Here is a 115343-nt window from a genome sequence, read left to right as displayed (position 1 = left end):
ATCCATTTGACAAATGAACAGTTTGTCTATGGTTTGCTGATTACTGTATTTGCGGCTGCCAATGTAGTCTTGTGGGTACAAAAATTTAATGGTTTTCCCATTACAGCGACAGAAATGCCAGATAGTATCGAACAAAAGGAAGAACTGGATGCGAATCAAATCCCTCGGACGGCTCGGATCATGGCCAATGGAGATCAGCTTTATCATGACTTGCTCTATATGAGTGCAGCCAAGGAAGATGGAAGCTATGATTTTTCTGAGAATTATCGCTATGCTAAATCTTGGTTGAAACAGGCGGACTTGGTTTTAGGAGATTTCGAGGGAACCATCAATCCGAATTATTATCTGGCTGGTTACCCTCTCTTTAATGCGCCTGAGTCTGTAGTAGATTCGATCAAAAAGGCAGGTTACCAGGTGATGGACTTGGGCCACAACCACATTCTAGATTCTGGTCTGGAAGGTGTCTTTTCAACAGCCAAGGCTTTTGAAGATGCTGGAATTCAGACAGTAGGGGTCTATCCTCACGAGACACGGGACCAAGCTCCTCTCCTCATTAAAGAGATCAATGGCATTAAGATTGCTATTTTAGCCTATTCCTACGGTTTTAATGGCTTGGAAGCCTATTTAGATCAAGAAGATTATGACAATCGTTTGTCGGACCTCAACGAGGAACGCATGCGCAAGGAAATCCAAAAGGCTGAAACTGAGGCAGATCTTACGATCGTTATGCCACAGATGGGAATTGAGTACGACCTAGAGCCGACGGAGGAACAAAAGGAACTTTATCATAAAATGATTTCTTGGGGAGCTGATATCGTTTTTGGCGGTCATCCCCATGTGGTTCAGCCTTCTGAAATTGTTGATAAGGATGGACAGCAAAAGCTGATTATTTATTCTATGGGAAATTTTCTTTCGAATCAACGGATAGAAACCATGGAAGAGATAGAGAACGCTCAATGGACTGAGCGAGGGGTCTTGATGGATGTCACGGTCGAAAAAGTAGGGCGTAAAACACGAATCAAGACAGCAAAGGCTCATCCGACCTGGGTTAGCCGGACACCAAAGGGGACCTATTCCCCTGAGGGCTATGAACTCTATCATTACCAGACTTATATCTTAGAGGACTGGATTGAGGGAGGGAAATACCGGGAAAAATTAGATGAGGACACCAAGGACCGAGTGGATGCGGCATATCAGGAAATGAAAGAACACGTTCATTTGGATTGGAAATAGGAAGGAAAAAATAGAGAGTGGACAATCTTGGATGGCTGCCAGTTGGCCTCATTGGACTGGTCATGGTTATTGTTCTAACAAATTATATGTCAATGATTCGTCTGAGGAAAAGATTAGCAAAGGCATGGGATGGAGAACGGTTCTTTATCAAAAAAGATACTGAAGAAAGTTTAGTGGATGGTATGTTGCTAGCTTCTACCATCCAACCAACAGATAGCCAGGTAGACGATCAAACTTGGTATGATTTGGCTTTACATAAAGTGTTTGATCAGTTGAACTATACGCAGTCTAGTATAGGAGCAGAAGCTTTGTATCAGAAAATGCGTTTGCTAACATTTCAACCAGATGACTCTTTGAGGGAGTTGGAGGAATTTTTTGAACGTCAGCCTGATCTTCGTCTGAGGGTTCAGGTAATCATGAACCAATTGGGGAAAAAGAATCACAATATGGCTAGAAGTATTGTCGCTAATCCAGGGAATCAAGATTCGAGGATCTATCTTTCTCTCTATATTTTTTTAGCGTGTTTGCCAGTCCTCTCTCTTTTCTTTCTTCCGTTTTTTAAAATTCAAGCCTTTTCAGTCTTGATAGCGAGTGTGACGTTTAATATCATTTTTTCGAGCATTCGGAATTGGTCGAATAAAACGCGCTTGGATCAAGTTAGTTACCTGGTTCGCATCTTTGCTTCAGCGGAAAAGTTGAGTCGTTTAGCGCTTCCGAAACAAGAAGCACTCAAACAGGCTGTCCAACCATTTAAGAAGACGAAAGTCATTTCCAGCATCTTACAAAGTCCAACAGGAAACTCCGAGATGGAAATTATCCTGATTTACCTTAATTTTCTTTTCTTAATTCCGCAGATTGCCCAGATCTATATCTATCAGCAAGTGAGGGCTCATCAGAAAGAAGCGCAGGAAACAATCAATCTTTTGGGCGAATTGGAAGTAGCTATTAGCCTTCTACGCCATAAGCGTGATGGTAAATTGGTCTGTCATCCCTGTTTTAAACAAGATGGAGGGATCAAGGGTAAGGGGATCTACCACCCTTTGATAGCGAATCCTGTTGTGAACGATGTCAGTTTTGAAAAAAATATGGTGATTAGTGGGGATAATGCCTCGGGGAAATCTACTTATCTGAAAATGGTAGCCATTAACTGTATTCTGGCTCAGGGATTGGGATTCGCCTATGGTGAAAGTTTTGAGCTTCCTTATGGACATGTTATGACTTCCATGGATGTCAGCGATGATATTGAGGTTGGAGATAGTTATTTTATTACAGAGAGTAAAACGATTCTCAGAATGATTGAGAATCTAAAAAAGCCTGGTTTTCATTATTTCTTTATTGATGAACTCTTTAAAGGAACCAATACCATCGAGCGAATTGGAGCAGGATTGGGCATTGTCCGCTGGCTATCTGGTCGTAATTGCTTGTATATGATATCGAGTCATGACATTGAGTTAGTCGTAGCATCTGGTGCAGTAAATGATAATTATCATTTCGATAGTCGCTATGTCGATGGAAAAATTGTCTTTGATTATCACATAAAGCAGGGCTCGGCAGTGACTAAGAACGCGGTGAATACATTAAAAAGCCTCCATTTCCCTTCGGAAATTACTCTAACTGCTCAAGAGTTAATTGAACAATATGAAGAAACAGGGAAATGGTCTTTGAAAAGAATGTTGAACTGATAAAGATACGAGGTACTTGGCTCTATCCCAGGTTCCTACTGTAAATAAATTAAAAGGACATAGAACATCTGGCTTAAACATGTTCTATGTCCTTTTACTGTTTGATGGTTTGATTAGAGGCAGGCTTTTCGATAGTGACTAGGAGTTGTTTCGTAGTATTTCTTAAACTGGCGGTTAAAGTTTGAGAGATTATTGAAGCCTGACTGGCTAGCAATCTCAATGATGGCTTGATCTGAATGCTGCAAAAGATGGGCAGCTTTTTTGAGACGGAATTGAATGATGTATTCCATACAGGAAATCCCCAGTTGTTTTTTGAAAAAGTTCATAAAGTGGGTTGGACTAAAATTGCAAAGCTCTGCCAACTGCTCAATCATGAGTTCTTCTTGATAGTGATCAGAGATATGATCAAGAACCAAGCGAATTTTTTCTTCTCTTCGGTAGGCCTCTGTGGAGAATTTCTTCTCGACGATGTAGTGATGAGAATAGAGAAGATAAAGGAGCTCGTTAAGCTGGGATTTAATGCGGAGCTCATAGAAGGGGCCTTGGTCTCTCCCGTTTTTCATACAGTCCAAAAGACAGCTCTTGATTTCTTCATAGCCTGGAGCGTCTGGTTGGATGCGACGCGCAAATTCAAAATCTCCATTGTGCAAAGGTTGCAAGTATTTAAGGGTCGCAATATTTTTATGGCTAATCCCAACTAAGTCCAGATTAAAGTGGAGGACATCCATAGTATGGGTGGCTCTTTGGATAGGGTGGATGGAATGGAGGGCATTTGGTCGGATCAAGATAATGTCACCAGCTTGGCTATCAAAATACTCATAATCGATATGGAACTGGGCTGTGCCTTCACTTACATAAATAATTTCGATATCGGTATGCCAGTGAAATAAAATGTCTGGTTGCCCATTTTGAGTTAGGATCTGTTTGATAGAAAAAGGAAAATCCTTATTGGCAAAAGTTGTTTGTCGGTATAGAGTGTCAGTTTTCATTACTACCTCTTATGTCTTTAGCGGGGAAAGCAGACCGAATGTTGTACTGGAAATGAAAGAGTCTGCTAGTTGATCTATACAGGGAAAATTCTACTATCTATATTATAATAAAATTGGACAAAAAATTAAAGAGAAGGGATGAGATTTTTGTTAATTTTTAAGAAGAGATGAAGGAGAGCAGGTCTTTGGGGAAAGATGTTTCCTAAACCAAGAAAGAAAAGTGTATAATAGGGATAGAATAAGGCCAAGAGGTGGCGATATGATACAAATGATTGCAACAGATATGGACGGGACTCTCATGAACGAGCGAGGAGAAATTGATCGTGAGCGTTTAAGTGCTATTTTAGATCAACTGGATCTAAGAGGAATTCCTTTTGTCATTGCGACAGGGAATGGATATAGTCGAATGGCCCATGTATTAGGAGAGATAAAGGACCGAGTTACCCTGGTTCTAGCGAATGGGGCACGAGTCCTAGAAAAAGGAGAATTGATCCGAGAGTGTACCTGGCCTGAAGAGTTGGTACAGGAAGTTTTACGTCATCTAGCGGGACGCGAGCAAGAGCTTCATCTGGTCGTGAGTAGCCTTACTGGAGGTTTTGCTAAGAAGGGAACAGAATTTCCTCTTTTAGAACAATTGATGACGCCGGAGCTAACTACTGCTTTTTACAAACGGATGCAGTTTGTAGACGACTTAGTCCAAGAACATGGTGAACAGGTCCTCAAGTTGAGTGTCGTCACTGAACCAGAAAACGTAGCCTCTTTCGTACAAGAAATTAGGGAAGAGTTTGGGGAGCGCCTTCTTCCAGCTGCCAGTGGCTATGGAGCCATTGATATTCTGCAACCTGAGGTCAACAAAGCCACAGCTATTCAGTTTCTAGAAGAACATTGGGGCGTGGATGGTGGTCACTTGATGGCCTTTGGCGATAGTCAAAACGATGTCGAAATGCTTGAGTTGGCGACTTATTCCTATGCGATGGAAAATGCGGATGAGCATGCTCGAAAAGCAGCCCGATATTCCGCGCCGTCTCACCAGGAAGGTGGGGTCTATAAAATCATCGAAGCCTATTTAGAGGGGGAACTAGATTTGGGTTAGCATATGCATCGCTGTAAGTTCACTCCTTTGGATAGCAAGTGGATTTCATGCTACCATACTAAAAGAAAGGAGTCTTCATGGCTGTACAATTATTGGAAACCTGGCTGTTAAAAGAACAGGAAAAAATACAAAACAAATACCGAGAGCTCAATCGAAATCCTTTGAGGGAACCAGATATCCTTTTTATAGGGGACTCTATCGTCGAATACTATCCTCTTCAAGAGTTGTTTTTGACAGATAAGTATTTGGTCAATCGAGGCATCAGAGGCTATAAGACAGACCTCTTAGACCACCATTTAGACGCCCACATTTTCGGCCAAGTGGTGGACAAGGTCTTCTTACTGATTGGAACCAATGATATTGGTAAGGAGATGCCCCTGTCGGAAACCATCGATCATATGACCAGTATCCTACAGGAGATAGCACGGCTCTTACCCCTGGCTCAAATCAAACTCCTTTCGGTTCTCCCTGTTAATGAGGGCGCAATCTATAAGGGAACAGTCTATATCCGGAGCAACCAAAAGATTCAGGCTTTGAATCAGGCCTATCGTGATCTAGCTGAAGGAATGGTAAATGTCGAATTTATCGATGTTTTTGACTGTCTGCTCGGAGCAGATGGTCAACTCAAGCCAGCTTATACAACAGATGGTCTTCATTTAACGATTGAGGGGTATAGAGTTTTAAGTGAACGGCTTCAAAAAGAATTATAAGATATCCTAGCAAGAAAAGGAGATTTTCTTGCTAGGTTTTTTTACTTTTTTAGTGTAACAGATGAACCGATCGTCAATTTTTGTATTAATTTTACTTAAATTAAATTACTTATTTTATGCGTTTTAGGAGAGCTATTATCCGATATGTTGCCAAAATATAACAGAATAAGATAGTGTGTTATGTAACAGTTATAGAGCATCTCTGAGCAGATTCTTATACATGTGAATCTCTTTGTGATAAATTAATACTGTAATCGTTTTGTAAATCGTTTTCATGAGAAATGTCAGAAAAAACTCATTTTCAAAACGAAACCTGATCGCAAAGATGGAGTAGAAGCGCTATGCTGCATTTTTAAAGGATCAAAATAGATTTAAAGGAGAGTTAGAATGACTCAAGGGAAAATTACTGCATCTGCAGCAATGCTCAACGTATTGAAAACATGGGGCGTAGATACCATCTACGGTATCCCCTCAGGAACACTTAGCTCATTGATGGACGCTTTGGCTGAAGACAAAGATATCCGTTTCTTGCAAGTTCGCCACGAAGAAACAGGTGCTCTTGCAGCGGTTATGCAAGCTAAATTTGGCGGTTCTATCGGTGTTGCAGTTGGTTCAGGTGGACCTGGTGCGACTCACTTGATTAACGGTGTTTACGATGCAGCGATGGATAACACTCCATTCCTTGCGATCCTTGGATCACGTCCAAACAACGAGCTGAACATGGATGCCTTCCAAGAGCTCAACCAAAACCCAATGTACAACGGTATCGCTGTTTACAACAAACGTGTAGCTTACGCAGAACAATTGCCAAAAGTCATCGACGAAGCTTGCCGTGCTGCCGTTTCTAAAAAAGGTCCAGCTGTCGTTGAAATTCCAGTAAACTTTGGTTTCCAAGAAATCGACGAAAACTCATACTACGGTTCAGGTTCTTACGAGCGTTCATTCATCGCTCCTGCTTTGAACGAAGTTGAAATCGACAAAGCTGTTGAAATTTTGAACAACGCTGAACGTCCAGTTATCTACGCTGGTTACGGTGGTGTTAAAGCTGGTGAAGTAATTACTGAATTGTCACGTAAAATCAAAGCACCAATCATCACAACTGGTAAAAACTTCGAAGCGTTCGAATGGAACTACGAAGGTTTGACAGGTTCTGCTTACCGTGTTGGTTGGAAACCAGCCAACGAAGTGGTCTTTGAAGCAGACACAGTTCTTTTCCTTGGTTCAAACTTCCCATTTGCTGAAGTATACGAAGCATTCAAAAACACTGAAAAATTCATCCAAGTGGATATCGACCCTTACAAACTTGGTAAACGCCACGCCCTTGACGCTTCAATCCTTGGTGATGCAGGTCAAGCAACTAAAGCTATCCTTGATAAAGTAAACCCAGTTGAGTCTACTCCATGGTGGCGTGCAAACGTGAAGAATAACCAAAACTGGCGTGATTACATGAACAAACTCGAAGGTAAAACTGAGGGTGAATTGCAATTGTATCAAGTTTACAATGCAATCAACAAACATGCTGATCAAGACGCTATCTACTCAATCGACGTAGGTGACACTACTCAAACATCTACTCGTCACCTTCACATGACACCTAAGAACATGTGGCGTACATCTCCACTCTTTGCGACAATGGGTATTGCCCTTCCTGGTGGTATCGCTGCTAAGAAAGACAATCCAGATCGCCAAGTATGGAACATCATGGGTGACGGTGCATTCAACATGTGCTACCCAGACGTTATCACAAACGTTCAATACGACCTTCCAGTTATCAACGTTGTCTTCTCAAATGGTAAATATGCCTTCATCAAGGACAAATACGAAGACACAAACAAACACTTGTTTGGTTGTGACTTCCCTAATGCTGACTATGCGAAAATCGCTGAAGCGCAAGGTGCTGTAGGATTTACAGTTGACCGTATCGAAGACATCGATGCAGTTGTTGCAGAAGCTGTTAAATTGAACAAAGAAGGTAAGACAGTTGTGATTGATGCTCGCATCACACAACACCGTCCACTTCCAGTAGAAGTACTTGAGTTGGATCCAAAACTTCACTCAGAAGAAGCGATCAAAGCCTTCAAGGAAAAATACGAAGCTGAAGAGCTTGTACCATTCCGCCTCTTCTTGGAAGAAGAAGGGTTGCAATCACGCGCGATTAAATAATTCCTCTTGTCGAAAATCAAATGTAAACATTGTAGATTTTATGTTTTGATTTTCATAGAGTAAAACCTATTAAGAAAAAAGATCGGAGCCATTCATTGGTCCGATCTTTTTTGAGTCGTTTTTTTTGTTCATGCTAATATCTGGCCTTTAAGCTTTTGATTGATCTGTTCTTTATTCATCTGTTTGAAAAATGTCACTTATCCCTTCTTGTCTGGGAAATGGAGGAGTCATGAAATAAGAAATCACAGATCAAGAATTAGAAGAAAGTGCTAGATTCTCTACTATTACACTGCACCTAGGATTCTTGGATGTAGACTGGAGAGAGGACAGTGAAAGATGATGATGATAAGGGAGGTGCGACCTCCCTTCTATCAAATAAAATTTTGTTAAAAAAATCACAAAATAGTTGATTAAAACTCGTTAGAGTATTATAATTATATCAATATAAGAAGAATGGAGAAAAAGAAATGTCAGTTTTTTATGTACCAGCAGTCAACCTTATCGGTCGTGGAGTGATCAACGAATTTGGAAGTCACGTTAAGGAATTGGGCTTCAAGAAAGCTTTGATTGTCACAGACCACTACATTGCATCGAGCGATATTTTGCCTAAGGTAACAGCTCCCTTAGAAGCAGATGGGATCGAGTATGTTGTATTTGAGGATGTAGATCCAAATCCATCATGTAAGAATGTCTATGATGGGTTAGCTGTGTTAAAAGAAAATAACTGTGACTTTATCGTTTCAGTTGGTGGGGGCTCTCCACAGGATGCAGCAAGCTGCATCTCTATCATGGCCACAAATGGTGGGAAACCACAGGATTATGAAGGCCTTCATAAGTCTAAAGAAAAGGGACTTCCAGTTGTAGCAATCAACACAACTGCGGGAACTTCTGCAGAGATTACCATCAACTATGTCATTACGGACGAAGAAAGAAAGGTTAAAATGGTCATGGTTGACAAGAATAGCTTAGCTCTTGTCTCTGTCAATGACCCTGAACTGATGCTTTCAAAACCAGCTGATTTAACAGCAGCGACAGGTATGGATGCCCTCACTCATGCCATTGAAGCCTTGGTCACACCAGGTGCCTATGACGTTACCAAAAAACTTTCTATTGGAGCGATTGAATTGATCAAAGAATATTTACCACGTGCGGTGGCAAATGGGCAGGATATTGAAGCACGTGAAGCTATGGTGAATGCTATTTTCCTTGGAGGAATGGCCTTTAACAATGCGGGGTTGGGGTATGTGCACTCCATGGCTCACCAATTAGGTGCGGTTTACCACCTTCCACATGGTGTTTGCTGTGCCATGTTGCTTCCTGTTGTTGAGCGTGAGAATGCTAAGCGAGTGCCAGTAGCCTTTCGGAATGTAGCCAAGGCTCTAGGACTTCATACAGAAGGGAAAACAGATACCGAGTGTGCGGATTATGCTATTGCTGAAATTGAGAAATTATCTGAAACTGTCGGAATTCCTAAGAAATTAACAGAATTGGATATCAAGGAAGAAGAGTTTGATTTTGAATACCTTTCTAAAAATGCCCTCATTGATGCCTGTGCTCCAGGAAATCCATTTATGCCAACCTTGGAAGAAACAATTGCCTTTTATAAAGAGTTGTTTTAATGGTTAGCATAGCTAGGGAAATAGAAAAGAATAATTTGCTAATGTAGATAAGGCTGGGTTTACTTCTTACAGGAGGAGCTCTTTTGGACACAGATGCTAAACGATGCTTTATATAACTCAAAGTTATCTTTGTTCTGCCTTTTCTTGGAAGTAGTTTTATAATCACTAAGCGTTATGAATAACAAAGGAAAGATCGGAGTCATCCGGTCTTTTTGTGTTGCATGCGAACAGAAACAATCTTAGAATAGTATCAGTTTTTCATAGGATGCTGTAAGACTTTTGGGTTAGAGAGGGGTATAATAGAACTATCAAATCAAGTGAGGTAGAGAGATGACAGACAAACTTCAATTTCCAGATGGTTTCCTTTGGGGTGGAGCAACTGCTGCTAACCAGTGTGAGGGAGCTTATAATGAAGATGGCCGTGGCTTGGCCAATGTGGATGTGGTACCGATTGGGCCTGATCGTCATGTGATTATTACGGGTCAGAAAAAGATGTTCGACTTTGAAGAGGGCTATTTTTACCCGGCTAAAGATGGCATTGATATGTACCATCGCTACAAGGAAGACATTGCCCTCTTTGGGGAAATGGGCTTTAAAACCTATCGCTTGTCCATTGCCTGGTCTCGGATCTTCCCAAAAGGGGATGAACTGGAGCCGAATGAAGCGGGTCTACAGTTTTATGAAGACCTCTTTAAGGAGTGCCACAAGTATGGCATTGAGCCCTTGGTGACCATTACCCACTTTGACTGCCCCATGCATTTGATTACAGAGTATGGAGGGTGGCGTAGTCGCAAGATGTTGGAATACTACGAACGCCTCTGCCGAACGCTCTTCACTCGTTACAAGGGCTTGGTCAACTACTGGCTGACCTTTAATGAGATCAATATGATCCTCCACGCCCCCTTTATGGGAGCGGGGCTCTGCTTTGAAGAAGGGGAGAATGAGGAGCAAGTCAAATACCAGGCGGCTCACCATGAATTGGTCGCTTCAGCCATTGCCACCAAGCTTGCCCATGAAATTGACCCGAACAACAAGGTGGGCTGTATGTTGGCAGCAGGACCAAACTATCCGCATACCTGTGCTCCGCGAGATGTCTGGGCTGGTCTAGAAGAAGACCACAAGAACTATTTCTTCATCGATGTGCAGGCGCGTGGGGAATACCCTAACTATGCTAAGAAAGAGTGGGAGCGTCAGGGAATTACGGTTGAGATGACTGAACAGGACCTGCAATTATTGAAAGACCATACAGTGGACTTTATTTCCTTCTCCTACTATGCCAGTCGGGTCGCTTCAGGGGATCCAGCTGAAAGGGAGAAAACAGCGGGCAATATCTTTGCCTCTCTGAAGAACCCCTACCTAGAAAGCTCGGAATGGGGTTGGCAGATTGATCCTCTTGGTCTCCGTATTACTCTTAATACCATCTGGGATCGTTATCAAAAGCCCATGTTTATCGTGGAAAATGGTCTTGGTGCAGTGGATACTCCAGATGAAAATGGCTATGTCGCTGATGATTACCGGATTAACTACCTGGCTGCCCACATCAAGGCCATGCGAGATGCCATCCATGAAGACGGCGTCGTCCTCTGGGGCTATACGACTTGGGGCTGTATTGACCTGGTCTCTGCCGGGACTGGAGAAATGAAGAAGCGCTACGGCTTCATCTATGTTGATCGGGACAATGAAGGAAAAGGAACTTTAGCCCGCTCACGTAAGAAATCCTTCTATTGGTACAAAGAGGTCATTGCGACCAATGGAGCATCTGTTAAATAAAAGTCTCCTCTAGAGCTAAACCATCTTCTGGATGACTCTCTGGCAGCAAACTAAAAAGCTTAGAATTCCAACCACAAGTTGGGGTCCTAAGCTTTTTGTATGTAGCTAAGCCAATTCCTTACTGATTTACTGGTCGTAGTCTAAGACATTGTTCTCGATGACAAACTTAGATTCAGCGGAAATACTGGCTTCTCCTAGTTGCAACTGAGAACTTCCGTCTGGTTTCATGATGTGCCACTGACCGTCCTTGTGGGCAAAGATAGCCTGAAATGTGACGTTATCACTCTTGTTTCGAATAGGTAGAACAAATGCTTGATCAGTATTCTCTAAGAGAATCTCTTCTTTTTTTTCAAAGTTATAGATATAAAACTGCCCAGTTCTTTGTCCCAAACCATGAAGTTCATCGACTTTTTGCCAATGCTCAAACTTATTCCGAACAAGGGATTCATTATAAATCTTGTTGAAGGTTTCGTTCCGTTTCTTCGTTTCTTCCTCGTCTAGTGTTTTCTGAAACTCTGCAACCTTTTTAGTCGTTTGGATAGTTTGTCTGTTTTGCTCCCTGATTTGCTGGCGGTGGATGACTCGCATCATTCTTGCAGCAACGCCCAGGATGACGAGGATGGATACAAGGCTGATTTTAGTTTTAGCATTATTTTTCATAAACTGGTCTCCCTATTGTGTCATTGGTCCTATTATACCTTTTGAAAGAAAGGATAGTCAAGTTCATCTTGTGATGACCTAACATGCAGATTTGCAGGGGTACTATAGGATTTTATCAGATTTTCATTGACGAAGGACCCTTTATTTGATAGGCTAGAGGAATAGAAATGATTTGGAGTTCAAAGGAAAAAGGAGTGAGGCAAGTGGCACGGGTTTTATTAATCGAGGATAATAATGATATCCAAGAAATTTTATACAGTCTCTTAAGTGAAGACCATGAGGTCCTTCAGGCTTTTTCAGGTACAGAAGGGTTGCGGCTCTTCCAGCAAGAAGCCATTGATTTGGTCCTTCTCGATATCATGCTTCCTGGAAAAAATGGCGATCAGGTCCTGGAGGAGATCCGTTTGCAGAGTCAAGTGCCGGTCATCATGATGACCGCTCTTGGAGACAAACACCTCATTAGCCAGTATCTCCTTGCAGGTGCCAATGATTATATCGTCAAGCCCTTTAATCTGGACGAAGTGGCAGCTCGGGTAACGGTGCAGCTGAGAAATAACAACACTTCGGTACAGGAACCTCCATCATGGAAAAAGCTGACCTTTAAAAATCTGGTCCTGAACCCAGAAACCTTTGAATTGGAGTCTGGAGAACATACGCTTCGCTTGGGCAAAAAAGAATTTCAAATTTTTGAGACCTTACTGGCGCATCCAAAGAAGATTTTTACCAAAGAAGAGTTGTATGAAGCGGTCTGGGAAGAAGTTTATCTGCCTGGAGACAATACGCTCAATGCCCAGTTGAGCAACCTCCGAAAGAAAATTGCTCAGCTCGATCCTAATGAGGACTATATTGAAACCGTCTGGGGCTTGGGAGTTCGCTTGAAAGGAGACAAGTAATGTGGGGATTGGTTTTAGTTCTAGTCGTCCTTGTCCTTCTCTTTGGACTGGGTTACCTTCGCCTACTCTCTGCTCTCAAAGATTTGCAGGAGCAAATTCAAAAGAAGCTCCAAAATGGGAGTGGGGTACGGTTGACCTCTCAGGTCTCAAAAAAAGAATTGGTCGCCTTGACCAAGCAGGTCAGTGATCTCTTTGATCAGATCGAGCGGACCAATCGGATTGCCTTTCAAGAGAAGAAAACCTTGGATATGGCCATCAGTAATATTGCTCACGATATCCGGACACCTTTGACCATTGCTTCGGGCTATACCCAACAAATCATCAAGGGAGGGACGCAAGAAGAGGAAAAGCTGAAGAAAATTGCTTCCAATCTTCAAGTCGTCTCAAAACGCTTGGAATCTCTCTTGGAGTACAGACGCTTGATGGAGGGAGCCATCCAGCCTCGGCTTTCAGACGTTAATCTCAGCCAAGTCCTAACCCAGCAGTTATTCCAGTATTATGATAGCTTGTCTGAGGCGGGGATCGCCTTAGAGGTAGAGTTAGAAGAGCATCTCCATTATCCTACCGATCCTGAGCTTTGGGAGCGACTCTTGCAAAATATGCTTAGCAATGTCCTCAAGCATGGGAAGGATCAGGCGCGTTTGACCTTGATGTCGGACGCGGACACGATTCGGGTCGAGCTACGTAATATTGTGCAACAACCGATCCAACACTTAGACCAATTGGCTAGCCGCTTCTACTCTGAAAATCTCTCGGATACAGAAGAGTCTTCTGGCTTGGGTCTCTACATCATTCAAAATTTTGTAGAGATCTTAGGGGGAGACTTGCAACTGGCAACAGAGGCAGATTGGTTTATCTTAACCATTATATTAAAAAAATGAGAGTGGAACAGAAAACGGTAATTCGTTAGACTTCGATTTCGTCGTCCCACTCAACTACTGCGTCTTGCTCGATAATCCAAAGATAATTGAGAGGCTAGGACTTTTATCCAAGCCTTTTTCTTATAAATCTTTATGTTTAAAGGTAGCTAGTCCCAGGAAGCTGAAAACAAGGATGAATCCAAGGGCAATCGAGAGAGTGTTGTTCGTTGCTGTCGTACTTTGGACCATGGAATATTGGAATTCCAAGTTTAGATAGTGGAGAATGTCAATATCTTTAAAGAAAAGCGCAGGAAGGCTTAAGAGGATATTTCCAATGAAGTAGCCAACGAAAGCCAAGGTGATGGATTGGCTAGCGTAAAGGAGGAAGGAAATGATGCTGACCCAAGCCAGGGTGGAAAGGAACTGAATCAGCACGGTCAGTCCAAAATGAGCAAGGAAGTGCTCTGGCATGGTGCCAAGTCCATTGTAGAGGGTCGCAATCAAGAAGACGAGACCATAAGAAACAAGAAATTGGAAGAGGGCAATGGTCAGGACAACGGCGCTTTTTGCAAAGTAGTAGCTAGTGCGCGAAACGCCATAGGCCAGACTATTCTTGTATAAGTTTTGTGTTAAGTCTGTTCCCAGGACCAAGGTGATGACAATAATGGTAAAGAGGATAGTCACACTGATGCTGGAAGAGTAGTTGGTCAAGGCTTTAAAGCCTGTCCAAACTTCGGTCGCTTGGGGCAATTTGGATTCCGTATTGACGCCGACGTGGCCGGTAGCTCCAAAGATGACTCCAGACAGGATATTGAGAACGAGAATGGCTTCTGTGATCCAAAAACCTTTGGAGCGAAAAAGTCTGTAAAAATCTGCTTGAATGGTATGCAACATGATAAATCTCCTAAATGAAATATGTGGGATAAGTAATGCAAGACGGTGGGTTGACTAGTCTACCAAGTCCGTAAAGAATTTCTCCAAATCTTGGCGGGCATAGTAGATTTCATCCACGTCAATATCCGCTTGAACGAGCGCTTTGACAATGACTTTAATATCGTGAGTCTGTCCAAAGATATGGATTTCTCCATCCTTATCGATGACCTTGATACGGTGATGGAGCTGATCCTGGATCAGTTGACTGGCAAGGGCTAGCTGGCTAGTTTTGAGGATGATGTAATCTTCTCCTTGTTCTTCGAATTCAGCCTTGCTAATTTCTTTGATCAGGCGTCCTTGGTCGACAATGCCAAAACGATTGGCAACCAGATAAAGCTCGGAAAGGATGTGACTGGAAATGAGGATGGTCATGCCGAGTTCATCGTTGAGGCGCTTGATCATCTGACGGAATTCCTTAATTCCGACAGGATCGAGACCATTGATGGGTTCGTCCAAAATGAGGAAGTCGGGCTTGGCAATGAGCGCAATCGCAATTCCCAACCGTTGTTTCATCCCGAGTGAAAAATCACGGAATTTCTTCTTACCCGTATTATTCAGGCCGACATAGTTCAAGGTTTCTTTGATGACCTGGTCGGGATTGGGGATATGGCGAGCCTTGCAATAGTAGACTAAGTTTTGGTAGGCGGTCATATGCTTGTGAGCCACAGGACTTTCAATGACAGATCCGACCCGTTTCAGGGCTTGTGTCCACTGAGAGCGATTCGTGGAAGCGAAGAGGGAGACGCTTCCATCAGTTTCTTGAATCAGCTGGGTGATGACCTTGATGAGGGTGGTTTTCCCTGCCCCGTTCTTACCGATGAGGCCGTAGACGTCGCCTTTGCGAATGGTGAGATTCACATCATTTAAGGCGTATTGATGACCGAATTTTTTACTCAAATGGGAAATTTCTAATACTTTTTCCATGGTTTTCTCCTTAATCCAGCTTATTTTCTAACAAATCGAAAACGATTCCATTGCCTTCGTGCTCGTCGCTAGTCTCTAAAATATTTGTTTGACTATCCTTGTAAGTGACCTCGAAATCAAAATCATTATGTACGAGGCTCCAGATGCTAAGAGCAAGGATAGAAGCGATGGTAGCAATTATTAGTTTCTTTTTCATAATGGAACTCCTTCTTGGTTGTTTTCTTTACACTCTTAGTATACAGCTTGCTTTTCAAATAACTATCAAGCAATTCTAAAATATTTCTAAAAAAACGACTAACCTTTTAAAAGTTAGTCGTTACTTGTAGTTTAAGTTTTCTAGAGGCTTTCCTTAAGTGAGTACGGACGTCAGCGAACTTCGAAGAAGTTCCATGACTTAGTTTTGAACCTAAAGTTTCAAAACTCCCGAGTCCTTGAGATATCACTATTTCAAGGACTTTTCTCACGGTGGAAAGCCTCAAGGTATTCATGAGTAACTTTAGAAAATAAACATTTCTTTAAATTTCTTGATTTTTTAAGTTATGTAACATGAAAAAATACTTTTTCTACATTAAGAGGAACTGTTTTTTAAGTTAGCCTCTTCATTTTTAAATTCACCAACAAACTCCTTGATGGCTTCTGCAAGTTCATAGGGTTTCTGAGTATTAAGCGTATGGCCTCCATCTGCGATTTCTTGATAGTGACCTTTGGGCAGAAGATTTGCCAACTTTTTCGAAGAAGCCTGATTGGCCCCATCCTTGCTGCCACAGATCACTAAACTAGGAAGAGGGCAGGTTTTAGCGGTATCGGTTAGATTGAGACTTTTTAATTCGGTAAAGATTTGCAACATGTGCTGTTTATTGGCCCCCTGCTTTTCAAAGACACGCTTGGGAATTAGACGAAAAAGGAGAATTTGGAGCCTATAGAGGAGATTGGTGTTGAGTTTGTATTGCGTCCCTGAAAGCACCAAGCCCTTGAGTTGTTGCAAGTCTCGGCTGGAGAGATCGAGAGCGAGAACGCCTCCCAGTGAGAGTCCAACCAGAATAAAGGGTTCACTTTCTTGTTGGAGGTACTCCGTCAATCTTTCTTTGGCCTCCTGGTAGCTTTCGCTTGGATGGGAGAAAATAGCGAAAGATTCAGATTGCAAGGGGGAAAGTGCATCTTGGACCCCTTGCCAAGAGTGGGCATCCTGTCCTAGGCCATGTAAAAAAATAAGTTTCATTCTGATTCCTCTCTAGTGAAATCGAGTGGATAGAGGCCACGCAGGGCATTGCAGGCATAGACTTGGTCAGCGACTCCTAAATCCTTCAGCGTTAACAGTTTTTCTTCTACTTGTCCAGTTTCTAAGAGATGGCGGCGGTAAATCCCGTCGAGGATAGGGAGGTGAGCTGGTGGGGTATAGAGATTACCCTTGATTTCAAGGATGAGATTGCCAATTGTCGTTTCTAACAAGCTGCCATCAGGAAGATAGAAGATCTGCTCGTGATCTTTAGCTACTAGATGGGCTCGCTGGCTAGTCTTAAAATAAGTAAACGGAGTTGCTAGATCAAGCTTTTGCTCGGTCAGTTGAGCCTGTAGATAGCTAGCTGGCAAGTCCTTCAGCTCGGTGATAGCCAGCTGGAAGGACCCGTTTTTTTGCAAGGCAATCCGACAACGATAGTCAAGGTTGGAATCCAAACGAGCAAGCTCTTCTTGAAGTTCTTTCAGGAGTTTTGGCTCATCATAAGGGTAGGCAAAGTAGCGGCTGGCCTCTCTTAAACGGGTCAGGTGTTGCTCCAGGAAGGTCAGTTTTCCTTGGTGGATGCGGCCGGTCGTCAGGAGCTCAAAACGAGTCTCTTGTCGGTAGAGGACAGCAGACTTTTGCTTGGTCTCCTGGTATTCACTTTCCCATTTACTGTCCCAAGTGATGCCTCCACCTACGCCATAGATGGCTTGATGCCCTTGCATTTGAAGGGTTCGAATGGCTACATTAAAAATTCGTTTACCTTTTGGAAGAAGGATGCCGATTGTTCCACAGTAGACGCCACGAGGAGCAACCTCTGTCTGTTGAATAATTTCCATAGTGGAAATCTTCGGTGCCCCTGTAATGGAACCGCAAGGAAAGAGGGCCTGGAAGGTTTGGACTAGGTCGACTTCGGGACGTAAGCGACTTTCAATGGTCGAGGTCATCTGCCAAACAGTAGAGTATTGCTCAACCTGGCAGAGATGGGTCACCTGCTCACTTCCAATTTCCGAAATCCGGTTCATGTCATTGCGGAGGAGATCCACAATCATCATGTTTTCTGCTCGATTTTTGGGATCGGCTTCTAGCCAAGCGGCTTCCTTGAGGTCGGCTTGGCTAGTGAGACCACGACGAGTCGTCCCCTTCATAGGGCGGGTGGTTAGTAGCCTGTCATCTTGTTCAAAAAAGAGCTCAGGACTGATGGAGAGGATGGCCACATCATCGTGCTGGATGAAGGCATTGTAATGGGCCTTCTGTTCTACTACCAAGCGATTGTAGATGGCCAAAGGATCAGCCTCTAGTTCCTGAGAAAGCTGGACGGTGTAGTTGACCTGATAGGTATCCCCTTGACGGATGTGGTGCTGGATGGTCTCGATAGCTTTTCGATAAGAAGGCGCCTCTACCTCTTCCTGCCAATTGGCTGGAAGATCCACTGCCTCGTAGTCCTCTGGGAAAGGAAGGGTTTCTACTTTTTCGTGGATGGTGAAATAGAGGAGATACTCTCCCATGAGTGGTGCTGGGTGGACGGCTAATTTTTTCTCAAAAGCAGGAGCGGCTTCATAGCTGACATAGCCTACGGCATAAAAACCAGCTTCCTGATAGGCTTCTACCTCTCTCAGAAGAGTCTCTACTTGGCCGAGGTCTCTTGTTTTTAATTCCTTTAGGGGCTTGGTGAAAACGTGTCGCAATCCAAGCTCTTTAAAATCAATAATCGTTTGTTTATGCATGCTTTGAGTATATCAAAAATAGAGGAAAAAAGGTAGATAAGGAGGCAAGGATTCCTTGCTTGGTCCTCTCTTTCATGCTAAAATAACCATAGAATCTGCATTTGGCGAAGGAGTAGGACCATGAAAAAGAATTCCCTCTATAACACTTCCAGTATTAGTCTTTTTCAATACCTCTTTGCGATTGCAGTGATTTTGGTGCATAGTGGTCGCTTGACCTCCTATGAGCCGGTGCATTTTGGTCTCAAGAGTATCCTTGGACGGCTAGCGGTGCCATTTTTTATCGTCTGTGCCAGCTTTTTCCTCAAGCAATCACTAAGGGATGCAAGGAAAATGAAGGCCTACCTGGTCAAAATCGTAAAAACCTATTTATTTTGGAGTTGTGTCTATCTTCCCTATGCCTGGGTCTTTTTTGCTAGTCTCCATCTCCCTGTCTATCTCTTTCCAGCAGGCGTTCTGATTGCTCTTCTCTATCTGGGAATGTGCTACCAACTCTGGTATATCCCAGCCTTTTTGCTGGGCCTGTTTTTGGTCAATCAATTGGTCAAACGCCTAGGTATGGTTTGGACGGGGGTGATCACCTTTCTTCTATACTGCTGGGGTTTGATCGAGACCTATTCAGCTTATCTGGACACCACGAGTCTTCTCAAGGGATACCAACTCTACAGCAACTTATTTTTCACAGCGCGAAATGGTCTCTTTTACACGCCTGTTTTTATCTTTATGGGTTACTATCTCTATGATCATTTTCATGCACAAACCTTTAGGGTTCACCGCTGGCAAAAAGTGGCCCTTGCCTTTGGACTGTTCTGTCTAGAAGGCCTCATCATTTTTCAACATGAAGGAATTGATAAGAACTTTTTCTTGCTCCTTCCCTTTGTGACGGTCTATTTGGTTAATGCTTGTCTGCGATCGTCCTTTTTGAAAAGCTATGATTTACAGTACTTAAAGCAGATGAGCATGGCGCTTTATTTTTCGCATCCGATCTTTATCGAATGGGCTCGCTATGGCTTTAGCAATCTCCCACTTTCTTATCCAGACAGGGGCAAGCTGATTTTTGTGGCCGCCTTGTTTGGTAGTCACCTCTTTGGATTGGCCATGCTTTCTTATCACAATTGGCAAAAAGAAAAGAAGAATCGAAGTCTTGAAAAGGAAGTTCTCTAGAGAGACTTCTTTTTTATTTTAAGGGAGACAGATAGGTCAGCTGAGGGTTGCAATTCTTTTCCAGTTTGGTTATGATGTAAGGGATTACAAGTGAAACCAAAAAGGAGAAGCGTATGAAGAAAAAATGGTGGCATGATGCCGTGATTTATCAAATCTATCCCAAGAGTTTTTTAGATAGCAATGGAGATGGAATCGGTGATCTCAAGGGGATCATCAGTAAGCTGGATTATTTGGAGAAGTTAGGCATTACAGCTATTTGGCTATCGCCTGTTTACCAAAGTCCTATGGATGATAATGGCTATGATATTTCCGATTACGAGGAGATTGCTTCTATCTTTGGGACCATGGAGGATATGGAAAACTTGATCGCTGAAGGGCAAAAGCGCGGTATTAAGATGATCATGGATTTGGTGGTCAACCATACATCTGATGAGCATGCCTGGTTTATCGAGGCCAAGGAAAATCCAAACAGTCCAGAGCGAGACTACTATATTTGGAGAGACCAACCCAATGATCTTCTCTCTACCTTCAGTGGTTCAGCTTGGGAATTTGATCCAGCTACCCAGCAGTATTATTTGCACTTCTTTAGTAAGAAGCAACCGGACCTGAATTGGGAAAATGAGACACTTCGGCAGAAGATTTATGACATGATGAACTTTTGGATCGACAAGGGGATCGGTGGTTTTCGGATGGATGTCATCGATATGATTGGAAAGATTCCAGATCAGAAGATCGTAGCCAATGGTCCTATGCTCCATCCCTATCTGAAGGAAATGAATCGAGCGACCTTTGGGGATAAGGATTTGTTGACGGTTGGGGAGACCTGGGGAGCTACACCTGAGATTGCCAAGCAATACTCTGGTCCTGACAATGAGGAATTGTCGATGGTCTTTCAATTTGAACACATTGGCCTTCTCTTCCAAGAAGGCCAGCCAAAATGGCACTATGCCAAGAAGCTCAATGTTCCTAAGTTGAAAGAAATTTTCAACAAGTGGCAGACGGAACTGGGCATGGACGAAGGCTGGAACTCCCTCTTTTGGAACAACCATGACCTTCCTCGGCTTGTCTCTGCCTGGGGAGATGACCAAACCTATCGGGTGAAGTCCTCGAAGGCTTTAGCCATTCTTCTTCATTTGATGAGAGGGACCCCTTATATCTATCAGGGAGAAGAGATTGGTATGACCAACTATCCATTTGAAAGTTTAGATGAAATTGAGGATATTGAGTCCGTCAACTATGCCAAGGAAAGTCTAGAAAAGGGAGTAGACCTCGACACCATTATGGACCAGATCCGGCATATTGGCCGGGACAATGCTCGGACTCCCATGCAGTGGTCCAAGCAGCCACAGGCTGGTTTTACGACTGGTCACCCTTGGCTAGCAGTCAATCCAAACTATCAGGAAATTAATGTAGAGGCGGCTTTGGCTGATCCCTCATCCATTTTTTATACCTATCAACAATTGGTTGCCCTCCGTAAGGAACAAGACTGGTTGGTTTCTGCTGACTTTGAGCTACTTAATACAGCAGATCAAGTCTTTGCCTATCAACGAGTAGAGGAGGACCAGCGCTACTTGGTCGTTGTCAATTTGTCTAGTCAAGTCCAGAGGTTTGAACTGGAGGAAGACTACCAGTCTGTTCTTATTAGCAATACAGATGTAGAGCAGGTCAAAGAGAAGAAGGTGTTGGAGCCTTGGGATGCTTTTTGTGTGCAACTAACTAGAGCATAAGTTCCTACAAAAAAGAAGCGGATAGCTTCTTTTTTTGTTTTAGTGGAGATTAGGACTGTCCAATGGGAGGGGGCTCAGTCTGTCTGGTAGAAGCCTTATAGTTATTATTTATAAGGACTATTAGTTCTGGTCAATGACAATAGGCAAAAACCCTTGATTTATAAGGGTATAGTTTAAAACTATATCAAAAACCATTGAAAAGCAATTATACAGAAGGGGCTTCTTCTGATAAGATAGACTCAACTTGAATTTTTGGAGGACAAAACATGTCAACTACAATTATCGGATTCCCTCGTTTGGGTGAATTCCGCGAACTAAAATTTACAACTGAAAAATATTTTAGAAATGAAATCACAGCAGAAGATTTGTTAGATGCAGCAAAAGAATTGCGTGCTAAGCACTGGAATATTGTCAAAGAAAAAGGGATCACTGAAATCCCATCAAATGATTTTTCACATTATGACAACTTCCTAGATGCAGCCTTTCTTTTCAACGTGGTTCCTGAGTCTGTGCAAAACTTAGAATTGACAGATCTTGAACGCTACTTCGCTTTGGCGCGTGGCTACCAAGGTGAAAAAGGGGATGTGCGTGCTCTTCCAATGAAGAAATGGTTCAACACCAACTACCACTACATCGTTCCAAAATTTGAAAAAACAACAGAAGTCAAATTGGCTGGTCACAAGATTTTTGATGAGTACCAAGAAGCGAAAGAATTGGGTCTTGACACTCGTCCAGTTGTGGTTGGTCCCTTCACTTTCCTTCAATTGTCAGACTTTGAAGAAGGCGTAAAAGCAGAAGACTTCGTGGATAGCTTAGTGGCTGCTTACCAAGATGTTTTTGCTAAATTGGCTGAACTTGGTGCTACTCGTATCCAACTGGATGAAGCAGCTCTTGTTAAAGATTTGACAGCTGAAGAAAAAGCCCTCTTCTTGAACCTCTACAACAAGCTCTTGGCTGACAAAAAAGGTCTTGAAGTCTTGCTTCAAACATACTTCGGAGACGTGCGTGACATCTACACTGACCTTGTGAACTTGCCAGTAGATGCGATCGGTCTTGACTTCGTTGAAGGGAAGAAAACTCTTGAACTCGTTAAAGGTGGCTTCCCAGCTGACAAGACTCTTTATGCAGGGATTGTCAATGGGAAGAATATCTGGCGCAACAACTACGAAGCAAGCTTGGAAATCTTGAAACAAGTACCAGCTGAAAACGTTGTTTTGACAACTTCTTGCTCACTACTTCATGTGCCATTTACAACGGCTAACGAAGACTTTGAGCCAGCTATCTTGAACCACTTTGCCTTTGCAGTTGAAAAATTGGAAGAACTTCGTGACTTGGATGCTATCCGCAATGGCCAAGGAGATCAAGCTCTTGCTGCCAACAAAGAACTCTTTGCGACGGAACGTGTCGGAGCAAATGCGGAGCTTCGGGCTCGTATCGCTGGATTGACTGACGCAGACTACACTCGTTTGCCAGCCTTTGCTGAACGTGAAGCTATCCAAGAAGATGCCTTCAAACTTCCAGCTCTTCCAACAACAACCATCGGTTCATTCCCTCAAACGAAAGAAGTTCGTGCGAAACGTTTGGCCTTCCGGAAGGGTGAATTGACTCAAGAAGAATACGATGCCTTCCTTGCTGAAACCATCGACGAATGGATCAAATGGCAAGAAGAAGTTGGATTTGATGTACTTGTACACGGTGAATTCGAGCGGAATGACATGGTTGAGTACTTCGGTCAAAACTTGTCAGGTTACCTCTTCTCTAAAAACGGTTGGGTACAATCATACGGTATGCGTGGGGTGAAACCACCAATCATCTGGGGTGATGTGACTCGTCTCAACCCAATCACTGTGAAATGGTCTAGCTACGCACAAAGCCGTACGAACAAACCTGTTAAAGGGATGTTGACTGGACCTGTGACTATCCTTAACTGGTCATTCCCACGTGAAGACATCTCTATCAAGGATTCAACTCTTCAAATCGCTCTTGCCATCAAGGATGAAGTTCTTGACCTTGAAGCAGCAGGCGTGAAAATCATCCAAATCGACGAGGCTGCTCTCCGTGAGAAATTGCCACTCCGTCGTAGCGACTGGTATGAAGATTACCTTGACTGGGCTATTCCAGCCTTCCGTTTGGTACACTCAACAGTTGCGCCAGATACACAGATCCACACTCACATGTGTTACTCAGAATTTACAGATATCATCCCAGCTATCGACAATATGGATGCAGATGTCATCTCATTTGAAGCGAGCCGTTCAAACCTTGAAATCTTGGACGAACTCAAAGCGAAAAACTTCCAAACAGAAGTTGGACCTGGGGTTTACGATATCCACTCACCTCGTGTACCTAACGAAGGTGAAATCGATCACACCATCGAAGCTATCCTTGCCAAAGTACCAAGCAGAAAAGTTTGGATCAATCCTGACTGTGGTTTGAAAACACGTGGTATTAAAGAAACAAAAGAAAGCTTGATCCGTCTTGTAGAAGCGGCAAAAGCTGCTCGTAAAGCGCTATAAAGCAAGCAGCAATTCCTAAGCTTGCTCGATAGCAAAAAAAGAATTGCTCAATCAAGAAAGGAATACATTTGATGACTAAGCAAACACCGTCGCTCTCCTTTGAGGTTTTCCCTCCAAATCCTGAAGTAGGCAATGCCAAGCTCTTACGTGCCTTGGAAAATATGCAGGAATTAGCTCCACACTTTATCAGTGTGACAGCTAGCAATAATAAATACAATATCAAAGAGACGACGGTTGCTTTAGCCAATCATATTCAGAATGAATTGTCTATTCCGACCATTGCCCACTTACCTGCCATCTATCTAAGCAAGGAAAAAGTAGCAGATACCCTTCATGAATTAGATCAAGTAGGGGTTCATCGGATCTTGGCCCTTCGTGGTGATATTATTCCTGGTATTGAACCTTTAAAAGACTTTCGTTATGCAACGGACTTGATTGAATTTATTAAAACAGAAGCTCCTCACTTTGATGTGATCGGTGCTTGTTACCCAGAAGGTCACCCAGATTCGCCAAACCAAATTTCAGATATTCAAAATCTGAAAAAGAAAGTGGATGCTGGATGTTCGAGCCTAGTGACTCAGCTTTTCTTTGACAATGAACGCTTCTATGATTTCCAAGATAAGTGTACCTTAGCGGGGATCGATGTGCCCATTCATGCTGGAGTGATGCCTATTCTTAACAGAAATCAGGCCCTTCGCTTGTTGAAGACCTGTGAAAATATTCATATTCCAAGGAAGTTTAAGGCTATCCTAGATAAGTATGAGCATGATCCAGAATCGCTTCGTGCTGCTGGTTTAGCCTATGCAGTGGACCAAATCGTTGATTTAGTCACTCAGGATGTTGCTGGTGTCCACCTCTACACCATGAACAACGAAGATGTAGCCTATCATGTCCACCATGCAACCAAAGCCTTGTTCAATCATCAGCCACACTTTGAGGGAATTTAATCAACAATTACCATCTAAAATGGAGAGATTGGGGACGTTATGTTCCCAGTCTTTTTTTACGAGTGTAAATCACTTGCTAAAAGGCGACTTTTTTTTTATAGTATTAATATACAGATTTTGGAGGCGCTTGCAATGAAGAGGAATCTAAAATTAAAGCTATTTGGCCCCCCGAAGGTTTATGTCAATCAGAAAGACATTCGCTTTTCTTTCTCAAAGATGGAGGCTTTGCTCTATTATTTAGCAGTGATGGGTGAGGTCAATCGGGACGAAATAGCTGGAATTCTTTGGGGAGATAAGGAAAACCAAGTAGCTCGGAAGAATTTACGGAATACCGTTTATCAGGCCAATAAAATCTTTGAAGGAGATGTAATTGTCTCTCCAAGTAGAAGTAGTCTGGCCCTCAATCCTGACTTGGATCTTCATCTGGATGTTCAGCTCTTTGAAAGAGATCCAATCAGACATTTAAATCTCTATCAGGGAGACTTCCTAGAAGGATTTTATGTCAAGGACGATGAAGATTTTGATCAGTGGGCTTCTCGTAAGCGCAATGCTTATAAGCAACTCTATATCGAAAGCTGTTATCAAAAGATTGACCAAGATGGCTTTGGGGATCCTAGTATAGAATCTTTGCTCCATCATTTAGTAGAGCTAGATGAGTTTGAAGAGAAAAACTATCAGCTTTTGATGGAGTATTACAGGTTCCATCACCAGTTGGGGAAATTTTTTGAGACCTATTACAAGCTGGTCGATTTGTTGGATCGTGAGCTCAGTGTTCGTCCTAGTCGGGCGATAGAGGAACTCTATCACTCTGTTTTAGAAGCTAAACGGACCCATAAACTGACTAGACGGTCCAATATCCGTGAACTATCCTTTTTTGGTCGTAAGCAGGAACTCTCTCAGCTTGAGGATTACCTGTCTCTGGTTGAAGTAGGGGAGTCTTCAGGACCTCTTCTCGTCTTGGGCCAATCGGGTACGGGAAAGAAACGCTTGTTACGCCAATTAGTCTTGATGTCCAATCGTAGTTTTCTTTTTGTTAAGCTGGAAGCAAAATTGGCACATCAGCACCAAGAAGGAAGTAGTTGGAAAGAACTTGGAGTTGCTTTAGAAAAAGCAGGTTTGGGTCTTTCTAAGGAAGATGATGATGTGGAGCTAATAGCTAGCATTCTTCAGGAATTTACCCAAGAAAAACCTGTTGTCCTCCTGCTGGAGAATGTACAGTGGATTGATGCAAGCTCTCTGGAAAAAATTGCCCAGCTCGAGGAAAGCTGCAGACAGGATCATTTGGGGATAATTCTTTCTGCTGAGCCTCCTTTATCTTCTCATTTGTCTAGCTTTCTTGGACGTTTCCAAGTTGAAAGACGCTTGTCCCAACTAGAACTGAGAAATTTCAGTCCGAGCGAAAGTCGAAGCCTCCTGCAAGGAGAGCTTGGTCAGGTAGAGCCAGCCATCATTGAGAAGATGATAGACTGGAGTGAAGGAAGTCCCTTTATCCTCTCCAGCTACATTGAAGAGTGGAAAGAAAAGGAGAGCTTAGAGCCCTTACCGGAGATCATTCAAGCCTACCTCGCTCAAGAGCTTGGCGAAATGACTAGTGAGGAAGAGTCTATCTTGCAGTATTTATCCTGTTTTCATAAGCCCATCTCTATGAGACTGTTAGCCGATTTGACAGCCGTGAACTTGGAGATGGTAACGGGAACACTGGATTCTTTGTCAGAAAAAGGGATTCTTCGTCTGGAGGAAGAAGGGGAGCTTCTCTCTGTCTGCTTTAACAAGCAACTGGTGGGGATGTATTTCTACCAGCTTTTATCACCTGCTAGACGGCGACTTTTCCACCAACAGATTGCCAAAAAACTGGAAGAAACATTAGAAGATTCGACAGACCTTCTCTTTTATAAGGAAATTGCCTACCAGTACAAGCAGTCTCAGAATCTTTTACGCTCCTTGTCCTTCGAGCTAAATTATTTGGAAGAAATTCTGCAACTAGAGCACGAACTATTTCCAATCTTTTATAAGGGCGAGGAAGAGCAGGTGGTGGATGGGGCTAATAGCCATTTGGATATCATAGGGGAATTAACCCGCCTTTCTCAGCAAGTAAATGACCTATTCCCTCGTTACCAAAAGGATAAAGACTATAAGTACTTGCAACTGCGTTATCTGTATTTAGAGGGTCGCTATTCTATTCGGACCGGTGAGTATCAAAAGGGAATCCATGCTATCCAAAAGGTTATTTCCTACGCTCGAGAACTGAAACATTTAGACTATCTTCTAGAGGGCTACCGGCAGATTATCTATTATTGTATCCAGACAGAAAATATTTCTGAAATGGCCTATTACACAGATTTAGCTCTGGAGGATGCTATTCAAGCCAATAATCACGAAGCCATCGCCTTACAATTACGCTTAAAAGGGCTCTATTACCTGATGGTGGGCGATGAGGAGCAAGCGACACGTCATCTCTATCGTTCGATTGACTGCTTTAGTTTGACCCGTAGTATGCAGGATAAGTATGCTATTCAAATTGCGGCTTCCTTGGCTTATCTAGCAGAAATTGAGCAAATTAGGGGCCATTTTCAGGTGGCTGTAACCCACTTAGAAGAGGTCCTGAATTTAGTGGGGGATCAAGCGGTCGAGTCTGTTCGTGTCGTATTTGATATCGATCTAGGGATTGCCTATTATTGGCAGGGAGATTTTGCGAAAGCAAGTCTCTGTTTCGAACGTGCTCAGAAGGTTTTGTCAAGGGTCAGCTTCCCTTGGAAGGAGGACCAACTGGAATTCTATCAAACCTTAATCGCCTGCCAGCAGGGAGAACAAGAAAAGGTTGCTGATTACCTCGCTCGAAAAGAAATTTCTATGAAGCAGTCGGCGAATCCACGAGATAAGGGTATGGTCCATTATCTTCTAGCTTTCTTATTGCGGCAAGAGGAAAAAGGAGCGGAGTTGGATGCTGTATTACTTGGATTCTTGAGAGAGGATATGAACTACTACCGAAAGGTGGCAGAACAACAACTGAATCCATATAGAGATCGTCAATTCCTTAAGAAACTAAAAGAAATGTAGAGGAGGCCCTTTGTTATAGCCAATGTGCAGAGGCGTTTCTTATATTTACTTCCCTTGGGAATAAAGAAAAAAACGATTCAGTCGATAACTGAAGAATGAAAAAAGGCTTAGCATGCGCCTGTTTAATCAGGTACTTCTAAGCCTTTTATGTTTCTTGGGGATGTCCTAGCCCTTGGATTATTTTTGCTGTGCTAAGATTTGGGTCAAGTAAAAGATAAAGGTTGCAGCAAGATTGGAAGTATGGTTGTCAATATCATGAGGAGGCGAAACTTCCACGATATCAAATCCAATCAGCTTTCCGCTGGCTGCAATGTGTTGGAGGAGCATGAGAGCTAGTTTTGGATCAACCCCTAGTGACTGAATAGCACTTACGCCAGGGGCAGATCCAACGGCAAAGCAGTCCATGTCGATGGATAGGTAGACAGCCGTTTGTTTTTCTAAGAAGTGATCGATACGATCGAAAATCGCTTGGTGACTCATCTGGAAGAGGTCTTGTCCGGTTAAGAAATCAATGCTAGGAGTTTGAGCGACATAGTTAAATAAGAATAGGTTATTGCTATGTTCCTGAATTCCTAAGATTAAGTAAGGGAAATCTTGGCTCTCTTGTCTTGCATGATCTGCCATTTGACGAAATCCTGTTCCAGAGTTGGGACCAGTTTGGTCGTAGGGACGCAAATCAAAATGGGCATCCAAATTAATGACGGCCAACTGCTCACTTGGTTGCAAGGATGCTTTCAGGCCAAGGTAGTGCCCATAAGCTGTTTCATGTCCGCCACCAAGAACAATGGGTTGAATGTTTAAGTCGAGCATCCGTTTGACAGCTTGAGAGAGACTTTCTTGCAACTCTTGGAGAGAGCGATTAGGACCATCGATATTACCGACATCGAAAACAGAGACATTGGTCCCCCAATGCCAAGGAAGTTTGGCGATTTGGGTTCGAATAGCGGTAGGACTCTCGACAGCACCGACGCGACCATTATTAATATAAACTCCTTTATCGCTCTTGAAACCGAGGATTCCAAAGGTCACTTCGTCAAAAGGGGTCAAGGTTTCATCATTTAAGTCCAAAAACCTCGTCAGCATGCCCCACTTGGCTGTATAGGGGTTATCTTCAATACTGCCTTGGTAATAGCTGTAGGTCATTGGGTAGTAATCTCTAAGCACGTTACATGCCTCCATTTGTCTGTATTTAGGTAGAAAGGGAGAGGCTGAGAAAATTTCCCAGCCTTTTTTCTGCTGTATTTTTACTGTATCAGTATTGAATGCTTAAGTCAACAGCCTTTTCAATTGTTGCTAAGAATTCTTCACTTTCAACAACGGCAGATGCTTTATTGAGTTCTTCGAAGATTTCGATGTCCTTGTCAAATTCAATGAAGGCAACCTTGCTGCGAATCATGTCATAGGCCGGTTTTGTACCTTTACCAAGTTCTTGATTTTCTGGTTTGAGATCCAAGGCTTGGCAAGCGGCCATGATTTCAGTAGCAACGATGCGACGAGAATTCTTGAGGATTTCTGCTGCTTTACGAGCCGCAGTTGTTCCCATGCTGACGAAGTCTTCTTGGTTTTCACAAGATGGGATAGAGTCTACGCTAGCTGGGTGAGACAAGATTTTGTTTTCAGATGCAAGGGATGCACAAGCATACTGCGTGATCATGAAGCCCGAGTTGAGGCCAGGGTGTTTGACCAAGAAGGATGGCAATTTACTAAGTTGGCTATTGACCAAGCGTTCCACCCGACGTTCAGATACGTTACCGATTTCAGAAAGAGCAATGCCTAAGAAGTCAAATGGTTGCGCCATTGGTTCACCGTGGAAGTTCCCACCGGAGATGACATGGCCTTCTTTGGTAATAATTGGGTTATCCGTAACAGAGTTGATTTCAATTTCAACTTTTTCTTTTACGTAAGCAATAGAATCCTTGCTTGCTCCATGGATTTGAGGGATACAACGGAGTGTATAAGGATCTTGTACCCGTTGTTGAGTCGCAACGGTCGTATTTTTGCTTCCTTCAAGAAGGTTACGAATGTTACGAGCTGTTGCCAATTGTCCACTTTGTGGGCGGATGGTATGAAGGTCTTCTTCAAATGGACTTGTAATACCATTGTGAACTTCCATTGAAAGAGCACCTGCAATATCAGAGAGTTTGAGCAATTGAATACCATCGTATGTCGCAAGAGCTCCGATACCAGTTAGGACCGTTGTACCATTGATCAAAGCAAGCCCTTCTTTAGCAGCTAATTGAATCTTTTCAATACCAGCTTGGTCGAGAGCTTCTTGACCACTTAAAAGTTGACCTTTGTAGTAGGCATGTCCAAGTCCCAACATTGGCAAAACCATGTGAGAAAGAGGAGCGAGATCACCAGATGCTCCAAGAGAACCTTTTTCAGGAATAAAAGGAGTGACATTTTTGTTGAGCAATTCTAATAGTTTTTCAACAGTTGAAAGGCGGATGCCAGAATAACCTTTTAAGAGTGAGTTAATACGAATTAACATAATGGCACGAACAGCATCTTCAGGAAGTGGATCTCCAAAGCCTGATGCGTGGGTACGGATTAAGTTTTCTTGAAGTTGAACAGTATCTTCTGGAGAGATACTGACATTACAGAGAGATCCAAAGCCAGTGGTAACACCATAGACCACTCGTTTTTCACGTACAATGTCATCGACGATTTTACGAGAAGCGATAACAGCTTCCTGTGCTTCTTTGTCCAGCTCACATTGAGCCCCGTGGCGAGCTACAGCGATGACTTCTTCAAGTGTTAAGCTATTACCATCTAAATGAATCAATTGAGTCATATAAAACCTCCGTTTATAAGTATCTATTTTGTGGAAGTAGTGTTGATTACTACAGTATGAATACCAAACATGGGCTCTTTGTCTATCCGTCTTAAAAGGATTTAAAGGAGGCTTAGAGAAAAGAGCTCAGGTTTGATATTCGTTTGGTGATAAGATGGGAAGGGAGTAGTGAAGGGGAGTCCACTCACTCCCTATAACAATCCCATCTAGTTAGGGGGACAATTTTAGGCTTAATTCTTAGTAGGCTTAATTCCTTTGTTACTGTGGAAGACGAAGTAGAGGCCACTTGAGATAGCGAGACCAACAACTCCCCAGACAAAGTTCATCATATTGTCTCCGGCAATCATCAAGATACTGATCACAACGGCTAAAACTGGGATAACAGGACCAAATGGCACTCGGAAGGTAACCTTTTTGTCTGGGTACATTTTTCTAAGTTTGATAGCAGCCAAAGCAGTTGGAATATATTGGAAGAAACGGAAGACAACACTGAAAGTTGCTAATGATTCGAAAGATCCAGACAACAAGAGTAAGAATGCAAAGGCACCTGAAATGACAATGGCAATGACTGGAGCATTCTTAGAGTTTGTTTTTCCAAGACCTGCTGGCAAGAGTTTTTCGTCTGCTAGGGCAGCTCCAAAACGAGGTACCATGATGGATTCACCAATGTTTAGACCGGCGATAGAAATGAGGGCACCATAAGAAACAAGAGGAGCTCCGATAGGGCCAATCATTTCAACGAAAGCATCTTGCACCGGTGCACCGGTTTCCATGATACGTCCACCAAGCATAGCGATTGTTCCAGCGATGATCAACATGTAGAGAACAGATACGATACTGATGGATCCCAAGATAGCACGGGGAACGTTCTTTTCAGGGTTGCGCATTTCCCCTGCGACGATGGACATGGTTTCGAATCCGATAAATCCGTAGAAGATGTAGACTGCAGTACTCGAAATAGCACTAAAGAGATTTGAACCACTTTCCAATTGAAGGAAAGGTGTGAAGTTACCCTTGCTCACGCCACCAGAAATAAAGAAGATGGCAAAGAGCGAGAAGAGGACAATTGGGATTAATTTTGCAACAGTAGCTGTCAGAGTGAACATCTTAGATGTTTTCAGACCGGCGATATTCATAATACTCAAGAGAACCAACATAACGATACTAATTGGTAGGTTATAGCCTTCGAATGCTGGGAAAGTAATGATGAAGATTTTGGCAAAGCCGGCTAACATGGCAGCCCAAGCAATGACTGTAACAGCCCAACCGAGAATTCCGACATTAAAGCCGACGAAGTCTCCGAAAGCTGCTTTGGAGTATTGCATGGCTCCTCCGTTTTTATCGAAGTAACCAGCTGTTTCAGCCAGACAGGCTGATAATAGCATGACGAGAACGGCTACCCCGAACATGACAGCTAGAGAAGCTGGTCCTAAACCGGCATAAATTTTTTGAGGTAAGAGGAAGATACCAGATCCAATCACGGCATTGATACCGTACAAAGTGGCACCGCTAAAGCTGAATTTCGCTTTTTCCTGTTCCTCAATCGACTGTTTATGTGCTCCGTTCATAATGTCTCTCCTTTTTTAACATTATTTTAGTGCAGTCCAGATAGCAATTGCTTGCTCCCCAGACTGAAGGGGTGAAAACGTGATTGTCATCTCTTGAAGGGGAGATGCTTGTTCGAGAACCAGAAGCTCATGCGCTTGAAGAACTTTGGTATGCTCCTTTCCCCATTCGAGTGTCAGCGAAGAGAGTGCATAAATAAATTGATAGCGACTCTGACTACTGACACTTTCATGAGGGGAAATAGCGCTCATATGCCCCTGGTAAGAGGGTTTGTAAATCAGATTAAAGTCTTGACAGGTCCCTTGACTAGATACGGGATCTCCGCCATCAAAGAAGTAACTTTGAAAAGGATTCAAGACCACTTCTTGTTCGAGATGATTGAGCCTAATGGATGCATCCAAGGGCATCAAGATACGGTGGTAGCCAGATAGATCAGTAAAGTCACTTTTTTCAACCTCTACCGTTGCAGTAGAGAGGCGGAAATCAAAGGTTCGATCCGGGTAACTTCCCTCTTTTGGAGAGAGGAGGAGTTGGGTGGTTTGGCCACCAGACCAAGTAGATATCTGATAATCTGCGGGGGTAAGATGAAGGATACTCACCATAGGATGGCCTCTTTCTTAAAAGAGTCCAGTGATATTGCCTTGGGCGTCGATATCAATCTTTTCACTGGCTGGAACTTTTGGCAGGCCAGGCATGGTCATGATCGTTCCGGTGAGAGCTACGATAAAGCCAGCTCCGGCTGCTACCTTAAGGTTACTGATTTTTACAGTGAAATCTGTCGGTGCTCCGATCTTCTTGGCATCATCGGAGAAGGAATATTGCGTTTTGGCCATACAGATTGGGTAGTTGGAGAAACCAAGTGCTTCCAATTCTTTTAGTTCACGTTTGGCCGCCGGTGTTAAGCTAATGCCTTTACCACCATAAACTTTTGTGACAATCTTGGTCAGTTTTGTTTCAATGCTGTCTTCTTCGTCATAGACATAAGAGAAGTGGTTTTCTTCTTGAGCTAGTTGAATGACTTTTTCAGCTAGGTCGCGTCCACCAGCTCCACCATTTGCCCAGACATCCGAAATGACAACATCTACATTGCGTTTCTTACAAGATTCATAAACAGCTTCTAGCTCGGCTTCGGTATCCAGTGGGAATTTGTTAATGGCAACGACCACAGGGAGGCCGTAGACTTCTTGGATGTTGGCCAAGTGTTTGTCCAGGTTTGGTAGACCATCGATGACAGCTTGGACATTTTCAGTAGCCAAGTCCGCTTTGGCAACTCCACCATGCATCTTGAGAGCACGGATGGTTGCGACGAGGACTACGGCAGAAGGTTTAAGTCCTGCTATGCGGCACTTGATGTCAATGAATTTTTCAGCACCTAAGTCTGCTCCAAAACCAGCTTCTGTAACAACATAGTCTGCATATTTGAGAGCTAGTTTAGTAGCCAGCACACTGTTACAGCCATGAGCGATATTGGCAAATGGTCCACCGTGGATAATAGCAGGAGTATGTTCCAAGGTTTGTACCAAGTTGGGATGAATGGCATCTTTGAGAACAGCTGCCATAGCCCCTCCGGCTTTGAGGTCTTTGGCTGTGACCGGTTGTCCTTGGTAGTTGTAACCGATAATGATGCGATCAAGGCGTTCTTTGAGGTCAAGGATGTTTTCTGAGAGACAGAGAATAGCCATGATTTCAGATGCCACTGTGATGTCGAAACCATCTTCACGAGGAACTCCGTTTGTCTTTCCTTGAAGGCCATCGACAATATGGCGGAGTTGCCGGTCGTTCATATCGACCACTCGTTTCCAAGTGATGCGACGAGAATCGATGCCCAACTCATTGCCGTGATGGATGTGATTGTCAATCAAGGCTGCAAGCAGGTTGTTGGCAATCCCAATGGCATGGAAGTCTCCTGTAAAGTGAAGGTTGATGTCTTCCATTGGAACAACCTGAGCATAACCTCCACCAGCAGCTCCACCCTTGATCCCAAAGACAGGGCCAAGAGATGGTTCGCGGAGAGCGATAACGGCTTTCTCACCAATGGCAGAGAGGGCATCAACTAAACCAACAGAGGTTGTTGTCTTTCCTTCTCCAGCAGGTGTAGGTGAGATGGCTGTTACAAGAATCAGCTTTCCATCTTCCTTATCTTTCAACTGTTCCAATTGATTGCCATCAATTTTTGCCTTATATTTTCCGTAGAGAGATATATCCTCTTCAGTTAATCCTAGTTCGGCGGCGATGTCGGTGATGGGTTTCATTTGGACAGAATTGGCAATTTCAATATCCGATAAAACCATAGAATCCCTTCTTTCCTTGTATAATTTTTAGTAGCAGGAGTTGTTTACTAGGGGGGTTAAGATAGACTGTCTAAAATGATTTGGTAAATGCTATCTGCAAGCTCAGAACCTGTTTGGAGGAGTTTGAGTCCCTTGCCGTGGTATTCTTGGACGAAGTCTTGGTCCTTGATTCCTGAAATGTTGATCAGGACATTGAGCCAAGCACCTTGAAGTCCAGCTTTAAGGTTGAGAGCAGCCACTCCTAAGTCACTAGCCGCATTGGTGTTGGACTTACCAACAGCTTCTTTTGTTGTTTCAAGAGCCTCAACGATGAGCTCCATCATAGAGAAAGGAGATACAGTCGCATGTTTCAAGGCTTTTTGCATGGCTTCACGACGAGCGGCTTTCTCTTCTTCAGTTTCTTTTGGAAGATCAAAGACAGCTGATACGACATTGAAAGCTTCTGTATCCTTGTCGATGGCTTCTAGTAGTTGGTCTTGGAGTTTTGCGCTTTTTTCGTGAACCCCTTTGATGTGCTCTTCATATTCAGCGTATTTTTTCTTACCAATGGTGAGTTCACAGACCATTTTTGTAAGGGAAATCCCATTCGCAGCGGATAGGGCAGCGGCAGAGCCTCCCCCAGGAGCTGGAGCATCAGAACCAAGAACCTTGGCAAACTCAGTAATACTTAAGTCAACTAGTTTCATAGAACTCCCTTTCTAACCCAACAAGTGATTTTCCAAGACTTGTTTGCTGTAGTCAAAATCTTCTAATTGCAAGTAGTACTCAGCGGAGTCAATCAAAGCCTTAGCAGGAGCAAGACCGATGAGTTCTGTTCCGATGATTCGAACACCATAGCGCTGTGCTTCGAAGCGAACAGTTTCAACGACACGATACAGTGGGAATTGTTCCAAGTTGACCATGTTGATAGAGACTTGTGCGATGTTACGATCTTCTAGCATGACACCGATTGCTTTACAGTATTTGTATCCACCACTGGATCCACGAATAATTTTAGAAATTTTATTGGCAATATCTAAATTATCTGTGTCAAGGTTAATATTGAAGGCAACGAGTGGCATACGGACACCAACAGCGGTAACTCCTGCTGTTGGGTGAATCTTACGTTCACCGTAGTCTGGCTTCCAGTCTTCTTCCAATAATTTTTCTGGCATTCCTTCGAATTGGCCTTTGCGCACTTTAGCAAGGTTGGTGCGTTCTGGACGACTTGCTGCATCTTCATAGAGAAAGATTGGGATACCTAATTCACGATTGATGCGTTCCGCAACTTTATTGGCGATTTCGACACATTCTGCTGTTGTGATATCTTTGACTGGAACGAATGGACAAACGTCTGTTGCTCCCATACGAGGGTGCTCGCCTTCGTGTTTAGTCATATCGATGTTTTCAGATGCGTATTTTACCAATTGGAAAGCCACTTCTTGAATACTTTCTTCATCCCCAACGAGTGTAAAGACACTGCGATTGTGACTGGCATCAGACGAGTAGTCTAATAATGTGACACCTGGAATACTTTTTGCGGTCGCGACTAATCCGTCAATAACAGCCTGATTGCGTCCTTCAGAAAAGTTTGGAATACACTCAACAATTTTTGCCATATGATTACCTCTTTTTATAGGAGAAGGTGGGGAGGAGGAGTCTTTGTATTTCCTCCCCTTTCTCAGTTTTTATTTTTTGATGTTAAAATAATTTTTGAACTGCATCTTTGACCAAATCTTCATCTGCAAGATAAGGAATGGTGATGTGGTCTGTGCCTGCATGGAGACGGTTGTATTCGATGGCTGTTTCAATCGCATGGTTATTTCGTGCCCAGTTCCGACGAGCAACACCGCCCATGGTATCCCATGCAATAGCAGACTTGATGATTTCATCGATCCGGTGGCTACCGTCTAGAACGAGACCAAATCCTCCGTTGATGGCTTTACCGATACCAGTACCACCACCGTTGTGGAGCGCCACGAGACTCATACCGCGAGCAGCGTTACCAGCGTAACATTGAACGGCCATATCACAAGTAACATTAGATCCATCTTTGATATTGGAAGTTTCACGGAATGGAGCATCTGTACCAGATACATCATGGTGGTCACGTCCAATCATGACAGGTCCAATCTTACCTTGGCGAATGAGTTCATTAAATTTCAAAGCAATGTTGACACGTCCCATACAATCTTGATAGAGGATACGAGCTTGTGTGCCAACAACTAGCTGATTCTTTTCAGCATCGCGAATCCAGTTGTAGTTGTCGCGGTCTTGGTAGCGACGAGTTGGATCAATCGCTTCCATAGCTGCATGGTCAGTTGCAATCAAGTCTTCGTGTTTACCACTGAGGCAGACCCAACGGAATGGACCATAACCATAGTCAAATAGCATAGGTCCCATGATATCTTCTACATAAGATGGCCAAATGAAGCCGTCCTTGTCGTCCAAACCATTCTTAGAAATTTCCTTGATGCCAGAGTCGTAAACAGATTTCATGAAGGCATTACCGTAGTCGAAGAAGTAGGTGCCTTTAGCAGTCAAGGCTTTGATGACTGCATAGTGACGAGCCAGGGTTTCATCGACGAGACGGTGGAAGGTTTCTTTGTCTTCTGCTAACAAACGAGTCCGTTCTTCAAAGCTGATACCAACTGGACAATACCCACCATCGTATACGTTGTGACAAGAGGTTTGGTCAGACAAGAGGTGAACATGGACTTGGTGTTCATTGACATATTCGAGCAAGTCTACGATATTTCCATGGTAGGCAATCGAAGTTGACTCACCAGCTTCCAGTGCTGCTTGAGCCAATTTCACAGCTTCTTCCGCACTGGCTGTCACTTGGCTAATCCAACCTTGAGAGTGGCGGGTTTCGATACGAGAGCGGTCCACTTCTGCAACGATGGCAACAGCTTTTGCAATTTCAGCCGCTTTCCCTTGAGCCCCACTCATCCCACCTAGACCAGATGAAATGAAGAGTTTGCCGGTTAAGTCGCCGTCATCAGCAACACCGAGTTTAAGACGGCCAGCATTGAGAAGGGTGTTGAAGGTACCATGGACGATTCCTTGAGGGCCGATGTACATCCATCCACCAGCAGTCATTTGACCGTAGTTGGTAACGCCCATCTCTTCAGCAATTTCCCAATCGTGCATGTTATCATATTCACCGATCAAAAGACCGTTGGTAATGATAACGCGAGGAGCTTCTGGTTTAGACTTAAAAAGGCCAAGAGGGTGACCAGATTCAACGACCAAGGTTTGGTCTTCTGTCATCACTTCTAAATACTTCTTGATCAAGTTGTATTGCATCCAGTTGGCACAGACAGAACCTGTTTCTCCGTAAGTGACTAATTCATATGGATAAAGGGCAATTTCAAAACTCAAGTTATTGTCGATCATGACCTGCATAGCCTTAGCAGCAGTGCATTTACCTTTGTACTCATCAATTGGTTTTCCATAGATACGTTCTTTTGGACGGAAACGGTAGCCGTAGATCCGACCACGAGTTTTCAATTCTTCTAAGAATTCTGGGATCAACTCTTGATGGAATTTTCTAGGAATGTAACGCAAAGCATTCTTGAGGGCAATCTCAGTCTGAGCTTGCGTCAAGCGGAAGCCTCTATCTGGCGCACGTCGGATTCCTTCTTGAAAAGTAGTCTTTTCAGGAAGGACATCATAGTCAAGTTTGACAGACATGGCTGCTGCAATTTCTTTATCGTCGATAAATGTCATAGTAGGAACCTCCTTATAGTTGAACTATGGATTTATATTTTCTTTATTGTATCGAAATAGCGTCAATAAAGAGTCAAAAAAAAAATAAATTTTTAATAAAGCAAAAAAAGATGAGCAAACTAGTTTTTGACTTTTTTTTGACGCTTTTGTTTTAGAATTATAAAATGAAATCATAATGGAAATAGAAAGGAAAATATTCATATGTCTGCTGATGTAATCTTAACCCACTTTAACCAGTTGTTTTGTCCAAATGATCTAGGCCATCCTCTTTATGGCGAGGAGATGGCAGAGGCAAAAATCCTTTCCGATGCTTATATTGCAATAAAGGATGGAAAGATTCTCGCGATTGGAACAGGTCAGCCAGACCAAGAGCTGGTAGATGACCATACGGAAATCCGATCTTATGAAGGAAAAGTTGCCACCCCTGGCTTGATCGATTGCCATACCCACTTGGTTTATGGAGGCAGTCGTGAACATGAATTTGCTAAAAAGTTAGCGGGTGTTTCCTACTTAGACATTCTCGCTCAAGGGGGAGGGATTCTGAGCACCGTTCGGGCGACACGAGAAGCTTCATTTGAGAATCTTTATGATAAGTCTAAACGTCTTCTGGACTATATGTTGCGTCATGGGGTGACAACCGTTGAAGCTAAGAGTGGTTACGGGTTGGATTGGGAAACTGAAAAACGGCAATTAGATGTGGTTGCAGCCTTGGATCATGACCATGAGATTGATCTGGTTTCAACCTTTATGGCAGCTCACGCGATTCCAACGGAGTACAAGGGGCGTTCAAAGGAGTATTTAGATCTCATCATTGAACAAATGCTTCCGAAAGTGAAAGAAGACAATCTGGCTGAATTCTGCGATATCTTCTGTGAAAAGGGTGTCTTTACAGCAGATGAATCTCGCTATCTTCTCTCTAAAGCTAAGGAAATGGGCTTTAAGCTACGGATTCATGCAGATGAAATCGAGTCCATCGGTGGAGTAGATGTGGCGGCTGAGTTGAAAGCAACTAGCGCAGAACACCTGATGGTGATTACCGACGAAGGGATTCAGAAACTGGCCGAAGCAAAGGTCATAGGAAATCTTTTGCCGGCAACAACCTTTAGTCTGATGGAAGATACCTATGCACCGGCTCGTAAGATGTTGGATGCTGGTATGGCCATTACCCTAACGACTGACAGCAATCCGGGATCTTGTCCGACAGCCAATCTCCAGTTTGCTATGCACCTTGGTTGCTTCATGATGCGCTTGACTCCAGTGGAAATTCTCAATGCTGTGACCATTAATGCGGCCTATTCGGTGGATCGGGCAAACAAAATCGGAAGCTTGGATCCTGGAAAGGATGCGGATATTACTATTTATGACGCACCAAACCTAGATTATCTCTTCTACTTCTTTGCAACTAACCTCGTGACTGATGTCTATAAACATGGGAAGAAAGTCATTTAATTCTCCCTTTTAGTCATAGGCTCCTAAAGTTTTGAAAAGGATCTTATTCTCTACTTCTACAGGATAAGATCCTTTTCTGGTTTTTACAGGCAAGTGAGATCGAAACAGTTAGTGACCATAGTTGCCTCAAAAAGAAAACACCCGTAGCGAGCGGTCTCTTGACCTAGCGTCACGGGTGTTTCCAATTAGTCGATAAGGTTTTCTTGATGGCTGTATGTTATACACCAAGCTTGACTTCTGGGAATTTCTCAGAAATCTGTGCATAGAGAGTGTAAAGCTGTTCTTCAGCATTTTTCTTGTTTCGAATAGGCATATTGAATTTTTTCTTAGGTCTGTCCTTGCGGATACAGCAAAGTTGGTAGATCGGACGGGAAATGGCTGATTGACGAATGCGAGTGATGGTCAAGTAGAGTTGTTGGACATCTCGGAGGTCTACTGCCTGAGTCCCCTTGAAATAGGTGATTAAATGATTTTTGTATAAGATTACTTTTAGTTCTTGGTTGTAATAGCTTGCTTGGTCAGCAACATGGCTGATGTCCCCTTGTAACTCTGGGTAGGCTTGGTAGAGTTCTTCGTAAGAAGCGATAGTTCGTTTTCGAAGGAAGAAGCTAGCCACAAGCGTTGAGATGGCTACCGCTATAATGAGAAGGGAACTACCTAGGAAGACAAAACCATCTTTTTGGTATTCGGTCAAGCTGAAATAATAATTCTTAGTCATATTGAGAGCAACGACAGAGCTAGGATCAAGGACAGAACGGATAAATTCACTGTAGTTGACAATGCGCTCATTTCGAGAATTGTTACTAGAAGATTGTAGGGGGGCTAACTGACTTCCCTTAAGGGTATAAGGTTTCTTTTGTAGTTCCCCTTTGTCTGCTTTTTCCAGAATTTCCTTGATAGCAGCATCGTCTTTCTTGGCTTCAATCCCTGCATATTTTCCATCATTTTTAGTATCGTATTGGACCAAATAGATGACGTGACCATTATCGATGGTTCCGATAGGTTCTGGATAGATATCGTAGACTTTCATGGTAACAGTATCTCCAGATTTCTTAGCTTCAGGGAAAGAAGCAGTAGGGTTTTGATGATGATTCCAGAGAAAAAGCATCATCCCAGCAAAAGCTAAAAAGAAGAGGGAAACGACAAGGCCAGAGATAAACCCTTTATTGCGTTTTTCTTTAATCATAAATGTCTCCTTCACTTTGATACTGAAAGTATATCATGAAAGCGCTCTGTTGACAAGGTGCTCAAAAAGAGAGGCGTTAAAAGGCTTGGTATAACATTACTTTACAGAAAACGAAAACTTATAAAAACAATGATTTATATGTAAAAAATATGGAAAGAGACTTTTTATAAAAAATTATATTTTTTTTCGACTTTTCTATATACAAATGGAAAATTTATTGATAGAATAGAGAAGAATTGAATTAAATTTGGTTCGCGCTCATTCTGTCTTCATGTGAGTGAAACAGAATGTTTATAACCTAAATACTTGCACTGGATTCTAATTCATCAGAATCATAGCTAGAATTTGAGAGGAGACAATATGACTGTTGATTTTAACAGCAAAGCATACTTGGATAAAGTGGATGCGTGGTGGCGCGCAGCCAACTATATTTCAGCTGCTCAAATGTACTTAAAAGACAACCCGTTGTTGAAACGTGAAGTTGTTGAAAACGATTTGAAGGCTCACCCAATCGGACACTGGGGAACTGTACCTGGACAAAACTTTATTTACGCACACTTGAACCGTGCAATCAACAAATATGACTTGGATATGTTCTACATTGAAGGACCAGGTCATGGTGGACAAGTAATGGTGTCCAACTCTTACTTAGATGGTTCTTATACAGAATTGAATCCAAATATCCCACAAAATGAAGAAGGATTTAAACACCTATGTAAAATCTTCTCATTCCCAGGAGGGATTGCATCTCACGCGGCACCTGAAACTCCTGGATCTATCCACGAAGGTGGAGAACTTGGTTATGCTCTTTCTCACGCAGCTGGAGCTGTTTTAGATAATCCAGATGTGATTGCTGCAACCGTAATCGGTGATGGTGAAGGGGAAACTGGTCCATTGATGGCTGGTTGGTTGGCCAATACCTTCTTGAACCCAGTTAACGATGGTGCTGTTCTTCCAATCTTCTACCTCAACGGTGGGAAAATCCACAACCCAACGATCTTCGAACGCAAAACAGACGAAGAATTGGCCCTCTTCTTTGAAGGTCTTGGATGGAAACCAATCTTTGCAGACGTAACGGCTATTTCTGACGACCACGAAGCATCTCATGCTTTGTTTGCAGAAAAATTGGACGAAGCGATTGAAGAAATCAAGAAAGTCCAAGCAGAAGCTCGTAAATGTTCTGCAGAAGAAGCAACTCAACCAGTATACCCTGTCTTGATTGCTCGTATTCCTAAAGGTTGGACAGGTCCAAAGGCTTGGGAAGGAACACCAATTGAAGGTGGCTTCCGTGCTCACCAAGTGCCAATCCCAGTAGATGCTCACCACATGGAGCATGTGGATGCTCTTCTTTCTTGGTTGGAATCATACCGTCCAGCTGAGTTGTTCGACGAAAATGGGAAATTGCTTCCTGAAATTGCTGAAATCGCACCAAAAGGTGATCGACGCATGGCTATGAACCCAATCACAAACGCAGGTGTCATCAAGCCAATGGACACTGCTGATTGGAAGAAACATGCCTTCAAGATCGAAACACCAGGTGCTATCATGGCGCAAGATATGATCGAATTTGGTAAGTATGCAGCAGATCTTGTGGATGCGAACCCAGATAACTTCCGTATCTTTGGACCAGATGAAACCAAATCAAACCGTCTTCAAGAAGTCTTTACTCGTACAAGCCGTCAATGGTTAGGACGTATGAAACCAGACTACGATGAAGCTTTGAGCCCTGCTGGACGTGTGATTGACTCTCAATTGTCAGAACACCAAGCGGAAGGAATGCTCGAAGGATATGTCTTGACAGGTCGTCATGGATTCTTCGCTTCTTACGAATCATTCCTTCGTGTAGTAGACTCAATGATTACTCAACACTTCAAATGGTTGCGTAAATCTAAGACTCACACGACATGGCGTAAAAACTACCCAGCCTTGAACTTGATTGCGACTTCAACAGTATTCCAACAAGACCACAATGGTTACACTCACCAAGATCCAGGTATCTTGACTCACTTGGCAGAAAAAACTCCAGAATACATCCGTGAGTACTTGCCAGCAGATACAAACAGCTTCTTGGCAGTAATGGACAAAGCCTTCAAGGCAGAAGACAAGATTAACTTGATCGTTGCTTCTAAACACCCACGTCCTCAATTCTACTCAGCTGATGAAGCAGAAGAATTGGTTCGTGAAGGATACAAAGTGATTGATTGGGCATCAACTGTTTCAGCAGATGAAGAGCCAGATCTTGTCATTGCAGCTGCAGGGACAGAGCCGAACTTAGAAGCTCTTGCAGCCATCACAATCTTGCACAAGGCTTTCCCAGAATTGAAGATTCGCTTTGTCAACGTTGTGGATATCTTGAAATTGCGTCACCCATCAGTCGATGCGCGTGGACTTTCAGATGAAGAGTTTGACAAAGTCTTCACAACTGATAAACCAGTGATCTTTGCCTTCCACGGTTACGAAGGCATGATCCGTGATATCTTCTTCAACCGTCACAACCACAACTTGCGTGTGCATGGTTACCGTGAAAACGGTGATATCACAACACCATTCGATATGCGTGTCATGTCTGAATTGGATCGCTTCCACTTGGCACAAGATGCAGCTAATGCAGCTCTTGGAGCAGAAGCAGCTGAATTTGCAGCTCAAATGGACGAAACAATTGCCTTCCACAATGCTTACATCCGTGAACATGGTGATGATATTCCAGAAGTACACAACTGGAAATGGGAAAACGTAAATAAATAAGTTTATTTCAAAAGAGAGTGGGACAGAAATCGGTAATTCGTTAGACTTCGATTTCATCGTCCCACCTCCGCACAGTTGAGTAGGGCTGTAAAAGCTGATAAAATCAGCGTAGTAGAGCCCACTCAACCACTGCGTCTTGCTCGATAATCCAAAGACAATTGAGAGGCTAGGACTTTTGTCCCAGCCTCTTTTTTATACTATTTTTAAACCTGCTTGCTATTTATCTATTTTGAAGTCTATTAACTAGCGATTAATTCATATAGAAAACGCTTTATTAAGATATGGTCACAAGTCTTTATCCAATATATCCAGGATATGGAAAAAGCTGGTAAGAAATTAACCGCCTCTATCCTAGGAAATAAAGTGTTTGTGGAAAAAGTGGAAGAAGAAAAACCACAACCACAACCAACACCAGAACCACAATCGCTTCCGCAACCACAGCCTGCACCGGTTGTACCAGAAACTCCTGCTCATGAAGAGAAGCCATCTGATCAACCTCTAAGTTCGGCTGTCGCAAGTAGTCCAGTAGTTGAAGAAGCAAGTGTGAAAACCGTCGCAGTGAGCTACCATACTAGCGCTAGCATTAAGGAAGAAGGAACCAGTGGGCTTCCAAAAACGGGACAAGATGAGCTTGCGTCAGTACTTCTTAGTCTTTTCGGAATGACCTCCCTTGCCTTGGCAGGAATGCTTATCAGTAAAAAGTGTGAAGAAAACTAATAAATAAAGGAAGATTCCTCTCTAGGAGGGATTCCTATTATTATATGATTAAAAATAGTCTAACTAGGTTTTTGCAGGAAGTTTTAAACTTAAAAATCAATTTTCTTCAATCCTTCTTCGTATGGAAAATTCTCAGAAAACAACAAAATTTTATACTTTTTTTAGATTTTTCTAGAATACATTGACTTTACATAAGATAAGGACTAAAATGAAGGAGCGGTAAACGCTTACAAAAACTTAAGGAGGTCAGGTTATGGGAAGTGACAGACAACAACGGTTTTCTTTCCGTAAATACGCAGTTGGTTTAGTATCCGTGGTAGTCGGGTGCCTTTTTTATGGTCCTGCTGTATTAGCGCAGGAGCAAGGAGGGACTCCTCAGCAGGATCTGCCAGCCAGGGTTGAACAGGGAACGGAAGGTGTAGCAGAAGCGGAGACAGGTTCTCAGGATTCGAATCTAATTGTTTCAGTGATTGATCAGAAGCATCAATTGCCGGAAGCGCCAGATAGTAAAAGTTCTCTGACGGAATCAGAAAATGCGGATAAGAAAGTCGGAGATGTACCTTCTACTTATGATAAATCCAGTGAAGAAAAGTCCATACCAGAAGCTGTAGCTACTAAAGATGAAGGACTTGAAGGAAAGAAAGGAGACCAGGAAGTCTCTGAACCTGAAAAAGAAGGAACTTCATCAGTCATAGATTCAGCCAAAGAAGAAGCGCGGGTTCAAGCTCTTGTTCGCTTAGAATCCAAACACTCTGAAACTCCAGTTGGGGCTGAAAAAATCAAAGAGCGACTGAATGAAAATCTTCCAGTCAAATCTGCAGTTTTAAAAGAACTGGAGGAAAAGGGGATTCAGTATAAGAAATTAGCTGATTTTGATTTACTCTTTAATGGCTTTGTCTTAGAGACTAGTTACAAAGATGCCCTGAAAATTCGGAAAGTAGCTCGCGTTGAAAATGTTGACATTACGCCTCTTTCCGCAACTGCAGAAAACCAAGATCTTCCTAAGAAACAAACGACCCTAGTCCCTACCAAGGTTAGTGATGAAAATGAACTGATTAATCTTCAACCATTGTGGGATAAGGGAATCAAGGGTCAAGGAAGTGTTGTTGCTGTCCTAGATACTGGGTTGGACTATGACCATAACTTCTTTAGTTTAACAGATAAAAGTAAGGCTAAATACAAAAATAAAGAGCAGATGGAAGCGGCCATGAAAAAGGCTGGCATCACTTATGGTAAGTGGTACAACGATAAGGTGATTTATGCCTATAACTATTCCGATATGAATGATGAGATCAAGGAAGATGATCCACGTTCGCACGGAACTCACGTTGCGGGTTCTGCCGTCGGGAATGCAACAAAACCAGTGCCAACAGGAGAATTGCTTAAGGGTGTAGCTCCTGAAGCACAACTCATCTTTATGCGGGTCTTCTCAGATAAAAAAGGGATGACGGAGCAAGGATTTGTTGTTGCCAAGGCTGTAGAAGATGCTGTGAAACTAGGGGCTGATACTATCAATATGAGCTTTGGGGGAGTTAATGGTGCAGAAGCAGATACCCACCCACTGACTCGTAAGGCTTTTGAATTCGCTAGAAAATCAGGTGTTGTCATCAATGCTGCAGCAGGGAACTACGCTGTCAGTGGCTATTGGCAAGCCAAACCAAAAGCGGATGCACCAGACACTGGAACCATGGATGAACCAGCCGTTGAAAAGGGAGTTTTAGCAATTGGTGCCTTCAATAATAGTATCACTCATGAGACAAAAATTCGCCTAGAAGTTCCTGCCTTAAAGGATAAGAAAGAGTTCCAAAATGGTCTGGTCGACCTTCCTGTCTATCGTTTGATCTTCCCTGTTGAGGGACCACAATCTTATGTCTATGTTCCAAAAGGTGGGGAAGATGCTTATCGAACTCCTACTGTCAAGGGGAAAATTGCTTTGGTGGAAAGTGGTGGTGATGTCTCAGACGAGGATAAAATCGATGCCCTAAGGCAGGCCGGCGCTAAAGGAATCTTGGTTTATCAGACAGAAGACCAAGGAGATACCGTGCAAAAACTTCCGATGGGCTATTGGGGATCCTTCTACCCTGTTAGTGTACTTGGCCATAGTTTTGGAAAAGAGCTAGCGAAGCACGCTGGAGAGTACCAATTGACTTTCCATCAAGAAGTGAAAAAAGTACCATATAGTGAAGCGAATAAGATGCTCTACTTTACAGGTTGGGGTCTGACAGCTGAAGGTATGCTCAAGCCAGATGTAACCTTGCCGGGTGGAAATGTCTACTCTGCTATTCCAGATGGCTCTTACGACTTAGATGCAGGTACGAGTATGGCCACGCCCCATGCCGCAGGTGCAACAGCTTTGATCAAGAAAGCCTTGGAAGAACGTTTCCCTCACTATAGTCCAGAACAAATCCATACTTTGCTACGCCAGCTAGTCATGAGTACCGCTAAACCGCATAAGGATACGGAAAGCAATACCTACGCCTCTGTTCGCCAACAGGGATCTGGCTTAATGGATGCTTCTGGCGCTGCTTTTGGTGATCTTTTTGTTACAGGAAAAGGAACAGATAGTAGTTTGACGCTTGGCAATGTGAAGGATAGTTTCACATTTGAGGTAACGGTTTATAACTTGAGTCAGGAAGCTAAAGAGCTGACTTACCATACAGTTGTTAATACAGATCAGGTTGAAAAGGGACGGATTACCTTGCAAATGCGCCAATTACTTGATCAAATGGGGGATAAAAAGATTGTCGTTCCTGCTTCAGGTAGCGTCACTATTCCAATTAAGATTAATACAAGTAGCTTCACAAAAGAACTTTCGGAACAAATGAAAAACGGCTACTTTTTAGAAGGTTTTGTCTTCTTTAAGGATGCCAAGACTCAAAAGGATTTGGTTAGCATTCCTTATATTGGTTTTAAAGGGCAGTATCAAGATTTACCTGGTATTGAAAAACCAGTTTATGAATTTACTGGAAGTGAAAAACCTTTCTACTATTACAAAAATGAAAAAGACGACAATCCGGTTAAGGATCCAGGAAATCATTTTACTGCCTTAGTCAGCACCATCCGTAAAGATGGGGAAGATAAACAGGTGGTTCTGGGAGAAACAGAGGATCGTTATGATGGAAAAGCTCTTGCATTTTCTCCAAATAAGGATGGAAACTTAGATTCGGTTAATTTAAATGCGGTCGTTTTGAGAAACGTTGATAATATTCACTTGGCTGTCTATAAGGCGGAAGACTTGAAACGGGAACATCCAATTTTTGAAAAAGGCAATGAAAGTCAGAAAAAATCGGACTATGGATGGAGAATTAATGAACGGAGCAAACTCCTTTCAGCTAGCCATTGGGCAGGAACAGATCAAAAAGGTCAAGTAGTTCCTGATGGAGAATACCAATACGTCCTTACCTATCGACCAAGCACTCCAGGTGCAAAACCACAAGAAATTATCTTGCAGGTGAAGGTAGATAACCAAGTTCCTCAATTAGCCTCGACAAAAGATTTGTATGACCCTACTTCTCGCGTCTTTAAGCCAGGAGCTATCATTGAAGAAGGTAGCGGTTTAGCTGGAAAATCCTTGACCTACCAAAAGGATGGGGAAACCGTTGAACTTTCTCCAAATCAAGATGGCAACTATCGTATCCCTGAGGGGGTTGATTTGACTACGGTTCGCTTCTCTATTTGGGACAAGGTTCACAATACCAATATCTTAACACTTGAAGGGAAACCAGCTCCTGTTTCAACAGAAAAAGAAAATACCAAACCGAAAGAAGAAACAGGCTCTGAAACAAACAAACCAGCTACGGATGGTCGCTTAGAGGTTCGGATTGTTGATGAGGAAGGAAATGCAGTTTCTCAATATGCTGAAATGATGCGATATCAGGTGTTTGATAGCAATGGCAATCGCATTGATAAAGAGTTTAATACCTATTATGAAAGTGAGTTGCCAAGACTACCTTTCGGAACTTACACCGTCAAGATTACGGGACAGGATGAAAACTATTCATGGGTTTCTCCAACAGTTATAACGGTCGAATTATCTAAAGATCATCCAGAAGGAGTCGTCAACTTCGTTTACCGTTATCGCGATAAGAATCGCTTTGATGTCGTCTTTGACAAGGAATTGCCATCTGGAACTCGTGTATTTGCAATCCATAAAGAAACTGGAGAGCAGCACGAACTGGAGCAAACGATTTATGAACCTAAGACCTTTGAAAAGATTTTGTTAAATGGGGATTATCGTATTTTGATTGACCTACCTGAGGGCTATCGGGCCCTAGAGAATAATTTCTACTATTCTGTAGGGGAAAAAATGAATCGATACCTAACCAGTTTTGTAGAGGTAAAGGAAGATCCTACACCTTCTCCAAGTCCAGTTCCAAGTCCATTTTCTCCGGATCAGCAACCTCATCCTAGTGAAACAGTGACGGAGCTGGATCAGCGTCATCAACCAATTCCGAAAAAAGCAGACTTGCGTCCGATGTACGTTCGGCCAAATGAAAAGGATGAAAAGGATACACACGTCACTCCTCGTCCAAATCAGAAGGAGACCTTACCAAATACAGGTCAAACTGGAGACGCCCTCGGTTTAGTGGGTCTACTCTTATCCCTCTGTGGAGTAGGTTTCATTCGTCAAAGAGGAAAAGAAGGTCAGGACTAATCAATGAATCGTTAGAGAATCATGCAGGCTAGGGGGAGGTGACCAATTGGGTTGCCTTCCTCCTTTAGATAAAGGAGTATTATATGGAGTTTCATAGTAAACAACGTTTTTCTATTCGAAAATATGCAGTTGGAGTAGCGTCAGTCCTCATTGGGCTTACCCTTGTCGGACCAATGGTAGCTGCAGATACAGTAAGCTCAGAAGAGCAAGTACAGACAGTCTCCGTGGTAGATGATGCCAAGGTGGATCTTGAAAAAGAGAAAACCGATCTTGTTACAGAATCAAGTAGTAAGTCGCTTCTATCAGAAGAGATAAGAGAAACCACTACATCTGATAAGGGACAAGAATTTAATGAAGAAAGAGCAGTAGAAGCTACTGCGATTATCGCCCCCAAAGAAAAACCAACAGTCGATCTTCCAACACCAACAGAGAAGATTGCTGAACCAGTAAGTTCGCCCAAGCCTTTTGTGACAAATCCAACGTCAACCCAAGAAAAAACAGAGGAAACGATACCTAACGGTTCAGAAGTTCCTTCTCCTAATGAATTGGATGAAGCGACTCCTGTCGAAGCTTTAGTTCGACTAAAAGAAGAAAAAGAGTCTGGTGAAGGGCTCCCTTCTTCTGAACTGGATAAGGCAAGGCGGATTGAGAAGACCAATCAAGAGCATGAGCAATTTTTAAAAGAACTAGAGAAACAATCGATTCGGTTTAAAAAACTCTATGATATCAATCTGTTATTTAGTGGACTAGCCTTAGAAACAACTTACGGTGATGCTAAGAAAATTCGGGGACTGGCGCGTGTGGATGCAGTGGATTATGCTCCGCTTGGTCGGACCAGAGTGGAGGATTCCCAGCCAGTTCCTGCCTCCCCAACTCCAAGTGTGACCAAGGTCAGTGAAGAAAATAGCTTGATTAACTTGCAACCTCTTTGGGATAAAGGTATCAAAGGCCAGGGACAGGTTGTAGCGGTTATCGATTCGGGGGTGGATCCAGCACACGACATTTTCCGCCTAACAGATATTAGTAAAGCAAAATTCAAGAGTGAAGCGGACATAGAGGAGGCCAAGAAAAAGGCTGGAATTTCTTATGGCAAGTGGTATAATAATAAGATTGTCTACGTTCACAACTATAGTGATATGAATGACAATGTTAAGGAAGACGATCCAATCTCTCACGGTGCCCACGTAGCAGGAACAGCAGTGGGAAATGCTTCTCAACCTTCCCCAAATGGTGAAATTATTCGAGGAGTTGCCCCAGAAGCTCAATTGATGTTTTTACGGGTCTTCTCAGATACCAAGGGGGGACAAGTTCAGAACTTTATTTATACTAAGGCTGTGGAAGATGCGGTTAAATTAGGTGCTGACTCCATCAATATGAGTTTGGGAACTGCATCTGGTTCGATTTATGATGTGGGAGAAATTACGCGCCAGGCTTTTGATGCTGCAAGAAAAGCTGGAGTAACCATTACGGTCGCATCTACCAATATGGCCACCAATGGCTTCTGGCACAGCAAGCCACTTGCAAGTACACCAGATTATGGAATGACAGGGACCCCATCCGTCAATCCAAATGTCATTTCAGTTGCTTCTATCAATAGTCTAACCAAGCATGAGTCGACCGAGGCTAGTGTAAGCGTTAAAGAGTTAGAAGGTTCAAAAGACTTCCCAGATGGAAAAATTCCAATGCACTCCTTTGTAGAACGAGACGCCTTTCGGACAACCATCCCTCAAAGTTATCTCCATGTTGAGAATGGAGGACTAGAAAATTATCAGGGAAATCAAGTAAATGGTCGTTTGGTATTAACAGAAAGAGGAGGCCAAGTTTCTGATCTCGAAAAGATTAAACAACTAAAAAGTGCAGGTGCAACAGGCATCATCTTCTATCAAACTAAAGAGCAGGGGGATACACCGACATCATTTGACCTGGAAGGATTGGGAGAACGCTTCCCAGTTGGGGTCATTGGACACCGTGCAGGAGAGCTTTTATCTCAGCATGCCGATAATTACCAGCTACATATTTCTAACAGCTTCAAACGAGTTCCGTACGATGCTGCTAAACAGATGTCAGACTTTTCATCCTGGGGGCTCTCAGCCGATGGGGACTTAAAACCAGATGTGACCTTACCAGGTGGCATGATCTATTCATCTGTCAATGATGGTGAATATTACATGGATAGAGGGACCAGTATGGCCTCTCCTCATGCGGCTGGTGCGACTGCTTTGGTCAAGCAAGCCCTGAAAGAACGCTTCCCTTATCTTAGTCCAGAACAGTTGCAAGTTCTTGTCAAACAAATGACCATGAGTACGGCTGTTCCACATGTGGATGAGGAAACCAAGGCTTATTCCTCAGTCCGTCAACAGGGAGCTGGAGTGATGGATGTCACAGCTGCAGCTCTAGGAGATCTCTATGTGACTGCAAAAGATGCGAAAAGCAGTCTAACACTTGGCAATGTCACTGATACCTTTGAGTTTGACGTAACCATCCACAATCTTTCCAATCAAGAGAAGTCGGTCCGCTATGAAACCACCCTTCAGACAGACCAAGTCCAGGATGGCAAATTCACCCTTCATCCTCGTCTGTTAGAAACCCTAGATGGCAAGGAAAGCATCACGATTCCAGCAAATGGACAGCGGACGATCCACGTGTCCATTGACGCGAGCAAGTACAAGGAAGAGCTCAGCAAGCAAATGCCAAATGGTTATTTCTTAGAAGGATATGTCTTAGTTAAAGATGCAGGCACGAAGCAACATTTAGTCAGTCTTCCTTATGTAGGTTTCCATGGAGATTATCAAAACTTACGTGGAATTGAAAAGCCAATTTATGAATATACAGGAACCGACAAACCTTTTTATTACTACAAGGACAAGACAGATTATCCAGATGAGAAAATTCCTGAAGTAGAAGAACGGCATCCAGATAATCATTTCACTTCTCTCATTAGCTACGTCTATGAAAATGGGGAATCTGTAGCCAAGACGCTTGGTCAAAATGGAGATCAATTTGATGGAGATCAACTCTACTTCTCACCAAATAATGACTCTAGTTTTGACACTGTGAAGGTCAAGGCCGTCATGCTTCGAAATGTTGAAAATGTCCATCTTTCTGTCTACAAAAAAGAAGACACGGAGCGAAAAGAAGCGATTTATGAGGTCGGAAATGAAGTTCACCGAAAGACGGACTGGAGTTACCGGAGTGGGAATCGCAGTGAGGAGTTTTATGAAATCTCATGGGAAGGCTTAGACAAAGATGGCCAACAACTCCCAGATGGGGAATATCAATTTGTCATCACTTATCGTCCGACTGCTTCTGGAGCCAAACAGCAAGAACTTAACTTCAAGGTTAAAATTGACAACACGGCTCCAAGCATTGAGACTGGAAGTGCTCACTATGACCCGCAGACTCGGATTTTCCGTCCAGGAAAGGTGATTGAAGCCGGCAGTGGACTAGCAGGAACTTATCTGTCCTATGTCAAGGACGGGGAAACAGTAGCCTTAGAACCTCAAGAGGATGGCAGATATCTGCTTCCAGAAGGGGTGGACCCCTCTACTGTTCGCTATACCATCTGGGATAAGGTCTACAATACAGCTGAGCTAGATATTCATGGCAATAAGGTGGTCGTAGCAGATACACCAAGCTCTGATTCGGAAAATAAAGAGGAAGATAAGCCAGGAGAGGGCAATACGGATCCTAAGAAAGCTGAAAAAGGATCTCTCGAACTTGTCTTCACAGATAGTAGTGGGGAAGCCGTAAGTTACTATCCTTCTATTGTCCGCTATCAAGTCTTTGATGATCAAGGTAGCGTCGTAGAAGGGGAGTTTAATGCCTCCTATAATGGAGGTACGTTCCCTGAACTTCCATTTGGGACCTATACTGCTAAGATCACACTTTCAGATTATCATTACGATTGGGGAACTGAACTGGTGAAGAGCATAACTGTTTCACCTGAAAATCCTCATCAAAAGATAACCTTTGCCTTCCGTTATCTCGATGAAAACAAACTCACAATTGGATTTGACAAGGCAGTTCCAGAAGGAACTATGGTCCAAGTAGTTGACGAGACAGGAGTTCTCCATAGCCTGCCTCAAAGTATCTATGATCTGACAAGTTTTGAAAGCATGCTTATGAATGGCAAATACCGCGTTCAAATTCAACTTCCGACCGGCTATCGAGCAACTGAGAACAACTTCCTTTACGAAGTGACGAACAAGATTAATCGCTATGTTCTCTCTTACTTGAAAGAAGCCATGCTTCCTACACCAAGTCCTAGTCCATATATCCCAAGTGAAGGAATAGGAAATACAGGATATCACACCGAGAAGCTGACTCCTTTCGTAGCAAAAGAGAAAGAGAATCCGGCTGTCGCAAGCAGTCCAGTAGTGGAAGAAGCAAGTGTGAAAACCATCGCAGTAACCTACCATACTGGCGCTAGCGTCAAAGAAGAAGGAACCAGTACCCTTCCAAAAACAGGACAAGATGAGCTTGCTTCCCTTCTTCTTAGTCTGTTTGGAATGACCTCTCTTGCCTTGGCAGGAATGCTTATCAGCAAAAAGCGTGAAGAAAACTAATCAAAAAAGGAAGATGCCTCTCTAGGAGGGCTTCCTTTTTTGCTACATTTTAAAAAGAAACGAGAAAAATGTCGTAGCCTATATGGACTACGACAAATGCTTAATAATTGATTAAGTGGTCATTCCCGCTTTCTCGTTGACCCAGACACTGCGGACAAAGAAGATGCTGATGAGAGCAAGGGCTAGGAAGATCCCTGCGACATAATAGTAAGGTTGGTCGAGAGTTGTTGAACGACCAGATAGGTTGACAATTCCTCGGTAGAGGGCTCCTGCAGTTGCCGTGGCAACTGCAGAGTTCCAAAGATTGAGAGTGATTCGAGAAAGGCCTTTTACCACTATTTGCAGAGTCACTAGCAAGGCACCACCAATTAAAGGGATCAAGAAGAGATAGTGCATGAAGGCAGAGGTTTCCCCAAAACTAAAGTGTTCGTAGATGCGACTTCCGACAAAGAAAAATGCTGAGATTAGAGTGTACCAGAGGATGGTCTTTTTCAACCGTTGTTTGATAGGATTAGTAACCGATGTAGACAATGTCACTCACCGCCCTTTCTGAGATAGTACCATTTGTTGTTGGTTTGTTCATAACTTGGCCATTGAAGTAAAGAGTAGAAGATCCACCACCATCCAGGTTGTAGGCTGTTTTGACGCCATACGATTTCATCACTTCGGCTAATTGGTAGAGGGAGAGACCTTCACTTTCTGAAGTCCGTCCATCTGATACGACGATGATGTAGTGATTCTCATCGATGATCCCGATGGCTGTTCGTGGGTTAGAAGACATGGATTGCCCCACCTCTGAGTTAGTATCGACGGTAATTTCTCCATCTTCAACTAAGGAAGGACCGAAAGCGAGGAGATTGACGACGCCATCTTCGACTAATTGATCGGCAGAGATTTCGTCTTCGTAGATAATTTTGAAGGAACCATCCTTGTAAATGGCTAAGTCGCCATTGCTAGAGTCTTCACGAACCGTATCGCGATAAACCACTCCGTTTCGGATGACATAGCCGGTGCTATTAGCTCCGTAGTAGTCTCCATTGACGGCTAGAATGGCATTATTCTCAGCTGCAGTGACAGAGGTCTTAGCTGTCACGTTTGTTCCATAGGTATTTTGGGCTAGAGCCGTCTTGAGATAGTCTGAAGAGCTAACCGTAATATCTGCAATGTAAACCTGGGTGTTTTCGACTGTTTTTTCTGTCAGGCTTACCTGGATATTGTCATCGGAGTAACTGGTATCTGTAGTGGTAGCAGTTGCTGCAGCTTGTTCAGCAGCTTTACTATCAGTTGTTGTTGCTTTAACTGCTTGGATAGCATCTGATAAGACAAAGGTCTTGAGTATAGAATAGCTGAAGGAGCTTGTTAGCAGGATACCAAAACAAGCAGCATAGGTATACGATTTTTTAAAGAATTTCATGAGTAGGTTCAGTCCTTTCCTTGAAAATAATTTTTTTCTGAATCAGCCATGAGACGACGAAAAGCAAGAGTCCGACGATCACTTTGCTGAGGAGCAAATGGAGACCGAAGCTTGTATAGAAGAGTCGAATCAAGAGGGTATCGAGAATAAAGAGTCCAATCGCAAGTCCCAAGTAACCACTTCCGGTTCGAGCCAGGCTGTCTTTGTTCTTAAAGACGAAACGTTTGTTGGTCGAGTAGTTAAAGATAGAGCTAGCCACACGAGCAATCCCGTTTGCAAGGAGGATCCGAAGGCTAATCGGCACAGCCATCATCACGAACAGGAAGAAGGCGTAGACCAGATAGTCAACGATAAAGCTACTCAGGGAGGAGAGGGCAAATTTAAACATGTCCTTGTAGATCATAAGGCCGTCTCGAATAGGGCGGAAGTGGGACCCTTCATTGTCATTGATATAGACTGTTTCGATCGGAACTTCCAAGATGGGGAAGGATTTACTAGCTGCGAGGAGAACATTCATTTCGTACTCATACCGTTGTCCCTCAATTTCTAACATAAAGGGAATCATGTTGGTTGTAAAGGCTCGAAGGCCAGTCTGGGTATCTGTCACAGCGACCCCTGTTTGTTGCTTGAATAAGAAGCGGGTCAATTTATTTCCGAATGCAGAACGCAAGGGAACCTTTCCTGAAAAGGCGCGTGCCCCTAGAATCAATTGATTCGGATTATCTTGCGACTGGTCGGCCACGCGGAAGATATCCCAAACCTTATGTTGGCCATCGGCATCGGCAGTGATGACTGTTCCGTATTGCCCTTGCTCTTGAATGTAGGTGTAGGCTGTTTTGAGAGCCCCTCCTTTTCCAAGGTTCACTTCGTGGTGAAGGACTGTAGCTAATCCGTCTAATTTTTCAAAAATAGCCTGGCACTCCTCAGAACTACCATCGTCCACAACGATAATGGAGAAGTCACATTTTTCTCTCAGTTTTTTCACCAGTTTGAGAAGTTTTTGATCGGGTTGATAAGCGGGGATGACTAAATAATTCATAACCGTTCCTCGTTTCTTGTTTGTGATGAAGGTAGTATAACGGCCCTTTCTTAAATCTAACTGATATCAGTTTTCTTTAAGGAAAGGAGGAGATTTCCTTACTGTATAAAAACTAGAGAAAATAATAGAAGAAAAATAAATCTTCTCGAAAAGTATCAAGGGAAGGTATTTTTACTTGCCTTCTATCCTAAAGTCTGGTATAATAGTTTCTTGTGAGCAAACCTCACTTACCCCTTGCAAAGACTTGGGGTCATTAGACCAAAAGGAGGAACATATCAATGGCTAAATACGAAATTCTTTATATTATTCGTCCAAACATTGAAGAAGAAGCTAAAAACGCTTTGGTAGCACGCTTTGACTCTATCTTGACTGACAACGGTGCAACTGTTGTTGAATCAAAAGATTGGGAAAAACGTCGTCTTGCATACGAAATCCAAGATTTACGTGAAGGACTTTACCACATCGTAAACGTTGAAGCGAACGACGATGCAGCTCTTAACGAGTTCGACCGTCTTTCAAAAATCAACGGTGACATTCTTCGTCACATGATCGTAAAAGTTGACGCGTAAGCCCTAACGAATAAAGAAGGTGACTAATGATTAACAATGTTGTACTTGTAGGTCGTATGACTCGAGATGCTGAACTTCGATATACCCCTCAAAATCAGGCTGTTGCGACATTCTCACTCGCGGTTAACCGTAATTTTAAAAACCAAAATGGTGAACGAGATGCGGACTTTATCAACTGTGTGATTTGGCGTCAACAAGCTGAAAATTTAGCGAATTGGGCTAAAAAGGGTGCCTTAGTTGGGATTACAGGTCGTATCCAGACTCGTAATTATGAGAATCAGCAAGGTCAACGTGTTTATGTCACTGAAGTCGTAGCGGACAGCTTCCAATTGTTGGAAAGCCGCGCGAATCGTGAAGGACAAGCTGGTGGAGGCTATGCTTCAGCTGGAGGTTTTGCAGGAAATGCAGCTCCAAGCTTTGGAGGATCTGAACCATCGAACGCAACACCAAACTTTGGACGTGATGACAATCCATTCGGAGCTAATCCAATGGACATCTCGGATGACGATCTACCATTCTAAGAATGGGTTTAACGAATTAAAACTATAAAGGAGAAATAAACATGGCTCAACAACGTCGTGGCGGATTCAAACGCCGTAAAAAAGTTGATTACATCGCAGCAAACAAAATTGAATATGTTGATTACAAAGATACTGAGCTTCTTAGCCGTTTCGTTTCAGAACGTGGGAAAATCCTTCCTCGTCGTGTAACTGGAACTTCAGCGAAGAACCAACGTAAAGTAACAACAGCTATCAAACGCGCTCGCGTAATGGCTTTGATGCCTTTCGTAAACGAAGATTAAAAAAGAGGTCCGGGTGGACCTCTTTTTCACGAGCTTGGAAATGTGATAGCGAGTTGAGGTCCGGTGGACCTCTTTTTCATGAGCTTGAAAACAAGAAAGCGAATTAAGACCCTTACGGGTCTTTTTTTCACGAGCTTGGAAATGTGAGAGCGAGTTGAGGTCCGGTGGACCTCTTTTTCATGAGCTTGAAAACAGGAAAGCGAATTAAGCCCTTTACGGGTCTTTTTTTCACGAGCCTGGAAATGTGAGAGCGAGTTGAGGTTCGGGTGGACCTCTTTGACCTTTCCCTAGCTCTAATCGTGTTATAATGTGGGAAGAAATGTATCAAGGAGGGAACTATGAAGGAAGGTGTAATCATCAGGAGGATGATAAAGGCAGATATTGAGCACATCTCTCAAGCTTTTATCCACCAAGGGTGGCCGGGTAGAAAGGATATCTTGACTAGCTATTTTCAGGAGCAGGAGAATAGAGAGAGGGACGTATTAGTAGCTGAGTCGGATGGATTTGTGGCAGGCTATATCACTATATTGCCTGCTGCCAAGCACGGCCCTTTCGTGGGAGTCTATCCTGAACTATCTGATTTTAATGTTTTTGAACCATTTAGAAATCGAGGGATTGGGAATCAACTCTTAGAGGAGGCAGAAAAAAGAGTCTGGCTACTATCAGAGATTGTTACTTTAGGGGTTGGTTTACACTCGGGTTATGGCCCAGCTCAAAGACTGTATGTCAAACGGGGCTATATCCCAGATGGATCTGGGGTTTGGTTTAGGGATCACCCCTTGGCCCCTTACAGTTCTTGTGAAAACAATGATGACTTAGTCCTCTATTTTTCAAAAAGATTGAACAATGATATGCAGTAAAATAATGCTCCATAATTCTTACAGTGGTTTTACCCACCCACAAAAATTATAGAATTAGATTAATTTGTCAGACTTGCCTTTGGGCAGGTTTTTTGTTTGTCTATTAACTATATTTTATGTGAAAGTAACTTTTTTAGTTGCTTCTATCAATTAAAAATAAAACTCCATTTAATATAAAAATATTTTACTTATTTAAATTGACACCTTATAAATAAAGAGTTATAATACCCTAGAAAGGTAAGCGCTATCACAAGGAGGTGTCCATTTATGTTTGAAATTCATAACCTATCCATTAAGTATGGCAAAAAAACATTGTTGCTTCCAACATCTCTAAAGTTCAAAGAGGGAAAATTATATACAATTTATGGAAAATCAGGTGTTGGAAAATCCTCGTTGTTGAATAAAATTGGACTGATTTCGGAGTATGATCCTAAAGTAACTTATATTTACGATGGTTCTAAAATTGATACGAGTAACAAGAAGGTTGTTTCATCCTTTATTGCGCAAAATATTGCTTTTATATTTCAAAGTCATAATCTAATAAAAGACTTGACTGTGTATGATAATTTGAAAATTTCTTTAAATTTTTTCAAATTATCAACTAAAGAAATAGAAGATAAAATTGACAATATTCTAAGTGAGTTAGGAATTTTAGAATTGAAGGATGTATATCCAGAGGATTTATCAGGGGGAGAAGAACAACGTGTTGCAATTGCTAGAGGGATGATAACAGATAAGAGTATTATTTTAGCTGATGAACCTACAAATTCTTTGGATTCTGAAAATAGAGAGATTGTTTCATCTTTACTGGTAAAACTTGCAAACAAGTATAATAAAATTGTTATTGTGGTATCTCATGATGAATATGTTATTAATAAAGGAGATATAAAGCTACATTTTGAAGACCAAAAAATAATTGGAATGAAAGAAGAGCCAGGTTGTAATTCTCAAGAAGAGTGGCATGCTAGTAAATTAAAAAAACATATTAGATTAAAGGTCCAAAAGAAAAGAAAGGTGCCTCCTTTACCTGTACTTTTATTAATATTAATTTCCTTCACAGTTTCTCTTGCAGTTGGTTCTATAAATATTCAATCATTATTTTCTTCTAAGTATCAGAGATTAATTAGTAATTCATTAGAAAATGGTTTCTTGGTTATTAATGATTCCATAGGACTTGGAACAAGTAAGGTAATTGATGATTTCCAATCAATATCAAATAAGGAAATACATCAAATTTCTGATAGCAGTAATGTGTACAAATTGGAACCATATATTGAATTTCCTAGTATGGGAATAACTTTCGAAAATGCTGAAAACTATTTAAAAATGAGTCGAGATTTTTCACCAAGTTTGTCTATTAATGGTAAGAATATTCATTTATCCAAGAATTACAGTGTGCAACCGTTATTTGATACGAATACGACTCAGAGACAGATAAAATACTTTGATAGGACTACGAATAGGGGAATATTTGTTTCAGAATCATTTATCAAAGAACAAAAACTAGAAGACATTGTAGCTGGATCAGAGATGACACTCACATATTATGTCCCAATTAATATCTATGAATCCCATATAGATAAAGAAGGAAGGCATTATAAATCTGATGGGGACCTATATGTGAAAGAGGAACAAACGTTTAAAATACTTGGGATCGTAAAAGAAGAGTATCCGTTTAGCTATTCTGTAAATGATAGCACCTTATTCATGACGAGTGATGAGATGCTGAAAATACAGAGCAAATATGTAGGTGCAGAAAGCAAACAGAGAGAAACAATTGATGATCTCCTTGTAAAAGAATGGGCACCAAGTGCAGTACATGTTACTGTAAAGGATAGCAAAGATGTCCCTCAAGAAATTAATCGTATTAAAAAAATTTCGGATAAATTTTCGATTGTTTCGTCTTTTGAGAATTATAAAGAATTTAATAAAGGTTTAAACTACATAAAAAACTTCTTGCTAATTATTTCGTTTGTCATGCTTTTGCTTGTAGTTGCAATCTTATCTTTTGTCTTCTATTTAATAAATAGAAGTAGAAAATACGAAGTTGGCGTATTAAAGGCTATGGGATACAGTACAAAACATGTTTTTAGATTATTTATTCTCGAGTTATTTAATTATGGAAAGAAAATAATTACTTTATCAAGTATTCTGCTTTTAATACTAACTATATTAGCTATTCAAATGTTTCAATTAGAAGTAGTTGATATCATTCATTTCTATCTAACTTCTATAATTTCATTAATTTTCCTTACATTTGCTGTATTAATGATTAGTGGGCTCATTCCTATCTATATGACAGGAAAACAGCCTATTGTTGATGCTATTCGTAAGAATAGATAAATTGATTGGCATAATGGCCAAATACAATAAGTAATCGTTCAACAAGGACGTCATATATTCCTTATGGTCAGCGAGCCAACGGATCTGTAATAATCGGTGTAGGAGTAAACTCTACGTGGAGAGCCGTTAACCTATGGGGAGGTCAGCATTATTATTCTCTAGATTTTTAGATTTTCTTAAGGTTAGATAGGATGAGTGATTCACCGCTGGATAAACAGCGGTGAGTTTTTTTATCCCCCATAATCAGGAGAATAGTGATGTTTCTTTTCTTTTATGACAATCTTTATTCCATAACGATCCGTCAATTTGACCATTTGCCATAGATTAGAAAGGTTTATCCAAATTTTTTTTGAGAGTTGTTTTACATATCCTTGTTTTCTAGTTTCATAGAGCTAAACGTTATTCTCATAAGTCAATCTCATAATAAAAACACCCCAAAAATTAGATTTTTCTGTCTAACTTTTGAGGTGTCGTTTAAAGTTCATCCGTTTCTTTTTAGCGTCGTTGAGGTGCTGTATTGGCACTCTTGATATTGTATTTTTTCTTCAAATAGTAGCGAAGGAGAAGAGCCCCACCACCGAGTAAGAGCATGAACCAGTTCGGTACACGAGGGTTGAGGAATTGTGGAAGTAGAGAAGTGACCATGAGAATCACAACCCAAAGGATCATCGCTAAGATTAAGATAGGGAGTGACTTGGTTAAAGCAGGCCGTTTCATTCCACGTTTAGAAACTTCGTAGTATTGGTAGAAGTAGTAATACATCAAATAGAGCACAACACCACCAGCCAAGCTACCAAGAGTCAAAGTGAGGAGTCCATAAGTGGTTCCCTGAGGTGCAAAAAGGTTCATGAAGGCTGAAATCGCAGCAAAGAGACCAAAGACGAAGAGGAAGGAATCCAGAATCATGAGGTGAGGAGCGTCATTCTCTTTTGGATGTTCTTTTTCAAAACGCTCTTTATTACTAAAAGCATTGGCCCAAACGGTAGGAGCACCAAATAGAGTTCTTGCTGTCACTCCTTTGGGTTGGTTTTCAAAGATGGTCGGAAGAATCTCTTCGATGAGGCTGGTTGCCTCCTCTTCTGTTTTGCCATTTTCAATCAATTGGTGTTTTGCGATACGTACGAATTCTTGGTTTTTTTTACTTAATTGGGTCAAATCAAATTGTGACATAAATACTCCTTAGTGTTATGGTTGCTTTTAGAACCATTTTTTATGAATAAGGTAGACGACGAGGGATCCGGTCATGGCGAAGGCAATAAAGATAATGAGCCAGAAAGCATGAGGTTCACCATTGAGGGGAAGATCATTGTTTTTAAAGTTCATCCCGTAGGCCGAGAAAATCATGGTTGGGATGGACATGACGATGGTCACCATGGCCAAGGTTTTCATGATGTTGTTCTGGTTGTTGGAGATGATTGATGCAAAGGTGTCGGTCATGGAGTGGAGGATGTTTCCATAAATATCCGCCATCTCAATGGCCTGTTGAGTCTCGATCAAGGTATCTTCCAACAAGTCCTCGTCTTCCAGGTATTTCTTAATATTGCTGGTAGCGCTGGTTAATTTTTTAATCACGCGCTCATTAGTTTTCAGAGAGGCCTTGAAGTAGACGATGGTCTTTTCCAGCTCCATCAGTTCAATCAGTTCTTCGTTTCGAGTCGACTTGTGCAGTTGACTTTCAATCTGTTCACTCTTGCGATCCAAGGTACGAAGCGCGGTCAAGTAAAGCTCGGCATTTCGATAAAGGATCTGAAAGATAAAGCGAGACCGCATGAAGGTATAGAAATTCCGCAAGCGACGATTGATAAAGGTGTCTAGGAGAGGCAACTCTTCCAAACAAGTGGTGATGATAGCCTCTTCTGTTAGGATGATTCCCAAAGGGATGGTGACATAGTAGGTCTGATTGTTCCGCTCTTCCTTGATGGGAACGTCCACGATGATCAAGGTATACTCATCTTCGATGGTCATACGGGACATTTCTTCCGCATCGAGTGGTGCCCGTAAGTCGGCAATATCAATATTAAAAGCAGAGGCGATTTCCATTGATTCACTTTGGGAAGGATTGACAAGGTTGATCCAGCTACCGGGTTCCAGTGTCTCTATTTCTTTAAATTCAGTCGTTGTTGATAAAAAGACCTGTTTCATGGTGCCTCCCCTTGTTTTTTTACACCTTAACATTATAACAGAAAAAGCACGCTTTTGGATAAAAGAATGCTGAAAAATTTGATATAATGAAGGATAAATAAATTGATGAAAAGTGGAAGAAATGCTCGATAAAATTGTCATTCATGGAGCGCGTGCTCATAATTTAAAAAATATTGATGTTGAAATTCCTCGAGATAAGCTAGTGGTGGTCACTGGTCTATCAGGTTCGGGGAAATCGAGCTTAGCCTTTGACACTCTCTATGCAGAAGGACAAAGACGCTATGTAGAGAGCCTGTCAGCCTATGCTCGTCAGTTTTTAGGAAACATGGAAAAACCCGATGTGGACTCGATTGATGGCTTAAGTCCAGCCATTTCCATTGACCAAAAAACAACCAGCAAAAATCCGCGGTCAACGGTTGGAACGACAACTGAAATCAACGATTACTTACGTCTTTTATATGCTCGTGTGGGGACTCCCTACTGTATCAATGGGCATGGAGCGATTACGGCTTCTTCAGTTGAGCAAATTGTTGACCAAGTTTTGGAATTGCCAGAGCGCCAACGCCTGCAAATCTTAGCTCCCATTGTTCGTAAGAAAAAAGGCCAACATAAGAACATCATCGAAAAGGTGCGAAAAGACGGCTATGTCCGGGTGCGTGTGGATGGTGAGATCTTTGATGTGACAGAGGTCCCGGAGTTATCCAAAAGCCAACAGCACACGATTGAGGTTGTCGTAGATCGGATTGTGATCAAAGACGGCATTCGTTCTCGTCTCTTTGACTCGGTAGAAGCAGCCCTTCGAATTGCGGATGGCTACGTAGTCATCGATACCATGGATGATAATGAACTGCTCTTTTCAGAGCATTATGCTTGCCCGGTATGTGGCTTTACCGTCCCTGAATTGGAACCTCGTCTCTTTTCATTTAATGCCCCCTTTGGCTCTTGTCCAGATTGTGATGGACTAGGGATCAAGCTAGAGGTGGACTTGGATTTAGTTGTTCCAGATTCTAGCAAGACTCTCCGTGAAGGAGCGCTTGCACCATGGAATCCGATTTCTTCTAACTACTATCCTCAGATGTTGGAGCAGGCCATGATCCAGTTTGGGATTGATATGGATAAGCCGTTTGAGGACTTGTCTTCAGAAGACCAGCAGTTGATTTTTTATGGGTCAGAGGGCAAGGAATTCCATTTCCATTATGAGAATGAATTTGGTGGGGTTCGCGATATTGACATTCCTTTTGAAGGGGTCGTCACCAACATCAATCGCCGCTACCATGAAACGTCTAGTGACTTCACCCGTAATCAGATGTTGTCCTACATGAATGAATTGACTTGTGCCACTTGCCATGGTTATCGTTTGAATGACCATGCCTTGTCTGTCCGGGTAGGAGGAGAGAAGGGACTCCATATCGGGCAAATCTCTGACTTGTCTATTGAGGACCATCTTAAGGTGATTGCCGATCTCAAATTAACCAAGAATGAAGAGACCATTGCTCGTCCGATTCTTAAAGAGGTGAAAGATCGCTTGAGCTTTTTGAACAATGTTGGCTTGAGCTATCTGACCCTATCTCGCTCAGCCGGGACTCTATCTGGGGGAGAGAGTCAGCGGATTCGCTTGGCGACCCAAATTGGATCCAATCTCTCAGGTGTCCTCTATATCCTGGATGAGCCTTCAATCGGCCTCCATCAAAGGGACAATGACCGCTTAATTGCCAGTCTTAAGAAGATGCGGGATTTGGGCAATACCTTGATCGTCGTCGAACACGATGAGGATACCATGAGAGAAGCTGATTACTTGATTGACGTCGGTCCAGGAGCCGGTGTCTTTGGAGGTGAGATTGTTGCGGCTGGAACGCCTAAGCAGGTAGCCCGCAATAGCAAATCTATCACTGGTCAGTATCTTTCTGGCAAACGGGCCATTCCAGTGCCAACGGAACGACGGGTAGGCAACGGACGCTTTATCGAGCTGACAGGGGCCGCTGAAAACAACTTAAAAGAGGTGACAGCACGCTTCCCTCTGGGCAAGTTCATTGCTGTCACTGGCGTTTCTGGCTCAGGGAAGTCAACCTTGGTCAACAGTATTTTGAAAAAAACGCTGGCGCAAAAATTGAATCGCAATTCAGAAAAACCAGGGAAATACAAAACTATTTCAGGTGTCGAGCACATTGATCGATTGATTGATATCGACCAAAGTCCGATTGGCCGCACTCCACGCTCCAATCCAGCTACCTATACAGGTGTATTTGACGACATTCGCGATCTCTTTGCCCAAACCAATGAAGCCAAGATTAGAGGCTACAAAAAAGGCCGTTTTAGTTTCAACGTTAAAGGAGGCCGGTGTGAGGCTTGTTCGGGAGATGGGATCATCAAGATTGAGATGCATTTCTTACCGGATGTCTATGTACCGTGTGAAGTCTGCCATGGACGACGCTACAATAGTGAAACCCTAGAAGTTCACTATAAAGAAAAGAATATCTCCCAGGTTTTGGACATGACCGTCAATGATGCGGTGGATTTCTTTAAACATATTCCAAAGATCAATCGCAAATTACAAACCATCAAGGATGTCGGCTTGGGCTATGTGACCTTGGGACAGCCGGCAACGACACTTTCAGGAGGAGAAGCCCAGCGGATGAAGTTGGCTTCTGAGCTTCATAAGCGTTCGACAGGTAAGTCTTTTTATATTTTGGATGAGCCGACAACAGGTCTTCATACCGAAGACATCTCTCGTTTGCTCAAGGTCTTGGAACGCTTTGTGGATGATGGCAATACCGTTTTGGTCATTGAGCACAACTTGGACGTGATTAAGACAGCGGACCATATCATCGACTTAGGACCTGAAGGTGGAGTCGGTGGTGGTACCATTATTGCGACAGGAACACCAGAAGAGGTAGCTAGCAATCCAGTTAGCTTTACAGGACAGTATTTGAAAGGGAAATTACAATGAACCAACGAATTACAAATCTACGAACTAAAATGAAGGCACAGGATTTAAAAGCTGTCCTCATTAACAACTTAAAAAATGTTTACTATTTGACAGGTTTCTGGGGATCGAACGGGACTGTTTTGGTGACAGAAGAGCGCGTGGTCCTCTTTACAGATTCTCGCTATACCATTCATGCCCATGCGACTTGTTTCCCCTTTGTGGAGATTGTTGAAACCCGCAATGAATTGGAAGAAGCGGCAAAAATAGTCAAAGATGCAGCGATCCAAGAACTTGGCTTTGAGGATGAGATCACAGTTGCCTATCATACTCGTCTGGCGACAGCTTTCTCAGGAGTCTCTCTAAGAGCCTTGTCTGATTTTGTGATGGAGTTTCGTTTGATTAAGGATGAGACAGAAGTGGCAACCATCCGCAAGGCCTGCAGTATTTCAGATCAAGCCTTCCTAGATGTGCTCGAGTTTATCAAGGTTGGTCAAACAACAGAGTTAGAAGCTGCGACCTTCCTGGATTTCAGAATGCGGGAATTGGGAGCGTCAGGTGTATCCTTTGATATCATCTCCGCTGCGGGAGAGCGCTCTGCCATGCCTCATGCGACTCCAAGTGATCGCATTATCTCTGCGGGGGATGCCTTGACCTTGGACTTTGGCTGTCTTTACAACCATTACGTGAGTGATATGACCCGGACCATTTATGCAGGTCATGTCAGTGATAAGGAAAGAGAGATTTACGAAACGGTCTTGAAAGCCAACCAAGCTCTCATTTCTGAAGCCAAGGCTGGACTAGGTTTCCGTGAGTTTGATAAAATTCCTCGAGACATTATCGAGGCGGCAGGATACGGCCAGTACTTTACTCATGGCATTGGTCATGGAATTGGCTTGGACATCCATGAAGAGCCTTATTTCAGCCAAACTTCCAAAGAAGTCATCAAGGCGGGGATGGTCTTGACAGATGAGCCAGGAATCTATATTGAAGGCCTATCAGGGGTCCGGATTGAAGATGATCTCCTGATTACGGAAACTGGCTGTGAAGTCTTGACCCTTGCGCCAAAAGAATTGATTGTGATCTAAGGAATTTTGCAGAGACAGATTTGAGAAATCTGAGCTTTTGTGATAAAATAAAGAGTAATATATTTTTAAAAAGAGGTATGAAAACATGATTGAAGCAAGTAAGTTGAAAGCTGGTATGACCTTTGAAACAGCTGATGGGAAATTGATCCGCGTTTTGGAAGCTAGCCATCACAAACCAGGTAAAGGAAATACCATCATGCGTATGAAATTGCGTGATGTTCGTACTGGTTCAACTTTTGATACAAGCTACCGTCCAGAAGAAAAGTTTGAGCAAGCCATTATTGAAACTGTGCCAGCTCAATACTTGTACAAAATGGATGACACAGCTTACTTCATGAACACTGAGACATATGATCAATATGAAATTCCTGTTGTAAATGTTGAGAACGAATTGCTCTACATTCTTGAAAACTCAGAAGTGAAGATCCAATTCTACGGAAGCGAAGTGATTGGGGTGACTGTTCCTACAACTGTTGAATTGACAGTTGCTGAAACTCAACCATCGATTAAAGGAGCTACTGTTACAGGTTCTGGTAAACCAGCAACAATGGAAACAGGTCTCGTGGTAAACGTTCCAGACTTCATCGAAGCAGGACAAAAATTGATTATCAATACAGCTGAAGGAACTTACGTTTCTCGTGCCTAATGGCTAACAGCAGGTCTGATAGAAAGGAACTTCTATGGCAACTGAACAATACGGCGAAATCGTCATTGCACCTCGTGTGTTAGAAAAAATTATTGCGATTGCGACTGCAAAAGTGGATGGTGTTCATTCTCTTGAAAACAAGAGTGTATCGGATAGCCTTTCAAAACGTGCTCTTGGACGTGGGGTTTACCTACGTACACAAGAAGATGGTCAAATCTCCGTCGATATTTACCTCTACCTAGAATATGGTGTAGCAGTCCCTAAAGTAGCGGTTGCGATTCAAAAAGCAGTAAAAACAGCTGTCTACAATATGGCAGATGTGACCTTGGATGATGTCAATATCCATGTAGTAGGAATTGTGACTGAGAAAACAGCTAAACCTGATTTGAAAGATTTGTTTAATGAGGATTTCCTCAATGACTGATATTTTATTTGAATCACGTCGTGATTTACGGGAGCGTGCTTTTCAAGCTTTGATGAGTTTAGAGTACGAAGGGGATATTGTAGAAGCGTGTCGATTTGCTTTTACGCATGATAAAGAAGAAACAGACCAGGAAGTGGAGATTCCAGCTTTTCTACTCAACTTGGTATCGGGTGTTCGTCAATCAAAGGATGAATTGGATCAACAGATTGCCCAACACTTGAAAACTGGATGGACTGTAGAACGCTTGACTCTAGTAGAGAAAAACATTCTTCGTTTGGGTGTGTTTGAAATTACTTCCTTTGATACCCCTCAATTGGTTGCGGTGAATGAAGCAATTGAATTGGCTAAAACTTTTTCAGATGAGAAATCTGCTCGGTTTGTGAATGGTGTCTTAAGTCAATTTGTAACAGAAGCAGAATAAGATAGAAAAGAAACCACCTGCACGGGTGGTTTCTTTTTGAGTATAGAGATTCGATTGATCAGGATAATGAAAAAAGAGAGTGGGACAGAAATCGGTAATTCGTTAGAATTCGATTTCGTTGTCCCACCTCCGCACAGTTGAGTAGGGCTGTAAAAGCTGATGAAATCAGCGTAGTAGAGCCCACTCAACCACTGCGTCTTGCTCGACAATCCAAAGACAATTGAGAGGCTAGGACTTTTGTCCCAGCCTCTTTTAAACACTTTTGCCGGGTAAAACACTAACAGGGAGAAAATAGCCTGTAGTTTTAACATCTTTTCCTTCGATTTTTTGAAGAAGAAGGTCGACCGTCAGGCGAGCAATCTCTTGTAAGGGTTGCTTGATGGTGGTGAGACGGGGGAAATAATTTTCGATAAAGTAGGTCCCGTCATAGCCAATAATCTTCAGGTCTTCTGGAATGGCAATGCCGAGTTCGTCAGCGATTTTCATCACCAAAATAGCCGTTAGATCGTCAGACGCAAAGATGGCATCCGGTTTTTGCTGGGTCAAGATGGACTTGATTTCCATTTCTTTGCGAATGGGTGAATAATCACTGGAAACATTGATAATTTGTGCTTCTGGTAGGACGGAAGCAAAGCCAGCATGCCGGAGGCCAGTAGGGGAATTGGAGTTATCATTCCCTGTGAGCATGATAATCTTTTTTGCCCCCGTCTTGGCAAGGGTTTCCGCAGCGAGAACGCCCCCAGCGTAGTTATCCGACGAGACGACTGGAATCTCAGGGGAGAGGTTCCGGTCAAAGGCGATGATAGGAGCTGTGACCCGGTTATAGTCTTCAATTCCCAGATTATGACTACCAGAAATAATCCCATCTACTTGATTGGCTTCTAGCATTTCGATGTATTCACGTTCTTTTTCCGAATCATGCTCGCTATTACAAATAATAGTTTTGTACCCATGTTTGAACAATTCTTCTTCCAGTTTATCGATTAATTCTGCATAGAAGACATGGCTGATTTTGGGGAAGATTAAGCCGATTAACTTGGCTGATTTTCCTTGTAGGCTCCGAGCGATCGTATTGGGCTTGTAGCCCAATTCTCTCATGGCCTCTTTAACTTTTGAGACAGTTTTTTCAGATAAATAGCCCTTTTTGTTAATGACTCGTGAAACTGTCGTGGGGCTGACGCCAGCTAATTTGGCGACATCAGTGAGCTTTGCGACCATAGTCTATTTCGTAGTATGTTCCAGTAGGTGTTCCGGATTTGATCAAAATACCAGTTTGATCAGCATGCGGGAAGACGCGACCAGAGAATACCTTTTCTCCTTTGTTGATAAAGATTTCAAAAATCGAGTTATCGATGAAAATTGTAGCAGTTGTCGCTTGATTTTCGATCGGGCAAGTACGAGTAGTTCCAAACTCTTGGGCATACTGTTCACCAGCTTGGCTACGGTCGACAATGACTTGACCATTTGCAATATCAAAAGTAATAGAAAGTCCTTTGCCTTCTTTATCGGCTAGGAGAACAATCTCACTTTTGCTATTGGCTTCAAAGGCTAATTCTAACTCGTAGCAATTATTGGTTGTTTCCTTGTTTGTAAACTCGGAAGAAGTGGAGCGGAGCTCTTTTACTGCTTCGACCGGATATTGATAAAGTTTACCATCCTGAATAGTTAGCTCTTTGACCAAAGAGAAGGCTCCTTGGTGGTCATAGCGATCGGATGGGTAAGCGACATCTGGTAAACCTAACCAGCTAACCGTTAAGGCTCTTCCATCAGGAGTGTTGAAGCCTTGAGTTGCATAGGCTTCGAAGCCGTAGTCCAAGTTGTGTAATTCAGATACGTTAACGAGACGAGCTTGTTCAGGATCAAAAGAAGCCCCGATCTTATACATATTTGGGTAGATATTGTCGTAGTCGAGGACTGCTTTGTCCAAACCTTGAGGGCAATACAGAAGGACAGGTTGCTCGCCGACGAAGACCAAGTTAGGACATTCCATCATATAAGCTGTACGATCATTGTTGAAATCAAGATTGCCTACTTCAACCCAGTTGGTATAATCGTTATTCACCGCTTTGTAAAGGCGAACGAATCCTTTTTTCTCAAGATCTTGACCACCGACGATGGCATAGTATTGATCTTTGAATTTAAAAATTTGTGGGTCGCGGAAATGATCGGTAGCATCCTCTGGTTGATCAATGAGGATTTGGTCGATTTTTTCGAGGTTTCCATCCTGGTCTAAAAGGGCCCCGATTTGGTAGGGATGACGGATCCAGTTCTCGTCTCGTACATTTCCTGTATAGAATAAGAAAAGTTTATCATCGAATTGCATAGCCGAACCAGAATAGGCTCCGTGGCTATCCAAAGGTGTGTCTGGTAAGACTTTAAGACCAGTTTCTTTAAAATGAACTAAATCATCACTTTCCAGTTGTACCCAAGACTTCAATCCGTGAGCGGCTCCAAAGGGAAAATTCTGGTAAAAGAGAATCCATTTACCATTAAAATAGGAGAAACCGTTCGGGTCATTTAAAAGGCCAGTTTTGGGTTCGACATGGTAATGAGTATGCCAAGGAGAATTAGCCATGTTTTCTTTAATTTGTTTCTTTTCTTCTTCGGTCCAGTCTTCATACCGTTTGTACCGAAGTTCGGTTGTCCATTCCATTTGACTCCTCCAAAATTTTTCTTACTTCCATAGTACCGATTTCTATAAAAAAAAGCAAGACTTTGGCCAAAGAATTGAGAAAAAATGTCAAACGTTTATCATAAAATTTAGTAGTGAGTACTAGATTGAGTTTTTGAAAACAAATGAAAATATGAAAGTTTTTGAAAATTTAAAAACCGTAGTAAGTCTATATTCTATGGTATACGGGCATTGGGACGGTTGAAAATAAAAAGTACTATTTTCAAACCATCAAAAAATACAAATAAATACCAAAAACTTTCTGCAAAACGGTTGACATATTCTTGATACGTGGTACAATTAAATGCGTAGAGACGGGTGAACCGTTTTCAAAACAATAAAAAATAAGGAGATTTTTGCAAATGTCAAATACAGAAATTGCAAAAAAAGTCATCGATGCGATCGGTGGAGTTGAGAACGTCAACAGTGTTGCTCACTGTGCGACTCGTCTTCGTGTGATGGTGAAAGATGAAGCGAAAGTCGACAAAAATGCTGTCGAAAATATTGAAAAAGTTCAAGGAGTTTTCTTTAACTCAGGTCAATACCAAATTATTTTTGGTACTGGAACTGTAAATAAGATCTATGATGAAGTTGTCGCTCTTGGATTGCCAACTTCAACTAAGGCTGAGATGAAAGCAGAAGCCGCTAAACAAGGAAATTGGTTCCAACGGGCTATCCGTACTTTTGGTGATGTCTTTGTACCAATCATCCCAGTTATTGTTGCGACAGGTCTCTTCATGGGTGTCCGTGGACTCTTGAATGCCCTTGGTGTGACTCTTCCAGAAGATGTTACGACTTATACTCAAATCTTGACAGATACGGCCTTTATCATCTTGCCAGGTCTTGTCGTTTGGTCAACCTTCCGTGTCTTCGGTGGGAACCCAGCGGTTGGTATAGTTCTTGGTATGATGCTTGTTTCTGGTTCACTTCCAAATGCCTGGGCTGTTGCATCCGGTGGTGAAGTGACTGCTATGAAATTCTTCGGCTTTATTCCAGTCGTAGGGTTGCAAGGATCTGTTCTTCCAGCCTTTATTATCGGGGTTGTTGGAGCTAAGTTTGAAAAAGCTGTTCGTAAAGTAGTTCCGGATGTCCTTGATCTTTTGGTAACACCATTCGTAACCCTCTTTGTAATGTCAATTCTTGGTCTATTCCTTATTGGACCAGTATTCCACGTTGTTGAAAACTACATTCTTCTTGGAACAAAAGCTGTCCTTAGCTTACCATTTGGTCTTGGTGGGTTGTTGATCGGTGGGGTACACCAAATTATTGTCGTATCAGGTGTTCACCACATCTTCAACTTGCTTGAAATTCAATTACTTGCTGCTGACCATGCCAACCCATTCAATGCTATCATCACAGCTGCTATGACTGCTCAAGGAGCTGCTACTGTAGCGGTTGGTGTGAAAACTAAAAATCCTAAATTGAAAACTCTTGCTTTCCCAGCTGCTCTTTCTGCCTTCTTAGGTATTACTGAGCCTGCGATTTTTGGGGTTAACTTGCGTTTCCGTAAACCATTCTTCCTTTCATTGATTGCAGGTGCTATCGGTGGTAGTTTGGCTTCACTTCTTGGTCTTGCTGGTACTGGTAGTGGAATCACAATCATTCCAGGTACAGTGCTTTATGTAAATGGTCAACTCCCACAATACTTCCTTATGGTAGCAGTATCATTTGCTCTTGGTTTTGCTCTTACTTACATGTTTGGTTTTGAGGATGAAGAACCTGAAACTGTAACTGAAAGTGTTACAACAGATCGTTTTGTTGAGGAAGCTGTGACTGGAACCGTTCCTGCAACTCTTCAAGATGAAACCATTATTTCACCAATCATTGGGCAAGCTGTTGCTTTAGAAAATGTGAATGACCCTGTATTCTCAAGCGGTGCGATGGGTCAAGGGATTGCAGTGAAGCCTTCTGAAGGTGTCGTTTATGCTCCTGCAGATGCAGAAGTAACCATTGCTTTTGCGACTGGACATGCCTTCGGTTTGAAGACAGCCAATGGTGCTGAAATCTTGATCCACGTTGGGATTGATACTGTTTCAATGAATGGTGACGGTTTTGAGCAAAAAGTTGCACAAGGTGACAAGGTTAAAGCTGGTGATGTTCTTGGAACATTTGATTCTGCTAAAATTGCAGCAGCTGGTCTTGATGATACAACAATGGTCATCGTTACAAACACAGCTGACTATGCTTCAGTAACTCCAGTAGCTACTGGTGAAGTTGCTAAAGGCGATGCGATTATTGAAGTAAAAGCATAATTTAAAATATGATTGCTCAAGGACTGGTTAGGGTATCCTCCAGTCCTTGAATTTTGTTTGGAGATGAGGTTTGGAATAAAAAAGTTGCTCACCTAATGTTGAAACATAAATAAGAGTAGTTTTTTCTTTAAGGAATAGAAGTGAACCGTTTTCCTTTATGATATAATAGAAAAAAGAGAATTGAAGAAGAGGATTGATATGACTAAATTATATGGAAGTCTTGAAGCTGGTGGAACAAAGTTTGTTTGTGCTGTAGGTGACGAAAATAATAACGTCATTGAAAAGACACAGTTTCCAACAACAACCCCTATTGAAACCCTTGATAAATGTATTGAGTTTTTCTCTAAATTTGAAAGCCTTGCTGGTTTAGCGATTGGTTCATTTGGACCGATTGATATTGATAAAAATTCAAAAACATATGGTTTTATTACAACAACTCCCAAACCCCATTGGGCGAATATTGATGTGGTAGGGGCTTTCCGTCGTGCATTAAATGTACCGATTTACTTTACAACGGACGTAAATAGCTCGGCATATGGTGAAGTTGTCGCTCGTAATAATGCGGGTGCACGGATTGAAAACCTAGTCTACTATACAATTGGTACAGGGATTGGTGCAGGTGTCATCCAGCGTGGTGAATTCATTGGTGGAGTAGGACATCCTGAGATGGGCCATTACTATGTTGCCAAACACCCAATGGATGTTGAAAAAGAATTTAATGGTGTGTGTCCATTCCACAGAGGCTGTTTAGAAGGTCTTGCGGCTGGTCCAAGCTTGGAAGCTCGTACTGGTATTCGTGGGGAAAATATCGAACTCAATAGCTCTGTATGGGATATCCAAGCCTACTATATTGCTCAAGCTGCTGTCAATGCGACTGTAACCTTCCGCCCAGATGTGATTGTATTTGGTGGAGGAGTGATGGCACAACAGCACATGTTGGATCGCGTTCGTGAAAAATTCACAGTATTATTGAACGGCTACTTACCAGTTCCAGATGTTCGTGACTACATCGTGACTCCTGCGGTAGCTGGAAATGGTTCAGCAACCTTGGGTAACTTTGTCTTAGCAAAACAAGTCAGCAAAAAAGACTAATCAGGTAAGGCTGAATCAACAAAAAGCATGAAATGCTAGGGGAGGGAGTTCTTCGTCGGGAAGATGGATGAATGACCTTCTCTTTTTTAAGCAAGAGAGGAGAAAAGATGGAAAAAGCCATTATGAAGAATCCCTTCTTTTTGAGTCAAGTATCTGAAGAAGCTACAAAAGAGGATTTGTATCTGGCGCAAGATTTACAAGATACCTTACGAGCTCACCAGGATTCCTGTGTTGGCATGGCGGCTAATATGATTGGTATCCGCAAGCGAGTGATCATTATCCAATTTGGTTTGATGCCCTTGGTTCTCTTTAACCCTGTTCTAGTCAAGAAAGAAGGAGTTTATGAGACGGAAGAGGGGTGCCTTTCTTTGGCAGGGAGCCGAAAAACGAGCCGCTTTGAAAAGATTCAAATCTCCTACCGCAACATGAATTGGAAGCCTCAGCTCATAAGCTTAGAAGGTTTTGCGGCCCAGATTTGCCAGCATGAGCTAGATCACCTGGAAGGGATTTTGATCTAGGTCTACTTGCTGCTTGTTAAGGAATCGATCGAAGAGAATTTGTTGATGAAAAAAGAATATTTGTTCTATGAACGGGTTAGACCATTTTTGGTGTCGCATCCCAATTATCTTTCTTTATTAAAGTGGGTCAACCGCCTCGTCACCCTGCTGATGCCACTCCTTTATTTTTATGTTCTTTGGGCAGCTTATCTGAAAGCTTCCGAGATTTGGGTTGTTCTTGCCTATCTATTGGTTCCGGCATCTGGCTTTATTTTATTGAGTGTCATTCGAAAAGCAATCAATTGGCCCCGTCCCTATGAGCTTGGCGCGCTTCCACCTCTCCTAGAGAGAGAAGGTAAGGGAAGTTCCATGCCAAGCCGGCACGTCTTTTCAGCGGCAATCATTTCGACAGTAGCCTGGGGAGTGAATCCTCTTCTATCTAGCCTTGGCCTCTTCCTGGCTCTTCTATTGGCAGGAGTTCGTGTTCTGGCAGGACTCCATTTTGTCCGTGATGTCGTGGTCGGATTTGTTGTTGCACTCCTATGGGGAATCGTCAGTTTTTCTCTATTAGGAATTTTCTGATAGAGGTTGGATGGGAGAAGTAAGAAATAATAAAAACTGCCTAACTTAGTTTGGTAGTTTCAAAGTGTAAAAAAGTATTCTTGGAAACTTTCTTTAGGTGAGTACGGACGTCAGCGAACTTCTCCGAAGTTCCATGACTTAGTTTTGAACCCCCTCGCTCTTTAATTTCTGGGCTCGGGCTAAAACAGTTTCCCAAACTGTTTTACTCTCAAAACTCCCGAGTGCCTGAAACTATTGTGTTTCAGGCACTTTTCTCACAGCGGAAAGTTTTTATCTTCTTAAATGGCAAAATAAGTCATTTTTGAAGAGTAACTAGATGTTTTATGTATAATAATAGTTTGTCTACATTAAAAACTGCCTAACTCAGTTAGGCAGTTTTTAATTATGTGAGATTTGGTGTTGGAATTTTTGGAAGAACCGTTCACGTTCTTCTATAATCGCAGGACTTGGTTTTTTGAGGGAAGTTAACAAATCAACCAAGTCAGGTGTGACTTCACGAATCAGCTCTCCCAGTGACCAAATGGCTGTTGCAATATGAATCTGGTTTTGCGAGGTTTCGATGATTTCTAACAGTTTAGGAATAGCAGACCGGTCATTAGCATTGGCCAAAGCAATGATAGCATTGCGCTGGAGAATATTTTTTCCCCGCCAACTACCAGCGACCATTCCAAATTTTTCCTTGAATTGTCCATTGGATAACTCAATAAAGGGGATTAATTCTGGGTGAGCCAATTCAGGATCGATATCAGTGGCTAGCGGATTGTCCAGACCACGATTGTAGGGACAACAGATTTGACAGATATCACAACCGTAGATGACCGTTTTAATCTTTTTACGGAATTCCAGATCCATCATCCCTTTGTCTTGAGTCTGAAAGGATAGGCAACGTCGGGCATTCATGGTGCCATCCCCGATTAAGCAAGAAGTCGGGCAGGCTTCTACACAGCGGTTACAATCTCCGCAACCATAGTCAACGGCTTGATCGGGTTCAATCTCTAGGTTGGTGATAAGCTCCCCTAAAAACATATAAGAACCGTATTCTTTTGAGATGACGAGGCCGTTCTTTCCGATAAAGCCAATCCCTGCTCGTTGAGCAACCGCGGTATCCACTAAGGCACCGGTATCCACCATGCCCTTGTATTCGAAGTCGGCGGTTAATTCTTCAATCCCTCGTGCTAGGCGGTCTAATTTATCCTGCAAGACATAGTGATAATCAAGGCCCCAGCTATTGGGGGTGAATTTTCCGCGTTTATAGGCTGTCTTCTGAGGTTGTTGTTTTAACTTGTGAGGATAGGCAACGGCAATGGAGATAATCGTTTTAGCAGAAGCTAAACTTAAGCGTGGTTGGATTCGTTCTTCAATATTTTTGTGCTCAAAACCAGAATTTCGGCCTTCTTCCACAGCTAGGCGGAGGGATTTTTCTAAATAGGAAAAATCATCTGCCGTGGTAAAGCCAATTTTTGAAATACCAATGGAGTGAGCCAATTCAATAATAGATTCTTTGAGGTTCATATACCTATTATAGCGGAAAGCTGGTAAAAATGCGAAAAACGTGCAAAAAATTAAAAAGGGTCTAAACAGCTTGGCATGGCTTTCAAAAATGAGTAGAATTTGGTATAATAAGGTATTGAATACAAGGATATATGGAGGCAGGTATGTCACAACCGTTATTTTTACAATCCGTCATGCAGGAAAAGATTTGGGGTGGAACTAGATTACGAGATGAGTTTGGCTATGAAATCCCGAGCGATCATGTTGGTGAATACTGGGCTATTTCGGCCCATCCACATGGTGTTTCTGTTGTTAAGAATGGACCTTATGCTGGAATGGGCTTAGACCAACTATATGCAGAGCATCGCGAATTATTTGGAGATCGAACAGAACCGGTTTTTCCTTTGTTGACAAAGATTCTAGATGCAAATGACTGGCTCAGTGTTCAGGTTCACCCAGATGATGCCTATGGAATGGAGCATGAAGGAGAACTTGGAAAAACCGAATGCTGGTATATTATTGCTGCTGATGAGGGGGCAGAGATTATCTATGGTCATCACGCCCAGTCCAAGGAAGAATTGCGCCAAATGATCGAAGTCAAAGAATGGGATGATCTTTTAGCACGGGTTCCTGTGAAAGCGGGAGATTTCTTCTATGTACCAAGTGGAACCATGCATGCGATCGGTTCAGGTATCTTGATTTTAGAAACCCAGCAATCGAGCGACACGACCTATCGGGTTTACGACTTTGATCGTAAAGACGATCAAGGGAATCTACGTGAGTTGCATATTGAACAGTCCATTGATGTACTGAACTTAGGTGCTCCGGCAAATAGCCGACCAGTTGAGGAAAAAGTTGATCACTTGTCATCGACTTTGTTAGTGGCCAATGACTTCTTTGGTGTTCACAAGTGGGTAGTTAATGGGGAAGTTCGATTTGAAAAGACCCATGATTATAGCTTGGTGAGCGTTCTCTCAGGGCAAGGAAGTCTTCAGGTAGATGGGGAGAATTATCCGATTGGAAAAGGGGACCACTTTATCTTAACGAGTGATATCCAGAATTGGACCTTGTCAGGAGAAGAGATGGAATTAATTGTCAGTCATCCATAATAGTCAAAAAAAGTTGAGTAGGTTCTTGCTCAGCTTTTTAATTTGTACTAAAGCAAGAGAAATACAAACCCGAATGGGGGCAGGAATTGATTACGAAAAATGTTACAAAAATCCTTTTTCCTAATGACGGAATTTCTTGAAGGATAGGGATGGTTATGCTATAATTAAAAGAACGTTTAAATTTAAGAAATATGAAAAGTAAGGAAAAAAATGGCTAATTTATTAAAAACAATTATCGAAAATGATAAAGGTGAATTAAGACGATTGGAAAAAATGGCAGATAAGGTCTTTGCTTACGAAGATCAAATGGCTGCCCTTTCAGATGATGAATTAAAAGCAAAAACAGAAGAATTCAAACAACGCTACCAAGATGGAGAATCATTAGATGATCTTCTTTATGAAGCATTTGCGGTGGTTCGTGAAGGTGCTAAGCGTGTCTTAGGCTTGTTCCCTTATAAAGTACAGGTTATGGGTGGAATTGTTCTTCACCATGGGGACGTTCCAGAAATGCGTACAGGGGAAGGAAAAACCTTAACAGCGACCATGCCGGTTTATTTGAATGCTCTGTCTGGAAAAGGGGTTCACGTTGTTACGGTCAATGAATACCTAACAGAACGTGACGCGACAGAGATGGGTGAATTGTACTCATGGCTGGGCCTTTCTGTCGGTATTAACTTGGCAGCCAAGTCGCCGTCAGAAAAACAAGAAGCTTATGCTTGTGACATCACCTATTCAACCAATGCGGAAATCGGTTTCGACTACTTGCGTGACAACATGGTCGTTCGTGCAGAAAACATGGTACAACGTCCATTGAACTATGCCTTGGTCGATGAGGTAGACTCCATCTTAATCGACGAAGCCCGAACTCCGTTGATTGTTTCTGGTCAGACTTCTACAGAAACTAGCCAGCTTTACCATATGGCAGATGCCTATGTAAAATCTTTGGAAGAAGAAGACTACATCATTGATGTGCCTTCAAAAACCATTGGCTTGTCTGACTCTGGGATTGATAAGGCTGAGAGCTACTTTAATCTTGAAAACTTGTACGACATCGAAAATGTTGCCTTAACCCACTACATTGACAATGCCCTCCGTGCAAACTACATCATGATTTTGGATATTGATTACGTGGTCAGTGAAGAACAAGAAATCTTGATTGTCGACCAATTTACAGGTCGGACCATGGAAGGACGTCGTTATTCAGATGGGTTGCACCAAGCGATTGAGGCCAAAGAAGGTGTACCAGTCCAAGAAGAAACCAAAACATCTGCATCGATTACTTACCAAAACCTCTTCCGTATGTACAAGAAACTTTCAGGGATGACAGGTACTGGTAAAACAGAAGAAGAAGAATTCCGTGAAATCTACAACATTCGTGTGATTCCGATTCCAACCAACCGTCCGATTGCACGTATTGACCATCCAGACCTTCTCTATCCAAGCTTGAAATCGAAGTTTAAAGCTGTGGTAGAAGATGTAAAAGCTCGTTACGAAAAAGGGCAACCAGTCTTGGTAGGTACTGTGGCAGTTGAAACCAGTGACTACCTATCTCGCCTTTTGGTCGAAGCAGGAGTTCCTCACGAAGTCTTGAATGCGAAAAACCACTACAAAGAAGCACAAATCATCATGAACGCTGGTCAACGTGGTGCTGTTACAATCGCGACCAACATGGCCGGACGTGGTACCGATATTAAGTTGGGTGAAGGGGTTCGTGAATTGGGCGGACTATGTGTCATTGGTACGGAGCGTCATGAAAGCCGTCGTATTGATAACCAGTTGCGTGGACGTTCTGGTCGTCAAGGGGATCCAGGTGAATCGCAGTTCTACCTCTCTCTTGAAGATGAATTGATGCGTCGTTTTGGTTCAGAACGAATCAAAGCCCTTTTGGATCGTTTCAAATTGAGTGAAGAAGAATCAGTTATCAAGTCCAATATGTTTACACGTCAAGTTGAAGCAGCCCAAAAACGAGTGGAAGGGAACAACTATGACACTCGTAAGCAAGTCCTTCAATATGATGATGTCATGCGGGAACAACGTGAGATTATTTACTCTCAACGCTATGATGTCATTACTGCAGATCGTGATTTGGCTCCAGAAATCAAGGCCATGATTAAGCGGACGATTAAACGGATTGTTGAAGGGGCAAGTCACTCAAGTAAGGAAGAACGGATCGAAGCCATCTTGAACTTTGCCAAATACAATTTGGTCCCTGAAGATACCATTTCAGAGAGCGATATTGAAGGCAAATCTGATAAAGATGTGATTGATTACTTGTACAAACGTGCTGAAGAAGTTTATGAAAACCAAGTAGCGAAATTACGTGATGAGGAGGCTGTCCAAGAGTTCCAAAAAGTATTAATTCTTCGTGTAGTAGATAGCAAGTGGACAGATCACATTGATGCCTTGGATCAATTGAGAAATGCCGTTGGTCTTCGTGGGTATGCACAAAACAACCCTGTGGTTGAATACCAATCTGAAGGATTCCGTATGTTTAACGACATGATTGGATCCATCGAGTTTGATGTGACTCGTTTGATGATGAAAGCTCAAATCCACGAGCAAGAACGTCCACGTACAGAACATAGTATCTCAACGACAGCGACTCGTAATATTGCAGCTCAAAACGTAGCGCTACCGGAAGATCTTGATATAAGCCAAATCAAACGCAATGACATTTGTCCATGTGGATCTGGTAAGAAATTTAAAAACTGTCACGGTAAAAAACTCTAATCGTATGAAAGGATTTGCCTATGTCTTTTACAGCTACTAGCCCAATCATTGATGAAACAACGGTGACTTCTCTTTATCGCTTAGAAGGGGAACATTTGGCTCGCAAAGAAGCGCGTGATCGTGAACTAGCCTCTATTTTAAAGGGGGAAGACAAGCGGATCTTGCTTGTGATGGGCCCATGCTCTTCTGATAATGAGGAAGCGGTGATGGAATATGCTCGTCGACTTGCAGCCCTTCAAGAAGAAGTCAAAGATCGGGTCTTCATTGTGATGCGGGTCTATACTGCTAAACCTCGGACCAATGGTGATGGCTATAAGGGCTTGATGCATCAGCCAGATACTGCTTCAGAACCAAGTTTTGTAGCTGGTTTAAAGGCTGTTCGTCGCTTGCATCATCGAGTGATTACAGAAACCGGATTGACAACAGCAGACGAATTGTTGTATCCAGAGACCTACCCATTTGTTGAGGATTTACTTTCCTATGTTGCTATTGGGGCACGTTCTGTAGAAGATCAAGGCCATCGATTTGTAGCGAGTGGAATTTCAGTCCCAACTGGATTGAAAAATCCGACATCTGGAAATCTGTCTGTCATGTTTAATGCGATTTATGCTGCACAGCATGGGCATCATTTCTTCTATAATGGTCGTTCTGTGGAGACAAGTGGAAATCCATTCGGACACGCTATTCTGCGTGGGGCCTTAGATGCGAATGGGAAAAATATTCCAAACTACCACTATGAAGATCTGTTAGAAGCTGCGCATCGCTACCAAGCCTTGGGATTGCAACATCCATTTATCCTGGTTGATACCAATCATGATAATTCAGGGAAAAAATTTGCTGAGCAGATTCGCATTGTCAGAGAAACCCTTACAAATCGTAGCTGGAATCCAATTATCCATGATGTGGTCCGTGGGTTTATGATTGAATCTTATTTAGAGGACGGTCGTCAAGATCAACCAGAAGTATTTGGTCAATCGATCACAGACCCATGCTTGGGTTGGGAAAAGACAGAAAGCTTAGTACGAGAAATTTATCAGTATGTAGCTGAATAAGAGGAAAGGGCTGGAGAAAACATTCTCAGCCCTTTCCTTCTTAAATTGAGTTGTCGATAGAGAATCATTGAAGAGGAAATAATATGATTGTTGGACATGGGATAGATATCGAATCGATCCAATCCATTGAAGAGGCCTACCAAAGACATCCGAGATTTGCTTCTAAAGTATTGACAGAGACGGAACGAGCACGGTTCGACCAATTATCTGGAAAACGGAAAATGGAATACCTGGCAGGTCGATGGTCTGCCAAAGAAGCCTTTTCCAAGGCTTGGGGAACAGGGATTGGTCCAGTAGGATTTCAGGATCTGGAAATTTTAACCAATCAAAAAGGAGCTCCCTATTTTTCAAGAGCCCCTTTTAGTGGAAAGATTTGGGTTTCGATTAGTCACTCAGGCGATTTAGTTTCGACCAGTGTCATTTTGGAGGAAAGAAATGAAAGCAAGCATACATAGACCAACGCGAGCATATGTGGATGTAGAGGCTATTGCCTATAATGTTCAACAAATACAGGCCCATATTCCGAAAGAGACCTTGACTTTTGCGGTTGTCAAGGCGAATGCATACGGCCATGGGGTTGAGCCAGTGGTAGAATGCTTATTGCCAATAGTAGATGCTTTTTGTGTTTCCAACCTAGATGAAGCCTTGGAAGTTCGTCAAGTAGCTGGGGAAAAGCCTATCTTAATTTTGGGAGTTGCACCAGTCGAACACGTTGCGATTGCCATCAAAGAGGAAATTCGTTATACAGTAGCTAGTCTCGAGTGGTTGAAAGCATTGTTGGCTGAAAAGTCTGATTTGACTGGGTTGAAGGTTCATATTAAAGTGGATTCAGGAATGGGACGAATTGGTTTTCGTTCGGCAGAAGACTTGCAGGAAGCCATGATCTTATTAAGAGACCATGGAGCAGAAGTGGAAGGGATCTTTACTCATTTTGCTACAGCTGATGAGAAAGATGACCGTCATTTCCAAGGCCAATTGCAACGATTTAAGACCTTGTTGGAGCTCTTGCCCTATACTCCGAAAATTGTACACGCTAGCAATTCAGCAACGACTTTATGGCATGCTGATACCATTTTCAATGCGGTTCGTCTGGGCGATGTCATGTATGGGCTCAATCCAAGTGGAAGAGAGTTGGAACTTCCCTACAGCATCTGTCCGGCCCTGAGTTTGGAAACAGAATTGGTGCACGTCAAGTCACTGGAAGTAGGACAGACAGTTGGTTATGGAGCGACCTATCAGACTAGTGATGAAGAGTGGATTGGGACTATTCCGATTGGCTATGCAGATGGCTGGACCAGAGATATGCAAGGATTCCATGTTCTTGTTGATGGGCAATTCTGTCCGATTGTGGGTCGCGTATCTATGGATCAAATCACCATTCGCCTACCGAAAGCCTACCCGATTGGAACCAAGGTGATTTTGATTGGATCAGATGGTAATCTAGCAATTTCTGCGACGGATGTAGCAGACTATAGAGGGACCATCAACTATGAGGTGGTTTGTGTCCTGAGTGATCGCGTCCCAAGAGTTTATCGTCCAGCAAAGAAAGATTGTGGAAAGTAAGCTGGATGGATGTCCCAAACTTTCAGTAATGGCAAGTTAAAGATGAAAGAGGTTGATGACAAAGGTCCCAGCCTCCTTTCTTATCTAGGAGGAATGAATGAACTTACATCAACCACTCTCTGTCCTACCAGGAATTGGACCAAAATCAGCAGAGAAATACAAGAAATTGGGAATCGAAACAGTTGAGGATTTCTTACTCTATTTTCCATTTCGGTATGAAGATTTTAAATCAAAAAATGTTCTAGACCTGGAAGATGGAGAAAAAGCGGTTGTTTCCGGTCTTGTCGCTACTCCAGCCAATGTTCAATATTACGGCTTCAAACGCAACCGTCTTCGCTTCACTATTAAACAAGGAGAACTGGTCCTAGCAGTTAGTTTCTTTAACCAGCCCTATTTAGCGGATAAGATTGAGTTGGGACAAACGGTGGCTGTCTTTGGTAAGTGGGATAAGGCCAAGGGAGCTTTGACAGGAATGAAGCTACTAGCGCAAGTCGAAGATGATCTTCAACCAGTCTATCGACTAGCTCAAGGGGTGAGCCAGTCAGCTCTAGTAAAGGTTATCAAAACGGCTTTTGAAGCTGGCTTGGATCAACTATTGGAAGAAAATTTACCCCAAGTCCTAATGGACAAGTATCATCTGCTTTCTCGAAGACAAGCAGTCAGGGCCATGCATTTTCCCAAGGATCTTGAGGAATACAAGCAGGCTCTGAGACGAGTAAAATTTGAAGAATTGCTCTTTTTCCAATTGCAACTACAGGTCTTGAAGGAGGAAAATCGCTCGGTTGGTCAAGGAATTATACTGGATTGGGATGAGAAGAAGCTAAAGAACCTTCAAGCTAGTCTTCCCTTTTCGTTGACAGAAGCCCAGGAGCGAAGTCTGAACGAAATTCTAGCAGATATGCGTTCTCCTTACCACATGAATCGTCTCTTGCAAGGGGACGTTGGAAGTGGAAAAACCGTCGTTGCCGGACTAGCCATGTATGCTGCTGTGACAGCTGGCAAGCAAGCGGCTTTGATGGTACCGACAGAAATTTTGGCTGAGCAACATTTAGAAAGTTTAACCTCTCTTTTCCCTAATCTCAGAATCCTTCTTTTGACAGGCAGTTTAAAAGTTGCGGAGAGACGAGAACGTTTAGCCTTGATTGAAGCTGGGGAAGTGGACCTTATTGTGGGAACCCATGCTTTGATTCAGGAGGGGGTCCATTTCCATGATTTAGGCTTGGTTATTATTGATGAACAGCACCGTTTCGGTGTAGCTCAAAGACGGATCCTTCGTGAAAAGGGACAAAATCCGGATGTATTGATGATGACAGCGACCCCAATTCCTCGCACTCTGGCGATCACCGCATTTGGGGATATGGATGTTTCCATCATTGACCAAATGCCAGCTGGTCGAAAAGAAATCATTACTCGTTGGGTCAAGCACCAACAGTTAAACTTGGTTTTGGATTGGCTGGTCAAAGAAATTCAAAAAGGTTCCCAAGCCTATGTCATTTCTCCCTTGATTGAAGAATCTGAAGCCTTGGACCTCAAAAACGCCATTGCTTTGGAGGAAGAATTGATTGCCTACTTCGGAAATCGTGCCCGTATTGCCCTCCTCCATGGTAAGATGAAGGGGGAAGAAAAAGAGGCCATTATGCAGGCCTTTAAGCGAGGAGAAATTGACTTACTAGTTTCTACAACTGTTATTGAGGTTGGAGTTAATGTTCCCAATGCCACCGTCATGATTATCATGGATGCAGACCGCTTTGGCTTGAGCCAATTGCACCAGCTGAGAGGTCGGGTAGGACGTGGTGATAAGCAGTCTTACGCAGTATTAGTTGCCAATCCTAAAACAGAATCAGGCAAGCGTCGAATGAAAATCATGACCGAAACAACCAATGGGTTTGTCTTGGCCGAAGAAGACCTCAAGCTACGAGGCTCTGGGGAAATCTTTGGAACGCGTCAATCAGGCATACCAGAATTTCAAGTGGCCAACCTCATTGAAGATTATCCGATTTTAGAGGAAGCGCGAAAGGTAGCTATTCAAGTGGTGACAACTCCTAATTGGCGAGAGCATCCAGACTGGCACTGTCTGTCTCTGCATTTGGAACAGAAAGAACACCTGGATTAAGAAGTGATAAGAAAAAGAGGCTGGGACAAAAGTCCTAGCCTCTCAATTGTCTTTGGATTGTCGAGCAAGACGCAGTGGTTGAGTGGGCTCTACTACGCTGATTTCATCAGCTTTTACAGCCCTACTCAACTGTGCGGAGGTGGGACGACGAAATCGAATTCTAACGAATTACCGATTTCTGTCCCACTCTCTTTTTATCTTTTTTTAAGTTTGTAGACCTATAATCGTAAAAAACAGAAAAGAGGTCCTAGCTATGCGAACCATGTTGAAATTCATTTTGTCAGTCATTATCTCAGTCCATCAAAGCTATTTTTAAATTCAAAAGGCGGATGTATCAACCATCACGCCTTCTATTCTTATTTTAACCTTCCATATAATCTCTTAATTCTTTATCTTTTAAGCCAGCATTGATTGCGATCAAGAGTTTTAGCCGAGCCTTGGCGGCATTGAGCTCTTTGACAAAGAAGATGCTGTGCTCGTGAAGTTGAACTCCGCCACCGTCGTAGGCATAGACAGGTTCCGCAATCCCATTGAAGCAACGAGAAACTAAAGCAATGGGGAGGCCAGACTCTTGAAACTCAAAGAGTTTTTCCGCAACCTCCCTAGGAAGATTTCCTGCACCAAAGGCTTCGATAATTAAGCCATCCATTTGTCGGACATCTAGCATATCAAGAAGGTCTGTCTTCATGCCAGCATAGGCGGAAACAATGGGGACAACTCCCTTGATTTCTTGCAAATCAAAACGCACACGGGGTTCAGCTGTTTTGAAGAAAAGAACTTCTTTTTTCATGACCAAGCCTAGAGGACCGTGAGTTGGTGTTTGAAAAGTACTGACATTGGTTGTATGGGTTTTGGTCACGTACTTGGCTGCATGGACTTCGTCATTCATCACGACCAAGACCCCCTTGTCTTGTGATTTGGGATCTGCCGCGACCCGGATGGCAGTCAGATAGTTATAGACGCCATCACTCCCTAATTCGTTGGAGCTTCTCATGGCTCCTGTCAGGACTACCGAAATAGTTGGCAAGTCCATGGTATCTAGAAAGTAGGCTGTTTCTTCAAGAGTATCGGTACCGTGGGTGATGACAATCCCATCATACTGGGAAGCCTCTTTCTGAATCTTATGATAAAGTTGCAACATGTGCTGAGGAGTTACATGAGGGCTAGGTAAATTAAAAAAATCTTCTGAAGTAAGCTCAATCCCTGCCAGTGACAGATCAATATGGTTCATGGGGTTGGATGAATTGGTCACGACAGCTCCAGTGGCATCCGCCTGCATGGAGATGGTCCCTCCTGTATGAAGGGCCAAAATTTTCTTTATCATGTGTGTCTCCTTGAAATGTGTGTTATAATTTATTGTATCATAAAACGGAAAGAAAGCAGTCATCATGGAAATAAAAGCGGTCTTTTTTGATATTGACGGAACCTTGGTCAATGATAGTCGGATGGTCTTAAAGTCTACCGAACAGGCCATTCAAACGTTAAAAGAGCAGGGAATCTTTGTGGGCTTGGCAACGGGCCGAGGTCCTTTCTTTGTCCGCCCTTTTATCGAGCGCTATGACTTTGATTTTGCAGTTACCTATAATGGACAGTACATTTTTACCAAGGACAAGGTTTTGTCGGCTTCTCCAATTGATAAGAAGAATCTTCACCGCTTGATTCAATATGCCAAGAAACATCGAATGGAAATTGCCCTAGGGACTAAGGACGGAATAGAGGGCTCGCGCATTATGAGCTTTGGAATGAGTTCAGTTTCACAGTGGTCTGCCCAATTTGTTCCCAAAGGTCTAGCTCGAACGGTTAGCCAAGGCTTCAATAAGTTTGTCAGTCGAGTTGTACCGCAAGATCAGGAGCAATTGCTTCATATTGCTCAAGGTCCTGTTTACCAAGTTTTATTGTTAGCAAGTTCCAAGGATACGCAGAAAGTTGAACAGGACTTTCCTGATTTAAAATTCACTCGCTCCAGTCCCTATGCAGCAGATGTTATCAATCCAGGCAATTCTAAACTGGAAGGGATTCGTTTGGTTGGAGAAGAATTTGGCTTTTCAATGGATCAGGTCATGGCCTTTGGTGATTCGGATAATGATCTAGAAATGCTTTCCGGTGTTGGATTGTCCATTGCGATGGGCAATGGAACCAGTAAGGTTAAAGAAGTGGCCCAACATACTACGACTAGTAATACCAAGGACGGGATCCAAAAAGCGTTGGAACATTTTGGCATTCTAACTGATCAGCCCCTATTTGTGAGTAGCGATGACCACTTTAATCGTGTGAAAACTTTCCATCAGCTCATGGATGGTCAAACCCAGGAAGAGCCTAGAGCTTGGGAAAACCAAGAGGCTCTTTATCGAACTATGTTTAAACAAGAGGAGCTAGTAGAGTTTATTCGTGCTGCCTGTGAGGACGAGGCGAGTTTTGATCGCTCTATAGCTAGTCTCCACCAGGCCTTGGATCAAGCGGCAGAAAAAGTTCGAACGAAGCATCCTGCAGAACAATCCCTGGTAGGTCAAGTGGATGCCTTAATCGATACTCTCTATTTGACTTATGGGAGCTTTGTATTGATGGGAGTGGATCCTGAACAGATCTTTGAAATTGTGCATCGGGCAAATATGGGTAAAATTTTCCCAGATGGTAAAGCTCATTTTGATCCAGAGACTCATAAAATTTTAAAACCAGATGATTGGGAGGAAAAGTTTGCTCCTGAACCGGCTATACAAAAAGAACTGGACCGGCAAATGAAGGCTTATCAAAAGCATCATCTAGAAAACCAAACGGATAGAGAGAACAATAAAAAGGTGTGAAAGTGAAGGACTTTCACACCTTTTTGTTAGATTAATCCATGACTAGAAGGTTTTATCTTTGTCACGAACAACCAATAAATCGACTTTGGCATGGCGAAGGATATACTCAGAAGAAGACCCAACTAGTAAACGTTCGAAGGCGTTAAGGCCAGTTGCACCTACCATGATGAGATCAACTCCTTCTTGTTCAGGGATATCGTGAGCTAAGAGCACTTTTGGATTTCCCATTTCAATGACAGTAGCAACATTGTGGAGACCAGCATCTTTTGCGCGTTTAATATAGTCTTCCAGGAGTTCATTTGCTTCTGTTTGGAAGCCCTCATAAACTTCAGCATCAAAAGTAGAAACACTTTGCAAGGCACGTGTATCAACGACATGTGCTAGTGTTAGTTTTGAACCATTGCGCAAAGCAACGTTGACCCCTTTTTCGAAAGCGAGTTCTGCTTCATGAGATCCATCAACTGCAACCATAATGTTTTCGTATTTTTTAGACATAATCCGACCTCCTTTAATGCTTGAAAAAGTGAAAATGAAATGGAATAACACCATTTATGTTACCTATAATTATATTTTAACCCTTTTAACATAGATTGTAAAGGTCAAATGGAATTTTCTAATAGTTTGGGAGAAGGTATACAAAATGAGGTAACCTGCTCAGTTGTACTCGGGAATAACTAGTGGTATAATGGTAGCAGTTTGATAAAGTGAGGAAAAAATCATGAAAGAATACAATAAGTCCATCAAACTGGAACATGTCGCTTATGATATTCGGGGACCAGTTTTGGAAGAAGCCATGCGGATGCGGGCAAACGGGGAGAAAATCCTTCGCTTAAATACAGGAAATCCGGCTGAATTTGGTTTCACGGCTCCCGACGAAGTCATTCATGATTTGATTATGAACGCTCGGGATAGTGAAGGGTATTCAGATTCAAAAGGGATTTTTTCTGCCCGTAAGGCCATTATGCAGTATAGCCAGTTGAAAAAGATTCCGAATGTAGAGATTGATGATATCTATATCGGAAATGGTGTTAGTGAGTTGATCGTGATGTCTATGCAAGGCTTGCTGGATAATGGCGATGAAGTACTTGTGCCAATGCCAGACTATCCTCTCTGGACAGCAGCAGTCAGCCTAGCAGGTGGAAACGCGGTGCACTATGTCTGTGATGAAGAGGCTGAGTGGTACCCTGATATTGAGGACATCAAGTCTAAGATTACCTCAAACACCAAGGCTATCGTCGTGATCAACCCTAACAACCCGACGGGCGCTCTTTATCCAGATGAGGTATTGTTGGAAATTGTCGAGATTGCCCGCCAAAACGATTTGATTATTTTTGCGGATGAGATCTATGATCGATTGGTTATGGATGGAGATAAACATACAGCCATTGCCAGTCTTGCGCCAGATTTGTTCTGTGTCAGCATGAACGGTTTGTCCAAATCACACCGCATCGCGGGATTCCGTGTAGGCTGGATGGTCTTATCTGGACCGAAACACCACGTGAAGGGCTATATTGAAGGTTTGAACATGCTCTCGAATATGCGCTTGTGTTCAAATGTGTTGGCTCAACAAGTGGTACAGACTTCTTTGGGAGGCTACCAGTCAGTGGACGAACTCTTGCTTCCAGGGGGGCGAATCTACGAACAACGGAACTTTATTTACAAGGCCATCAATGATATTCCCGGTCTCTCAGCTGTCAAACCAAAAGCTGGTCTCTATATCTTTCCTAAGATTGATCGAGAAATGTACCGGGTGGATGATGATGAGCAGTTTGTCTTGGAATTCTTGAAACAAGAGAAGGTTCTCTTGGTTCATGGACGTGGTTTCAACTGGAAAGAGCCGGATCATTTCCGGATTGTCTACCTTCCACGAGTGGAAGAATTGGCTCAAATTCAAGAGAAGATGACCCGTTTCTTAAAGCAATACAAACGATAAACAATGGAGAAATCGCTAAAAAGGCGGTTTCTTTTTTTGAATGAATCCAACGAATATTTTGTTACGTAAGGCTAATTTTTCTGAATTGAATAGAATTGTAGAAAAAATAAATAATTTTCAGATAATTCGATTGAAATTCCCTCACTTATATGATATACTTTAGCTGACTATATGCGAGGTTTATTATGGCTAAATTATTAGAAAAAACAAGAAAAATTACATCTATCTTGAAACGCTCAGAAGAACAGTTGCAAGATGAAATGCCTTATAATGCAATTGCCCGTCAACTGGCTGATATCATTCATTGTAACGCTTGTATTATTAATAGCAAGGGAACTCTTCTAGGTTATTTCATGCGTTACAAGACGAATAATGACCGGGTTGAGGCTTTTTTTGACAATAAAAAATTGCCAGAAGATTATGCTAAGGCAGCTAGTTTGGTCTATGATACAGAGGCCAACTTAGATGTTGACCATGATTTGAGCATTTTCCCAGTGGAAACTAAGTCTGATTTTCCTGATGGTCTGACAACGATTGCTCCCATTCATGTATCTGGGATTCGTTTGGGTTCCTTGATTATCTGGCGCAATGACAAAGAATTTGCGGATGATGATTTGATTTTGGTTGAGATCGCTAGTACCGTAGTTGGGATTCAAATGTTGAACTTCCAACGAGAGGAAGATGAGAAAAACATTCGCCGCCGGACTGCAGTCAACATGGCTGTCAATACCTTATCCTATTCGGAATTGCGGGCAGTTTCCGCTATCCTTAGTGAATTGAAGGGTAATGAAGGGCAGTTGACAGCGTCTATTATTGCGGATCGGATTGGCATTACTCGCTCAGTGATTGTCAATGCACTTCGGAAGTTGGAGTCAGCAGGAATTATTGAAAGTCGTTCGCTTGGGATGAAGGGAACTTATCTCAAGGTGTTGATTCCAGATATCTTTGAGGAAATTAAGAAAAGAGACTACTAATGAACAAAGCATTGATTTCAATTGATTACACAGTTGATTTTGTCGCAGATGATGGAAAACTGACCGCAGGAGCGCCTGCCCAGGCTATTTCAGAAACTATTGCTCAAGTGACAGAGGAAGCTTTTAAGCAGGGAGCTTATGTCTTCTTTGCTATTGATGGCCACGATTTGGACGATACTTTTCATCCGGAAAGTAAACTATTTCCCCCTCACAATATTATGGGGACTACTGGTCGTCATCTTTATGGGCCTTTGGCTAATTTTTTCAAGGATTATCAGTCAGATGCTCGTGTCTTTTGGATGGACAAACGTCATTATTCTGCCTTTTCAGGGACTGATTTGGACATCCGCTTACGAGAGCGGGGAGTGGATACTGTCATTTTGACAGGGGTTTTGACGGATATCTGTGTTCTCCATACAGCTATTGATGCCTATAATCTGGGCTATCAGATTCAAGTAGTGGAGTCTGCTGTAGCCTCTCTAACAGTAGAGAATCATCAATTTGCTCTGAATCATTTTAAATACGTTTTAGGTGCAACACTAGTAGATGAGAAACTAAACAAAATCAAAGACTAACGATTGCTTTGTAAGATAGTATCAGATGAAGAATCTGATACTATTTTTTAGGAGCTAGCCATTGTTTTGTAACTCCAAAAATGATATTCTTAAGGGTGTTTAAGAAGGAGAAATGAATGAGTAGAAAAGCAGTTGTCTTTGTAGCAGAGTTATCCTATATGGAAAAATTAGAAATTGCTATCAAATCACTTTGTGCCCATCATCACCACTTGAAAATCTATGTACTGAATGAGAATATCCCTACAGAGTGGTTTCAACTGATGAATCATCGTTTGGCAACCATTGACTCAGAGATTTTGAACTGTCGGGTTGCTGCGGAGAGTTTCAAACAGTTCTCACTTCCAAGCTCGCATCTTCATTATGCGACCTTTTTCCGTTATTGCATCCCAGAATTAGTCGAAGAAGATCGTGTTCTCTATTTGGATTGTGATATGATTGTGACGAAATCTCTATCAGACTTATTTGAAGTAGATTTAGATGGCTGTGGGTTAGGAGCGGTAGAGGATCGTCCGACAACAAGAGAGGGCTTCAATGCCGGACTACTCGTATTGGACTTGGCTTGGTGGCGTAATCACCAGACGACTCAAGCTCTCTTTGACTTGACCAAGGAGCATCACCAGCATGTCTATGGAGATCAAGGAATTTTGAATCACTACTTCAAGGATGCTTGGCTTCGCCTGCCTTTAACCTATAACCTTCAAGTGGGATCGGATAAGGATCAGCATCAGTATGGGGACTTAGCCTGGTATGATGAGTTTCAAGGCCTTCCAGCAGTCATTCATTATACATCTCATAATAAGCCTTGGACAGCTAAACGATTCAATCGTTTCAGAGAGATTTGGTGGTTCTATTATGCTTTATCTTGGGAAGATAACTTATTAAGAAAGCCACTCATGCAGCAGCGCTTGGAAGATCTAGTAGGGGAATTCCCCTATCATACTGCTGTTTATACTCATTCAGCAGATTTACATGAGGTAGAGCTTCTATTGAAGGCCTTTCCAGATGTAGCTTTTCATGTATTGGCGCACACCCATTTTGGTTTTGGCTTGATTCAGCTGGAACGGTATCCAAATTTAATCCTTTATCCCGCCTTTGATCCTTTGACGAGCCGCAAGGTCCTAGAAAAAATCGATTTTTATTTGGATATCAATCCATATGGAGAAGTGGACCAAATTACTCAAAAAATCCACCAGTTGGGCAAGCCGATTTATTCCTTTGTTAGTACCAATCATGATCAGACTGGGCAAAATCACCTTTTTGAAGACCAGCAAGTAGATCAGATGATTGAAGCTATCCGCCAATATCTAAAGACAGTTGAGAAATAGAAGATGGAAAAAAAAGAAGTCATTAGTATTGTGATTCCCATTTACAATGTGGAAAAGTATCTGAGCCAGTGTCTTGAGACTGTTGTGACCCAAACCTATCCTCATTTGGAGATTATCTTGGTCAATGATGGGTCTCCTGACCAATCAGAAGCTATCTGTAAGGAGTTTTTTAAGAAGGATACTCGTATTCGCTACATCCGCCAAGAAAATGGTGGCTTATCTGCTGCAAGAAATGCGGGGATTGATTTAGCAACAGGGGACTATATTACCTTTATCGACCCAGATGATTGGGTAACGGAAGACTATATTGAAACCCTCTATAACCAATTAATAAAATATGAGGCCGATATCTCCATTGGGAACTACAATTTATATGATGAATCGAGAAGCAAGTACCTCATTAAAGTGACGGAAGAGACCTACTCAGAAGCGGTGTATGAGGGGCGGGAGATTATCGACCAGGACGCTGTCCAGGAAACCAAGGACATGGCTTGGGCCTGTGCCATGATGAAGCTCTACAAGCTTTCTCTCTTTGACGACCTTCGTTTTCCCCTTGGGAAAAATGTAGAGGATAATTTCTTGATGTATAAGTTGTTGCTGAAGGCTGAGCGTGTCATTCATACAGAGAAGTGTATCTACTGGTATCGAGTTGGCAGAGAGGACACCCTATCTCAGGTCTGGACTGAGAAGCGTGTCTCAGATGAGATGGAAGCTAAAAATGAAAAACTGGCCCTTTTAGGAATGATGGGGTATGATTTGACTTGGCATCGTTATATCTACAAGACGAGGTTGAAACGAGCGATTGAAAAGCTTGAAGAAGCCCAGCTACAAGAAACAGAAATCTATCAACGTGCCCGTATGAACTTAGGTTTGTTGGAGCCCTAAATTCTTAGTTAGTGGGCTTCTTTTTAGAAAGGATTCTTATGCTAGTCATTGCACCAGAAAATAGTAGAGAGTTGGAAAAAGTCAGAAAGCTACTGGCTATCTTGGGTCAGTCTTATCAGGTTCTGTTTACCAATTTAGAAACAGATTTGGGTCTGGGAGAAGCTAGCTTGGTTTCCCTCTTGACCTATACAGATCCCAGCTCTAGAGAGGGCAAGCCCCTCTTTTTCAATGACCTACCTGTTCCTGCCTATTGGGAGCCGTGGACCATGGGGATTACGACCTATATTTTTGATGGTCAGAAACGACGTGGAAATATAATCTTACGAAAAGATATCCAATCACGAACTGTAGAGCGTGTGGAGTGGTTGGGTGAGGGGGATACTGTTCTGACCGTTGAGGATTACAATCGTTATGGTTGGAGAAGCCGTCAACGACTGTTGGAAGAAGATGGACAAACCTACCTGGAAATTTACTACAATCGAAATCAGGAAGAGGTCTTGCATCATTTTGTCAAAAAGGGGTATTTCCTCTATCAGACAAAGTCTGGTCGAGATCAGCTTTATGCCAATGAGGAGGAATTGAGACGAGCCCTATTAGATAAGGTCCTTTCTGGTCAGGAACCCCTTATCTGTTTGGATTCGAAGGTAGTTCCCCTTCTACAAGAACTTAGAAAGGAAGACCTCATTTTTTGCAGTCCTCAGCAAGAGAATTTAGAAGATCTTCAAAAACAAGTCAAGCAGATTCTCATCTTGAATTACTATGCTCCTGAAGATCGAAACACGGACCTTCACTATGTGGCTGGATTAGTTGATCCCGAGACAATGGCCTTTCAAGCTAAGGCTTTGATCATGACAGCATCAGAAGAGGTAGAAGGCTTGGCCTATTTGGTAGAAAGTCTTCCTGGAGTGGACTTTCATGTTGCAGCCCTGACCAACATGGGACCAAAATTAACGAACCTAAACTCCTTTTCAAATCTCTATCTCCATCCGAATTGTTCAGAGGAACGTTTCCAGGAGCTATTGGTAAGTTGCTCGCTATATCTGGATTTGAACCAGGGTAAGGAAGTTTTAGCAGCCACCATGAGGGCGATTGAAAATGGACAGTTAATCCTTGGATTAGACACCACTGTTCATTGGGGAGCATATCAAAAATTACCAACTGTCCTGACCTCCGGCGAATTATTACTAGAAAAGATCAAAGAAGTGTTGCAATCACCAGAAGAGTTTACTAGTCGGATTGAGGAACAAAGAGATGTCTTACAATTGGCTAGGAAAGAAGATTTGCTTACACTCTTTAATTGTCGAGAGGAGGTAGCTACATGACCATTTATACCTTTAATCTTTTGGTGGGCTATGAACCAAATGGGGTAGATGTAGCTCAAGCTTCTCGGGCGATCATGCTTCGTCAGTTACAGGAGCCAGCACGATTTGTCTTTACGACCTGGCCCAGTCCTCAGAAGTTAGCCTATTATCTTTCGCTTGGCCACAAGGATGAAGAACTCTTATATGCCTATCTCAGCTTTACGGATCAAGCAACCAATGTTCCTTCTGTCACAGTCGGGGCTCTACAAATGGACTTTCAGTTAACGCGACTAGACTTGGTGAAAAAGACGGAGACGGAGGCACATTACCAGTTTTCTAATAACCAATCGCTGGTCTTTACTTTAGATCCTTATCATAGAGACTGTGTCCGCTATGTTGATTATCTAGTGAGAGGGTCCATTGTAAAACGGGAGTGGTATGGGGCCAAAAAAATGGTTACAGAGTACTTTGTGGGTGGGACCATCGTGCGGCGAACCTATCACCATCAAGATGGCAAAGTAGCTTTTCAAGAAATCAAGCAGGGAGAACAATGGTTTTACCAATTGGGGACAGAAATCTTATTGACCCAAACCCAAGTGTTGGAACGTTTTCTTGCTCGACTTAATCTAGGGAAAGAAGATATCCTCCTGCTTGATCGGGCTTCATTAATGGACTTTACCCGTCCAATTCTTGAGCAAAAGACTTCTGCTCGTTTAGGCTTTGTCTTTCACTCGGAACATGAATTTTTGAATGGTTCTCTTAACTATGAGTACTATTATGTATTTAAATATATGCGACGCTTTGACTTCCTGCTAGTAGCAACAGAACTTCAAAAAGAGGTCTTATTAGAAACTTTTAAAAAGCAAGGTATAGATGTACTTCCTATTTATGTACTTCCTGTTGGACATTTGGATCAGTTACAGCAACCATCGTCCCCGCGCCAACCTCTGAGCATGATGACGGCCTCTCGTCTGGATCCTCGTAAACGAATTGATTTAGCCATTCGAGCGGTTGCTCTAGCCCATCAAAAGGTGCCCGGTTTGCAATTTCATATCTTTGGTAAAGGAGGAGAGGAGCCTACTTTGCGCCAGCTTATTCAAGATCTTTATGCGGATGATTATATCTTGCTTCGAGGGCATGCAGATTTAGATTCTCTCTATCCCCAGTTTCAAGTTTATGTCACGACTTCCCAGTGGGAAACCTTTGGTTTAACCCTAATGGAAGCCGTTGGTTCGGGTTTGGCCTTGGTTGGTTTTGATGCTCGCTACGGTAATCCAACTTTCATTCAGGATGGAAAAAATGGTTACCTGGTTCCTTATGGTGTGGAGAGAAATGAAGAAGACTTGGTTGCTGACATGGCAGATAAGCTTGTCTCGGTCCTAGAAAATGACCTGGAGTCTATGCACCAGACTTCTTACAAGATTGCTAGGACCTACTTGAGAGAAAGGGTTGTCCAAGCTTGGCGTCAGGTGCTCGATGGGCTGAGGGAAGACCTTTCAAGCCATTCATAGTCAGTGAAGCAATCTGATTTCTGCAGGGCGAAAAAGTCCTGCAGATTTTTTTCTCGACCGAGCAAAATAGGGTAAATTATGGTAAAATAGTACAGATTGAAATGAATAAATTCCAAGATGGGAAAGGAAGCAAGATGAAAATTACGCAAGAAGAGGTAACCCACGTTGCCAATCTTTCAAAATTGAAATTCTCTCCAGAAGAGACAGCTGAGTTTGCGACAACCTTGTCTAAAATTGTCGACATGGTGGAATTGTTGGAAGAAGTGGACACAACCGGTGTGGCTCCAACAACAACCATGGCGGATCGTAAGACCGTATTGCGTCCGGATGTTGCTGAAAAAGGGACGGACCGTGACCGCTTGTTTAAAAATGTACCTGAAAAAGATAACTACTACATCAAGGTACCAGCTATCCTAGAAGATGGAGGAGATGCCTAATGTCATTCAACCATAAAACCATTGAAGAGTTACACGCTCTCCTTGTCTCTAAGGAAATTTCAGCAACGGAATTGACCCAAGCGACGCTTGACGATATCAAGGCGCGTGAAGAAGCGGTTAATGCTTTTGTAACGGTGGCTGAAGAAGCTGCCCTTGCACAAGCCAAGGCCATTGATGAAAAAGGAATCGATGCAGACAACCTCCTATCAGGAATTCCACTCGCGGTCAAAGACAATATCTCAACAGATGGCATCTTGACGACTGCGGCTTCAAAAATGCTCTATAACTACGAGCCCATCTTTGACGCAACGGCGGTTGCCAATGCCAAAGCCAAAGATATGATTGTCATCGGGAAGACCAACATGGACGAGTTTGCCATGGGTGGATCTGGTGAAACTTCATATTATGGACCAACCAAGAATGCATGGGACCACAGCAAGGTGCCTGGTGGATCTTCTAGTGGTTCAGCAGCTGCTGTAGCTTCAGGTCAAGTCCGTTTGTCTCTTGGTTCAGATACAGGTGGTTCTATCCGTCAACCGGCTGCTTTTAACGGGATTGTTGGTCTCAAACCAACTTATGGAACAGTTTCACGTTTCGGTCTCATTGCCTTTGGTAGCTCACTTGACCAAATTGGACCGTTTGCACCAACCGTTAAGGAAAATGCCCTCTTGCTCAATGTCATTGCCAGTGAAGATGCCAAGGATTCAACATCTGCACCTGTTCGTGTAGCAGACTTTACTTCTAAGATTGGTCAAGACATTAAAGGCATGAAGATTGCCCTTCCTAAGGAATACCTTGGGGAAGGGATTGACCCAGAAGTCAAAGAAACTATCCTCAATGCAGCCAAACACTTTGAAAAATTGGGAGCAACTGTCGAAGAAGTTAGCCTTCCACACTCTAAATACGGGGTTGCCGTATACTACATCATCGCTTCATCTGAAGCTTCTTCAAACTTGCAACGTTTCGACGGAATTCGCTATGGTTTCCGTGCGGAAGATGCCAAGAACTTGGATGACATCTATGTGAACACTCGTAGCCAAGGCTTTGGTGATGAGGTCAAACGCCGGATCATGCTTGGTACCTTTAGTTTGTCATCTGGTTACTACGATGCTTACTACAAGAAAGCTGGTCAAGTTCGTACCCTCATTATCCAAGACTTCGAAAAAGTCTTTGCGGATTACGACCTTATCCTTGGTCCAACAGCTCCAAGCGTGGCCTTTGATTTGGATTCGCTCAACCATGATCCGGTTGCCATGTACTTGGCGGACTTGTTGACCATTCCAGTCAACTTGGCAGGTCTTCCAGGAATTTCGATTCCTGCAGGTTTTGCGCAAGGTCTTCCAGTTGGTTTGCAGTTGATTGGTCCCAAGTATTCTGAAGAAACCATCTACCAAGCTGCAGCTGCCTTTGAAGCAACGACGGATTACCACAAGCAACAACCCCTTATTTTCGGAGGTGACAATTAATGAACTTTGAAACAGTCATCGGACTTGAAGTCCACGTTGAATTGAATACAAACTCAAAAATTTTCTCACCAACCTCTGCTCACTTTGGAAACGAGCAAAATGCCAATACCAATGTGATTGACTGGTCTTTCCCAGGGGTGCTTCCTGTCTTGAACAAGGGTGTTGTAGATGCTGGTATCAAGGCTGCTTTGGCGCTCAATATGGATATCCACCAGCACATGCACTTTGACCGTAAGAACTATTTCTATCCTGATAATCCAAAGGCCTACCAAATTTCACAATTTGACGAGCCAATCGGTTACAACGGTTGGATTGAAGTGCAATTGGAAGATGGCTCAACCAAGAAAATCGGTATTGAACGGGCCCATTTGGAAGAAGATGCTGGTAAGAACACGCATGGAACAGACGGCTTCTCTTATGTAGACCTCAACCGTCAAGGGGTGCCCTTGATCGAAATCGTATCAGAAGCAGACATGCGTTCTCCTGAAGAAGCCTATGCCTATTTGACAGCTCTCAAAGAGGTCATCCAGTACACAGGTATTTCTGACGTCAAGATGGAAGAAGGATCGATGCGGGTTGATGCCAACATTTCCCTTCGCCCATACGGTCAAGAGGAATTTGGTACCAAGACGGAGTTGAAGAACTTGAACTCTTTCTCAAACGTGCGTAAAGGTCTTGAATACGAAGTGGAGCGTCAAGCAAAAATTTTGCGTTCAGGTGGTGTCATTCGTCAAGAAACACGCCGTTATGATGAGGCCAACAAGAGCACGATTCTTATGCGTGTCAAAGAAGGGGCAGCGGATTACCGTTACTTCCCAGAACCAGACCTTCCCTTGTTTGAAATCTCAGATGAGTGGATCGAGGAAATGCGTACGGAGTTGCCAGAGTTTCCAAAAGATCGCCGTGCTCGCTACGTGGCAGAGCTTGGCTTGTCTGACTATGATGCCAACCAATTGACAGCGACGAAAGTCACTTCTGACTTCTTTGAAGCAGCGGTAGCCCTTGGTGGAGATGCCAAGCAAGTGTCTAACTGGCTGCAAGGGGAAGTCGCACAATTCTTGAATGCAGAAGGTAAAACGCTGGAAGAAATCCAATTGACACCAGAAAACTTGGTCGAAATGATTGCCATCATCGAAGATGGCACCATCTCATCTAAGATTGCCAAGAAAGTCTTCGTTCATTTGGCGAAAAACGGTGGCGGTGCGCGTGAATACGTCGAAAAAGCCGGATTGGTACAGATTTCAGACCCTGAAGTCTTGATTCCAATCATCCACCAAGTCTTCGCAGACAATGAAGCAGCCGTAGCCGACTTCAAGTCAGGGAAACGGAATGCGGACAAGGCCTTCACAGGCTTCCTCATGAAAGCAACCAAAGGCCAAGCCAACCCACAAGTAGCTCTCAAGTTACTTGCCCAAGAATTGGCGAAGTTGAAGGATAGTGAATAAAAGGAACAGGCACCGAAGATATCTGTCAGATTCAGAACAAAAACATTATAGAAACTTTCCTTAGGTGAGTACGGACGTCAGCGAACTTCGAAGAAGTTCCATGACTAATTAAGATACAAAGAGCGTTGCGGATAAAGTCAAAATAGGGAGCAGGACAGAAGCACTTTTGTATGGTATTGCTTCGTTGTCCTGCCCCCACAAGGCTGATTAGGATTCTTCCGAGCTAAAAGGTGAGAGAAGAATTCAATCAGCTACTGTGTCTTGGATTTAGTACTAATGTACTTTGTTCTTTTTGACACGATCCCCGTGTTCAATTCGTATTGAGCCCCTTCGCTCTTTAATTTCAGGGCTCAGGCTAAAACAGTTCCCCAAACTGTTTTACTCTCAATAATTCCGAGTGCCTGAAACAATTATGTTTCAGGAACTTTTCTCGCGGCGGAAAGTTTCAGTATATATTTACATTCTAACAGGCACCTTTTAGTGTCTGTTTTTACTTTTTTCAGAGGGAATGAAAAATGGAATTTAATTGACAAAGTCTTCTGAATATAATAAAATTAAAAACAGACCTATAGTCTGTTTTTTAAAAAAAGGAGGTATGTTGCTTGAAACAAGAAATAAAATCAAAAAGAAGTAAAGATCAAATTATACAAGTGGCTTTATCCTTGTTTTCAAATAAAGGCTATAATGAAACAACGATGGCTGATTTAGTAGAGGCGACAGGATTGTCAAAAGGGGCTGTTTACCATCACTTCAAAAGTAAGGAAGAGATTCTACAACTCTTAATGGAAAAAGAAACAATTGCCCTATCAACTTTTCTAGAAGAATTGTCAAAGAACGAAGGAGTTTCATCAACAGATCGCCTATTACAATTAGTTGATTATTTAATAGGCAATGAGAATATAAAACAGCTTACGGGCATTGACTGGGCACAAAAGATACCGTTCGGCTTGTTGTTTTCTTTAAAAAATACGGTAAATATTCTTTCCAAATATGTAGGAATAATCATTCATCAAGGAAATGAGAAGGGCGAGTTTTCTTGTAAATATCCTTTAGAGACAGCTACAACACTATCTCTATTAATTGATGTGTGGCTTGATCCAACTATATCAGGTGAAGAAATGATATCATTCTCACAAAAATTAGACTATATTGCATTTTATTTAAACAGTAGCGGTGTTCCTGTTTTAACAGAAAAAAGGTGTCAAGAGATTAATAAGTTTCTTCTTAAAGGGGGAAGAATATGAATCGGTTGTTAAGATTCTTATTTATTTTACTTATCATAGCCATGTCTGGAGCCATTATTTTTCAGCTCTTCTTTCCATCTTATATGGGAAGTCATTCAGGATATGGTGTTTCTATCGGTTGGCAGCGGGAGATTGGGATTTGGAATGTGGCAGTTCTTGTGATCCTCATTGCTGTAAATCTCAAATATGATTGGTTTTATCTTCGTACGGTTTTATTGGCCTTGATTATCGGTGGGCTTGGGATTGGGACCAATCATCTCTTCAATTATTTTCACTATCATTTGCCAGTAAATGTTATTGGAGCTTTTGAAAATTATCTTCTTGTTCTGGGCTGGATTGTCGGTTGGAAATTAGAGTCATCTCGGACTGATAATTAAGATATTAACCGTTTGTTTCTTCTTGACAAAGTTTGTGAAAAGGCTTACAATAGACTTGTCGGGTTTCCTGAAAGGGAATTGCAATTCATGGAAAAATAGGAGAATCATATGGAAACAATGAAAGCTGCTCGCTGGCATGGCAAGAAGGACGTTCGCATCGAGGAAGTAGAAGTACCAAATATCCTTCCGCATCAAGTAAAGGTTGCTGTTAAATTTGCAGGAATCTGTGGAACAGACTTGCATGAATACTTAGACGGGCCAATTTTTATTCCAACTGAAGAGCATGTTTACTCTGGTCAAAAGGCACCAGTAACCCTAGGGCATGAATTCTCAGGTGAAATTGTGGAAGTCGGAAGTGATGTGACTCGTGTCAAAGTTGGGGATCGTGTGACGATTGAACCAATTTTGGCAAAACATAACCTAATCGGTAACTACAACCTTGATCCAAACTTGAACTTTGTTGGTTTAGCAGCAGATGGTGGATTTGCTAAATACTGTGTACTGGATGGGGATTTGGTTCACGTGATTCCAGATAGCTTGAGCTATGAGCAAGCGGCTCTCACAGAACCTGCTGCTGTTGCAGTCTATGCGGTGCGTCAATCTGCTATTAAGGCAGGAGATACTGCAGTTGTCTTTGGATTGGGACCAATTGGACTCTTGATCGTGGAAGCCCTTCGTGCGGCTGGCGCATCAAAAGTTTATGCAGTTGAATTGTCTCCGGAACGCCAAGCTAAGGCTGAAGAATTGGGTGCCATTGTGGTTCGTCCAGAAGAAGGTGAATCAATCGTTGAAGCGATCCATCGTTTAACAGGTGGTGGCGCCGATGTGTCTTATGAAGTAACAGGGGTTCCTGTTGTTCTTGGACAAGCTTTGGCAGCTGTTCATAAGGCTGGTGAATGTATGGTTGTTTCCATTTGGGAACGCGAAGCCAGCATCAATCCAAATGAATTCGCTATTCAAGAAAAAACCCTCAAAGGGATTATCGCTTATCGTCACATCTTCCCTAAAGTATTGGAATTGATGGAACAAGGCTACTTCTCTGCTGAAAAATTGGTTACCAAGAAAATCAAATTGGAAAATATTGTTCAAGATGGCTTTATCGAATTGACGCAAGATAAATCTCAAATCAAGATTTTAGTTGAGCCATAATTTGCTATATTTACAGAATAAGACCAGTCCGTTTGGACTGGTTTTTATGATTCTAACTGACCTAAAAAAGATATAGAAAATGGTATGATGTTTTACGAAAACGCTTGCATAAATCCAAAGGAAATGCTATACTAATTGAGTATTACAATTTAAGGAGACAGATATGAAACAGAAATCTTCTGTTACAGGCGATAAGCAAGTGGTCTATGCGATTGGTCGGTTGAAAAATGGCGTTGGTTCGGTGGCGATTGCGACGAGCTTAGCCCTATTAACAGCCTTTGCTGGTCCGGTCAGTGCGGATGAAGGGATCACCCCCCCTGCACAAGCCTCAGAAGTGGTGACAGCCCCGTCAAATGAAGTAAGCACTTCTTCATCTGATGTGAAACCAGCTGCGACCACTGAAACAAGTGAAACCCCAAAAGTGGCGGATGAAAGTGTCACAGCGCCTGAAAATGTAAGCGTACTCACTGAAGAGGTGGTATCTCCTAAGGCTGAGAAGGCAGAAGAGCCGATTGCTGATCAGACTATCCGGATTCACGTGAAAAAGCTACCAGAAGAAAACAAGGAAACTCAGGGGCTTTGGACCTGGGATGATGTTGAAAAACCTTCGGAAAACTGGCCGACAGGGGCTCAATCCTTTAAGGACGCTAAGACGGATGACTACGGCTATTACCTAGATGTCAAGCTCAAAAATGAGCAGGCTAAGAAGATTAGCTTCCTCATCAACAATGTTAAAGGAGACAATATCACAGGGGATAAGTCCATTGAATTGCTCTCGCCAGAGATGAATGAAGCTTGGTTGGACGAAAAATTTAAAGTCTATTCTTATCAGCCTCAAGCAGAGGGAACTGTTAGAGTGAATTACTATCGAACAGATGGCAACTATGACAAAAAATCTCTCTGGTATTGGGGAGATGTAGAAAATCCGAGCAGTGCTGCTTGGCCGGATGGGACAGATTTTACAGCGACAGGGAAATATGGTCGTTACATCGATATCCCCCTAAAGGCTGCTGCAAAAGAATTTGGTTTCTTATTATTGGACGAAAGCAAGTCTGGAGACGATGTGAAAATTCGACAAGAAGATTATAAATTTGCTGATTTGAAGAACCATAGCCAGATTTTCCTACGGGACGATGATCCTACCGTTTATACTAACCCATACTATGTCAACGATATCCGTATGACGGGTGCTCAGCATGTTGGTAAGGAAAAGATTGAAGCCAGCTTTTCGACCTTGGCAGGAGCACAGAAAGAGGAGCTACTCAAACGGACCAAGATCACGGATGCTCAGGGAAATCCTGTCACCATCTCGGACCTTCTTTTAGATGAAGCAGGGAAGAAAGTAACCTATACGGGGGATTTCTCTCAGGTTGATCAATCCTATACGGTTCAATACGACAATGATCGCTTTACGACTAAAATGAACTGGCGCCTCAAGGATGAAGCTTATAGCTATGATGGAACTCTCGGAGCTCATCTTCATGAAGCTGGGAAAAAAGTGGATCTCACCCTCTGGTCACCAAGTGCGGATAAAGTATCCGTTGTCGTCTATGATAAGAATGATTCTGAAAAACTAGTTGGTCGTGTGGCTCTAGAAAAAGGGGATAGAGGTACTTGGAAGCAGACCCTTTCTGCTGATTCAGGACTGGATATCCAAGATTATACGGGCTATTTCTACCAGTATGAAATTGAACGCCAAGGGAAAACCTTCACAGTCCTTGATCCTTATGCCAAATCACTGGCAGCTTGGAACAGTGAATTGGCCAAGACAGATGATGTCCATAAGGTAGCTAAAGCAGCCTTTGTAGATCCAAGTAGATTAGGTCCGAGTGACTTAACCTATGCGTCCATTCCAAACTTCAAGAAACGGGAAGATGCCATCATCTATGAAGCCCATGTCCGCGACTTCACTTCTGATCCGGCTTTGGCGTCAGAGCTTAAGAGCCAGTTTGGGACCTTTGCTTCCTTTGTTGAAAAATTGGATTACCTCAAAGACCTTGGTGTAACGCACGTTCAACTCTTACCAGTTCTGTCTTATTACCATGTCAATGAATTAAAAAATAGCGAGCGCTTGTTAGAGTATGCATCAAGCAATAGCAACTACAACTGGGGCTATGATCCACAGAACTACTTCGCCTTGTCAGGGATGTATTCAACAGATCCAAGCAATCCTCAAAAACGGATTGAAGAATTCAAGAATTTGGTCAATGAAATCCACAAACGTGGAATGGGAGTGGTACTAGACGTTGTCTATAACCACACCGCTAACGTGGACATCTTTGAGGATATCGAGCCGAATTACTATCATTTCATGGATGCGGACGGTACGCCTCGGACAAGCTTTGGTGGTGGACGCTTGGGAACAACCCACTACATGTCCAAACGGATCTTGGTCGATTCGATCAAGTATTTAGTGGATACATATAAGGTGGATGGTTTCCGATTTGACATGATGGGAGACCATGATGCGGCCTCTATCGAAGAAGCCTACAAGGCAGCCCGTGCTCTGAATCCAAATCTCATCATGTTGGGTGAAGGCTGGGTGACCTATGCAGGTGATGAAAACAGCCCAGTACAACCAGCTGACCAATCCTGGATGAAGAAAACAGATACCGTTGCAGTATTCTCGGATGATGTTCGAAACAATCTAAAATCTGGCTATCCAAATGAGGGACAACCTGCCTTTATCACCAATGGAAAACGGAAAATTGCGACTATCTTTAAGAATCTCATCGCACAACCAACCAACTTTGAGGCAGATAGTCCAGGTGATGTTATCCAATACATTGCAGCCCATGATAACTTGACCCTCTTTGATATTATCGCTCAATCTATCAAGAAGGATCCAAGCATTCCAGCAAATAATGCAGAGATCCATCGTCGCTTGCGTCTCGGAAATCTGCTTGTCTTGACAGCTCAAGGAACACCTTTCCTTCATTCTGGTCAAGAATATGGTCGGACCAAGCAGTTCAAGGATCCAGCTTACCGCACGCCTGTTTCCGATGACAAGGTTCCAAACAAATCTCATTTGTTGGTCGATGAAAATGGAAAACCATTTGACTACCCTTACTTTATCCATGATTCCTATGACTCAAGTGATGCCATCAACCACTTTGATTGGGGAAAAGCAACCAATGAAGACCTCTATCCAGAGAATACACGCTCTCGGGCCTTCACCAAAGGGTTAATTGCCCTTCGTAAGTCGACAGATGCCTTCCGGATGGATAATATGAATGAAGTGAAGAGTCGCGTCAAGCTCTTGACGATTCCAGGTGAGAATGGTGTGGAAGAAGAGGATCAGGTGATTGGCTACCAAATCACTGCAAGCAATGGGGAAGTATACTTGGTATTGGTCAATGCAGATACCAAGGCCCGTGACTTTGCTCTAGGGACTGACCTAGAACGCTTTAGAAAAGCGGATGTTCTAGTGGATGGGGAACGAGCAGGTATTAGCAATCTGACTGATCCAAAAGGAATCTCTTGGACAGAAACAGGACTTCGACTGGATGCTTTGACTGCAACTGTTTTGCGTTTGTCTGCTAAGGAAGAAGCTGAAAATCCAGCACTTCCGGATCGTTCTGAATACCATACGCCGGTATTTCCATCTCCAGAGAAAGTCCTTCCTTCGCAAACTGCTAAACCGACGCCACAACTTCTGGCTCAAAAGAACGAAGAGCCAGAGGTTCAAGATTTGGCTCCTCATCATGAATTCGTTTCAGTTGAAACAGGAGAAGAAGCAAGCCCAGCTCGCCTGCTTCCTGAAACAGGAGAAGCGAGCTCCAACCTCACCAGTCTGGCTGGACTTCTTCTCTTAGGAGGTCTCGGGTTAGGAATGGCTAAGAAAGGGAGAGAAGAAGACTAAGCTCTTCTAGATAGGACCTTAAAAATACTTTTTAAATCCAACAAAAATCAGCCCTTTTGGGCTGGTTTTTGTGATAAAATAGAGAAGAAGCAGAGTACCGCATTAATTTGTTTTAGGAGGCAATATGTCTACATCTCTCAAAGGAACCTTGATGACTGTAATTGCTGGGATTGCCTGGGGGCTTTCTGGAGTGAGTGGGCAGTATTTGATGGGACACGGTTTTTCGGCCCTTATCTTGACCAATATTCGCCTGCTGATTTCAGGTGCCGTCCTCATTCTCTTTGCTTATCTGTCTAATAAAGAGAAGTTTTTTGCCTTTTTGAAGGATAAAAGCTCTTATATCTCTTTGATTCTTTTTGCTTTTTTGGGCTTGTTATTGACTCAGTTAACGTATCTAATTGCTATTGCAGAAACTAATGCTGGAACTGCAACGGTGCTTCAATATGTATGCCCGGTTGGTGTTTTAGCCTATACCTGCATCAAGGACCGCGTTGGGCCAACTGTCTCAGAGATTGCTTCTATGCTATTAGCGATTGGGGGGACTTTCCTGATTGCAACCCATGGACAGTTGAATCAATTGGCTATTACTCCCAAGGGTCTAGGCTGGGGCTTGTTTTCGGCCTTTGCCTATGCTCTCTATATTATCTTGCCCCTAAACTTAATCAAAAAATGGGGAAGCATGCCGGTCATTGGGGTAGGCATGCTCTTGCCAGGGATTCTCATGGTTCCTTTTAGTGGCCTGGTATCCTTTCAAGGACATTATTCTTCGGATAACCTTTTGGCCCTCTTTGGCTTGATCGTATTAGGAACTATTTTTGCTTATACGGTCTTTCTCAAAGGAACCTCAATGGTTGGGGCAGTAAAAGGGAGTTTATTAGCTTCTATTGAGCCTATTTCCGCTGTATTTTTCGCCTATATGATTATGAACGATCAGTTCTATGCGATTGATTTTATTGGAATGGGGATGATTCTGTTAGCAGTTCTCCTGATTTCTCTGAAAGACCTCATCATTCAAAAAGAAAAAGGAATTCTATAAAAAAGATGCTGGGCTGTTGCCCAACATCTTTTTTACATCATTTGCCAGAAATAGTCGATGATATAGGTGAGACCGTAGGTGTAGATGACCAAGGTAATCGGCTTGCACAAAATAATAATCGTCATGTAGCGTTTGAAGGTCATATTTGTCAAACCAGCTAGCATACAGATGAAGTCTGCAGGGCTGATGGGCCAGATCATCATGAAGATGAAGAAACGATCGAACCGCTTGCCTTCATTGAGCCAGCCGATATACTTGTCGTAGGTCTTTTTACTGACCATGGATTGGACAAATTTAGGCCCATACATTCTCGCCAGGTGAAAGATAATGGCACAGCCAATGACAATTCCAATGTAGTTGTAGATGGTCCCAATGATGTGGCCATAGATAAAGACCCCAGCGACAGATGTCAGAGCACCAGGGATAATAGGCACCACTGTCTGGAGAATCTGAAGAAAGATAAAGAGAGGGGGTCCAAAGATACCTGCTTGGAGAATAAAAGCCGACAAGGTCTCCTTAGATTGAAGAATGCCAGCAAAGTAGGCCCAGATACAGAAAGCAAGGGTTGCGAGGGCTCCAATGATGGAGGACCAATTGATGATTTTTTGGAGGAGAGGTGAGACCTCCTTCAATTTTTTTTCTTTTGCTATCATAACTCTTCCGTGTAGTTTTTCTTCTACTATACCACGTTTTTTGAACTTTGTAACGATTTTGTCTATTTTAGGGAATATCAAAGAGATAGATTGGGGCCTCTTACAAAGGGGAGACAACGAAGCAAGTGCAAAATACGTCCATTTATGCTACAATGAAGAGAATATAAAAAATGGAGAAGAACGTGTCAATCGAAAATTACAAACCAGATTTTGCGGTGGAAGCAGCCTATGATCTCACCGTTGCAGACTTGAAAAAACAGGGCATCAAGGCCGTTCTCGTGGATTTGGATAATACCTTGATTGCTTGGAATAATCCGGACGGCACCCCAGAGATGCGCCAGTGGTTGCATGACCTTCGTGATGGCGGGATTCGGGTCATCGTGGTGTCCAATAATAGTCCTAAACGGGTCAAACGTGCGGTTGAGAAATTTGATATTGACTTTGAAGCTTGGTCACTCAAGCCCTTTACCTTTGGGATTGATCGGGCTCTCAAACGTTTCCACTATGAAAAAAATGAAGTGGTCATGGTAGGGGATCAATTGATGACCGACATTCGGGCAGCTCATCGGGCGGGCATTCGTTCGATTTTGGTTAAACCTTTGGTCGAGCATGACTCCATCAAGACCCAGATCAACCGGGCGCGTGAACGCCGTGTCATGAAGCAAATGGCCGAAAAATATGGTCCGATTGTATATAAAAAAGGAATTTAAGAATGGAAGAATTATTCTGTATTGGCTGTGGAGCCCCCATTCAGACAGAAAACAAAGAGGGACTAGGCTATACTCCCCAATCAGCTCTTGAAAAGGGCTTGGAAACAGGCGAAGTCTATTGCCAACGCTGTTTCCGTCTCCGTCACTACAATGAAATCACAGATGTACATCTGACAGATGATGATTTCCTGAAATTGCTACACGAGGTAGGAGATAGTGACGCTCTCGTGGTCAATGTAGTCGATATTTTTGACTTTAATGGCTCCGTCATCCCCGGCTTACCTCGCTTTGTAGCAGGAAATGATGTGCTTTTGGTCGGAAATAAAAAGGATATCTTGCCCAAGTCTGTCAAGGATAGCAAGGTGACCCATTGGTTGATGGAGCGGGCCCACGAAGAAGGCATGCGTCCTGTCGATGTGGTCCTCACCTCTGCTCAAAACAAGAGTGCTATCAAGGACTTGATGGAAAAGATTGAGCAGTACCGTAAGGGTCGTGACGTCTATGTGGTAGGTGTGACCAATGTTGGGAAATCGACCCTCATCAATGCGATTATCCAAGAAATCACAGGCGATAAGGATATTATTACAACTTCTCGCTTCCCAGGGACAACACTGGACAAGATTGAAATCCCACTGGACGATGGATCCTACATCTACGATACACCAGGGATTATCCATCGTCACCAGATGGCTCACTACTTGACGGCAAAAAACCTCAAGTATGTCAGCCCTAAAAAAGAAATCAAGCCCAAGACTTATCAGCTCAACCCAGAGCAAACCCTCTTCTTGGGTGGTCTGGGACGCTTTGACTTTATCAAGGGAGAAAAGCAAGGTTTCACCGCCTTCTTTGATAACGAACTCAAGCTTCATCGGACCAAACTCGAAGGAGCGACCGCCTTTTATGACAAGCATGTCGGTGGCTTACTAACACCCCCTAACAGCAAGGAAAAAGAAAAATTTCCACCCTTGGTTCCCCATGAGTTTACCATCAAGGACAAGACAGACCTCGTCATCTCAGGACTCGGCTGGATCCGCGTCAATGGGGAAGCAAGAGTAGCTGTGTGGGCACCAGAAGGCGTCGCCGTCGTCACTCGAAAAGCTATTATTTAAAAATATGAAAGGAAATAGTTTCTTTATAGACAGGGCGAGTGTAACGAGCCTAGAAAGGATACTTTTCGCTGTGGTGAAAGCCTAAGTAGGTGTTTGACTACTTAGGCGCGGGAAATTTGAGACCTTAGGCTCAAATTTAAGTCATGGAACTCCACTAGGAGGTCGCTGACGACCACTGCCACATCAGAAAAGTATCAAAAAAGAAACAATGAAAAAAACATGACATTAACATCCAAACAACGGGCTTTCCTCAATAGCCAAGCCCACAGCCTCAAACCGATTATCCAAATCGGGAAAAACGGGCTTAACGATCAAATCAAAACCAGTGTTCGCCAAGCACTAGACGCTCGCGAACTGATCAAGGTCACCCTCCTTCAAAATACGGACGAGAATATCCATGAAGTAGCGGAAATCTTGGAAGAAGAAATCGGTGTGGATACGGTTCAAAAAATTGGACGCATCCTCATCTTGTATAAACAATCAAGCAAAAAAGAAAACCGGAAGATTTCAGTCAAAGTAAAAGAAATCTAAGAGACACAGGAGAGCAAACCTATGGCAATTGAACTATTGACTCCCTTTACCAAGGTAGAGTTAGAGCCAGAGATCAAAGACAAGAAACGCAAACAAGTTGGTATTTTGGGTGGGAATTTCAATCCGGTCCATAACGCCCATCTCGTGGTTGCAGACCAGGTCCGCCAACAATTGGGCTTGGACCAGGTCCTTCTCATGCCAGAATATGAGCCTCCGCATGTGGATAAAAAAGAAACCATTGATGAACGTCATCGCCTGAAAATGCTAGAACTAGCCATCGAAGGGATTGAAGGGCTAGAAATCGAGACGATTGAGCTAGAGCGTAAAGGGATCTCTTATACTTACGATACGATGAAGTTGCTCAATGAGCGAGACCCAGATACAGACTATTACTTTATCATTGGAGCTGATATGGTGGACTACCTGCCAAAATGGTATCGGATTGACGAGCTAGTGGAGATGGTTCAGTTTGTCGGTGTTCAACGTCCCCGTTACAAAGCGGGAACTTCTTATCCAGTGATTTGGGTCGATGTTCCCCTGATGGATATCTCTTCAAGCATGGTGCGAGAGTTTATCGCTCAAGGTCGGACGCCCAACTTTATGTTGCCAAAACCAGTCTTGGACTACATCAAGAAAGAAGGTTTGTATTAATGACCTATGAAAACTATCTCGGCTTTTCTCGAGAGGTCTTGCTCGAAAAAATGGGCCAAATCCTTCCGGAAAAACGCCTAACTCACTGTTTAGGGGTTGAGAAGGCTGCGCGTGACTTAGCTAAGCGCTATGGGGCAGATGAAGAGCAGGCTGGCCTAGCCGGTCTATTACATGACTACGCCAAGAAATTATCAGATCAGGAATTTCTGGACTTGATCGATCGCTATGAGCTGGATCCAGCATTAGAAAACTGGGGAAACAATGTCTGGCATGGGATGGTCGGGATTTATAAGATCCAAGAAGATCTAGGACTGACAGATCCAACCATTCTTCGCAGTATTGAGATTCATACGGTTGGGAGTGGACAGATGTCAACCTTAGACAAGATTGTCTATGTAGCAGATTATATTGAGCATAACCGGACCTTTCCAGGGGTAGATCAAGCGCGGGAAATCGCCCAGGTCTCCTTAAATCAAGCGGTGGCCTATGAGACGGCTCGTACAGTCGAACACCTAGCCCACCAAGGATTGCCCATTTATCCCCAAACCCTTGAAACCTATAATGCCTTTGTAAAATATTTGAAAGAGGACTAAATGAAAGAAAAAGAATTACTTGAACTTGTTGTTAAAGCTGCCGATGAAAAACGTGCAGAAGATATTGTGGCTTTGGATGTTCAAAGCTTGACCAGTGTGACGGATTACTTTGTTCTCGCAAGCTCTATGAACAGTCGCCAATTGGAGGCGATCGCTGAAAATATTCGTGAGAAGGTCATCGAAGCTGGCTTTAATGCTAGCCATGTCGAAGGGAATTCAGCTGGAGGTTGGGTCCTTCTTGACTTAGGTGGTGTAGTGGTCCATGTCTTCTCAGAAGAAATGCGTGCCCACTATAACTTAGAAAAGCTATGGCACGAAGCAAGTGCTGTCGATCTTTCAGCAGTCTTAGCATAAGCAGGTGAACTCAGTTGGTAGCAACTGAGTTTTGTTGGTTAAATTGAAATTCTATGGAAAGAAAGGATGGGGCCTCGTGTTAAGTTAGTTTGGTAACGGAACACGAGCTAAAAACTATGAGAAAAAGAGTAACTTCCTTTGTATCTGACGATACGGCAGAAAGTTTCCTATTTTCTCTTTGCTTTTAACGCTCTTTGTATCTTGATTTATGGCGACTTATGAAACGTTTGCGGCGGTCTATGATGCGGTCATGGATGACAGTCTGTATGATTTGTGGACGGATTTTTCCCTCCGCCATCTCCCAAAGACAAAAGATAAGAAAAAATTGCTGGAATTGGCTTGTGGGACAGGGATTCAGTCTGTCCGCTTTTCCCAAGCTGGATTTGACGTAACAGGATTAGACTTGAGTGCTGATATGCTGAAAATTGCTGAAAAAAGAGCGGCTTCAGCCAAGCAAAAGATTGATTTTATCGAGGGCAATATGTTGGACTTGTCGAAAGCTGGTACCTACGATTTTGTGACCTGCTACTCTGATTCCATCTGCTATATGCAGGACGAGGTGGAAGTAGGAGATGTTTTCAAAGAAGTCTATAACGCTCTTAATGAAGATGGTATATTTATTTTTGATGTCCATTCGACCTACCAGACGGATGAGGTTTTCCCGGGCTATTCTTACCATGAAAATGCGGAAGATTTTGCCATGCTCTGGGATACCTATGAGGATGAAGCTCCTCACTCGATTGTCCATGAGCTGACCTTCTTTGTCCAAGAGGAGGATGGCTCCTTTAGTCGTCACGATGAAGTTCATGAGGAACGCACTTATGAAGTTTTAACCTATGACATTTTATTGGAGCAGGCTGGCTTTAAATCCTTTAAACTCTTCGCAGACTTTGAAGATAAGGCCCCAACAAAGACCAGTAAACGATGGTTTTTTGTAGCGCAGAAGTAGGCTAGCATGACAGTTACAGGAATTATTGCAGAATTTAATCCTTTTCACAATGGGCACAAGTACCTGCTGGAACAGGCAGAAGGGCTGAAAATCGTTGCCATGTCTGGGAATTTTGTCCAACGTGGCGAGCCTGCCATTGTAGACAAGTGGATTCGAGCGCAGATGGCTTTGGAAAATGGAGCAGACCTGGTGGTCGAGCTCCCCTTTCTCGTAGCTGTTCAGTCGGCTGATCATTTTGCCAAGGGAGCGGTAGAGATCTTGTCCCGTCTGGGAATCGACCAATTGACCTTTGGGACAGAAGAGGTCTTAGATTACCAAGCGATTGCAACTATTTACTCTGAGAAAGAAGTGGAAATGGAAGTTTTCTTGCGAAGCCTTCCTGACGATTTATCCTATCCACAGAAGACCCAAAAAATGTGGGAAAGCTTTGCTGGAGTGGAGTTCACAGGGGATACTCCCAACCATATCCTGGGCTTGGCTTATGCCAAGGCTTGTGCTGGGAAGGGGATTGTGCTCAAGCCTATCCAACGTCAAGGTGCGGGCTACCATTCAGAAGAAAAAGAGGAGGCCTATGCTTCTGCTACCAGCCTTCGTCTTCATAAAGAGGACCACGCTTTTGTGGATCAGTTCATGCCCAATAGCCAACTCTTTCAGTCGGCTCCAAAGGTATCTTGGGAGGATTACTATCAATTGCTCCGTTATCAAATCCTAACCCATCCGGAGCTGACACAGATTTTTCAGGTCAATGAAGAGTTGGCTAATCGGATAAGGGATGCCATTCGAAGCGCGAGTTCTGTGGAAGACTTGGTGGAGAAAGTGGCAACCAAGCGCTATACCAAGGCGCGTGTCCGTCGCATTTTGACTTATATCTTGGTAGGGGCGATGGATCAAGAATCGCCCGATGCCATTCATGTCTTAGGATTTTCCGCAAAAGGCCAAGCTCACCTCAAGTCACTAAAAGGTCAAGTGGACTTGGTGACGCGGATTGGTAAGGAACCTTGGGACAGTTTGACCCAGCAAGCGGATCAGGTGTATCAGTTAGGCCCTCCCCAATTGCCAGAGCAGATCTGGGGTCGAGTGCCGGTGAGAGTAGAAGAATAAACAGCCTTACGTAACCTCTTTGCCCACAGAACAAAAGCATCTTTATCAGGTAAGGCAAGAAAGTGATGATGCACGGAAACAGTGTTTATCCATTGTCTAAAAAATCTTTTTAGACAATGGATTTTTTTTACCAAATTTAGAAGCTTTTACGAATAATTAAGTGGAGAGGGAAAACTTGTACAAGTTCCTGACAAGTTTTTCTTTTTCATGTATAATAATAGAAAAGCAGTAGAATGAGGTATGGTAATGGAAGCAGTCGTTTATTCAACATTCCGCAATCATTTGAAGGATTATATGAAGAAGGTGAATGATGAGTTTGAGCCTTTGACAGTCGTGAATAAGAATCCAGACGAAGATATTGTGGTTATTTCTAAGAGCGAGTGGGACAGCCTACAAGAAACCCTAAGACTAGCTCAGAACAAGGAATTGTCAGATAAGGTCTTGCGGGGCATGGCAGAAGTCCGAGCTGGTCAGGTTCAACTCCATGAGATTGAGGGGTAACGGATGTTACTCAAGTTTACTGAAGATGCCTGGAAGGATTATTGTTACTGGCAAAGTCAGGACAAAAAAACACTGAAGCGGATTAATAGCCTTATCAAAGAGATCCAAAGGGATCCATTTGCAGGAATTGGTAAACCTGAACCCTTGAAATATGACTTTCAAGGAGCATGGTCAAGGCGGATTGATGCAGAAAATCGCCTGATTTATATGCTAGATGAGTCAGGAGTTGCCTTTCTGTCATTTAAAGATCATTACTAAGTTTCTAACAGAGAGGCTTTTTTATAGTTAAGCGAGCTATTTAAAGTTTCTAACTCATAGAAAGTTCCCATAAAATCCCCCGTTAAAAATAGAAAATTCTAGTCCAAGTTCAGCGATTTGTGATATAATGTTAAAGATTGAAAATAATATGAACCAAACACAAGGAGAATCCTCATGGGACGTAAATGGGCCAATATTGTAGCCAAGAAAACTGCCAAAGATGGTGCT

Annotated in this window: 93 protein-coding genes (2 of these 93 cut by a window edge); 66 read left to right on the top strand and 27 right to left on the bottom strand. The window is 42.8% G+C overall.

What is annotated here, in order from left to right:
• Nucleotides 1-1233, top strand: partial view of a CapA family protein gene (locus E5S68_RS06285; RefSeq protein WP_234697694.1) — the 3' portion only. Its footprint begins 45 nt before the window's first position; only the last 1233 of its 1278 coding nucleotides appear in the window; its start codon lies off the left edge, out of view; the stop codon is at nt 1231-1233.
• Nucleotides 1234-1295: 62 nt separating this feature from the next.
• Nucleotides 1296-2915 carry a MutS-related protein gene (locus E5S68_RS06280; protein WP_200773481.1) on the top strand — a complete coding sequence of 540 codons (1620 nt, stop codon included), beginning with the start codon at nt 1296-1298 and terminating at the stop codon, nt 2913-2915.
• Nucleotides 2916-3028: 113 nt separating this feature from the next.
• Here E5S68_RS06280 and E5S68_RS06275 read toward each other — a convergent pair whose 3' ends face one another.
• Nucleotides 3029-3904 carry an AraC family transcriptional regulator gene (locus E5S68_RS06275; protein ID WP_135782800.1) on the bottom strand — a complete coding sequence of 292 codons (876 nt, stop codon included), beginning with the start codon at nt 3902-3904 and terminating at the stop codon, nt 3029-3031.
• A gap of 259 nt (nt 3905-4163) precedes the next feature.
• Between E5S68_RS06275 and E5S68_RS06270 the strand changes: the two genes are divergently transcribed.
• From E5S68_RS06270 to E5S68_RS06250, 5 genes are all read left to right on the top strand, one after another.
• Nucleotides 4164-4997, top strand: coding sequence for a Cof-type HAD-IIB family hydrolase (locus tag E5S68_RS06270; RefSeq protein ID WP_135782799.1), 834 nt, complete (start codon nt 4164-4166; stop codon nt 4995-4997).
• A gap of 77 nt (nt 4998-5074) precedes the next feature.
• The gene (locus tag E5S68_RS06265) at nt 5075-5707 is read left to right on the top strand and encodes an SGNH/GDSL hydrolase family protein (protein ID WP_135782798.1); all 633 of its coding nucleotides are present in this window, start codon (nt 5075-5077) and stop codon (nt 5705-5707) included.
• Nucleotides 5708-6094: 387 nt separating this feature from the next.
• Entirely contained in the window at nt 6095-7870 is a 1776-nt protein-coding gene (spxB, locus tag E5S68_RS06260; protein ID WP_135782797.1) for a pyruvate oxidase, read from the top strand.
• Nucleotides 7871-8337: 467 nt separating this feature from the next.
• A complete protein-coding gene (locus E5S68_RS06255) occupies nt 8338-9489 on the top strand; it encodes an iron-containing alcohol dehydrogenase (RefSeq protein WP_135782796.1) in 1152 nt (383 codons plus the stop codon).
• A 330-nt stretch (nt 9490-9819) separates the two neighbouring features.
• The gene (locus E5S68_RS06250; RefSeq protein ID WP_135782795.1) at nt 9820-11259 is read left to right on the top strand and encodes a 6-phospho-beta-glucosidase; all 1440 of its coding nucleotides are present in this window, start codon (nt 9820-9822) and stop codon (nt 11257-11259) included.
• 126 nt (nt 11260-11385) lie between these two features.
• Here E5S68_RS06250 and E5S68_RS06245 read toward each other — a convergent pair whose 3' ends face one another.
• On the bottom strand, nt 11386-11919 hold the full coding sequence (locus E5S68_RS06245) for a hypothetical protein (RefSeq protein WP_135782794.1): 534 nt from the start codon (nt 11917-11919) through the stop codon (nt 11386-11388).
• A 203-nt stretch (nt 11920-12122) separates the two neighbouring features.
• Here E5S68_RS06245 and E5S68_RS06240 point away from each other — a divergent pair, with 203 nt between their 5' ends.
• Together E5S68_RS06240 and E5S68_RS06235 are read left to right on the top strand one after the other, a co-directional pair.
• Nucleotides 12123-12812, top strand: coding sequence for a response regulator transcription factor (locus E5S68_RS06240; RefSeq protein ID WP_167470853.1), 690 nt, complete (start codon nt 12123-12125; stop codon nt 12810-12812).
• Nucleotides 12812-13693, top strand: coding sequence for a sensor histidine kinase (locus E5S68_RS06235; RefSeq protein ID WP_135782792.1), 882 nt, complete (start codon nt 12812-12814; stop codon nt 13691-13693). The genes E5S68_RS06240 and E5S68_RS06235 overlap by 1 nt, the downstream gene beginning before the upstream one ends.
• A gap of 120 nt (nt 13694-13813) precedes the next feature.
• Here E5S68_RS06235 and E5S68_RS06230 read toward each other — a convergent pair whose 3' ends face one another.
• The 5 genes from E5S68_RS06230 to pabB form a co-directional block, all read right to left on the bottom strand.
• A complete protein-coding gene (locus E5S68_RS06230) occupies nt 13814-14566 on the bottom strand; it encodes an ABC transporter permease (protein ID WP_135782791.1) in 753 nt (250 codons plus the stop codon).
• A gap of 54 nt (nt 14567-14620) precedes the next feature.
• Entirely contained in the window at nt 14621-15529 is a 909-nt protein-coding gene (locus tag E5S68_RS06225; RefSeq protein WP_070505273.1) for an ABC transporter ATP-binding protein, read from the bottom strand.
• Nucleotides 15530-15539: 10 nt separating this feature from the next.
• Nucleotides 15540-15725, bottom strand: a complete 186-nt coding sequence (locus E5S68_RS06220) for a hypothetical protein (RefSeq protein WP_135782790.1) — start codon at nt 15723-15725, stop codon at nt 15540-15542.
• A gap of 372 nt (nt 15726-16097) precedes the next feature.
• Nucleotides 16098-16748: an alpha/beta fold hydrolase gene (locus E5S68_RS06215; protein ID WP_135782789.1), complete on the bottom strand. Its 651-nt coding sequence runs from the start codon at nt 16746-16748 to the stop codon at nt 16098-16100.
• Nucleotides 16745-18475: an aminodeoxychorismate synthase component I gene (gene pabB / locus E5S68_RS06210; protein WP_135782788.1), complete on the bottom strand. Its 1731-nt coding sequence runs from the start codon at nt 18473-18475 to the stop codon at nt 16745-16747. Before pabB ends, E5S68_RS06215 begins: the two co-directional genes overlap by 4 nt.
• 120 nt (nt 18476-18595) lie before the next feature.
• Here pabB and E5S68_RS06205 point away from each other — a divergent pair, with 120 nt between their 5' ends.
• From E5S68_RS06205 to E5S68_RS06185, 5 genes are all read left to right on the top strand, one after another.
• On the top strand, nt 18596-19636 hold the full coding sequence (locus E5S68_RS06205) for an acyltransferase family protein (protein ID WP_135782787.1): 1041 nt from the start codon (nt 18596-18598) through the stop codon (nt 19634-19636).
• A 113-nt stretch (nt 19637-19749) separates the two neighbouring features.
• Nucleotides 19750-21363 carry a glycoside hydrolase family 13 protein gene (locus tag E5S68_RS06200; protein WP_135782786.1) on the top strand — a complete coding sequence of 538 codons (1614 nt, stop codon included), beginning with the start codon at nt 19750-19752 and terminating at the stop codon, nt 21361-21363.
• A gap of 266 nt (nt 21364-21629) precedes the next feature.
• Complete coding sequence (metE, locus tag E5S68_RS06195) at nt 21630-23879, top strand: 5-methyltetrahydropteroyltriglutamate--homocysteine S-methyltransferase (RefSeq protein WP_135782785.1); 2250 nt, start codon at nt 21630-21632, stop codon at nt 23877-23879.
• A 71-nt stretch (nt 23880-23950) separates the two neighbouring features.
• The gene (gene metF, locus E5S68_RS06190) at nt 23951-24826 is read left to right on the top strand and encodes a methylenetetrahydrofolate reductase [NAD(P)H] (RefSeq protein ID WP_135782784.1); all 876 of its coding nucleotides are present in this window, start codon (nt 23951-23953) and stop codon (nt 24824-24826) included.
• A 132-nt stretch (nt 24827-24958) separates the two neighbouring features.
• On the top strand, nt 24959-27883 hold the full coding sequence (locus tag E5S68_RS06185) for an AAA family ATPase (RefSeq protein ID WP_135782783.1): 2925 nt from the start codon (nt 24959-24961) through the stop codon (nt 27881-27883).
• 177 nt (nt 27884-28060) lie between these two features.
• On the opposite strand, the gene hutG is transcribed toward E5S68_RS06185, so the two are convergent.
• From hutG to E5S68_RS06145, 8 genes are all read right to left on the bottom strand, one after another.
• The gene (gene hutG / locus E5S68_RS06180) at nt 28061-29047 is read right to left on the bottom strand and encodes a formimidoylglutamase (protein WP_135782782.1); all 987 of its coding nucleotides are present in this window, start codon (nt 29045-29047) and stop codon (nt 28061-28063) included.
• 88 nt (nt 29048-29135) lie between these two features.
• Nucleotides 29136-30677, bottom strand: a complete 1542-nt coding sequence (gene hutH, locus E5S68_RS06175) for a histidine ammonia-lyase (RefSeq protein ID WP_135782781.1) — start codon at nt 30675-30677, stop codon at nt 29136-29138.
• Between the two features lie 230 nt (nt 30678-30907).
• Nucleotides 30908-32245, bottom strand: a complete 1338-nt coding sequence (locus E5S68_RS06170; RefSeq protein WP_135782780.1) for an APC family permease — start codon at nt 32243-32245, stop codon at nt 30908-30910.
• Nucleotides 32246-32266: 21 nt separating this feature from the next.
• A complete protein-coding gene (locus E5S68_RS06165) occupies nt 32267-32845 on the bottom strand; it encodes a HutD/Ves family protein (protein WP_135782779.1) in 579 nt (192 codons plus the stop codon).
• 15 nt (nt 32846-32860) lie between these two features.
• On the bottom strand, nt 32861-34534 hold the full coding sequence (locus E5S68_RS06160) for a formate--tetrahydrofolate ligase (RefSeq protein WP_135782778.1): 1674 nt from the start codon (nt 34532-34534) through the stop codon (nt 32861-32863).
• A 56-nt stretch (nt 34535-34590) separates the two neighbouring features.
• Nucleotides 34591-35220: a cyclodeaminase/cyclohydrolase family protein gene (locus E5S68_RS06155; protein ID WP_135782777.1), complete on the bottom strand. Its 630-nt coding sequence runs from the start codon at nt 35218-35220 to the stop codon at nt 34591-34593.
• A 12-nt stretch (nt 35221-35232) separates the two neighbouring features.
• Nucleotides 35233-36132, bottom strand: coding sequence for a glutamate formimidoyltransferase (gene ftcD / locus E5S68_RS06150; protein ID WP_135782776.1), 900 nt, complete (start codon nt 36130-36132; stop codon nt 35233-35235).
• 82 nt (nt 36133-36214) lie between these two features.
• Nucleotides 36215-38245, bottom strand: coding sequence for a urocanate hydratase (locus E5S68_RS06145; RefSeq protein WP_135782775.1), 2031 nt, complete (start codon nt 38243-38245; stop codon nt 36215-36217).
• 201 nt (nt 38246-38446) lie between these two features.
• Between E5S68_RS06145 and hutI the strand changes: the two genes are divergently transcribed.
• Entirely contained in the window at nt 38447-39694 is a 1248-nt protein-coding gene (hutI, locus tag E5S68_RS06140) for an imidazolonepropionase (protein WP_135782774.1), read from the top strand.
• A gap of 217 nt (nt 39695-39911) precedes the next feature.
• Here the strand turns inward: hutI and E5S68_RS06135 are convergent, their stop codons facing one another.
• The gene (locus tag E5S68_RS06135; protein ID WP_135782773.1) at nt 39912-40880 is read right to left on the bottom strand and encodes a hypothetical protein; all 969 of its coding nucleotides are present in this window, start codon (nt 40878-40880) and stop codon (nt 39912-39914) included.
• A 360-nt stretch (nt 40881-41240) separates the two neighbouring features.
• Between E5S68_RS06135 and E5S68_RS06130 the strand changes: the two genes are divergently transcribed.
• The 4 genes from E5S68_RS06130 to E5S68_RS06115 all read left to right on the top strand — a co-directional run bounded on the left by E5S68_RS06130 (nt 41241) and on the right by E5S68_RS06115 (nt 53561).
• A complete protein-coding gene (locus E5S68_RS06130; protein WP_135782772.1) occupies nt 41241-43625 on the top strand; it encodes a phosphoketolase family protein in 2385 nt (794 codons plus the stop codon).
• Nucleotides 43626-43988: 363 nt separating this feature from the next.
• A complete protein-coding gene (locus E5S68_RS10690) occupies nt 43989-44342 on the top strand; it encodes a hypothetical protein (protein ID WP_234697688.1) in 354 nt (117 codons plus the stop codon).
• Between the two features lie 253 nt (nt 44343-44595).
• On the top strand, nt 44596-48996 hold the full coding sequence (locus E5S68_RS06120) for an SGO_0316/SGO_0317 family LPXTG-anchored serine peptidase (RefSeq protein ID WP_135782771.1): 4401 nt from the start codon (nt 44596-44598) through the stop codon (nt 48994-48996).
• An 83-nt stretch (nt 48997-49079) separates the two neighbouring features.
• Nucleotides 49080-53561, top strand: a complete 4482-nt coding sequence (locus tag E5S68_RS06115) for an SGO_0316/SGO_0317 family LPXTG-anchored serine peptidase (protein ID WP_135782770.1) — start codon at nt 49080-49082, stop codon at nt 53559-53561.
• Between the two features lie 111 nt (nt 53562-53672).
• Here E5S68_RS06115 and E5S68_RS06110 read toward each other — a convergent pair whose 3' ends face one another.
• The 3 genes from E5S68_RS06110 to E5S68_RS06100 are packed head-to-tail and all read right to left on the bottom strand — an operon-like array spanning nt 53673 to nt 56014.
• Complete coding sequence (locus E5S68_RS06110) at nt 53673-54092, bottom strand: hypothetical protein (RefSeq protein ID WP_135782769.1); 420 nt, start codon at nt 54090-54092, stop codon at nt 53673-53675.
• On the bottom strand, nt 54073-54975 hold the full coding sequence (locus E5S68_RS06105; protein ID WP_135782768.1) for a phosphodiester glycosidase family protein: 903 nt from the start codon (nt 54973-54975) through the stop codon (nt 54073-54075). The genes E5S68_RS06110 and E5S68_RS06105 overlap by 20 nt, the downstream gene beginning before the upstream one ends.
• Nucleotides 54962-56014: a bifunctional glycosyltransferase family 2/GtrA family protein gene (locus E5S68_RS06100; protein WP_135782767.1), complete on the bottom strand. Its 1053-nt coding sequence runs from the start codon at nt 56012-56014 to the stop codon at nt 54962-54964. The genes E5S68_RS06105 and E5S68_RS06100 overlap by 14 nt, the downstream gene beginning before the upstream one ends.
• Nucleotides 56015-56292: 278 nt before the next feature.
• Between E5S68_RS06100 and rpsF the strand changes: the two genes are divergently transcribed.
• The 5 genes from rpsF (at nt 56293) to E5S68_RS06075 (ending at nt 60588) form a co-directional block, all read left to right on the top strand.
• Nucleotides 56293-56583 (top strand): 30S ribosomal protein S6, encoded by a 291-nt coding sequence (gene rpsF / locus E5S68_RS06095; RefSeq protein ID WP_135782766.1) that lies wholly within the window; start codon nt 56293-56295, stop codon nt 56581-56583.
• Nucleotides 56584-56609: 26 nt separating this feature from the next.
• A complete protein-coding gene (locus tag E5S68_RS06090) occupies nt 56610-57104 on the top strand; it encodes a single-stranded DNA-binding protein (RefSeq protein WP_006595680.1) in 495 nt (164 codons plus the stop codon).
• A gap of 41 nt (nt 57105-57145) precedes the next feature.
• Complete coding sequence (gene rpsR / locus E5S68_RS06085) at nt 57146-57385, top strand: 30S ribosomal protein S18 (protein WP_000068664.1); 240 nt, start codon at nt 57146-57148, stop codon at nt 57383-57385.
• A gap of 338 nt (nt 57386-57723) precedes the next feature.
• Nucleotides 57724-58245, top strand: coding sequence for a GNAT family N-acetyltransferase (locus tag E5S68_RS06080; RefSeq protein ID WP_135782765.1), 522 nt, complete (start codon nt 57724-57726; stop codon nt 58243-58245).
• 267 nt (nt 58246-58512) lie between these two features.
• The gene (locus tag E5S68_RS06075) at nt 58513-60588 is read left to right on the top strand and encodes an ABC transporter ATP-binding protein/permease (RefSeq protein ID WP_135782764.1); all 2076 of its coding nucleotides are present in this window, start codon (nt 58513-58515) and stop codon (nt 60586-60588) included.
• A 495-nt stretch (nt 60589-61083) separates the two neighbouring features.
• Here E5S68_RS06075 and E5S68_RS06065 read toward each other — a convergent pair whose 3' ends face one another.
• Nucleotides 61084-61758, bottom strand: coding sequence for a DUF1129 family protein (locus tag E5S68_RS06065; RefSeq protein WP_135782763.1), 675 nt, complete (start codon nt 61756-61758; stop codon nt 61084-61086).
• Between the two features lie 27 nt (nt 61759-61785).
• Complete coding sequence (locus tag E5S68_RS06060) at nt 61786-62730, bottom strand: magnesium transporter CorA family protein (RefSeq protein WP_135782762.1); 945 nt, start codon at nt 62728-62730, stop codon at nt 61786-61788.
• Nucleotides 62731-62851: 121 nt separating this feature from the next.
• On the opposite strand from E5S68_RS06060, the gene uvrA reads away from it, so the two are divergent.
• The 5 genes from uvrA to nusB all read left to right on the top strand — a co-directional run bounded on the left by uvrA (nt 62852) and on the right by nusB (nt 68232).
• A complete protein-coding gene (gene uvrA, locus E5S68_RS06055) occupies nt 62852-65677 on the top strand; it encodes an excinuclease ABC subunit UvrA (protein ID WP_135782761.1) in 2826 nt (941 codons plus the stop codon).
• Nucleotides 65674-66741, top strand: a complete 1068-nt coding sequence (locus E5S68_RS06050) for a M24 family metallopeptidase (RefSeq protein WP_135782760.1) — start codon at nt 65674-65676, stop codon at nt 66739-66741. Before uvrA ends, E5S68_RS06050 begins: the two co-directional genes overlap by 4 nt.
• 85 nt (nt 66742-66826) lie before the next feature.
• The gene (efp, locus tag E5S68_RS06045) at nt 66827-67387 is read left to right on the top strand and encodes an elongation factor P (RefSeq protein ID WP_006595686.1); all 561 of its coding nucleotides are present in this window, start codon (nt 66827-66829) and stop codon (nt 67385-67387) included.
• Nucleotides 67388-67421: 34 nt separating this feature from the next.
• Nucleotides 67422-67811, top strand: coding sequence for an Asp23/Gls24 family envelope stress response protein (locus tag E5S68_RS06040; RefSeq protein WP_135782759.1), 390 nt, complete (start codon nt 67422-67424; stop codon nt 67809-67811).
• A complete protein-coding gene (gene nusB / locus E5S68_RS06035) occupies nt 67804-68232 on the top strand; it encodes a transcription antitermination factor NusB (protein ID WP_167470834.1) in 429 nt (142 codons plus the stop codon). The genes E5S68_RS06040 and nusB overlap by 8 nt, the downstream gene beginning before the upstream one ends.
• A 252-nt stretch (nt 68233-68484) precedes the next feature.
• Here nusB and E5S68_RS06025 read toward each other — a convergent pair whose 3' ends face one another.
• Together E5S68_RS06025 and E5S68_RS06020 are read right to left on the bottom strand one after the other, a co-directional pair.
• Nucleotides 68485-69450 (bottom strand): LacI family DNA-binding transcriptional regulator, encoded by a 966-nt coding sequence (locus tag E5S68_RS06025; RefSeq protein WP_048716431.1) that lies wholly within the window; start codon nt 69448-69450, stop codon nt 68485-68487.
• The gene (locus E5S68_RS06020) at nt 69431-70885 is read right to left on the bottom strand and encodes a sucrose-6-phosphate hydrolase (protein ID WP_135782757.1); all 1455 of its coding nucleotides are present in this window, start codon (nt 70883-70885) and stop codon (nt 69431-69433) included. The genes E5S68_RS06025 and E5S68_RS06020 overlap by 20 nt, the downstream gene beginning before the upstream one ends.
• A 380-nt stretch (nt 70886-71265) precedes the next feature.
• On the opposite strand from E5S68_RS06020, the gene E5S68_RS06015 reads away from it, so the two are divergent.
• From E5S68_RS06015 to E5S68_RS06000, 4 genes are all read left to right on the top strand, one after another.
• The gene (locus E5S68_RS06015; protein WP_135782756.1) at nt 71266-73155 is read left to right on the top strand and encodes a sucrose-specific PTS transporter subunit IIBC; all 1890 of its coding nucleotides are present in this window, start codon (nt 71266-71268) and stop codon (nt 73153-73155) included.
• Between the two features lie 198 nt (nt 73156-73353).
• Nucleotides 73354-74247 (top strand): fructokinase ScrK, encoded by an 894-nt coding sequence (scrK, locus tag E5S68_RS06010; protein WP_135782755.1) that lies wholly within the window; start codon nt 73354-73356, stop codon nt 74245-74247.
• Between the two features lie 107 nt (nt 74248-74354).
• Nucleotides 74355-74765 (top strand): peptide deformylase, encoded by a 411-nt coding sequence (locus E5S68_RS06005; protein WP_135782754.1) that lies wholly within the window; start codon nt 74355-74357, stop codon nt 74763-74765.
• A gap of 45 nt (nt 74766-74810) precedes the next feature.
• Nucleotides 74811-75326, top strand: a complete 516-nt coding sequence (locus tag E5S68_RS06000; protein WP_135782753.1) for a phosphatase PAP2 family protein — start codon at nt 74811-74813, stop codon at nt 75324-75326.
• A 378-nt stretch (nt 75327-75704) separates the two neighbouring features.
• Here the strand turns inward: E5S68_RS06000 and queG are convergent, their stop codons facing one another.
• The gene (queG, locus tag E5S68_RS05995; protein WP_135782752.1) at nt 75705-76838 is read right to left on the bottom strand and encodes a tRNA epoxyqueuosine(34) reductase QueG; all 1134 of its coding nucleotides are present in this window, start codon (nt 76836-76838) and stop codon (nt 75705-75707) included.
• A gap of 143 nt (nt 76839-76981) precedes the next feature.
• On the opposite strand from queG, the gene manA reads away from it, so the two are divergent.
• The 6 genes from manA to recG all read left to right on the top strand — a co-directional run bounded on the left by manA (nt 76982) and on the right by recG (nt 85384).
• Nucleotides 76982-77926: a mannose-6-phosphate isomerase, class I gene (gene manA, locus E5S68_RS05990; RefSeq protein WP_129822430.1), complete on the top strand. Its 945-nt coding sequence runs from the start codon at nt 76982-76984 to the stop codon at nt 77924-77926.
• 210 nt (nt 77927-78136) lie between these two features.
• Nucleotides 78137-80656 carry a preprotein translocase subunit SecA gene (gene secA / locus E5S68_RS05985; RefSeq protein ID WP_135782751.1) on the top strand — a complete coding sequence of 840 codons (2520 nt, stop codon included), beginning with the start codon at nt 78137-78139 and terminating at the stop codon, nt 80654-80656.
• Between the two features lie 20 nt (nt 80657-80676).
• On the top strand, nt 80677-81708 hold the full coding sequence (locus tag E5S68_RS05980; protein WP_135782750.1) for a 3-deoxy-7-phosphoheptulonate synthase: 1032 nt from the start codon (nt 80677-80679) through the stop codon (nt 81706-81708).
• 83 nt (nt 81709-81791) lie between these two features.
• Nucleotides 81792-82163, top strand: coding sequence for a holo-ACP synthase (gene acpS, locus E5S68_RS05975; protein ID WP_135782749.1), 372 nt, complete (start codon nt 81792-81794; stop codon nt 82161-82163).
• The gene (gene alr / locus E5S68_RS05970; protein WP_135782748.1) at nt 82144-83271 is read left to right on the top strand and encodes an alanine racemase; all 1128 of its coding nucleotides are present in this window, start codon (nt 82144-82146) and stop codon (nt 83269-83271) included. The genes acpS and alr overlap by 20 nt, the downstream gene beginning before the upstream one ends.
• A gap of 97 nt (nt 83272-83368) precedes the next feature.
• Nucleotides 83369-85384: an ATP-dependent DNA helicase RecG gene (gene recG / locus E5S68_RS05965; RefSeq protein ID WP_135782747.1), complete on the top strand. Its 2016-nt coding sequence runs from the start codon at nt 83369-83371 to the stop codon at nt 85382-85384.
• Between the two features lie 361 nt (nt 85385-85745).
• On the opposite strand, the gene E5S68_RS05955 is transcribed toward recG, so the two are convergent.
• Nucleotides 85746-86708 (bottom strand): asparaginase, encoded by a 963-nt coding sequence (locus tag E5S68_RS05955; protein WP_135782746.1) that lies wholly within the window; start codon nt 86706-86708, stop codon nt 85746-85748.
• 64 nt (nt 86709-86772) lie between these two features.
• Between E5S68_RS05955 and E5S68_RS05950 the strand changes: the two genes are divergently transcribed.
• Nucleotides 86773-88185, top strand: coding sequence for a Cof-type HAD-IIB family hydrolase (locus tag E5S68_RS05950; RefSeq protein WP_135782745.1), 1413 nt, complete (start codon nt 86773-86775; stop codon nt 88183-88185).
• A 42-nt stretch (nt 88186-88227) separates the two neighbouring features.
• Here the strand turns inward: E5S68_RS05950 and E5S68_RS05945 are convergent, their stop codons facing one another.
• Nucleotides 88228-88680: a universal stress protein gene (locus tag E5S68_RS05945; RefSeq protein ID WP_135782744.1), complete on the bottom strand. Its 453-nt coding sequence runs from the start codon at nt 88678-88680 to the stop codon at nt 88228-88230.
• 223 nt (nt 88681-88903) lie between these two features.
• Between E5S68_RS05945 and E5S68_RS05940 the strand changes: the two genes are divergently transcribed.
• The 15 genes from E5S68_RS05940 to E5S68_RS05870 all read left to right on the top strand — a co-directional run bounded on the left by E5S68_RS05940 (nt 88904) and on the right by E5S68_RS05870 (nt 107705).
• Nucleotides 88904-90118: a pyridoxal phosphate-dependent aminotransferase gene (locus tag E5S68_RS05940; RefSeq protein ID WP_135782743.1), complete on the top strand. Its 1215-nt coding sequence runs from the start codon at nt 88904-88906 to the stop codon at nt 90116-90118.
• A gap of 185 nt (nt 90119-90303) precedes the next feature.
• Nucleotides 90304-91092, top strand: coding sequence for a GTP-sensing pleiotropic transcriptional regulator CodY (codY, locus tag E5S68_RS05935; RefSeq protein WP_135782742.1), 789 nt, complete (start codon nt 90304-90306; stop codon nt 91090-91092).
• Entirely contained in the window at nt 91092-91667 is a 576-nt protein-coding gene (locus tag E5S68_RS05930) for a cysteine hydrolase family protein (RefSeq protein ID WP_135782741.1), read from the top strand. Before codY ends, E5S68_RS05930 begins: the two co-directional genes overlap by 1 nt.
• A 116-nt stretch (nt 91668-91783) precedes the next feature.
• Complete coding sequence (locus E5S68_RS05925; RefSeq protein WP_135782740.1) at nt 91784-92992, top strand: glycosyltransferase; 1209 nt, start codon at nt 91784-91786, stop codon at nt 92990-92992.
• 3 nt (nt 92993-92995) lie between these two features.
• Nucleotides 92996-93877 carry a glycosyltransferase family 2 protein gene (locus tag E5S68_RS05920; RefSeq protein ID WP_135782739.1) on the top strand — a complete coding sequence of 294 codons (882 nt, stop codon included), beginning with the start codon at nt 92996-92998 and terminating at the stop codon, nt 93875-93877.
• A 38-nt stretch (nt 93878-93915) separates the two neighbouring features.
• Entirely contained in the window at nt 93916-95199 is a 1284-nt protein-coding gene (locus tag E5S68_RS05915) for an accessory Sec system glycosyltransferase GtfB (protein WP_135782738.1), read from the top strand.
• Complete coding sequence (locus E5S68_RS05910; protein WP_135782737.1) at nt 95196-96689, top strand: glycosyltransferase; 1494 nt, start codon at nt 95196-95198, stop codon at nt 96687-96689. Before E5S68_RS05915 ends, E5S68_RS05910 begins: the two co-directional genes overlap by 4 nt.
• Nucleotides 96690-96823: 134 nt before the next feature.
• Nucleotides 96824-97126, top strand: coding sequence for an Asp-tRNA(Asn)/Glu-tRNA(Gln) amidotransferase subunit GatC (gatC, locus tag E5S68_RS05905; RefSeq protein ID WP_002884769.1), 303 nt, complete (start codon nt 96824-96826; stop codon nt 97124-97126).
• Nucleotides 97126-98592 (top strand): Asp-tRNA(Asn)/Glu-tRNA(Gln) amidotransferase subunit GatA, encoded by a 1467-nt coding sequence (gene gatA, locus E5S68_RS05900; protein WP_135782736.1) that lies wholly within the window; start codon nt 97126-97128, stop codon nt 98590-98592. Before gatC ends, gatA begins: the two co-directional genes overlap by 1 nt.
• A complete protein-coding gene (gene gatB / locus E5S68_RS05895) occupies nt 98592-100037 on the top strand; it encodes an Asp-tRNA(Asn)/Glu-tRNA(Gln) amidotransferase subunit GatB (protein ID WP_135782735.1) in 1446 nt (481 codons plus the stop codon). The genes gatA and gatB overlap by 1 nt, the downstream gene beginning before the upstream one ends.
• Nucleotides 100038-100639: 602 nt before the next feature.
• Nucleotides 100640-101281 carry a TetR/AcrR family transcriptional regulator gene (locus E5S68_RS05890; RefSeq protein ID WP_135782734.1) on the top strand — a complete coding sequence of 214 codons (642 nt, stop codon included), beginning with the start codon at nt 100640-100642 and terminating at the stop codon, nt 101279-101281.
• Nucleotides 101278-101658, top strand: coding sequence for a hypothetical protein (locus tag E5S68_RS05885; protein WP_135782733.1), 381 nt, complete (start codon nt 101278-101280; stop codon nt 101656-101658). Before E5S68_RS05890 ends, E5S68_RS05885 begins: the two co-directional genes overlap by 4 nt.
• Nucleotides 101659-101766: 108 nt before the next feature.
• Nucleotides 101767-102807, top strand: a complete 1041-nt coding sequence (locus E5S68_RS05880; protein WP_135782732.1) for a 2,3-butanediol dehydrogenase — start codon at nt 101767-101769, stop codon at nt 102805-102807.
• A gap of 163 nt (nt 102808-102970) precedes the next feature.
• On the top strand, nt 102971-106669 hold the full coding sequence (locus E5S68_RS05875) for a pullulanase (RefSeq protein ID WP_135782731.1): 3699 nt from the start codon (nt 102971-102973) through the stop codon (nt 106667-106669).
• A gap of 124 nt (nt 106670-106793) precedes the next feature.
• Entirely contained in the window at nt 106794-107705 is a 912-nt protein-coding gene (locus E5S68_RS05870) for a DMT family transporter (protein WP_135782730.1), read from the top strand.
• Nucleotides 107706-107737: 32 nt separating this feature from the next.
• Here the strand turns inward: E5S68_RS05870 and E5S68_RS05865 are convergent, their stop codons facing one another.
• On the bottom strand, nt 107738-108358 hold the full coding sequence (locus E5S68_RS05865) for a TVP38/TMEM64 family protein (protein WP_135782729.1): 621 nt from the start codon (nt 108356-108358) through the stop codon (nt 107738-107740).
• A 182-nt stretch (nt 108359-108540) separates the two neighbouring features.
• Between E5S68_RS05865 and E5S68_RS05860 the strand changes: the two genes are divergently transcribed.
• The 11 genes from E5S68_RS05860 to E5S68_RS05805 all read left to right on the top strand — a co-directional run.
• On the top strand, nt 108541-109068 hold the full coding sequence (locus E5S68_RS05860; RefSeq protein ID WP_049514161.1) for a YqeG family HAD IIIA-type phosphatase: 528 nt from the start codon (nt 108541-108543) through the stop codon (nt 109066-109068).
• Between the two features lie 2 nt (nt 109069-109070).
• Nucleotides 109071-110177 (top strand): ribosome biogenesis GTPase YqeH, encoded by a 1107-nt coding sequence (gene yqeH / locus E5S68_RS05855; RefSeq protein WP_135782728.1) that lies wholly within the window; start codon nt 109071-109073, stop codon nt 110175-110177.
• A gap of 219 nt (nt 110178-110396) precedes the next feature.
• A complete protein-coding gene (yhbY, locus tag E5S68_RS05850) occupies nt 110397-110708 on the top strand; it encodes a ribosome assembly RNA-binding protein YhbY (protein WP_006595720.1) in 312 nt (103 codons plus the stop codon).
• 21 nt (nt 110709-110729) lie between these two features.
• Nucleotides 110730-111359 (top strand): nicotinate-nucleotide adenylyltransferase, encoded by a 630-nt coding sequence (locus E5S68_RS05845; RefSeq protein WP_135782727.1) that lies wholly within the window; start codon nt 110730-110732, stop codon nt 111357-111359.
• On the top strand, nt 111359-111952 hold the full coding sequence (yqeK, locus tag E5S68_RS05840; protein WP_135782726.1) for a bis(5'-nucleosyl)-tetraphosphatase (symmetrical) YqeK: 594 nt from the start codon (nt 111359-111361) through the stop codon (nt 111950-111952). Before E5S68_RS05845 ends, yqeK begins: the two co-directional genes overlap by 1 nt.
• Nucleotides 111953-112306 carry a ribosome silencing factor gene (gene rsfS, locus E5S68_RS05835; protein ID WP_135782725.1) on the top strand — a complete coding sequence of 118 codons (354 nt, stop codon included), beginning with the start codon at nt 111953-111955 and terminating at the stop codon, nt 112304-112306.
• A gap of 208 nt (nt 112307-112514) precedes the next feature.
• A complete protein-coding gene (locus E5S68_RS05825; protein ID WP_135782724.1) occupies nt 112515-113255 on the top strand; it encodes a class I SAM-dependent DNA methyltransferase in 741 nt (246 codons plus the stop codon).
• Nucleotides 113256-113261: 6 nt separating this feature from the next.
• Nucleotides 113262-114356 carry a nucleotidyltransferase gene (locus E5S68_RS05820; RefSeq protein ID WP_135782723.1) on the top strand — a complete coding sequence of 365 codons (1095 nt, stop codon included), beginning with the start codon at nt 113262-113264 and terminating at the stop codon, nt 114354-114356.
• Between the two features lie 246 nt (nt 114357-114602).
• The gene (locus tag E5S68_RS05815; protein ID WP_003014291.1) at nt 114603-114857 is read left to right on the top strand and encodes a type II toxin-antitoxin system Phd/YefM family antitoxin; all 255 of its coding nucleotides are present in this window, start codon (nt 114603-114605) and stop codon (nt 114855-114857) included.
• Between the two features lie 3 nt (nt 114858-114860).
• Nucleotides 114861-115115: a Txe/YoeB family addiction module toxin gene (locus tag E5S68_RS05810; protein ID WP_006595728.1), complete on the top strand. Its 255-nt coding sequence runs from the start codon at nt 114861-114863 to the stop codon at nt 115113-115115.
• A gap of 174 nt (nt 115116-115289) precedes the next feature.
• Nucleotides 115290-115343 carry the 5' end (the start) of a YebC/PmpR family DNA-binding transcriptional regulator gene (locus E5S68_RS05805; protein WP_006146163.1) on the top strand. Its footprint extends 663 nt past the window's final position, so only the first 54 of its 717 coding nucleotides appear in the window; its start codon is at nt 115290-115292; its stop codon lies beyond the right edge, outside the window.

Source organism: Streptococcus rubneri, assembly GCF_004785935.1.
Taxonomy (GTDB): Bacteria; Bacillota; Bacilli; order Lactobacillales; family Streptococcaceae; genus Streptococcus; species Streptococcus rubneri.
This window is presented reverse-complemented; position numbering and strand designations above follow the sequence as displayed.

What these genes read in the sequence shown, in the direction of transcription:
- E5S68_RS06280 (WP_200773481.1), top strand. Translation starts at nt 1,296, where the DNA reads ATGGTTATTGTTCTAACAAATTATATGTCAATGATTCGTCTGAGGAAA.
- E5S68_RS06275 (WP_135782800.1), bottom strand. Translation starts at nt 3,904, where the DNA reads ATGAAAACTGACACTCTATACCGACAAACAACTTTTGCCAATAAGGAT.
- E5S68_RS06270 (WP_135782799.1), top strand. Translation starts at nt 4,164, where the DNA reads ATGATACAAATGATTGCAACAGATATGGACGGGACTCTCATGAACGAG.
- E5S68_RS06265 (WP_135782798.1), top strand. Translation starts at nt 5,075, where the DNA reads ATGGCTGTACAATTATTGGAAACCTGGCTGTTAAAAGAACAGGAAAAA.
- spxB (WP_135782797.1), top strand. Translation starts at nt 6,095, where the DNA reads ATGACTCAAGGGAAAATTACTGCATCTGCAGCAATGCTCAACGTATTG.
- E5S68_RS06255 (WP_135782796.1), top strand. Translation starts at nt 8,338, where the DNA reads ATGTCAGTTTTTTATGTACCAGCAGTCAACCTTATCGGTCGTGGAGTG.
- E5S68_RS06250 (WP_135782795.1), top strand. Translation starts at nt 9,820, where the DNA reads ATGACAGACAAACTTCAATTTCCAGATGGTTTCCTTTGGGGTGGAGCA.
- E5S68_RS06245 (WP_135782794.1), bottom strand. Translation starts at nt 11,919, where the DNA reads ATGAAAAATAATGCTAAAACTAAAATCAGCCTTGTATCCATCCTCGTC.
- E5S68_RS06235 (WP_135782792.1), top strand. Translation starts at nt 12,812, where the DNA reads ATGTGGGGATTGGTTTTAGTTCTAGTCGTCCTTGTCCTTCTCTTTGGA.
- E5S68_RS06230 (WP_135782791.1), bottom strand. Translation starts at nt 14,566, where the DNA reads ATGTTGCATACCATTCAAGCAGATTTTTACAGACTTTTTCGCTCCAAA.
- E5S68_RS06225 (WP_070505273.1), bottom strand. Translation starts at nt 15,529, where the DNA reads ATGGAAAAAGTATTAGAAATTTCCCATTTGAGTAAAAAATTCGGTCAT.
- E5S68_RS06220 (WP_135782790.1), bottom strand. Translation starts at nt 15,725, where the DNA reads ATGAAAAAGAAACTAATAATTGCTACCATCGCTTCTATCCTTGCTCTT.
- E5S68_RS06215 (WP_135782789.1), bottom strand. Translation starts at nt 16,748, where the DNA reads ATGAAACTTATTTTTTTACATGGCCTAGGACAGGATGCCCACTCTTGG.
- pabB (WP_135782788.1), bottom strand. Translation starts at nt 18,475, where the DNA reads ATGCATAAACAAACGATTATTGATTTTAAAGAGCTTGGATTGCGACAC.
- E5S68_RS06205 (WP_135782787.1), top strand. Translation starts at nt 18,596, where the DNA reads ATGAAAAAGAATTCCCTCTATAACACTTCCAGTATTAGTCTTTTTCAA.
- E5S68_RS06200 (WP_135782786.1), top strand. Translation starts at nt 19,750, where the DNA reads ATGAAGAAAAAATGGTGGCATGATGCCGTGATTTATCAAATCTATCCC.
- metE (WP_135782785.1), top strand. Translation starts at nt 21,630, where the DNA reads ATGTCAACTACAATTATCGGATTCCCTCGTTTGGGTGAATTCCGCGAA.
- metF (WP_135782784.1), top strand. Translation starts at nt 23,951, where the DNA reads ATGACTAAGCAAACACCGTCGCTCTCCTTTGAGGTTTTCCCTCCAAAT.
- E5S68_RS06185 (WP_135782783.1), top strand. Translation starts at nt 24,959, where the DNA reads ATGAAGAGGAATCTAAAATTAAAGCTATTTGGCCCCCCGAAGGTTTAT.
- hutH (WP_135782781.1), bottom strand. Translation starts at nt 30,677, where the DNA reads ATGACTCAATTGATTCATTTAGATGGTAATAGCTTAACACTTGAAGAA.
- E5S68_RS06170 (WP_135782780.1), bottom strand. Translation starts at nt 32,245, where the DNA reads ATGAACGGAGCACATAAACAGTCGATTGAGGAACAGGAAAAAGCGAAA.
- E5S68_RS06165 (WP_135782779.1), bottom strand. Translation starts at nt 32,845, where the DNA reads ATGGTGAGTATCCTTCATCTTACCCCCGCAGATTATCAGATATCTACT.
- E5S68_RS06160 (WP_135782778.1), bottom strand. Translation starts at nt 34,534, where the DNA reads ATGGTTTTATCGGATATTGAAATTGCCAATTCTGTCCAAATGAAACCC.
- E5S68_RS06155 (WP_135782777.1), bottom strand. Translation starts at nt 35,220, where the DNA reads ATGAAACTAGTTGACTTAAGTATTACTGAGTTTGCCAAGGTTCTTGGT.
- ftcD (WP_135782776.1), bottom strand. Translation starts at nt 36,132, where the DNA reads ATGGCAAAAATTGTTGAGTGTATTCCAAACTTTTCTGAAGGACGCAAT.
- E5S68_RS06145 (WP_135782775.1), bottom strand. Translation starts at nt 38,245, where the DNA reads ATGACATTTATCGACGATAAAGAAATTGCAGCAGCCATGTCTGTCAAA.
- hutI (WP_135782774.1), top strand. Translation starts at nt 38,447, where the DNA reads ATGTCTGCTGATGTAATCTTAACCCACTTTAACCAGTTGTTTTGTCCA.
- E5S68_RS06135 (WP_135782773.1), bottom strand. Translation starts at nt 40,880, where the DNA reads ATGATTAAAGAAAAACGCAATAAAGGGTTTATCTCTGGCCTTGTCGTT.
- E5S68_RS06130 (WP_135782772.1), top strand. Translation starts at nt 41,241, where the DNA reads ATGACTGTTGATTTTAACAGCAAAGCATACTTGGATAAAGTGGATGCG.
- E5S68_RS06120 (WP_135782771.1), top strand. Translation starts at nt 44,596, where the DNA reads ATGGGAAGTGACAGACAACAACGGTTTTCTTTCCGTAAATACGCAGTT.
- E5S68_RS06115 (WP_135782770.1), top strand. Translation starts at nt 49,080, where the DNA reads ATGGAGTTTCATAGTAAACAACGTTTTTCTATTCGAAAATATGCAGTT.
- E5S68_RS06105 (WP_135782768.1), bottom strand. Translation starts at nt 54,975, where the DNA reads ATGAAATTCTTTAAAAAATCGTATACCTATGCTGCTTGTTTTGGTATC.
- E5S68_RS06100 (WP_135782767.1), bottom strand. Translation starts at nt 56,014, where the DNA reads ATGAATTATTTAGTCATCCCCGCTTATCAACCCGATCAAAAACTTCTC.
- rpsF (WP_135782766.1), top strand. Translation starts at nt 56,293, where the DNA reads ATGGCTAAATACGAAATTCTTTATATTATTCGTCCAAACATTGAAGAA.
- E5S68_RS06090 (WP_006595680.1), top strand. Translation starts at nt 56,610, where the DNA reads ATGATTAACAATGTTGTACTTGTAGGTCGTATGACTCGAGATGCTGAA.
- rpsR (WP_000068664.1), top strand. Translation starts at nt 57,146, where the DNA reads ATGGCTCAACAACGTCGTGGCGGATTCAAACGCCGTAAAAAAGTTGAT.
- E5S68_RS06080 (WP_135782765.1), top strand. Translation starts at nt 57,724, where the DNA reads ATGAAGGAAGGTGTAATCATCAGGAGGATGATAAAGGCAGATATTGAG.
- E5S68_RS06075 (WP_135782764.1), top strand. Translation starts at nt 58,513, where the DNA reads ATGTTTGAAATTCATAACCTATCCATTAAGTATGGCAAAAAAACATTG.
- E5S68_RS06065 (WP_135782763.1), bottom strand. Translation starts at nt 61,758, where the DNA reads ATGTCACAATTTGATTTGACCCAATTAAGTAAAAAAAACCAAGAATTC.
- E5S68_RS06060 (WP_135782762.1), bottom strand. Translation starts at nt 62,730, where the DNA reads ATGAAACAGGTCTTTTTATCAACAACGACTGAATTTAAAGAAATAGAG.
- uvrA (WP_135782761.1), top strand. Translation starts at nt 62,852, where the DNA reads ATGCTCGATAAAATTGTCATTCATGGAGCGCGTGCTCATAATTTAAAA.
- E5S68_RS06050 (WP_135782760.1), top strand. Translation starts at nt 65,674, where the DNA reads ATGAACCAACGAATTACAAATCTACGAACTAAAATGAAGGCACAGGAT.
- efp (WP_006595686.1), top strand. Translation starts at nt 66,827, where the DNA reads ATGATTGAAGCAAGTAAGTTGAAAGCTGGTATGACCTTTGAAACAGCT.
- E5S68_RS06040 (WP_135782759.1), top strand. Translation starts at nt 67,422, where the DNA reads ATGGCAACTGAACAATACGGCGAAATCGTCATTGCACCTCGTGTGTTA.
- nusB (WP_167470834.1), top strand. Translation starts at nt 67,804, where the DNA reads ATGACTGATATTTTATTTGAATCACGTCGTGATTTACGGGAGCGTGCT.
- E5S68_RS06025 (WP_048716431.1), bottom strand. Translation starts at nt 69,450, where the DNA reads ATGGTCGCAAAGCTCACTGATGTCGCCAAATTAGCTGGCGTCAGCCCC.
- E5S68_RS06020 (WP_135782757.1), bottom strand. Translation starts at nt 70,885, where the DNA reads ATGGAATGGACAACCGAACTTCGGTACAAACGGTATGAAGACTGGACC.
- E5S68_RS06015 (WP_135782756.1), top strand. Translation starts at nt 71,266, where the DNA reads ATGTCAAATACAGAAATTGCAAAAAAAGTCATCGATGCGATCGGTGGA.
- scrK (WP_135782755.1), top strand. Translation starts at nt 73,354, where the DNA reads ATGACTAAATTATATGGAAGTCTTGAAGCTGGTGGAACAAAGTTTGTT.
- E5S68_RS06005 (WP_135782754.1), top strand. Translation starts at nt 74,355, where the DNA reads ATGGAAAAAGCCATTATGAAGAATCCCTTCTTTTTGAGTCAAGTATCT.
- E5S68_RS06000 (WP_135782753.1), top strand. Translation starts at nt 74,811, where the DNA reads ATGAAAAAAGAATATTTGTTCTATGAACGGGTTAGACCATTTTTGGTG.
- queG (WP_135782752.1), bottom strand. Translation starts at nt 76,838, where the DNA reads ATGAACCTCAAAGAATCTATTATTGAATTGGCTCACTCCATTGGTATT.
- manA (WP_129822430.1), top strand. Translation starts at nt 76,982, where the DNA reads ATGTCACAACCGTTATTTTTACAATCCGTCATGCAGGAAAAGATTTGG.
- secA (WP_135782751.1), top strand. Translation starts at nt 78,137, where the DNA reads ATGGCTAATTTATTAAAAACAATTATCGAAAATGATAAAGGTGAATTA.
- E5S68_RS05980 (WP_135782750.1), top strand. Translation starts at nt 80,677, where the DNA reads ATGTCTTTTACAGCTACTAGCCCAATCATTGATGAAACAACGGTGACT.
- acpS (WP_135782749.1), top strand. Translation starts at nt 81,792, where the DNA reads ATGATTGTTGGACATGGGATAGATATCGAATCGATCCAATCCATTGAA.
- alr (WP_135782748.1), top strand. Translation starts at nt 82,144, where the DNA reads ATGAAAGCAAGCATACATAGACCAACGCGAGCATATGTGGATGTAGAG.
- recG (WP_135782747.1), top strand. Translation starts at nt 83,369, where the DNA reads ATGAACTTACATCAACCACTCTCTGTCCTACCAGGAATTGGACCAAAA.
- E5S68_RS05955 (WP_135782746.1), bottom strand. Translation starts at nt 86,708, where the DNA reads ATGATAAAGAAAATTTTGGCCCTTCATACAGGAGGGACCATCTCCATG.
- E5S68_RS05950 (WP_135782745.1), top strand. Translation starts at nt 86,773, where the DNA reads ATGGAAATAAAAGCGGTCTTTTTTGATATTGACGGAACCTTGGTCAAT.
- E5S68_RS05945 (WP_135782744.1), bottom strand. Translation starts at nt 88,680, where the DNA reads ATGTCTAAAAAATACGAAAACATTATGGTTGCAGTTGATGGATCTCAT.
- E5S68_RS05940 (WP_135782743.1), top strand. Translation starts at nt 88,904, where the DNA reads ATGAAAGAATACAATAAGTCCATCAAACTGGAACATGTCGCTTATGAT.
- codY (WP_135782742.1), top strand. Translation starts at nt 90,304, where the DNA reads ATGGCTAAATTATTAGAAAAAACAAGAAAAATTACATCTATCTTGAAA.
- E5S68_RS05930 (WP_135782741.1), top strand. Translation starts at nt 91,092, where the DNA reads ATGAACAAAGCATTGATTTCAATTGATTACACAGTTGATTTTGTCGCA.
- E5S68_RS05925 (WP_135782740.1), top strand. Translation starts at nt 91,784, where the DNA reads ATGAGTAGAAAAGCAGTTGTCTTTGTAGCAGAGTTATCCTATATGGAA.
- E5S68_RS05920 (WP_135782739.1), top strand. Translation starts at nt 92,996, where the DNA reads ATGGAAAAAAAAGAAGTCATTAGTATTGTGATTCCCATTTACAATGTG.
- E5S68_RS05915 (WP_135782738.1), top strand. Translation starts at nt 93,916, where the DNA reads ATGCTAGTCATTGCACCAGAAAATAGTAGAGAGTTGGAAAAAGTCAGA.
- E5S68_RS05910 (WP_135782737.1), top strand. Translation starts at nt 95,196, where the DNA reads ATGACCATTTATACCTTTAATCTTTTGGTGGGCTATGAACCAAATGGG.
- gatC (WP_002884769.1), top strand. Translation starts at nt 96,824, where the DNA reads ATGAAAATTACGCAAGAAGAGGTAACCCACGTTGCCAATCTTTCAAAA.
- gatA (WP_135782736.1), top strand. Translation starts at nt 97,126, where the DNA reads ATGTCATTCAACCATAAAACCATTGAAGAGTTACACGCTCTCCTTGTC.
- gatB (WP_135782735.1), top strand. Translation starts at nt 98,592, where the DNA reads ATGAACTTTGAAACAGTCATCGGACTTGAAGTCCACGTTGAATTGAAT.
- E5S68_RS05885 (WP_135782733.1), top strand. Translation starts at nt 101,278, where the DNA reads ATGAATCGGTTGTTAAGATTCTTATTTATTTTACTTATCATAGCCATG.
- E5S68_RS05880 (WP_135782732.1), top strand. Translation starts at nt 101,767, where the DNA reads ATGGAAACAATGAAAGCTGCTCGCTGGCATGGCAAGAAGGACGTTCGC.
- E5S68_RS05875 (WP_135782731.1), top strand. Translation starts at nt 102,971, where the DNA reads ATGAAACAGAAATCTTCTGTTACAGGCGATAAGCAAGTGGTCTATGCG.
- E5S68_RS05870 (WP_135782730.1), top strand. Translation starts at nt 106,794, where the DNA reads ATGTCTACATCTCTCAAAGGAACCTTGATGACTGTAATTGCTGGGATT.
- E5S68_RS05865 (WP_135782729.1), bottom strand. Translation starts at nt 108,358, where the DNA reads ATGATAGCAAAAGAAAAAAAATTGAAGGAGGTCTCACCTCTCCTCCAA.
- yqeH (WP_135782728.1), top strand. Translation starts at nt 109,071, where the DNA reads ATGGAAGAATTATTCTGTATTGGCTGTGGAGCCCCCATTCAGACAGAA.
- yhbY (WP_006595720.1), top strand. Translation starts at nt 110,397, where the DNA reads ATGACATTAACATCCAAACAACGGGCTTTCCTCAATAGCCAAGCCCAC.
- E5S68_RS05845 (WP_135782727.1), top strand. Translation starts at nt 110,730, where the DNA reads ATGGCAATTGAACTATTGACTCCCTTTACCAAGGTAGAGTTAGAGCCA.
- yqeK (WP_135782726.1), top strand. Translation starts at nt 111,359, where the DNA reads ATGACCTATGAAAACTATCTCGGCTTTTCTCGAGAGGTCTTGCTCGAA.
- rsfS (WP_135782725.1), top strand. Translation starts at nt 111,953, where the DNA reads ATGAAAGAAAAAGAATTACTTGAACTTGTTGTTAAAGCTGCCGATGAA.
- E5S68_RS05825 (WP_135782724.1), top strand. Translation starts at nt 112,515, where the DNA reads ATGGCGACTTATGAAACGTTTGCGGCGGTCTATGATGCGGTCATGGAT.
- E5S68_RS05820 (WP_135782723.1), top strand. Translation starts at nt 113,262, where the DNA reads ATGACAGTTACAGGAATTATTGCAGAATTTAATCCTTTTCACAATGGG.
- E5S68_RS05815 (WP_003014291.1), top strand. Translation starts at nt 114,603, where the DNA reads ATGGAAGCAGTCGTTTATTCAACATTCCGCAATCATTTGAAGGATTAT.
- E5S68_RS05810 (WP_006595728.1), top strand. Translation starts at nt 114,861, where the DNA reads ATGTTACTCAAGTTTACTGAAGATGCCTGGAAGGATTATTGTTACTGG.